The organism is Kitasatospora sp. NPDC058184 (genome assembly GCF_042883725.1).
Lineage (GTDB): Bacteria > Actinomycetota > Actinomycetes > Streptomycetales > Streptomycetaceae > Kitasatospora.
The window spans coordinates 57,414-165,585 of the sequence record NZ_JBHVVE010000018.1; the positions used below are offsets into that span (position 1 = coordinate 57,414).

Here is a 108,172-nt window from a genome sequence, read left to right on the forward strand (position 1 = left end):
CCGGCGGCACCTGGAGTTGGCGGACGACGGCTGAGCCGGGGCCGTTGCTCCCGGAACCCGTTGTTCCCGGAGCCGCCCCTCGCCGGAAGTCCGTTGCCGGAAGCCCGTTGCCGCCGGAACCCTCCCTCGCCGCCGGAGCCGTCATGACCAGCGCGTCCAGCCCCGCCCTGCCCGTTGCCCGAGCACTCGGCGGGCCCGCCGCCGTCGAGCGCTGCGCCCGACGGGTCGCCGCCGCCGTCGACGCGGTGCTCGCCGAACTGGACGGCCTGCGGGCGGCCGCGGCCGACTGCTGGACCCGGGCGGCCGCCGAGGGGCGCCGGCCCGGGGCCGCCGAACTCGCCGCGGTGCGCGGGGCGGTGGGCGAACTGCTGGCGCGGCCCGGCTCGCGCTGGTTCGGCTGCGGAGCGGTCGTGGCACCCGGCGCGCTCGCCGACGCGGACCTGCACGCGGAGTGGTGGTACCGCGGCGCGCGCGGGGCCGGGGAGCGGCGGCTGCGGCTCGTGCTCGACCCGGCGGACGCCGAGTTCTACGACTACCGGGTGCTGCCCTGGTTCGCCCGGCCCCGGGACGAGGGGCGGGCCGTGGTGGCCGGGCCGCAGGTCGACCTGCTCTGTGCCGACCGGTACGTGCTGTGCTGCGCCCGGCCGGTGGTCGTCCCGGGCGCGGGCTTCGTCGGGGTGGCGGCCGGGGACGTCCCGCTGGCCGCGCTGGAACGGCTGCTGGTGCCGCCGCTGCGGGAGCTGGCCGGTGAGGCCGCGCTGCTCGACGGCGAGGGGCGGGTGCTGGCCGCCACCACCCCGGCCCTGCCGGTGGGTTCGCTGGCGCGCGGGCTGCTCGCGGACCCGGCGGCAGAGCGGGCCGGGGTGCCGTCGGCGGCGGTGGACTGGACGGTGGTGCGCGGCTGACGGTTGACCGGACGGTGCCGGCAAGCCGATATGACCTTCATTTGTGAAGGTATTAGCCGTTCCGCTTCCCGCGGCCGGGCGGCGTGCTGAAGCAGCAGTCCCCGCAGAGACCGGCGCCCGGGCCCAGCCGGTAGTAGAGGCAGCAGCTGTTCCGGCGGAACGCCGTACCGCGCGGCCCGGTGCGCAGGGTGCCCGACCCGGCCAGCGGCGGACGGTCCAGCAGCTCCGCCACCAACGCCCGTGCGGCGACCGGCGCATGGGCGTCCAGGATCCGCAGCGTCCCGGCCAGCGCGGAGGCGGCGTTGCCGAGCAGCAGGCGGCGGGAGAGCGGGGCGGCCGCCCGGACGGCCGTCGCCAGCGGCTCCAACTGGCCCAGCAGGACGGCCTCGTACAACTGGTCGGCGAGCGTCCCGGCGGCCTTCCCGGCGGTCGGCCCGGCGGATGGAACGGCGGGCGGCCGGACGGGATCCGGCGGGGTCCACAGGTCGAGCGGGCCCTGGTCCGGGATCCGCACCCAGGCGTGCTCCAGGGTCGGGACCGTCCCCAGCAGGACGGCCGAGCCCAGGCCCACCGACCAGAAGCGGGCGGCCAGCCCCAGGTGCAGGATCGAGGCGGCGACCCGGGGCTCGTCGGTGCCGAGCCGCCGCGCCACCACCCGCAGCCGCGCCGCCAACGGCGCGTCCGGCCCGGTGCCGTACAGCTCGGCCAGCGGCCGGAAGCCCTCGGGCGGACGGTTGGCCGGTGCGGTGTCCAGCGCGAAGTACGGCCCGACGGCGGCGAGTCGGGCGTAGTCCGGCGGCCGAAGGCCGGGTGCGGGGTTCAACGGCCGTCCCCTGTGCGGTCGTTGAACCCCGCACCCGCCCGCGGCGGGGTGGTCGGATGGTCGAGGGGCATCGGGGCCTCCAGGTCTGCGGGTGCTCGGGCGACCATGCGCGTCGCCCCGGTCGGACCCGAGCGGCCCGGGCAGGCCTGGTCGGCCGGGTGTCAGCCGCGCACGGAGAAGTCACCACTGGTCGTGCGGATGAACGGTACCGTGCCCTGGCAGTCCGAGACCGGCTGGCCGAACACGCCCCAGACCCAGCCCATCCGGTCCCCGCGCCGCCCGTTGTCCTCCACCGAGAGCGCGACCTTCTGACCGGTCAGCTCCAGGCCCGGGAACCACGGCGCCTCGCTCTTGGTGATCACCCCGGTGGCGATCGCCTCCCGGCCGCCGACGGCCAGGCAGGTGATGTCGCCCTCGAAGTCGGCGACCAGCCGGCCGTCGGTGTGCACGTGACGGACGTGGAAGTGGCCCGCGGTGCCGCGCGGATCGGTGTTGGTGGAAGTGCGGGCGTCCACCGAGATCTGCACCGGGTCGCCCTCGAAGCCCTGGAAGGCCGCGGTGAGGACGGTGTTGCCGGTGCCGCGCACGCTCACCGGTCCGAAGCCGCCCGCGGGGTCGGCCGGTTCCGCGGCGGACGCCTGTGCTGCGGACGCCTGTGCGGCGGGGACCGGTGCGACGGTGGTGGTCGGTGCGGCGACGGCGGCCGGTGCGGCGGTGGCGGCCGTCGCGGTCAGCAGGAGGAGCGAGACGGCGGCGGTGGCGAGGCGGCGGTTCATGGGGGTGGGTTCTCCTTCGGGCTCGGTCGTTCCGGTGCCACTCAGCATGCTTCCGCCCGGCCGCGCGGGCCTCCCGCTGCGGAGGGGAGTTGACGGTGGGTCGCTCCTCCCCGGGAAGGAACCGGCCTCCCCCGGGAGAGCTGCGCCCTAGGCTCGGTGGGTGCGCACCGAAGCCCGAACCAGCTCCGCCCGACCCAGCTCCGCCCGACCCCGCTCTGCCCGGATCCGCCGGCCGCTCGCCGCCGTCTCCGCGCTCGCCCTGCTGGCGCCCGTCCTGCTGGCGCAACCGGACGCCCGGGCAGCGGCCGCGCTGCTCGCCCTGACGGCGGCGTTCGCCGCGGTGGTGGCGCTGCTGCCCTGGCCCGCCGGGCGGATCACGCTCGGTGCGGCGGTCGGTGCGGTGGCCGGGGCCTCGCTGCTGGTCGACCTGGTCTACCCGGGGCCGTACCGGCTGCCCGCGTTCTGGCTGCCGTTCGAGTGGCTCGCCCTGCTCGGGCTGCTCTTCCGGGCCGTCCGCGGGCTGTCCGACCGCCGGGTCGGCCCGGTCGGCGGACTGCTCGGGCTCGCGGCGGTGCTGCTGCCGCTGCGGTTCTCCCTGCGGACGCCGCAGGGCGGTGCGGCCTGGTCGGTGGTCGGGGTGCTGCTCTCGCTGCTGCCGCTGCTCGGTGTCGCGGGGGCGGCCCTCTACCTGCGGGTCCTGGACGCCCGACGGGAGCGGGCGGTCGCCCGGGCCCGGCGCGAACAGCGGCTGGAGGTGGCCCGGGGGCTGCACGACTTCGTCGCCCACGAGATCACCGGCATCGTGCTGGAGGCCCAGGCCGGTCAACTCCCGGACCAGGAGCCGGAGGAGACCGCCGTACTGCTGCGGCGCCTGGAGGAGGCCGGGCTGCGGGCGCTGGACTCGATGGACGAGATGGTCGGCGCCCTGCGCGAGCCGGGCGGTGAGGGCGGCCGGGACGGCCGGTCCGATCCGCCGGACCGGGAGGAGCGGGCCGACGGGGCGACCACGCGCCGGCTGGGCCTGGCCGACCTCCCCGAACTGGTCACCCGCTTCGGCGCCACCGGCCGACCTGGTGGCACCGGCACCGCCGGTGCCCCGCGCGCCACCGCCGAGCTGGCGCCCGAGACCGCCGGCCGGCTCTCCGCCGAGGCCGAGGCGACCGCGTACGCCGTCGTCCTGGAGGCCCTCACCAACATCCGTCGGCACGCGCCGCAGGCCACCGAGGTCACCGTCCGGGTGGCCCCCGGCACGGACGGCGCGGTCGAGCTGACCGTCACCGACGACGGCGGCCCGTCCCGCAGGCCGCTGCTGCGCCGCCGCCCCGGCGCCGGCGGCACCGGCCTGGCCGGGCTCACCGCCCGGGCCGCCGCCCACGGGGGCTCGCTGACCGCCGGCCCGGGCACGCCCGCGGGCTGGCGGGTCAGCTGCTCCCTGCCGGGGCGCTGAGGCACGCGCCCTGCGGCGTCGGCCGGCGCCGCAGGGCTGCCCCCGCTTCCGGGTGCGTCGCGCTCAGTGGCCCCGGCCGCCGCCCCGGGTGCCGCGCGGGCGGGTCAGGGTGAAGCGGTCGACCGGGACGAGGTCCCCGTACGGCCCGCTGACGGAGTAGTAGGTGACGCCGATCGTGGTCTGCCCGTTGCGTCCGCCCGGGTCGACGTCGAAGGAGGCGAAGCCGTAGGGGTTGTCGGCGTCCCGGAAGGCGGACCAGGGGGCGTCCTCGATCACGTACACCGGCGGGCGCTTGCCGGTGGCCGGGTCGACGGCGCCGACGCCGGTGATCACCCGGGCCTTGGCGGGGCTGAAGAAGAGCTGGTTGGACGGGGCCGAGGTGCCGCCGCCGCCGATGACCATGTGGACGGTGCCCTTGGTGGTGTCGATGGTCTCGGTGCCGGTGGAGACCGGGATCGGCGTGCGGGTGTCGGTCGGCTGCTGGCCGCGGATCGGGTGCGAGCGCTCGTAGTGGTGCTCGTGGCCGCAGACCACCAGGTCCACGCCGTACTTGTCGAACAGCGGCACCCAGGCCTCGCGGACGCCGAGGTCGGCGCCGTTGAACTTGTCGGCGGTGGAGATCACCACCTGGTGCATGCAGACCACGATCCAGTCGATCCCCGGGTCCGCGTTGGCCGCGATCAACTCCCCTTCCAGCCAGCGCTGCTGGGCGCCGCCGGAGTAGCCGTGGACGTAGCTGCTGCCGCCGTCCTGGTAGGCCACGTCGTCGTTGTTGAGGCTGATCACCCGCACCGAGCCGGCCGTGAACGAGTACCACAGGCCGCGCGTCTCCGCGTCGGAGCGGGCGTCCGGCAGCTCGAAGTACGCCTGGTAGGCGCCGTAGCCGATCGGGCCGTTGCCCTTCTCGTTCTCGTGGTTGCCGGCCGCGGGCATCCAGGGGCGGTGGCGGGCCGAGCGGGTGTTGTTCTCGAACCAGTCGGACCAGGTGCGGACCCGGTCGGTGGCGATGTTCGCGTAGCAGAGGTCGCCGTTGAGCAGGTGGAACAGCGGGGCGATCCGCTCGACCCCGGCGGTGGTGTCGCCGGCGGCGGGGCTGCCGAGGTTGTCGTTCACGTAGCCGTTGGCGGTCTTCTTGCCGAGGGTCGGGGTGCCCTGGTCGCCGAAGCTGGTGAAGGTGAAGGCGGACCGGCCGCGCGGGGCGGTGCGGACGGTGCCGAGTTCGGGGGTGGTGCCGTCGTGGACGGCGGCGTAGACGTAGTCCGTGTCGGCGCGCAGGCCGGTCAGCCGGGCGTGGTGCGTCTGGACCTCGGTGCCGGACGCGGCGTCCCGGTAGGTGCGGGTCGCGGCCTGGACCGTCCGGCCGAAGCCGCCGTTCGAAGTCCCGTACACCACCCGGGGGTTGCCGACGGACCGGGTGGTGTGCCAGGAGACCACCACCTCGCGGGAGGCGTCCGAGCCGAACTGGAGGTGGAGGCCGGCCACCCGCGGCGCGCCGGAGCGGTCCGGCCGCTGCCAGAGCACCGGGGAGGCGGCGGCGGGGGCGGCCGAGACGCCGGAGAGGGACACGGCACCGCCGAGGCCGACGCCGGTCGCCCCGGCCAGGAGCCCACGCCTGCTGACGGGGAGACGTCCACTGGAATCGTTCATGGCGGCCAGCCCACCGGACGAAGGTGAACCGAGCCGGGTCCGCCGCGTGAACTTTCCCGTCCGTCACCCGTGCGTCACACTGCTGGGCGTGACGAGGACGAACGGCGGCGGCCCGCGGGTGATCCGCACCCTGATCGCGGACGACCAGGAGGCCGTACGGCGCGGTGTGCGGCGGATCCTGACGGCCCAGCCGGATATCGAGGTGGTGGGCGAGGCGGCGGACGGGCTCGCCGCACTGGAGCTGGCGGCCGAACTGCGGCCGGACGTCGCGCTGGTGGACATCCGGATGCCGCGGATGGACGGACTGGAGCTGACCCGGCGGCTGGCCGGGCCGGGGGTGGCGGAGCCGGTGCGGGTCGTGGTGCTGACCACCTTCGACCTGGACGAGTACGTGTACCCGGCCCTGCGGCACGGGGCGTCCGGCTTCCTGCTGAAGCGTTCCGGCCCGTCCCTGCTGGCCGAGGCGGTGCGGGCGGCGGCGGACGGGGAGAGCCTGATCAGCCCGTCGGTCACCGTCCGGCTGCTGCGGCACGTGACGGCTCCGCGCCGCCCGGAGCGGCGGCGGCCCGCGCTTGTGGTGCCGCTGACCGAGCGGGAGGTGGAGATCGCCGGGCACGTCGCGGCGGGCCGCACCAACGCGGACATCGCCGCGGAGCTGTTCATCTCGCCGGGGACGGTGAAGACCCACGTCGCCAGCATCCAGCGCAAGCTCGGGGTGGCGAACCGGGTCGGGATCGCGGTGCACGCCTGGGAGATGGGCTGGGCGGCGCAGGAGCGGTAGCGGCGGTGCCGCGGAGACGGGTGCGCGCCCACGGGGCCGAGGGGATGCTCCGTGGACGCGCGGAACCTACGAGGTGGGGGTGGCCTCCGGACGTGACGTCCTCCGGCCGGTAGTTCGATCGTCGACCGAGGTAGTCATCCAGCGTCGGACCCTGATCCGTCTCGATCCGTCGCCACTGCCTCCTGCGGTCGAACTCCTTCAGCTACCTCGCAGGTCCATCTCCCATCATGCGCCTCCTGCGGGCTGTGCACCAGGGGTGAACGGTATGAATCCAACCAATTTTCGCAACTCGGGCAATCCGGGGTGGATCGGCTTGCGGGGCTGCCGGGCGACGGGGCTGCCGGGCACTGGGGCTGCCGGGCGACGAGACCTCCGTCAGGAGCGCGGCCAGCCGTCCACGAAGGTCAGCATCCGCTGGTACGGCCCGTCGGGCCCGGTGCTGCGGTACTCCTCCGTGCTGCCGCCGGTCCGGACGGTGCGGTCCCCGTCGTGCCGCCGGGCGGTGGGGCGCAGGGTGTGGTCGACGGTGGAGCGCTCGGTGACGTGGCCGCCGGTCGCCGCGGTGGCCTCGCGGTGGTAGCCGAGCTCCATGGCGGTGGTCTGGTCGGTGTTCCCGGCCGCGTCGCGGCTCACCCGGTAGCTGACGTCCAGCGGTTCGCCCTCGTGCACGGTGGTGGTGCGGTGCGGGCCGCCACCCCAGGTCGCGGTGGTGCGGGTGAGGTCGGTGCCGTTGTGCAGCGTCACGTCGTTGCCGCCGTCGCGCAGCCGCTGGGCGGAGCGGAACGCGAGCTCGTCGCGGACCTCGGTGGTGATCCGGCCGTGCGAGGTCTGCACCCAGCCCCGGGCGAGGTCGTCGCGGGCGGCGGTGACCGTCCAGTCGCCGCTGCCGCCGCCGTGGTCGGCGAGGTCGGTGGCGACGGTGGCCTCCGGGGCGACCCGGTGGTCGGTGAGCTGTCCGGTGGTGCGGGCGGCGCCGTGGTCGGTCTCGGCGAAGAGGTTGACCTGGCCGGTCCAGACGTCGTTGCTCTGCGCCTCGGCGGTGTTCACGGTGACGCCCACGCTGTGCGGCCGGCCGTCCAGCAGCAGTCCGACGTACGGGGTGAGGTCGAGCCGGTAGGCGGGCAGGTCGAAGGCGAAGACGCCGGGCACGGGCCGCCAGAGCAATGGGTCCCAGCCGCCGGTGTAGATCACCGGGTACGGCCAGACCGCGCCGGCCACCCGGCCGTCCACGGTGAGCCGCAGTTCGCGGAACGGGCCCTTGCCGCAGATGCCGCTGCCGGGGTTGGCGGCGGCGAAGGCGTCCGGTGCGGAGGCGTAGGCGAACTCCTCGCAGGCGCCGCCGCCCCGGGCGTAGACCTCGGCGGTGAGGCGTTCGAGGTTCTGCGGGAAGACGAGGTCGCGCCCGGCGGCGGGGGCGGCCTGGGTGAGCCCGAACGGGCCGGTGGTGAGCAGCCGGTCGGCGGAGCGGGCGGCCGGCCAGTGCGCGTCCGAGGTGTAGAAGGTCAGCTTCGCGCTGATCGTGAAGACGCCGGTGTAGGTGGCGTCGGTGACGTTGGCGAGGTCGAAGGAGAACTCCTGCGGGCCGCCCGCGAAGAGCGGGGCGTAGCGGGTGACGTCGTGCTCGACGTTCCAGGCGATGCCGTCCTTGGACGGCTCCGGGGTGGAGGAGAGCAGCACCTGGACGCCGCCGACGCGGACGCTGAAGATCCGGTCGAACTGCCGCCCGGCGACCTGCCCGTGGAGGTCCATGACCACCGCGGACCAGGGGCCGGCGCAGTCGGCGGGCGGGGTGAGGGTGGCGTTGTACGGGGTGTCCGGCGGGTTGCCGTACCCGTTGCGGAACTCGCGCTCGTGCATCACCTCGACGGTGCAGGAGCGGGTGTCGGGGCGGGTGAGCGGCTTGGTGGCGGTGACCGGGTCGTGGTAGTCGGTGCCGAAGTCGGCGTGGGCCGGGGCGGCGGCGGTGAGGGTGCCGGCCAGGGTGAGGACGGCGGCGCCGATCAGACCGGCGGTGCGGCGGAGCAATGGGCGCAGGGCCAAGGCGGGTTCCCGGGGTCGGGCGGCCCGCGGGCGGGTGCCGCGGGCCGGTCGGATGATCCGGGAATCCTTCCGGGGGTGGCATGCCAGCGTCAAGGATTCGCGCCGACCGGATCCGGGCCGGCGGGTGGGTCGGGTCGGGCCGGACAGGGAGTGGGTCGGGTCGGGTCGCGCCGGTCAGGGAGTGGGTCGGGCCGGGCCGGTCACGGAGTGCGTCGGGTCAGCGGTCCTCCAACTCCGCGGCCTCCTGCCGGATCAGGTCCCGCAGCGAGGCCAGCCGGGGCCGCCGGTCGTCCGTCCGCCACTGCATCTCCAGCGGCAGCGCGGCCCGCCCCTCCAGTCGTACGGTGGCCACGTCCTCGGTGAGGTGGCCGGTCATCGAGCCGGGCACCAGCGAGAAGGCGCGGTTGCGGGCGAGCAGGTAGAGCCGGGAGCCGACGATCCGGGGCGGGCTGACCAGCACCGGCGGGTCCACGCCGTGCTCCGCGCAGAGGCCGAGCACGTGGTCGTAGTAGCGGGGGTGCTGCTCGCGCGGCCACAACAGCAGGGGCAGGTCGCGCAGTTCGGCCAGGCGCAGGCTGCTCCGGCGGGCCAGTGGGTGGTCCCGGCCGAGCGCGGCCAGCACCGGTTCGTCGGCGATCCGCTCCAGCCGGTAGCCGTCCACCTCGTCCAGGAAGCGGCCGAGCCCGATGTCGGCCAGCTCGGCGGCCAGGGTGGCGGAGACCTGCCCGGTGTCCACGGCCAGTTCGGCGGTGTCGAGCGCGGGCAGCTCCTGCTCGGCCCGGCTGACCACGGCGGGCAGCAGGCGGTTCACCACGCTCGGCGAGGCGACGATCCGGGCGGTGCCCAGCCGGGACTCCTCGTGCAGCCGCACCCGGGTCAGCAGCGTCTCGGCCTGCCGGAGCAGCAGAGTGCTCTCGGCGGCCATCACCTCGCCGGCCTCGGTGAGCGCGACCGAGCGGCGGCTGCGGTCGAACAGCTCGACGCCGACGGTCCGCTCCAGCCGGGCGACCTCCTGACTGACCGTCGGCTGCGAGATGTGCAGCCGCTCGGCGGCCCGCCCGAAGTGCAGCGTCTCGGCGACGGTCAGGAAGACCTGGAGCTGGCGCAAGGTGAAACCCATGGGTGGCAGGGTAGACGAACCAATAGGTGATGGCCTATCAGAAACCTCAGTACTCATTCTGGATTCCGATGTGAACCGTCCATACGCTGAGCAGCACGTTGCCCCACCGCAGCGGCAGCCTCACAGAGAGTTCGCATCATGACCGGACTTCTTCCCCCCGCCGCTCCCGCCGTCCAGGTCTCCGAGGAGGTCGCCCGGGCGCTCGCCGACGGCCGGCCGGTGGTCGCCCTGGAGTCGACCATCTTCACCCACGGCCTGCCGCGGCCGCGCAACCTGGCCGTCGCGCTGGAGGCGGAGCGGCAGCTGCGGGCGGCGGGCGTCGTGCCCGCCACGATCGGGGTGCACGCCGGGGTGCCCACGGTCGGGCTGAGCACCGGACAGATCACCGAACTGTCCGCCGCCGACGGCCTGGACAAGGTGAGCCTGCGCGACCTCCCGGTGGTCGCCGCGCTCGGCCGGCACGGCGGCACCACCGTCGCCGCCACCGCTTTCCTCGCCCACCGCGCCGGCATCCGGGTCTTCTCCACCGGCGGCCTCGGCGGCGTGCACTTCGGCGCCTCGGAGAGCTTCGACGAGTCGGCCGACCTGACCGCCCTGGCCGCCACCCCGGTCACCGTGGTCAGCGCGGGCGTGAAGTCCATCCTCGACATCCGGGCCACCCTGGAACGCTTCGAGACGTACAACATCCCGGTCATCGGCTACCGCACCCGCAGGTACCCCGGCTTCTACGTCACCGACTCCGGCCACGAGATCAACTTCAGCGTGGAGTCGCCCGAGCAGGCCGCCGGGGTGATCGAGGCCCGCGACCGGCTCGGCCTGCCGCAGGCCGTCCTGATCGCCAACCCGGTCGACCCGGCCAAGCAGCTGCCGCCGGAGGAACTGGACGGCATCCTGGCCCGCGCCTGGGCCGAGGCCGAGCGGCGGGGCGTCACCGGGAACGCCGCCACGCCGTTCCTGCTCGACTTCATCCAGCGGGACACCGGCGGGCGCAGCCTGGACGTCAACGTCGAGGTGTACCGGGGCAACGTCCGGCTCGGCGGGGAGATCGCGACGGCGCTGGCCGGTGGTGCCTCCGGTGCCTCCGGTGCTGCTGCGGCGGGTGCTGCGGCCTCGGCGGGCGCCGTCGAGACCGGGGCCTGAGCCGTGCTGGGGGTGCTCGGGGACCTCGTCGAGGACATCGTGGTCTGGGCCGACGGCCCGCTGCGGCACGGCACCGACTCCGGCGCCCGGGTCTTCCGGCGGCGCGGCGGCAGCGCGGCCAACGTCGCCTGCTTCGCCGCCGGGCAGTACCCGGCCCGCTTCCTCGGCTGCGTCGGCGAGGACGCGGTCGGGGACGGCGTCGTCGCCGAACTGACCGGCCACGGCGTCGACGTACGGGTCTCCCGGCGCGGCCGGACCGGCAGCGTCGTGGTGCTGATCGACCAGGGCGGCGAGCGGACCATGTTGCCCGACCGGGGCGCCGCCACGCTGCTGGAGCGGGTCCCGGACGCCTGGCTGGCCGGACTGACCCACCTGCACGTGCCGGCCTACTCCTTCGACGGCGAGCCGGTCGGCGGTACGGCGGTGGACGCGCTCGCCCGGGTCCGGCGGGCGGGCGGCACCACCTCGGTGGACGCCTCCTCGACCGGGATGCTGGAGCGCTTCGGCCGGGAGCGCTTCCTGGTCCTGCTGGCCGGGCTGGCGCCGACCTTCGTGTTCGCCAACCGCTCCGAGTCGGCGTTCCTCGGACTGCTGGTCGGCGGCCTGCCGGGGCCGGAGCGGGCCCGGCTGGCGGCCACCACGGTGGTCACCAAGGCGGGCGCCGAGGCGACCGCCGTCGACGTCCCGGGCGAGCCGCTGGTCATGGTGCCGGTGCCGCCGGTGGCGGAGGTGCGCGACCTCACCGGGGCCGGGGACGCCTTCGCGGCGGGGTTCCTGGCCGGCTTCCTGGACACCGGGGACCTCGGGCGCGCGGCCGGCCTCGGGCACCGCAGCGCGGCCCGGGTGCTGGCCTCGCCCGGGGCCTCCTTCGGCGGGGAGTGACGGTTCGGCGGGTGCCCTTCGGCGGGCCCGTCGGCGGCGGGTCTGCCCGGGGCTACCTGGGCACCGCGTCCTTGCGGAGGAAGTGCTTCAGCTTCTGCCAGGTCCAGGTGTTGACCACGTCCTCGGCGGCGAGCCAGCCGCGCTGCGCCGTGCCGATGCCGTAGCGCGGGTAGCCGAGCTGGCCGGTGGCGTGCGCGTCGCTGTCGATCGCGAACCGCACGCCGTGCCGCCTCGCCCGCAGGACGTCCTCGTCGCGCAGGTCGAGCCGCTGCGGGGAGCTGTTGATCTCGATCGCGGTGCCGGTGCGCGCGGCGGCCTCGAACACGGCGTCCAGGTCGACGTCGATCGGTCCGCGCCGGCCGATCCGGCGGGTGGTGAGGTGTCCGATGACGTGCACGTACGGGTTCTCGCAGGCGCGGATCAGCCGACGGGTCTGGGCGGCCCGGTCCAGGGCGAAGTGCGAGTGCACGGAGGCCACGCAGACGTCGAAGCCGGCCAGGAACTCCGGTGGCCAGTCCACCCCGCCGTCCGGGCCGATGTTCAGCTCGGTGCCGTGCAGCAGGCGCAACTTCTTGTGCCGGTCGGCGAGTTGCCGCAGCTGCTCGCGCTGGGCGAGCATCTTCTCGTCCGTCATCCGCTGCATCACCAGGTCCGGGGCGTGGTCGGTGACGGCGAAGTAGGAGTAGCCGCGGGCGGCGGCGGTGTCGACCATCTCCTCCAGGGTGGCGAGCCCGTCGGTCAGGTCGGTGTGGGTGTGCAGGTCGCCGCGCAGGTCGGACTCCTGGACCAGGTCCGGGAGTCCGCCCTCCAGCGCGGCCTCGATCTCGCCCCGGTCCTCGCGCAGCGGCGGCGGGATCCACGGCAGGCCGAGCGCCGCGTACACCTCCTCCTCGGTCTCCGAGACCACCTTGGCGCCGCCGTCCACCTCGAACAGCCCGTACTCGGAGAGCTTCAGCCCGGCCCGGACGGCCATCGTGCGCAGCCGGATGTTGTGCGCCTTCGAGCCGGTGAAGTAGACCAGCGCAGCTCCCCAGTCCTCCTCCGGGAGGACCCGCAGGTCCACCTGTACGCCCTGGGTGGTACGGACCGAGGTCTTGGTGCCGCCGCTGCCGATCACCTCGGCGACGTAGGGGAGTTCGGTGAGCGCGGCCATCAGCGGGGCGGAGTCCGCCGCGGTCGCGAGCACGTCGATGTCGCCCACCGTCTCGCGCATCCGGCGCAGCGAGCCCGCGTACGCGCAGCGGGTGCAGCCGGGGACGGCGGAGAGCGCGCCGACCAGCTGCTCGGCCAGCTCGGTGGCGGTGTCCAGCAGGGTGCGGCCGCCGGACTGCCGCATCAGCTCGATGCCGTGCAGGATCCGCTCGCCGCTGCGCTCGCCGAAGCCGGGCAGGTCGGCGAGCCGCTCGGCCCGGGCGGCCGCGGCGAGTTCGTCCACCGAGGCGATCCCGAGGTCGCGGTAGAGGGCCAGGGCGCGCTTGGGCCCGACCCCGGGGACGGCCGTCATCTCCCGTACGCCGGACGGGACCTCGGCGCGCAGCGCCTCCAGGGCGGGGATGGTCCCGGTGGCGAGGTACCCGGCGATCTTCTCGGCGGTGGACCTGCCGACGCCGGGGATCTGCTGCAGGCCCTTGACGTCCAGGCCGGCCAGGTCCTCGGGGTGGCCGCCGACCGCGCGGGCGGCCTTCTCGTAGGCGCGGGCCCGGAAGGCGTCCCCGCCGGTGATGTTGATCAGGTCGGCGTACTCCTGGAGCAGCTCCCTGACCTGGTCGTTGAGCCGGGGCATGGGGCAAGTCTAGGGTCGGTGGGGCGGGGGCGCCGGGTGTACTTCCTCGTCTACTCCGTCAGTCGTACGCGACGGTCAGCAGCAGGACCATGGTCAGCCCGCCGCCGGGGGTCGGTTCCACCGCGAGCCGGCCGCCCGCGGCCACCACCAGGCGGTGCAGGGCGGGCCCGACCGGGCCGTCCGCCCGCACGCCCGCGATCAGCCGCTCGCGCGCCTCGGGCGGCTCGTAGGCGCCCCGGTCGGAGACCCGGACCTCCACCCGGGCGCGGGTCGCCGCCGTCCGTCCGGGCGCCCGCAGCGCGGACGCGCCGCCCGCCACGTCGGCCCGGACCAGCACCCGGCCGCCCAGCGGGCTGCGCCGGATCGCGTGGTCGACCAGCCCGGCGAGGACGGCCTCCAGCCGGCGGGCGTCCCCGGCCACCACCGGGAGCCCGGGGGCCACCCGGACCGTGACGGCCGCCGCCCGGCCGCCGCCGCGCACCACCCGGCGGACCACGTCGGCCACCTGGACGTGCCGGGCCATCGGTTCGCAGCCGGCCTGCCGGCCGGTCCACCGCAGCCGCTCCAGCTCGGTGCGGTCGAGCGCCCTGGGCGCGGCCATCGCGCCGGGCGAGTACGGGCCGGGGCCCTCCTCGGCCCCGGCCGGCGCCGCCGCGCCCACGCGTCCGGACCCGCCCCGGCGCCCGGTGCCGACCGCGCCGACGGTGCCGCCGAGCGCGCCGAGCGCCTTGGCTCCCGTCGCGACGTAGCCCCAGAGCCTCCCGCGTGCCATCGCCCTGCCCCTCGTGCTCCCCGGCGGCCGTCATCGAATCCGCGGCCGACCGGGGTGGGCCGGCTTCCGGGCCCTTCCTGCCAGCGTGCGCCTCGGCCGCCCGGGTGACAATCCCGCTCCGGGTCGCGGTCCGCTCCGGGGCCCCCGCCGAGCGGCCGGCCGGGCACCCGCCGACCGGCGGGGCCCGGAGGCGTGGCCTACTGCGGATCGAGTAACCGCAAGGACTTCTTCGCAAAAGATCTTTCGCAAAAAACCCTTTGCAAAGAACTCTTTGGGGTTCTAGTCTCCTGCCATGACCGAAGAACGCGGCTGGAAGCACAGCGACGACCCGCACATCGCCATCACCGCCAAGAACATGCGGGCGATGGCGCACCCCGTGCGGATGCAGTTGGTCGGGCTCCTGCGCAAGCACGGCCCGTCCACGGCGACGAGGCTCGCCGAGCAGCTGGGGCTCAACTCCGGAGCCACCAGCTACCACCTGCGCCAGCTCGCCGCCGCGGGCTTCGTCGAGGAGGACGAGGAGCGCGGCAACGCCCGCGAGCGGTGGTGGCGTTCGGCCCACCCGCTCACCGTCTGGACGGTGGACGACATGGCGGACGACGAGCTCGACACGGCCGCCGGCTTCCTGCGGTCCGTCCTGGCCGCGCACACCCTGACGGCCCAGCGCACGCTGGACGCCTTCGAGACCATGCCGCGCGAGTGGCGCCGGGTGACGGACCTCAGCGACCGGGTCCTGCAGCTCACGCCCGCCGAGGCCGAGCGGTTGTCCGGCGAACTGTTCGAGGTGGTCCGGCGCTACCGGCAGATCGACCACGGCGGGCCCGCGCCGGAGGGCACCGAGCAGGTGGCCGTCGTCGTCCACCTCCTGCCGGACGCGACCGCCACCGCCACCGCAAGCGAGGGGGAGACCGCATGACCACCGGCACCGCCGCCACCGCTGCTACCGCCACCGACGCGCCGGGGCGCAGCTTCCGCCCGCTGGCCGGGGTGCTGACGGCCATGGCCGTCTCCGTGACGGGCACGCGCGTCTCGGCCATCGCCCTGCCCTGGTTCGTCCTGGCCACCACCGGCAGCGCCACCATGACGGGCCTCGTCGCGTTCGCCGAGATGGCGCCGTACGTGGCGGTCAAGGCGCTGACGGGCCCGTTAGTCGACCGGCTCGGGCCGCGCGTGGTGTCCTGGACGACGGACGCGGTCAGCGCCGTCGCGGCCGGGCTGGTCCCGCTGCTGCACGCGCAGGGGCTGCTCCCGTTCTGGGTGCTGCTGGTGATGGTCGCGGTGATCGGGGCGATGCGCGGCCCGGGGGACTTGGCCAAGTCCGTCATGGTCCCGGAGGCGGCCGACCACGCCCGGGTGCCGATGGAGCGCGCCACCGGGCTGTCGGGCGTCACCGAGCGGCTGGCCTCCACCATCGGGCCGGCGGTCGGCGGCGGGCTGGTCGCCCTGATGGGCCCGCTGGCCGGGCTGGCGATCAACGCGGTCACCTTCGCGCTCGGGTCGCTGATCATCGCGGTCGCGCTCCCGCGCGGGATGGGGCGCCCGGCGGTGCCCGCCACGGCCGCGGATCAGGCCGTTGCCGCGTCCGCCGATCCGGCCGTTGACGCGTCCGGGGAGGAGCAGCCCGCGGGCTACTGGCGGATGTTCCGCGAGGGCTTCACCTTCCTGCGCTCGGAGCCGCTGCTGCTCACCGTGATCGTGATGATCGGCATCACCAACCTGATCGATGCCGGGTTCATCACCGTCCTCGTCCCGGTCTGGGCGCGGGAGTCCGGCAACGGACCGGCCGCCATCGGCCTGCTGGCCGCCTCCATGGGTGCCACCGCGGTCGTCGGCAGCCTGATAGCGGCGGCCGTCGCCTCCCGGCTGCCCCGTCGGACGGTCTTCTTCACCGGCTTCCTGCTGTGCGGCGCACCGCGCTTCCTGGTGCTCGCCCTCGGCGCGCCGATGTGGCTGGTAATCACGGTCTTCGCGATCGGTGGCTTCGGCTCCGGCTTCCTCAACCCGATCCTCGGCGCGGTGCTCTTCGAGCGGGTGCCCCGCCACCTGCTGGGCCGCGTCCATGCCCTTGGCGACTCCCTCGCCTGGGCCGGCATCCCGCTCGGCGGCCTGGTCGCCGGTGCGGCGGTCGCCACGGTCGGCCTCATACCCAGCCTGATCGCGGCCGGCGCCCTGTACTTCGCGACCACCACGCTGGCCGGGCTGCGCCCCGAGTGGCGGGAGATGGACCGCCTCCGTGGCGGCTCGGGCCGAGCGGACAGCGTGGCCGGCGCGAGCGGTGTGGTCGGCACGGGCGACGCGGCCGACGCGGCCGTCGAGCCGGAACCGGCGCGCAGCGCGTAAGCCGCCCCCCGGGCGTGGCTAGCGGGCCCGATCGGTGACCGGGCCGGGCTCATCCGCCGGGCGGTGCCCCGCCCAGTGGAGCAGCAACAGGCTGGCCAGGGCGGCGAGGGCGCACCAGGTGGAGACGAAGGCGAGGTGCCAGAGCAGGGCGCAGACGACGGCGCCCGCACCGGTGACGAGACCGAGACGGCGGAGCAGCCGGTCGCCGCTCACCAGGAGGGAGCCGACGGTGGCGAGGAGGTAACCGGCCAGCAGGAGGGCCGGGTACGGGATGCCGACCGCGTAGCCGAGGGTGTGGCCGTGCACGGCGGCCGTCACCGGATGGGAGCCGACGGCCACGGCCAGCGGGACGGCGACCGCCGCGCCGAGCAGGGTGAGCGCGGCGAGCACCCGTCGGCGCGGTCCGACGGCGGCGCACCACACGGCGGCCGGGACCAGGACGGGCAGCAGCGGCAGGGCGACCACCGCCCAGGCGGTGCGGGCCGCTCCGGCGAGGCCGTCCGGCAGCCCGCCGTCCGTACCGAGCCAGACCAGCGCCTCGATCAGCTGGTGCACGCCCAGCACCAGGGGGAGCGCGGCGAGCGGCAAACGCTCGGGCCGGCCGACCCGACGGGCACGGACCACACACGCCACGCCCGTGACCGCGACCAGCCCACCGGCCACGGCGTCCGCCTGCGCGTTCCAGCACATCGCGGCCTAGCCGGTGCTCCCGGGGCGGTCGTCCCTCTCGGGCCCCTGCTCCGCTCCGTCCCCGGCCTTGTCCTCCGGTTCGTCCCCGGGTTCTTCCCCGGCTTCTTCCCCGGGTTCGTCCTCCGGTGGTGCCCCGATGCTCTCCAGGGTGTCGCGTGCGGTCCCGGGCATCGCCGGATGGCGGCCGATCACGATCACCCCGATCACGATCGCCAACAGCCCGACCGACTGCCACGCCAACGCCCCCGGGGTCACCCGCAACCGGTCACCGAGGAAACCCACCGCGCAGGCGATCCCGGCCAGCGGCTGGGCGGCGGTCAGCGCCGGCAGGGACATCCGCAGCGGCGCGGCCTCGAAGGCGCTCTGCACCAGCAGCAGCCCGACCACCCCCGCCACCACCACCGCGTACGGCTGCCAGCTGCGCAGCACCGCGGCCAGGCCCTCGTGGTCGAGGCGCTGGGTGGTGGTCCGGGTCAGCGCGTCCTGGAGGCCGTAGAGCAGCCCGGCGGCGAGCGCCAGCAGGGTTGCCTCCTCGAACAGCGGCAGCCGACGGGCCAGCGAGACCAGCAGCACCACCAGCCCGACCACGGTGCCCACCACCAGCCAGTGCCGCAGCTCCCCGGCGGGCGGCCCCCCGCCGGTCGGCCGCCCGGCCACGATGAAGGCCGTCACCCCGAGGGCCAGCAGCGCCACCCCGGCCCAGCCGGAACGGCCCAGGGTCTGACGGGTCAGCACCCGGGCCAGGGCCATCGCGAAGATCAGATTGGTGGCCAGCAGCGGCTCGACCAGCGACACCTCGCCCTGGTTGAGCGCGAACGCCGAGAGGATCAGCCCGCTGACCATGAACCCGGTGCCGAGCAGCCACTGCGGCATCCGCATCAGGTCCAGCAGCAGCCGCCAGCGCAGCAGATCGGAGCGCGGGGCTTGCTGAGCCGCGTGCTGCTGGAGGACGAAGCCGAGCCCCAGACAGCAGGCCGCGCTGAGAGCGAGGAGGAAGACCGCCACGGAGGGACCACCAGGTTGTCGCTGCCCGCGCCGCGCCGACGAGTCCGAGAGGTGGGTCGGGCGTCGCGGCCGCTCCCGTCAGCCTACCGCCGGGCCGGTGCCCGGGCCGATCGCACGACACGCCCGCGGCGGGGCGGGCCACCAGGCCCTCCGGCAGCGCTTGCCGCCATCGGCAGGGCAGGCGCACGCTGGTGTGAGCGGCCGCCACGGGCCACCGTCCGTGCCGGTCCGGACAGGCGCGACGGGGGCCGCCGCCAGGAGGTGTGGCATGCACAACCAGTGGGACGTGGAGCTGAGGTTCGAGGAAGACGGCGTGCACACGGCGTGTGACGCCAGGCTGACCGGCGCCAGGGCGCCCGGCCTGAGCGCGCACGGCGAGTCCGTGAAGAGCGCGGACGACCGTCCGCTCGCCAGGATCGGCGAGGAGGTCGCGGCCTCCCGCGCCCTGGAGGAACTGTCCCGCAAGCTGCGGGCCCAGGCGACCGGGGAGATCGACGACGAAGGGCACCGCCCGGGCTACCTGATCTACTGAGCCCACCGGCCGCCCCGCCCCTCCCGGTCCGCAGCGGCTCCGGGCAGCCCGGCGGCCGCGCGCTCGACGTGGACGGCGCCCACGGAGGCGCGTTCCAGCGAAGGTACGCCATGGCCTCGGAGGGAGGAGGGCCATCACCGGACCGGCCTGTCCGGTCGTCGGCCCTACCGGCGCCACCACGGGGCGCGGAGGACGTCGTCCGGGTCGGCGGCGCAGTTGGTGCCGCTGACCACCTCGTGGGCGGGAACGTCCCAGCCGACGACGCCCGGAGCCTGACGGTCCAGCTCGACCAGCCGGGCGCGCTGCGGGCCGGTGCCGGTGTCGACGTCGCACATCAGCACGCTCGTCCAGGACCGGCCGTCGAGGGCGGCGACGACCGAGAGCACCGGAAGCACCACCAGGGAGAGCAGCAGCGCCGCGACCCGGACCGCCTCGACGGCCCGGGGCCCGAAGGCCACGGCGGTCCGGCCGGTGCGCCGGCCGGTGTCGGCCGAGCGCGCGCCCGTCCGGTACTCGGCCACCACGCCGAGCCGCAACAGGTAGCCCAGGACGCCCGCCGCCACACCCCACCACAGCCCGTTGAACGCCCCGACCACCACCCCGAGCGCCCCCGGCAGGATCGCCGCCCGGGCCGCCGTCTCCGCCAGGGCCCGCCCCTGGCGCCGGGCGGCCCCGCCGTGAGCGGCCCGGTAGGCGTAGCCGATGTAGGAGAGCACCGCGGCCAGCACGACCGCCAGCACCGGCTCGGCGAAGAACATCCCGATGACGACGTCCACCCAGTTCGCCGGTCCCATCGCCAGCAGCGCGTCCCGGGCCGCGTCCCCACCCCCGAGCGTCCACGCCAGCTTCAGCACCGGAATGGCGAACACCACCGCCGGCGCCATCACATGAGCCGCACTCACCTGCGCCGCGCCGCCGCCCCGCGTCCCTTCGGTCATCCGGCAACGCTACGCACGCCCCCCGCACCCCCACACCTCCGACACCCACCCCTGCACCTCGTGGCCTAACCCTCCACCGACGGCGCCGGCCAGCTGTATCCGGTCCGTGCTCCCGGCCCCCTTCCGGAACGGGGTCCCACATCCTGCCGCCTGGCCGACTTCCTGCGCCGTTACTCAGGTTGATCCTTGACCAACGGGGTGGGGGCGTGCTCACCGGGGGGTTGATCGCTGTGGTCCGGTTCGGTCGCGTTCGATCAGCGTGGCGGGGAGCTTGACGGTTCTGCCCACGTCGCAGGGGGTGGCCTTCGTCCGGTTCGGGATGCCGGGTGGCCGGCCGGGGCCGGGCGTGCTGGGTTTGGGCGCACGGGCCGGACTGGGCAGGTGGGGGTCGGATGTTCCGGAACCCCCGGCGGACGCGGGTCGGCGTCAGCGCGACGCCGGGGCGGCTGGTCTTCTCCCAAGGGCGGCGCTGGTCGGCGGCGAGTGGGGCGGCGAGGCGGAGCTGGGTGTGGGCGACGATCACGAGCCAGGTCCAGCGGTCCGCGGCCTCCGGGGAGCGGAGCCTGGGTCGGGCCCAGCCGAGGGTCTGCTTGAACAGGCGGCAGGCGTGCTCCGGGTCGAATCTGCGCAGGTAGCTCGACCAGATGAAGTCGACGTCATCGGCGGTGGCGCCCGTCTTGGAGGACCACAGCCAGACCGGTGGCGCGTCGCGGTCGCCGGGCAAGTGGTCGACCTTCAGCCGGATCAGGGTGCCCTCGACCAGCGGGAGTTCGCCGTCGTCGCCGATCCAGGCGGAGCGGTGGGTGAGGTAGGGGTGGACCCGGTCCCACGCCGTCGTCTGGGCCTTGCCGTAGCGCGGGGTGTCGTTCCTGGTGGTCAGCGTGGGTTCGGGCCAGGCGGCGGGGTCGGCGAGCGGGAAGCGGGGCCCGCGCTTCGGGGGCCCCGCCCTTCGGGTCGTAGACGTAGGCGGGCTTCGCCAGTCGCAGGACGCGGTCCGAGCGCAGGCGGCCGACGACCTCGACGGGCAGGTCCCGCAGCACGTACGCGAGGCGCATCGGGTCGTAGCCCGCGTCCATCACGATCATGATGTCCGGGTCGCCGTCGCGCCACTGACCCGCGGCGACCAGGCGCCGGACCACCTGCCGCAGCTGGGCGGCGGTCACCAGCGCAGCATCGTCGGTCGGGCCGAGGCGGACCACGTCCAGGACCTGCGTCCACGAGGTCCGGTCCGGGGTGAGCGCGGTGACGAACGAGTAGGGCCAGCCCGGCACCACGTGGTTGGACGCCTGGCCAGCGCGGCCGTGGACCAGGCAGAACAGCCGCTCGGGCGAGCAGGCGGCGTCGGAGCGCAGCCACGGCGAGACGTCCACGGTGAGCACGATCCGGCCCGCGAAGCGGGGCAGTGGCAGCTCGGCCAGCAGGTCCCGCGGCAGCTCGGTGTCCAGACGGCCGTGGTCGAGCGCGCCGTACAGGGAGCCGTAGCCGCGGCGGTGCTCGGCGGTCAGTGACAGCTCCACCGGCGTACGGGTGGGCGCATCCGAGCACAGCAGCGCGTCGGTCGGCTCAAAGAACGCGTCCGCCCGCGCGGACAGGCTGGCGTAGTAGTCCTCCCGGAAGAGTGACAGTTCCACGAACATGTCTCGCCGGGTGGCAAGTCGGAGCACACTCGTCGGCACGGCCCTGTCGTCGATTCCTCGATCTCCTCGCAGAGTCAGGATCACGACCGGGCCGTCCCCATGTCCGCCGATCACCCGAACGAGTGAGCCATCGACGAGCACAATCAGGGCCCGATGCCAAGGAACAAGCTAAATCAAACCGGGGAGGCCGGCTTGTCGGTGCTCGGACCTAGTATGCGGAGCATGACGCGATATATCGACGAGGATCTGCACAGTGCGGAGTTCCGCGAGTGCGATCTGACCGGGGCGCGCCTGATCGGCGTCGTCATGCAGGATGCCGTGATCGACGGGCACGTCACCAACCTCGTAGTGAACGGTGTCGAGGTCACCGAGTACGTCGAGGCAGAGCTCGACCGGCGTCATCCGGTGCGGGTGCTGATCCGCTCCGAGGACCCTGACGATCTGCGCGAGGCATCGCGTCAGCTCCATGCCGTCTGGGCCGCCACGATCGAGCGAATCCGCCGTACGCCCGGCATCGAGCGCCGCAGCGTGAACGACGAGTGGTCGGCGGTGCAGACGCTGCGCCACCTGGTCTTCGTCCACGACTCGTGGTTCCGCCGCTGCTGCCTGGGCTCGACGGAGCTGTTCACGCCGATGGGCATTGGGCCGACCGTCGAGCCCTACCGTGGAGCGCACGGGCTTGACCTCTCGCTCGATCCGGCCCTCGACGAGATCGTGAGCGTGCGTGACGCGCAGGCCGCCGAGCTTGAGGCCTGGCTCGATGAGGTCACCGCCGTGCAGCTCGCAGCGCGAGCGCCGGTGCCCGACGACGATGTCTGGCCGCCGTACGCCCGGGGCCGCTTGGTGCGGCAGTGCCTCGGCACGGTGCTCAAGGAGACCTTCGAGCACCACACCTTCTGCGTTCGCGACCTCGACTTGATCGAGGCACAGGACGCCGAGTAGGGCCGACTACAGACAACGTGCACCCAAGCCGACCCGCCCGGGCCCAGGCCGGCCGGCGTCCCGAACCGGACCAAGCCCCCCGCTGCGACGTGGGCAAGACCGTCAAACGCCCCGCCACGCTGATCGAACGCGACCGAACCGGACCGGTCCGCTCACACCCGCCCCGCTAGCGAAACCGAGCCGCACCATAAGGAACAAGCTCAGGTTGAACCCGCCTCGCTGCAGAGGCTGAGAGCCGTCGATCCGCGGGTACGCCCTCGTCGTGCGATACGTGCGCGGCGTCGGTCCACCATCCAGGAGTAAGAACTCCTAACGAAATGATCTTCGATGGTCGGTTCCAGTCGCTGGGGTGCCATTGGGCAGCATGGGGGCGATGAACTCGGATGAGCCGGTGCCTCGGGAGTTGAAGGTCCTCGATACGACCTCGCTGGTCAGGCTGGAGGAGCGGGCATGCGAACTCGGCCTCAACCAGCGGTTGAACCCGGCATGGGTGCAGGCGAATGCGGCGCCCGATGGAACCCAGGCTCAGGAAGGCCTCGTGGATGTCATCGCGGATCTCCCAGCGGATGCGCAGGCGTCGGAACCAGTGCAGGTGGGCGAAGGCGCGTTCCACGACCCAGTGTTGAGTGCCGAGTCCGGAGCCGTGCTCGGTGCCTCGGCGGGCGATGAGCGGCTTCACGCCGAGGTTCCAGACCAGGCGGCGGTACTTGTCGTAGTCGCGGTCGCCGAGCACGGCGTCGGGCCGGCGCCGGAGCCGGCCGCGCTTGCCGCGAACGGACGGCACTGCCTGAAGCAGTGGAATGAGCCGGGTGACGTCATTTGCGGTTCCCGCCGGTCAGGGGGCGGCGAGCGGGATACCGTTGGCGTCGGTGATCAGGTGGTGCTTACTGCCCGGCCGCAGTCGCTCGCTTCCCGGGCTGAGTGAGTGGCAATTTGCTTAAGTGGAGCGGGAGATGGAGCGAGGTCCGCTCCCGTCGACGGGTCTCGATCGTCACTCTGATCTGCTGCAAACCCGGCGAACAGTCCCGGTGGGACGACGGCCGGGGCAAGCGCAAGGCCTGCAAGAGCTCCGCCCGGACTGATCGCCTCCCTGTCCCGACCGGCCGCCTGTGAAGCGCCTGCTGCCTGGCGAGCGGGTGCGCGAGGGCTTGTCGCGAAAGTGGATCTCGGCGGTGAAACGATCACGCTCCGTGGGACATGGAGATCTGACGAACAGTCAGTTGACGTGGTTTGAACCGTTGCTGCCGCAGGGCATCAAGCCGGGCCGACCGCAGGCGTGGACGCGGCGGAGACTGATAGGCGGCATGCGGTGGCGGATCCGGGCCGTGCCTCCTGGTGCGACTGAGTGGGGGGACGTGAGAAGTCGGATGGGCCGACTTCTCATGCTGCGGGGGTACGTGGTCAGGGGTGGTGGGTGGGGGTGAGGAAGGTGGTGAGGCGGGGGTTGAGGTCGTGGGGGGCGGCCATGGGGAGGGTGTGGTGGGAGGTGGCCGGGATGATGGCGACTTCGGCTTGGGGGAGGGTGTGGCGGGCGGTTCGGGCGACGGCGTGGGGGTCGTGGGTACGGGTGTGGGCGGCGAGGAGGGTGAGGACGGGGGTGGTGAGGGTGCGGAGGCGTTCGGGGGTGGGGCGGGGGCCGGTGACGACGGGGGAGGCGGGGAAGTCGGCGTAGCCGAGGGCGTAGAGCTCGCGCCAGGCGGGGTCGGGGCCGGGGGTGGTGCCGGTTTCCCAGTCGAGGTAGGCGCGGGCGCGGGCCGGGGTGCGGTGGGGGAGGAAGAGGGGGAGGGCGCGCAGCAGGTAGCCGGGGCGGAAGCCGGCGAAGCACTGGGTGGGGTCGAGCAGGGCGAGCCGGCCGACCCGGGTGGGGGCGTGCAGGGCGTACTCCAGGGCGATCCAGCCGCCGTACGAGTGGCCGCAGAGGTCGGCCTGTTGGACGCCGAGTCCGTCGAGGACGGCGTCCAGCCAGCCGAGCAGGCCGGGGACGCCGTCGAGGGCGGCGCCGTCGTGGACGCTGCGGCCCGGGTCGCCGATGAGGTCGACGGCGAGGACGCGGTGTCCTGCTTCGGCCAGGGCGCCGGCGTTGGCGAACCACAGGGTGGAGGTGGCGCCGCCGCCGTGGAGCAGGACGAGCGGGCGGCCGTCGGCGGGGCCGCAGGCGTTGATCCGGGTGGTGCCGTGGGCGGTGCGGACGGTGAGCGCTTCGACCGGGACGGGCCAGCGGGCGAGCAGGGCGTCGTAGGCGGCGAGGAAGGGGGTGGGGAAGGGGGCGGTGCGGGCGGACATGAGGGCCTCCGCGGGTGTGGTGTGATGGCGGCCGAGCCGGCTGGACCACTCGCCGGGCAAGTGTCGCGGTGAACGAGTATTACGCTGAACACGTATCGTGCTAAACAAGTATCTCGCTGAGCGAGAGAATAGTCGCACATGCCCTCCCCGAGGAAGGACGACAGGGTGTCCGAGGTTGCCGACCCGATGCGGCTGGTGCACCTGCTGCGTGGCCTGACGGTCGAACTCGACCTGTTCGGCGCCGAGTTCGCGGCCCGCAACGGTCTGCATCCGACCGATCTGCGGGCGCTGATCCACCTGCTGGACGCGGCCAGGGCGGGGGAGGTGGTCACCCCGGGCCGGCTCGGCGAGGCGCTGGGGCTGAACTCGGCGGGCACCACCGGTCTGGTGGACCGGCTGGAGCGGCTCGGGCTGATCCGGCGCGAGCGGGACCCGCGGGACCGGCGCCGGGTGCGGCTGCTGGTGGAGGAGCGGGCGATGGAGCTGGGGGAGGGCTTCTTCGGCGGGTTGATCGGCGATCTGGTCGCGGCGATGCGGCAGTTCGAGCCGGCGGAGCTGGACACGGCCCGACGCTTCCTGACGGCGATGACCGGGGTGGTGGCGGCCGCCCGGGAGAACTGAGCGTCCAGGGAGGGCCGGGGCTACGCGGGGCCGAGAGTCCAGCTGATCACCGACAGCGTCGCCATCGACACCAGCGTCGACCAGAGCACCGCGTCCCGCGCGAGGGCGATGCCCTGCCGGTACTCGCGGGCGTAGGTGTACACGTTCTGGGCGGTGGGCAGCGCGGAGAACAGCACCACGGTGAGCAGTTGGTGCGCGGGCAGGTGGAGCAGCGGGCCGGCCACGGCGAGGGCCACCAGCGGCTGGACCAGGGTCTTGAGCGCGACGGTCAGCCCGACCTCGGTGCGGCGCGGACGGCCCTCCGCCGGCGGGCGGTTGTGCAGCGATATGCCGAGGGTGATCAGCGCGGTCGGGACGCCGGCGCCGCCGAGCAGTTCGCAGGAACGATTCAGCTCGGCGGGCAGGTGCACGCCGGTCGCCGAGGCGAGGGCGCCCAGGGCGGTGGCCAGCAGGATCGGGTTGCGGACGGGCAGGGTGAGCAGCGCCCGCCGCCCGGCCGCGCCGCCGTCCAGGACGGCCAGGACGGCGGGGGTGACCACCAGGATCTGGAACAGCACCACGGGCGCCACGAAGGAGGCGTCGCCGAGGACCTGCATGGTCACGGGGATGCCGAGGTTGGCCGAGTTGACGTAGCCGGAGGCCATCGCGCCGACGGCCAGTTCGCCGGGTTTGCGGTGGAACAGCAGCCGCCCGACGAGCAGACCGAGGCCGATCGTGACCACCGTGCCCGCGGTGAAGGCGAGCATCGAGGCGTTGGCGAAGCGGTCCAGCGGGGTGCGGGCGATCATCAGGAACAGCGCGGCCGGCATCGCCACGTGGAAGACGAACCGGTTGAGCACCGTCTCGGCCTGCGGCCCGAGCAGCCCGGTGCGGCCGACGACGTAGCCGACGCCGGTGAGCGCCCAGATCGGCGCGAAGGCGGACAGCAGGGGGTGCAGGGCTGGCATGGTTCCTCGGATTGCTCGGGCGGATCTGCCGGTGCGACGGGGGTCTCCCGTCGGGGGCGCCGACTCCCGAGCGCGGTGACCCCCCGAAGCCCATGAACCCCCGGGGCAGTAAACCAGTGGCCGTCGGCGAGGTGATCAACGGGCCTGTCGCGGGCACGCCAGCCGGGTCGGGCCGTCGGCGGGATCGGCGGGCCAGGCACGAGGCCGACCGCCAAGGAACGCGGTCGACCGCCCGGAGCGACGCCGACCGCCCGGGCCTACGATGAGCCGATGGAGGACGAGTACCTGAGCCTGTCCGAGGTGGAGGCGATCGCGCGCCGGGCCCACCGGGGGCAGGTGGACAAGAACGGCCACCCGTACGGCGAGCACATCGCGGCGGTCGCCCACGGGACGGCGGCGCGCGGCGGCAGCGCGGCGCAGGTCGCGGCGGGCTGGCTGCACGACACTGTCGAGGACGACCGGCTGAGCCGGGAGTGGCTGGCCGGGGCCGCGCTGCCGGAGGAGACCAAGGCGATCGTGGACGCGCTCACCCGGCGCCGGGACGAGCCGGTCGAGGAGTACACCGCGCGGATCCTGGCCACGCCGGGCGCGCTGCTGGTCAAGCGCGCGGACCTGGCGCACAACTCCGATCCGGCCCGCCTCGCCGTGCTGGACCCGGCGACCGCCGAGCGGCTGGCCGCCAAGTACGCGCGGATGCGCGAGCTGCTCGGACTCACCGGCGAGCTGTAGTCCACGAGCTGTAGTCCCCGAGCCGGGGCCCAAGGAGCCGGGGCCCAAGGAGCCGGGGCCCAAGGAGCCGGGGCCCGAGGAGCCGGAGCCTGAGCACCTGCGGAGCCCGCCGCCCACGGGCGTCGGAGAACCACAAGAGGGCCCGGACCACGCGGATCGCGCGGGTCCGGGCCCTCTCGGGCACCCCGGTGGTCCCTGTCCGACCCCCGGGGTGAGGGGGAGTGGTCAGGTGACGGTCGGAGGCTGGTGGGCCGATGGGGTCGGCTTAGTACCAGTGGTTGGCCTGCCAGAAGTTCCAGGCGGCGTTCGGGCTGCCGTAGCGGGTGTTCATGTAGTCCAGCGCCCACTTGATCTGGGTGGCCGGGTTGGTCTTCCAGTCCGAGCCCGCCGAGGCCATCTTGGAGCCCGGCAGCGCCTGGGCCAGGCCGTACGCGCCGGAGCTCGCGTTGGTCGCGGACACGTTCCAGCTCGACTCGTGGGCGATGATCTGGCTGAAGGACGCCAGCTGGTTGGCCGGGACGATCTGGGCGGCGATGGCCTGCGGGGAGGCGGTGGCGGCGTTCGCGGTGGCGGGCAGGACACCCGCGCCCAGGGCGGTCAGACCGGCGGCGCCGGCGAGGATCGCGGCGGAGGTGCGCATACGGAGCTTGAAAGCGGGCATAAAGAGCAGGACCTCAATCGGGTTGGGCCGGGTCACTCCCCGCCGCGAACCTCGGCCGGACAGGGGCCGTAACGGTCGCGGGGTCGTGACCCGGCAGCAAGCCGTTCACCGGCGGGACAGGTGCCGGTGCGGCTGACGACTGAGCCATTGTTGGCAGACGGCATCGGCCCCCGCCAAGACCCCCTCGGTACGACCCACGGTCGTACGGAAGGGGCCGCCGTGGATTCGAAGGGGCGGTCGCGCGGAGCGTGCGGAGCGGGGGTGAGCAGCGCGAACGCGGGGGGTGTCGGGGTGGCGCGGGCGTTCCGGGGGTGTCTACTACCGCCCGTCGTGGGTGTTGATCACGTGTGAGCGCACTCACCGTGCGGGGCTCGGCGGGCGTCACTCGTCGGCCCGGTCGAAGCACGGTGGGTACAGACGATCAACCCCGCGCTGAGACCGGCGCCACACCCGAGCGGCGGGATCGGCGCCACACCCGAGCGGCGGGAGCGGCGCGACACCGCCGCGCCGAGCGGCAGGAGGTGGGAGGCGGGTCCTAGCGGAGGTCGCCCAGCCGTCGGTGCCGGACGGCCCGGGCCGCGAGCCGGTCCGTTTCGGTGGTCGCCGACAGGGCGCCGAGCGCCGCGCCGACCGCCTGCCCGAGCCGGGCGCAGAAGGCCGCCGACTCCTCGGCGGCGTCGGGCAGCTCCGGGACGACCTCGTCGACCAGTCCGACCTCGGCCAGCTGGTGCGCCCCGATGCCCTGGGCGCGGGCCAGCTCGGCGGCGTGCGCGCCGTCCCGGTGGACGATCGCCGAGGCGCCCTCCGGCGGCAGCGGCGCCAGCCAGGCGTGCTCGGCGGCGATCACCCGGTCCGCCGGGAGCAGCGCGAGCGCCCCGCCGCCCGAGCCCTGGCCGAGCAGCACGGCCAGGACGGGGGTGCGCAGTGCGAGCAGGGTGGTCAGGCAGTGGGCGATCTCCACCGCGATGCCGTCCAGTTCGGCCTGGGCGGACAGCTCGGCGCCGGCCGTGTCCACCACGGTGACCAGCGGCAGTCCGAGCTGCTCGGCCAGGCGCGCGGTGCGCCGTACGGCCCGCAGGTCGGCGGCGGTGAAGGGGCGTTCGTGCTCGGGGGTCTGCCGCTGCTGGCCGACGACCAGGACGGGCCGGCCGCCGAGCAGGGCCAGCGCCCGGACCAGTGCGCCGTCGCGCCCGCCGGGGGCGTCCAGCAGCACCAGCTCCTCGGCGGTGTGCCGCAGCAGCTCGCGGGTGCCCGGGCGGTCGGGGCGCCGGGTGCGGAGGACGGAGTCCCAGGCGTCGGGGCGCCCGTGAGTGGGGACGGGCACAGGGGTCGGAGAGGCGGTGGGGTCTGTAGGAGGGGACGGCGGTGCGGCGGCGAGGACGGCGAGGGTGCGGCGGAGCAGCTCGCGCAGCTCCTGCGGCGGTACGACGGCGTCCACCAGTCCCTGGCCGGCGAGGGTCTCGGCCCGCTGGACGTCCGGCGGCAGTTCCACGCCGCGCAGCTCCTCGTACACGCGCGGGCCGAGGAAGCCGAGCCGGGCGCCGGGCTCGGCGAGGACCAGTTGTCCGAGCGTGCCCCAGGAGGCGAAGACCCCGCCCATGGTGGGGTTGCGCAGGTAGGTGAGGTAGGGGAGGCCGGCGGCGCGGTGCGCCTGGACGGCGGCGGTGATCCGCAGCATGCAGAGGAAGGCCGCCGACCCCTCCTGCATCCGCGTCCCGCCGGAGACGGGCAGGGCGAGCAGCGGCAGCCGCTCGGCGGTGGCGCGCTCGACGGCGCGGGTGATCCGCTCGGCGGTGGCGACGCCGATCGAGCCGCCGAGGAAGCCGAACTCGGAGGCGATGAGGGCGACCGGCCGGCCGTCGATCGAGCCGACGCCGGTGAGGACGGCCTCGTCCAGGCCGGTGCGCTCGCGGGCGCGGTCGAGGGAGGCGCGGTAGCCGGGGTCGGGCCGGTCGACGGCCGGTGGCTCGTCCCAACCGCGGAAGCCGCCCGGATCCACCAGCAGGCCGATCAGCTGGTGGGCCGTCAGTGCCGTGCCCGAGCCCGTACCCATGCCCACCCCGTCAGAGTCGTTCCGGCGATCGTTCCGGTGATTGCTCCGGCGGTCGTTCCGGCGGTCGTCCCGGCCCCGCCGTGATCCGCCCGGCTAGGCGGCACTCTATGCGGCACGGTCCGGTCGGGACAGCTCCGACATGAGTTCGATGGCGGTCGACCCTTGCGCTGGACGGGCGGTTCGTGGGCGTTTCGCGGACGGCTCCGGGGGAGGGGTGCGGGGCTCGGCGTACGGCTCAAGTCCTCGTAGGTAAAGGGTAGTTACTCGCTGGTTAATAGTTTTTCTGAGGGCTTCCGGAGCTGACGGTGTCTCGTCAGACTGGTGGACATGACTCGCACTCTACGCGCGTGGAAGACCCGCGCCGCCGCCGTCACCGCCGTCGCCCTGATGACCCTCGCCCCGGTCGCCGTCGCCACCGAGGCGCACGCCGACGTGAGCGGCTCGGTCTGCCTCTCCGCCCTCCCGTCGCAGGCCACCGACACCCTCAACCTGATCGCCTCCGGCGGACCGTTCCCCTACTCCCAGGACGGGGTGGTCTTCCAGAACCGGGAGGGCGTCCTGCCCAGCGAGTCCTACGGCTACTACCACGAGTACACCGTCATCACCCCGGGCTCCCCGACCCGCGGCGCCCGCCGGATCGTGACCGGGCAGGCCAGCCAGGAGGACTACTACACCGGCGACCACTACGCCACGTTCTCGCTGATCGACCAGACCTGCTGACCGTCCGCTGATCACCCCGGGGCCGTCCCCGGACACTCCGACACGACGGTGGCCCCGGCTGGCTTCCCCGCCGAGGTCACCGCCGTGCGGCCGTATCCGCAGCGGTAGCCGCTGCCCCCGGCTCAGAGCTCGGACGGCCCCCAGGCGCCCACCGCCAGCTCGTCCCCCACCCGCAGCGTGCCGGGCCGCAGCACCGCGAACTTGCTGCCGAACGCCACCCCGCCCGCCGCCGCCCGGCGGTACCGGGCCAGCGTGCGCAGCGGCTCCGGGCCCGCCTTGGTGCCGTGGGACTGGTCCACCATCGTCACCGCGCAGCGGATCGCGAGCTTGGCGTAGCCCAGTTCGGCCCCGCCCACCTCGATCCGGCGGGCCAGGTCCTCGGTGTGCGGTTCGGACCAGCCGTCCACCACCACGTTCGGGCGGAACCGGTCCATCGGCAGTGGCGGAGTGCCGGAGAGCTCGTTGAAGTACTCCAGCGAGGAGTGCGACACCAGGTGCACGGCGCAGCTGTCCGCGTAGCCCGAGGTGCCCGGGACCAGCCCGTCGGTCACCCGGTCGTGCTCCGGCGGCACCCGGACCAGCCGACTGCGCGCGCCCAGCACCCCGGAGAGCCAGTCGGCGGCCTCCCCGCCCTGGTCGATGCCGAAGAACGGCGCACCGAAGAGCCGCACCTCACGGCGCGGGCCCCCGGTGTCCACCGGGACCGACACCGGCTCCGTCCCCGGGGCGGCCAGGGTCAGCGAACGGCCGTCCTCCGCCACCGTCGGGCGGACGGTGGCCAGCACCGGGTCCCGGCGCTGGGAGCGGAACACGCCCTCCTCGTCCACCACCATGAACGCCCGGTCGTGGGCCAGCCCGGCCCGGGTGAGTTCCGCCTGCTCGGCCGCCACCCCCGCGCAGCCCTTCACCGGGTAGTACCGCAGTTCCGTCACCGTGGCCATCGTCCTGCTCCCCCTTCGCGCCGGCGTGCCGTGCTACGCCCGCGTACCGTCCATCTCGCGAATCCCACAGGGTAGTTGAGCGGGCCGACGGGGGCGGAAGGCGGGACGGGGTGGATCCGCGCGCCGCTTGCTAGGGTCGGGGGCATGGCACCACCGAGCAGCGCGAACCCCCCGGGGCGGCTCCGGCGTGACGCGCAGCGCAACCGCGACCTCCTGCTCGCCGCCGCCCGCGACATGTTCTCCCGGCACGGCCTGGACGTGCCGCTGGACCAGATCGCCAAGGAGGCGGGCGTCGGCAACGCCACCCTCTACCGGCACTTCCCGACCCGCGAGGCGCTGATCGGCGAGGTGTTCGCGGACGCCGGGGGCGGCCTGGCCGCCGCGGGCGAGGAGGCGCTCGCCGACGCGGACGCCTGGACCGGCCTCGAGCGGTACTTCGGGCGGATCTTCGAACTGGTCGCCGCCGACCGGGGCATCAACGACCTGGTCACCCAGGCCATCCCGACCATCCCAGGGATGATCGAGATCAGCCGCGGGCACGCCACCACCGTCGGCGCCCTGATCGCCCGCGCCCAGGAGCAGGGCACCATGCGCCGCGACGTCGTCACCATGGACCTGCTCTTCCTGCTCGGCCCGCTCTGCCGCGCCCTGCCGGCCGCCACCGAGCTGCGCCCCGACCTCTGGCGCCGCTACCTCGCCCTGCTGCTCGACGGCTTCCGCGCCCAGGCCACCCACCCGCTGCCGGTCCCGCCGATCGGGGAGGAGCACCTGGACCGGATGTTCGCGGACCTCTGGGAGGCGGAGCAGCCGGAGCCCTCCTGAGCCTGAGCCCTCCTGAGTCCGAGCCCGCCTGAGTCCGAGCCCGCCGCAAGCCCGAGCCCGCCGCAAGCCTGAGCCAGCTTCCGCCCGTGCCGCATCAGGGACGCGTACGGAAGGACGGGCCCCGCGTCAGAGCCGCGTCAACGGCCCGTGGCCGTACGGGCGCGGGCCGCTTTGCTGGGGTGGAATCGGCGCGGTCCGGTCCGGCCCGGTGCGAGGGCACCCGGGCGCGCGGGCGGACGGAGAGGCAGGGCGGGCCATGACGGACAGTGGTGCGGACGGGGGCCGGATCGTGGTCGGCATCAGTGGCTCGTTGGGCAGCCTCGCCGCGCTGCACCGCGCGGTGGCCGAGGCCCGTCGCTCGGACGTCGAGGTGCTCGCGGTGCTCTGCTGGACCCCGCCCGGCGACGAACTCGGCTACCGCCGCACCCCGTGCCCGCCGGTGATCGAGGCCGGCCGCGACGCCGCCGTGGCCCGGCTGCGGCAGGCCCTCGACGAGGCCTTCGCCGGACGCCACGCGGGTGTCCGGCTGCGCTGCCAGGCCGTCCGCGGCGACACCGGCCACACGCTGGTGCGGTGCGCGGACCGGCCCGGTGACCTGCTCGTCCTCGGCGCCGGACGGGAGCGCGGCCGCCTCGCCCGACTGGTGCACCCCTCGGTCACCGCCTACTGCGTCCGGCACGCCGCCTGCCCGGTCCTGGCCGTCCCGCGTCCGCCGCTGCAGCGCGAGCTGGAGGCCCTGGAGCGCGGTGGCGGGCTGCGGGAGCCGGCGGCGGGGAACTGAGGTCAGGCCGGCTTGACGTCAGGCCGGCCCGGCCGCCTCGGCGAGGACGGCGGCGGTCCGCCGGCCGGCGGCCAGGGTGTCGGCGTCGGTGGCCGGAAGGCAGCGGCCGGCCTCGGGGTGGTAGGCGGTCATCACCACGCCGGCGTGGTCGGTGGGCAGTTCGAGGGTCCGTACCGCCGACATCTGCTTTGTCAGAGCAGCGCTCAACCGCCGGGTGTGCTCGACGTCCACGATCCCGTCCGCCGTGCCGTGGACCAGCCAGAGCGGGACGGGGGACGGGCCGGCGGCCAGGTGGTCGAGCGGGGCCTCGCCGGTGGTGACGGCCGTGGTCGAGTAGTGCGAGGCGATGCCGACGGCGGCGACGGGCCGTAGCTCGGCGGGGGTGTCCGGGTGGGTGGCCACGGCTATCGCCTCGCGGCCGCCCATCGACCAGCCGGCCAGCACGAAGCGGGCCGGGTCCCCGCCGTGCTCGGCGGCGATCCGGCGGGCCTGGGCCAGCGAGGCGAGCAGTTCGGCGCCGCCGCGGTCCGGCTGCTCGGAGCTCCAGTCCGGGACGAGCACCAGCAGCCCCAGCCCGGCGGCCTCCCGGGCCAGCGGCCGCAGCACGTCGCGCTCGTTCGGACCGTTGCCGTGCCAGAGCAGGACGACGGGAGCCGGTCCGGCGGTGCCGGCGGCCGGGAGGTGGACGTCCATCAGCCGCCCTTCCGCGTACGGAGCGGCAGTCGGGGCGGCAGGCGGACCGGCCTCGGGTCGAGCGCTCGTCATGCGGGGTTCCCCTCCGGTTCGGTGGATGATCACGGAGCTGGTACTGTACTTCTCGTCGCGAGGGAGGGATTCCTCGTCAGGCGTCAGTGGTGCTACCAGAGCACGTCCTACTTTCAGTAGGAAGAGTCCGTGCGACCCGGGCCTGGCGCTCCAGAGTCGGACAGGGTCCGGTGCCGTTCGTTCGGCGCCGGGCCCTGTCCGCGTTTCCGGGAACAGGGCGACCGCCAGACGACCGTTCAGGACGGGGCGTTCTCGGGACGGGGCGTTCTCAGGACGGCTGGCGGTCGGAGCCCAGCTCGCGGGAGATCCGCAGGCCGACCTGGGCGACCACCGGGCCGAGGGCGCGGACCCGGGCGGCGGTCATCCGTGAGGTGAGGCCGGAGACGGACAGGGCGGCGGTCACCTCGCCGGTGTGGTCGAAGATCGGGGCGGCGACGCAGCGGACCTCGGGCTCGTTCTCGCGGTCGTCGATCGAGTAGCCGCGGGCGCGGATGCGGGCGAGGTCGGCGCGGAGCCGGGGCTCGTCGGCGATGGTCCAGGCGGTCACCGGGCGCAGTCCGGCCGCGACCACCTCGGCGACGGCCTCCTCGGGCAGCCAGGCGAGGATCGCCTTTCCGGTGGCGGTGCAGTAGGCGGGGGCCCGGCTGCCGACCCGGGAGGCCATCCGGACGTTGGTCTCGTCCTCGACCTTGTCCAGGTAGACGATCCCGGGGGCCTGCCAGACGGTCAGGTGGACGGTCTCGCCCGCCTCGCGCTGGAGCCGCCGCAGGTGTTCGGCGGCGACGCTGCGCAGGTCGAGGGTGGTCAGGTAGGCCTGGCCGAGCCGCAGGGAGCCGTGGCCGAGCCGGAACCAGCCGGTCTCGCGGTCCCGGTCGAGGAGGTGCTCGTCCAGCAGGGGGCCGGCCAGTCGCAGCACGGTGCTCTTGTTCAGGCCGAGCCCGTCGGCGAGCTGGGCGAGCGGCACGCCGCGCCCGTCGCCGTGGTCGCGGACGTAGCCGAGGACGGCGAGCGCGCGGCGCAGCGAGGAGGACTGGTTGCGTTCGGTCGCGGGTTTCTTGGGCGCCGTCTCCGTCATGGGTCCGTTCCCTGTGTCGTTCTGCCGGTGTTCCCCCGCAGGTCGGCGGCGGTTGTCAGAACGTACCCGGTCGTGACGGGATCGCCTCATCTTCGATACAACGTTGTGCAGTGCAAAACTTTCCCCAACTCCCTCTTGTTGGCGCCGATCGCCCCCGCCTAACGTCCCTGCCATCGAGCAGGCGACGTCGCCCCACCCGAGCGCTGCGCCCTGCCGTACCCCCACCACTTCACCCACCATCGGCCCCGGTCAGGGCCTGCTTCGACGTGCCCGTCCCCGCGGCGGACGTCTCGGCGGCAGCTGTCGGGAGGGGAGGTCTCCACCATGCGACTCATCGGACGGACCGCCGCAGCCGTCGTGCTCGCCGCCGGCTGCCTGGCCGCCACCGCCTGTGCCCCCGGCACCGCCTCGCCGGCGAGCGACAAGGCCGCCGACGACCGGACCGGCACGCTGCAGGTCTGGCTGTACAACGAGGCGGGCAACGCGGCCAAGGAGGCCGTGATCGCCAAGGCCGTGACCGACTTCCAGGCCTCCCACCAGGGCGTCACCGTCAACGTCAGCTACATCGACACCGACGCCTCGGCCCGCGCGGCCAAGATGAAGGGCGCGTTCAACGACCCGAACAGCGCCCCCGACCTGGTCGAGTTCGGCAACACCGACCTGCCCGGCTACGTCGCCGCCGGCGGCCTCGCCGACATCACCACCGAGCTGGACACGTGGCAGGACAAGGGCGACCTCGACCCGGCGATCGCCAAGACCGCCGTGGTGGACGGCAAGACCTACGGCCTGCCCTGGTGGGTCGGCGTGCGCGCGCTGTACTACCGCACCGACCTGTTCACCGAGGCCGGCCTCACCCCGCCGACCTCGTACGCCGAACTGGTCGCCGCCAACCAGAAGATCCACGCCGCCCACCCGGACACCTTCGGCATCGCCGTCGGCGGCAAGTACACCTTCGCCGCGCTGCCCTTCGTCTGGGACGCGGGCGGCGACATCGCCACCAAGGACGGCGCCGCGTTCAAGGCGGCGATCAACTCGCCCGCCTCGCAGGCCGGGATCAAGCGCTACACCGACCTCTTCGGCGCCGACGGCTGCCCCGCCCAGCAGTGCGCGGACCTGACCGGCGGCAAGACCGTCGACCTGTTCGCGGCCGGCAAGTCGGCGATGGCGGTGCTGCTCAACTCCAACCGCGGAAAGGTGGACGCGGGCGCGGTCAAGGGCAAGTACGGCGTGGTGCCGCTGCCCGGCGAGAAGCCCGGCTCGATCGCCCCGGCCTTCGCCGGCGGCAACAACCTGGGCGTGATGAAGGCGGCCAAGCACCGCACGCTGGCCGTCGAGTTCGCCGAGCTGCTGGCGAGCCCCGCGTACCAGGAGCAGATGTACGACGCGATGGGCAACCTGCCGACGCTCAAGTCCGTCAGCGGCAAGGTCGCGGCGAAGGACGCGTTCCTGAAGCCCTTCACCGACACCATCGCGGCCGGCACCAGGTTCGTGCCGCTCGACCAGGCGTGGGCGCAGATCGACGCCCAGGCGGTGATCCCGACGATGCTCCAGCAGGTCGTCACCGGCAAGGCGGACGTGGCCAAGGCCTCGGGCGACGCGGCCGCGCAGGTCTCCTCGGCCTTCGCCGCGCACTGACGGCCGACCGCCGGCGGCGGGGGCGCGCCACGACCGCCGCCGCCGGCATGTGAGCCACCGCCACCGCCACCGCCGCCGGCACCGGCGTCGAGTCGGCGCGCCCGCCGCCGGCACCGAGCCACCGGCGCCGCACCGCCGGCCCCCGGCCGCGTACGGACGGCCCCCCTCCCGGTTCGTCTCAGAGAGCAGGTCCCGCACGTGTCCGTATCCACCTCGACCGCCCCGGCGCCGCCTTCCCCGCAGAGGCGCCGTGGGGGAAGGGCGCCGGCCGCACCCCCGGGCGGCCGGCGCCGGCGGCCCCCGCTGCTGCTGCTCCTGCCGGCCGCGGTCATCCTGATCCCGCTGGTCGCCTACCCGATCTACCAGCTCGGCCTGCTGTCCGTACTGGACTTCGGGCAGGCCCAGGCCTCGGGCGGCGCCCCGACCTCCTTCGTCGGCTTCGGCAACTACTCGAAGATCCTCGAGGACGAGCAGTTCTGGACGGTGCTGTTCCAGACCATCGGCTTCGCGGCGTTCTGCGTGGTCGCCACCCTGGCCGTCGGCGCCACCCTCGCGGTGCTGCTCACCAAGGTCGGCCGGTGGCCCCGGCTGGTGCTGACCACCGCGGCGATGGCCGCCTGGGCGGCGCCGGCGATGACCGGTTCGACGGTGTGGAGCTTCCTGTTCGACACCAACCTCGGCCTGGTCAACCACACCCTGGAGGGGCTCGGACTCTCCGGCTTCCACGAGTTCAACTGGTTCTACGACAAGTGGACGGCGTTCCTGATCGTCGGCGCCGTGGTGGTGTGGCACTCCTACCCGTTCGTGATGGTCACCCTCTACGCGGGCATCCGGGCCATCCCGGAGGAGATCATGGAGGCGGCCGCCCTGGACGGCGCCAACACCTGGACCACCTTCCGCCGGATCACCGCACCGATGCTGCGCCCGATCCTGACCATCGTGGTGATCCAGTCGGTGATCTGGGACTTCAAGGTCTTCACCCAGATCTATGTGATGACCGAGGGCGGCGGCATCGCCGGCCAGAACCTCGTGCTCAACGTGTACGCGTACCAGAAGGCGTTCGCCTCCTCGCAGTACGGGCTGGGCGCGGCGATCGGCGTGATCATGCTGCTGATCCTGGTGATCCCGACGGTCCTGTACATCCGCACCCTGCGACGGACGGGGAACGAACTGTGAGCCCGGCGAACTCCCCGGCCGTGAAGCCGACCCGGAACACCGGCGGCCCCCGGAACACCCGGGGTCGGAACACCCGCGGCCGGTGGCGGCTGGCCGCCAACAGCGGCGCGATCGTGCTGGCCGTGGTCACCGCCTTCCCGATCTTCTGGATGGTGCTCTCGGCCTTCAAGCCCAAGGGCGAGATCCAGTCGCTCGACCCCAGGCCGTGGACCGCCCACCCCACGCTGGAGAGCTTCCGTCAGGTGCTCAGCGTGGACGGCTTCGCCCGCTACTTCGGGAACAGCCTGGTGGTCGCGCTGTCGGTGGTGGTGCTGTCGGCGATCGTGGTCTTCCTGGCGGCGGTGGCCGTGACCAGGTTCCGGTTCAAGTTCCGCACCACCATCATGGTGATGTTCCTGATCGCCCAGATGATCCCGGTCGAGGCGCTGACCATCCCGCTGTTCTTCATGTTCCGCGACGCCGGACGGTTCGCCCCGGGCATCGGGCTGAACACCCTGGCCTCGCTGGTCCTGGTGCAGCTGGCGTTCTCGCTGCCGTTCGGGATCTGGATGATGCGCGGCTTCGTCGCGGCCGTCCCGGTCTCGATCGAGGAGGCGGCGCAGATCGACGGGGCCGGCCGGACCCGCATCCTGTGGCGGATCCTGCTGCCGCTGGTGGCGCCGGGCCTCGCCGCGACCAGCGTGTTCTCCTTCATCGCGGCGTGGAACGACTTCGTCTTCGCCAAGACCTTCATCATCAGCGCCACCCAGAACCAGACGCTGCCCTCGGCGCTGCTGGTCTTCTTCAAGCCGGACGAGAACGACTGGGGCGGCATCATGGCGGCGTCCACGCTGATGACCGTGCCGGTGCTGATCTTCTTCATCGCGGTGCAGCGCAAGCTGGTCTCCGGGCTGGCCGGTGCGGTGAAGGACTGATCGCCCGCGGGTGCGGAGCGGCCGGGAGTCCCGTCGTTGTACGGGACTCCCGCCGTCGTACAGGGGTTGCCGACCGGCTCAGGAGACGAAGCCGACGATGTCGGTGCCCTTCCGGCTCCGTGCGATCCGCAGCCAGCCGACGACCTCCGCGACGGCCTCGGCCACCTCGCGCTCCGGCACCGGGGCGCGGCCCTCGCGCCCGGCCCGGTCGAACCGGTCCAGCGCCTGCCCGCAGTCCCCGGCCGACCAGGTGCCGCAGGACGGCACCGCGCAGAAGGGCAGTCCGGTGGGAAGGCCGCCGCCGTACTGGAAGTCCGCGACCGAGACGGCGGTGATCCCGTACGCCTTCAGACCGTCGTCGACGACCTCCAGCCAGTTGCCCCGGAACGGGCCGAAGGAGTCGACCTCCAGGGGTTGCCCGACCAGCCAGCACAGCCGCCGGTACGCGTAGCCGTACTGGAAGGCGTGGTCCTCGTTCCCGGAGAAGGGCCCGCCGTGCACCACGGCGCGCAGCGCCTCCAGGGCGGTCGGGGCGCCCTGCGCGATCTCGTCGGCGAAGTGCTCGTCGGACCTGTCCAGGGACGGGCCGAAGTACGCGAGGGCCTCGTCGACCGCTCCGTCGTCGCCGCTGCCGACGCGGGCACGGAGCTCCGCGGGGTCGACCAGGTACGCGCGCAGGAAGGAACTCATATCAGCACGGTAGCGGGCGCAACGGACAGCCGGGTCGGCGGGTCCGGCCGCCCTCGGGCGGTGGGGTCGTACTGAATCTTCTTGCCGTAGAGGCAAGTTGACGGGATGGCAGCGGCCTCGCCGGCTCCCCGGGCGAGGGGCCGGAGCGTCGGCGGCCGGGGCTCAGGCCGCGGCCGCGGAGTCGCGGGCCGGGACGGCGACCAGCACGAACTCCGCGCCGGCGTCGTCCCGGACCAGCGCGGTGCGGCCGAACGGCCCCGGCACCGGACCGGTGACGACGGTGCCGCCGAGGGAGCGCAGCCGGTCGGCCGCGCGGTCGGTGTCCTCGGTCGCGAAGTGGACCAGCCAGCGTGCGCCCCCCTCCGGACGGGCGCCAAGGCCCGAGGGGCCGAAGGGGCCGATGCTGCACGCGGGCCGACCGGCCACCCGGGCGAGGGTGTGGCCCGCCCGCGGCCGGTCGTAGCTGTAGCCGACGACCCGGCGGTAGAAGGCCCGCGCGGCGTCGGGGTCGGGGGAGAGGTGCTCGTTCCAGGCGAACGCGCCCGGTTCGTCGACCAGTCCGGCGCCGTCGATGGTGCCGGCCCGCCAGAGCCCGAAGCGGGCGCCGAGCGGGTCGACGGCGAGCGCGGCGCGGCCCTGCTCGGGCACCTCGTACGGTTCGCGGGTGAGGCGGCCGCCGGCGGCCCGGACGGCGGCGGCGGTGCGCAGCGGGTCGGGGCAGGCGAGGAAGGTGGTCCAGGCGGGCGGGTCGCTCGGCCGGGCCCGTTCGACGGCCGCGACCTGGGCGCCGTACCGGGTGGCCACCGCCTCGGCGGGGCCGGTCGGGACGAACTCCCAGTCGAACAGCGCGCCGTAGAAGGCCTGCGCCCGTGCGGTGTCCGGTGTGGTGAGCACGACCCAGCACGGGACCCCGGGGCGGTAGTTGCCCGGCTTCGGCATGCGGTCCTCCTGGCGGGCCCGGTGTCCGGCGCCCGGCGTCCGGTGCCCGGCGCAACGGCCCCACCCGCCAGCCTCCGCGCCCGGCGGGTGCGCGGCAAGCGGGCGTCCCCGACGACGATGCCTAGGACACCCCGTGCGGCCGGAACTGGACGCTGATCCGCGGGCCCACCGGGCGGGCCGTCTTGGGGATCGCGTGTTCCCAGGTGCGCTGGCAGGAGCCGCCCATCACCACCAGGTCCCCGTGGCCGAGCGGGTGGCGGACGACGGTCGTGCCGCCGGACCGGGGCCGCAGTGCCAGGGTGCGCGGCTCGCCGACGGAGAGGATCGCCACCATGGTGTCCTCGCGGGCGCCGCGCCCGATCCGGTCGCCGTGCCAGGCCACGCTGTCCCGGCCGTCCCGGTAGTAGCAGAGTCCGAGGGTGCGGAACGGCTCGCCCAGCTCCCGGGCGTAGTGGTCGCTCAGGGCGGCCCGGGCCAGGCCGAGCACCGGGTGGGGCGGTTCGGCGTGCGCCGGGTAGGAGGCCAGCAGGCGCGGGACGTCGACCGTCCGCTCGTACATCTCGCGGCGTTCGGCGCGCCAGGGCACGGTGGCGGCCAGCTGTTCGAACAGCTCGTCGGCCCCGTGCAACCAGCCCGGGAGCAGGTCGAGCCAGGCGCCGTCGCCGAGCGGCTGCCGTCGCAGGCCGTCGAGCGGGCCGAGGCGGACGCCGCCGCGGTCGGTGTCGTCGAACAGCGAGGGCTGGAGGTGGACGGTGCCGTGCATGGGGTCAGCGTACGCCCTTGTTCGAACAGGTGCTCGAATATTGCGCCCAGGGCATGGGTATGCCGAGCGATGCACGGTGATATTCAGTTAATGCCTTCGATTTGCAGGCCAAATTGGGAGTGTGGCAACCTAATCGCAGACATTGAAGAGTTTTGACATCGGAAAGCGAAGGATCATGTCGGACGGCGCCCGCGTCATCGTCGGAGTCAGCGGCTCCCTGCACAGCCTGACCGCCCTGCACCGGGCGGCCGAGGAGGCCCGGGTCCGGCAGGCGGTGCTGGTGCCGGTGCTCGCCTGGACGCCGGTCGGCGGCGAGCGCAACTACCGGGCCCGGCCGTGCCCGCCGCTGCTGCGCGCCTGGCAGGAACTCGCCGAGGCGCGGATGGCGAGCGCGCTGGAGCAGGCCTTCGGCGGTCTGCCGATCGGCGTGCCGGTGCGGCCGCTGGTCGTGCGCGGCGATGCCGCCACGGTGCTGACCGGGCTCGCCGACCGTCCGGGCGACCTGCTGGTGGTCAGCACCGGCGAGCAGGGCGGCCTGCGGGTCAGGCTGCGCGGGCTGACGCGCCGCTCGGTCACCCGGCAGTGCCTGGCCCGGGCCCGGTGCGGGGTGCTCGCCGTTCCGCCGTCCACGCTGCACGAGGACCTGCGCGCGCTGCACCGCGGCATCGACCTGCGGGAGCTCGCGGCGGCCTGACGGTCCGTCAACTCCGGTGCGTGGTGCGGCCGTCGACCACCGTACGGGTGGGGCGAAGGTCGCGCAGCGCGTCCACCGGGCAGTCCAGCGGATCGACCGGCCACACCGTGAGGTCGGCGAACGCCCCCGGCCGCAGGCTGCCGCGTACCGCGCTCTCGCCGGTCAGCCGGGCCGCGTTCACGGTGTGCAGGGCGACCGCCTCGGCCCGGCCGATCGCGTGCTGCGGGCCGACCACCCCGGCCGTGGTGCCCCGGGTGGTCATGCCCCAGACCGACACCATCGCGCCGTACGGGCCGACCGGGAAGTCCGAGCCCCCGGTGATCAGCGCGCCCTCGTCCAGCCACTCGCGCAGTGGGAAGAGCGCGGCGGTGCGCTCCTCGCCCCAGGCCCGCTGCTGGGTGAGCGCGCCGTCGTGCAGCAGCGGGTGCTGGACCGTCACCGGGATGCCGAGGGCGATCGCCCGGGCCCGCTGTCCGGGGCGGGCCAGGCCGCCGTGCTCGACCACCAGGGTGCCGGGCGGCAGGCCGGGGCGGCGCGCGGCCACCTGCTCGAAGACGTCCAGCAGCACCCGCAGCCCGCGGTCGCCCCAGGCGTGCACGCCGACCCGCCAGCCCCGCCCGACCACCCGGTCCACCGCCGCGAGCAGCTCGGCCGGCTCCCAGAGCAGTCGGCCGTGGTAGCACGGCTGCCCCCGGTAGGGCTCCTCCACGGCGCCCGCCTCGAAACCGCCGTCGATGCCGAACTTGACGCCCCACAGGCTCAGTCGGCCGTCGTCCCGGCCGGCGGAGCGCCAGGCGTCCATCCGCTCCAGCAGCGCGTCCACCTGCTCCGGCGTGCGGGCGGCGAAGCCGGAGACCAGCGCCCGGACCCGGACGGCCAGGGCGCCCCCGGCCCGCGCGGCGTCCAGCACCTCCAGGTCCTCGACCGGCACCAGGCAGTCGCGGACGGTGCCGATGCCGGTGGCGGCGAAGTCGGCGGAGGCGGCGCGCAGGCCCTCGATCCGCTCCGCGAGGGTGGGGCGCGGCAGCACCCGCTCGACCGGCTCGACCGCCCGGTCGACCAGCCGGCCGGTGAGCCGTCCGTGCCGGTCGCGCTCGATCACACCGCCGGGCGGTGCCTCGGTGGCCTCGGTGATCCCGGCCAGCCGCAGCGCGGCCGAGTTGAGCACCATGTTGTACGCGCCGCGGCGCACCAGCACCGGGTGGTCCGCGGTGGCCGCGTCCAACTCTCCGGTGGTGGGCATCCGTTGCTCGGCCAGCAGTACCTCCTGCCAGTTGACCGTGGTCTGGATCCACTCCCCGGCGGGGGTGCGGGCGGCGCGCTCGCGGATCAGGGCGAGGAACCCGGCCAGGTCGTCGGCCCGGTGGACGGGCACGCCGTGGACGCTGTGCCCGGCCATGACCAGATGGGTGTGGGTGTCGTCGAAGGCGGGCAGCACCGTCGAGCCCGGGGCGTCCACCACCTCGGTGGCCGGGCCGACCAGGGCGTCCAGGCCGTCGGGCGCGGGGGACAGGGCGGTGATCCGGCCGCCGGTGACGGCGACCGCCCGGCGGGGCGGCTCGCCGGGCACCAGGGTGTGCACGGCGGCGGCCCGGATCAGCAGGTCGGCGGGGACGGGGGCGGGGTCGGTCATTGCGGCTCCTGGATCGCCGGACACACCGGGGGGCGGGACAGCCCGGTGACCTTCTCGACGTACCGAAGACTGGGCTCGGCGAGCAGTCCGTGCAACTCGGTGAACACCGCGCGGGCCGGTACCGCGTTCCAGTCGGCGGGCAGCAGCTGCGCGGGCAGCCCCGGGTCCAGGTACGGCAGGCGGCGCCACTGGGTGAGCATCGGCACGTAGGCGCGGAACGCCTCGGCCGGGTCGACCGGCGACCGGTCGCGCCGCTCCTCGGCGGCCGGGTGCCAGGCGTCGGCGAAGGCCGCGTACTGCGCCTCGATCGCCGGGAGGTCCCACCAACTCGCCACCGCCGTCCGGAGATCGGCGAAGCCGGCGTACTCGGCGGAGAGGAACAGGTGGACGTAGGCGCTCAGCCCGAGCCGGTCCAGCAGCCGGCGGGCGTCCGGCAGCAGCCGGGCGGGCGCCAGCCAGACCCCGGGGGCGGCGTTGCCGAAGCCGAGCCAGCTCAGCCGGGAGCGCAGCTGGTGGCGGTGGGCGCGGGCGGACTCGGGCACCGAGAAGACCGCCACCACCCAGCCGTCGGCGAGTGCGGCGGGCTCCAGGCTGTGGAAGATCCGCCGGTCGCCCTCCTCGAAGACCGGCTCCACCGCCGGGGCGAGCCGGTAGCCGGTTCCGCCGCGGCGCTCCTGGAGCAGGGTGCCGGCCTTCTTCAGCCGGGACGTCGCCGAGCGGACGGCCGGGCCGTCGACGTCCAGCTCGGCCAGCAGGGCGATCAGGTCGGCGATGGATATCCAGCCGCCGAGGCGGCGGACGAACTCGCCGTAGACGGTGTTGATCAGGGAGCTCGGCCGGGGTGCGTTCTCGGACATGCGCGGGCCCTCCTCCCCGGCGACTGGTGGCGATCATAACGAGGGTGCGGGACATCGGAAGGGTCTTGCCGATCTTTGCCGGATGCGCCGATCCGGCGGGAAGCGCACGGAACACCTGCTACGGGTGACGCCTACTGCGCAGACCGCCACCGCCCGCTACGCGTAGGCGCCGGAGAGCAGGGTCCCGGCCCCGGGGGCGAAGGCGGGCAGGCCGAGGGCCCGCAGCAGCTGGTGGGTGGTGCAGACGGCGGCCGAGACCACGGGCTTGCCGAGCTGCTGCTCGGCCTCCTCGACGGCGGACAGCGAGGGCAGTTGCACGCAGGCCGAGAGCACCACGGCGTCCGCCCCGGCGTGGGCGAGACCGCGGGCGATCGCGGGCAGCCGGGCCGGGTCGTGGGCGGCCACGTCGAGGTTGTCGGCGATCTCCAGGGCGGCGTGGTCGAGCACCTCGATGCCCTCCGCGGCGAGGTACTCGACCACCGTCCGGGCCAGCGGCCGCAGATACGGGGTGACCATCGCGACCTTGGCGGCCCCGAGTTCGTGCAGCCCGGCGACCAGGGCGCCGGCGCTGGTGACCACGGGCGCGGGGGCGCCGTTCTGGATGGTGCGCAGGTGCAGCCGCCGCTCGGCCTCGCGGTGGTAGCCGTGGCCGGTGGCCATCACCGCGACCAGGCAGGCGTAGCCGAGCACGTCCACCCGGGCGTCCGAGAGCTCGGCGGCGCAGCGGTCGGACTCGGCGTCCATGGCGCGCAGTTGCTCGGGGGTGACCCTGGTCATCCGCATCCGGCTGGAGTGGAAGGTGAACCGCTCGGGGGCGACCGCCTCGCGGGCCCGCAACAGGGCGGGGACCTCGGTCTCCATGGTGACGTTGGAACTCGGGACGATCTGGCCGATCCGGTAGGTGGTCATCGGGCGGACGGTCCTTTCCGGTCGGGGCTGGTCAGCGGGCGTCGACCACGGGGTTGGCGAGGGTGCCGATCCGCTCGATGGTGGCCTCGACGAGGTCGCCGGGCTGGAGGAACCGCGGGGGCACCATCCCGGCGCCGACGCCGGAGGGGGAGCCGGTGGCGATCACGTCGCCCGGTTCCAGGGTGACGCCGGAGGAGATGTCGGCGATCAGCCGGGCGACGCCGAACAGCATGTGGCGGGTGTTGGAGTCCTGCCGCGGCTCGCCGTTGACCTTCAGCGAGAGGTCGAGCCGCTGCGGGTCGGGGATCTCGTCGGCGGTCACCACGACCGGGCCGAAGGGGGCGTAGCCGTCCTGGCCCTTGGAGAAGAACCACTGGCCGGAGCGGCGCTGGTCGCGGGCGCTGATGTCGTTGACGATGCTGTAGCCGAACACGTGCCGCAGCGCGTCCGCCTCGGCCACCCGGAAGGCGGGCGCGCCGATCACCACGGCGAGTTCGCACTCCCAGTCGAGCTGCTTGGTGAGGTCGGCGTTGTGCGGGATGGGCCCGCCCGGGCCGGTGACGGCGGTCGAGGGCTTGCCGAACAGTACCGGGCGGTCGGGGAGTTCGCGGTCGGTGTCCAGGGTGCGGTGCGACTCGGCCACGTGCTCCACGTAGTTGAGGCCGACGCCGACGATCTTGCCGGGGCGCAGCGGCGCGCACAGCGAGACCTCGGCGAGCGGCCTGGTGGCCGGGGAGCCGGCGAGCAGCTCGCGGACGACGGCCAGGGCCGGTTCCCCGGCGCGGATCAACCCGAGGAGGTCGGGCGGGAGTCGAACACCGGCGGCGGCGGCCAGGGCGGTCAGGTCGGCGACCCGGTCGCCGTCGAGCCGGGCGCCGAGGCGCGGGGCGGCTGCGGCTTCGGCGGTGGCAGCGGGGTCGGCGATTCGGAAGGTCAACAGGTGCATGGCGGTGGGGCTCCTGGTCAGGCGGTGGTGGTGGGCTGCTGCCCGTCCGGGTGGGCCTCTTCGCGGTGGAGGCCGAGCGAGTGCATCACCGGGAAGTCGTTGAAGGAGAACAGGCAGGCGTCCTCGCCCTGGTCGAGGTTCGCGTGCTCGTGCCAGGCCCAGGACGGGACGACGAAGACGTCCCCCCGCTGCCACTCGAAGCGGTGGCCGGCGATCACCGAGACGCCCCGCCCCTTGGCCGCGGTGTACACCACCGAGCCGGTGTGCCGGTGGGCGCGGGTGGCCTGGCCCGGTCGCAGCAGTTGCAGGTGGGCGGACATGGTCGGCATCACCGGGCCGCCGGTGACGGGGTTGGTGTACTCCATGACCACGCCGTCGAAGGGCGATCCCTCGGTGGCGCGGGCGAGTCGGCAGAGCGCGTGGTAGCTGGGCTCCCAGGGCCAGCCGAACAGCGGCGAGTAGGGGCGGGTCCACTTCTCGACGCCGTACGGCAGCAGGTTGCCGCCGTAGCTGAGCAGCGAGGAGTCGGTGACCGGCCCGGGCCGCTGGTACAGCTCCGGGTGGACCTCGTAGAAGTTGGCGTCGAGGGTGTTGACCAGCGGGATGTCCAGGCCGTCCTGCCAGATCACCGGGGCGTCGTCGGCCTCGTTGCCGTGCTCGTGCCAGGTGTTGTTCGGGGTGATCGCGAAGTCGCGCGGGCCGACCTTGAGCTTCTGCCCGTCCACGACGGTCCAGGCGCCGGTGCCCTCGTGGACGAAGCGCAGTGCGGAGGCCTGGTGGCGGTGCGCCGTCATCGCCTCGCCGGGGCCCATGATCTGCAGCCCGGTGTACAACAGGCCTACGGCGGCGCTCAGTTCGCGGCGGCCGGGGTTCACCAGCATCACCACCCGGCGCCCGGCGTCGTCGGCCTTCACCAGGGGCAGGGCCTTGTGCACCAGTGGGCGGAGGTCGGCGTAGCGCCAGAGCACGGGGACGGACCTCGGCTGCGGGTACCAGGGTTCGATCTCGTTGGCGACCGTCCACAGGGCGCCGGCCTGGTACTTGGCCAACTCCTCGTAGTAGGCGAGCAGTTCCGGGCTGTCGGTGACCCTGGCCCGGCCGATCCGGTCGTCGTCGTGACTGTCGTAACGGTCCTGGTCGTCGTGACCGTCGTGGCCGGGGGTGCGTTCGGGACTGGTCATGCCTCCTCCTCGGGGAACACCAGCGGCCGCAGCGGGCGGTTGTCCACGTGCAGCCGGAAGACGTCGAAGCGGTTGTAGTGGCCGACGATGTCGTGCATCTGCCGGGGCTGGACGCAGCGGCCGAGGTCGATCTCGGCGTAGACGATGCCCTCCTCGTCCACCAGCGGTTCGGTGACGGCGCGGCCGTCCGGGCCGAAGATCCCGGACAGGGCGCTGTGCGGGCGCGCGAGTTGCTTGCGGAGCCGCGGGTCGTCGCCGGCGATCAGGTCCACGATCTCGGGGGAGACGGTGGAGCAGGAGACGACCGAGAACACCTTGCCCTCGAAGCAGTGCGCGGCGGTGCGCAGGGCGATGGAGTCCGCCATGTCGTAGTCCTCGGGGCCCACCGGCAGCGCGATGTAGCAGGCGGCGTGGACGAGTTCGCCCTGGGCCAGCAGGGTGAAGCGGGCCAGCGGGTTGGTGTTCTCGCCGCAGGCCAGCGCGCCGAGCGGGCCGACGGCGGTGGGGTGCACCGTGAGGGTGCTGCCGTCGCCCTGCCCCCAGGTCAGCTTCTCGGCCCAGGTCGGCACCAGCTTGCGGTGCACGCCGAGCAGTTCGCCGTCCGCGCCGATGATCAGCAGGGTGTTGTACAGCGGTCCGAGGCCGGGCCGGCCGCGTTCGTTGACCCCGATCACCAGCACCACGCCGGCCTGCCGGGCGGCGGCCCGCAGGGTGTCGACGTACGGGCCGGGGACGTCCACGGCGGACCGGTACAGCCGGTCGTACCAGGGCGAGCCCTGCACCGGGTTCATCGTCCAGTTCCAGTACGGGTAGCCGGGCACGAAGACCTCGGGGAAGACCACCAGTTCGGCGCCGCGCCCGGCCGCCTCGTGGATCAGCGCGACGGCCTTGTCGACGGTGGCGGCCGGGTCCAGGTAGACCGGGGCGGCCTGGACGGCGGCGGCGGTGAAGCGGGGCAGGTCGGGCATGGTTCCTCGTCCCTCCTCGGGGGCTGCGGTGGGGAACGCGACGGCATCTCGAGGGGCTCGGGGGCCGCTCACGGAAGGTCCGGTGACCAGCGGCGGTGGACGGGCGGGGGCGGCTCGCGCAGCAGGTGCAGGCGCGGGGCGACCCGGTCGGCGTTCGGCCCGGGCGGCCTCCGGCTGCCGGCCCGCCAGGGTTCGGGCCAGCGGGCGCCCGGCCCGGTGTGGTTCCGCTCGGCGGCGGCGTGCAGCGTCCAGAGCGGGTCGTACAGGTGGGCGCGGCCGACCGCGACCAGGTCGGCCCGGCCGGCCAGCAGGACGGAGTCCGCGTCGTCGAACCCGGAGATGGCGCCGACCGCGATGGTCGGCAGGCTGGTGGCGGCGCGGACCAGTTCGGCGAACGGCGTCTGGTAGCCGCGCCCGTACGGCGGCCGCTGGTGCGCCACCACCTCGCCGGTGGAGACGTCCAGCGCGTCCGCCCCGGCCCCGGCGAGCGCGCGGCCGATCGCCACGGCCTCCTCCTCGGTGGTGCCGCCGGGCGCCCAGTCGCTCGCCGAGATCCGCACCAGCAGCGGCCGCCCGGACGGCCAGACGGCGCGCACCGCCGTCAGCACCTCCAGTGGCAGCCGCAGCCGGTGGGCGAGCGGACCGCCGTAGCGGTCGGTGCGGCGGTTGGTGAGCGGGGAGAGGAAGGAGGAGAGCAGGTGGCCGTGGCCGAACTGGAGCTCCAGCACGTCGAAGCCGGCCCGGGCGGCCCGCTCGGCGGCGGCCGCGAAGTCCGCGGTGACGGCGGTCAGTTGGATGTCGTTCGCCTCGTGCGGCACCGGGCTGCCGGTGTCCCAGGGGAGGGCCGAGGGGGCGATCAGCGGCCAGCCCTCGGCGAGCGGGCGCCCGACGCCGTCCGGTCCGGGGACGGCGGTCGCGCCCCGGCGACCGGCGTGGGTCAGCTGGATGCCGACCGGAGTTTCGCTCACCGCCCGTACGGCGTCGACGAGTCGGCGCCAGGCGGCCTCCTGGTGGTCCGTCCACAGGCCCGGGCAGCGGTCGGTGGCCCGGCCCTCGGGGCTGACCGCGGTCATCCCGGCGATCACCAGCCCCGCGCCGCCGAGCGCGTGGCCGGTCAGCTGGGCGCGGTCGAAGCCGCTGGGCAGCGCGTCGGGGGAGGTGAAGGTGGCGAGCGGGGGCACCACGACGCGGTTGCGCAGTTCCAGCGCGCCCAGTTTCAGCGGCCGGAACATCGGCGGCACCCCGGGCGAGCCGCCGAAGGCGGTGTCCACGGCGTCCACGAAGGCGGGATCGCGGGCCCGCAGGTTGCCGTAGGTGACCCGCCGGCTGCGGGTGAGCAGGTTGAAGGCGAACCGGTCGATCCCCTGCCCGGTGCGCCGCCCGATGGTCTCGAACCATTCCAGGCTGGCCTGCGCGGCGCGCTGGGTGGACTCCACCACCGGGCGCCGCTCGGCCTCGTACCAGGCCAACGCCGCGTCCAGGGTGGGCTGTTCGCTCAGCGCGGCGGCCAGGGCGAGGGCGTCCTCCAGGGCGAGCTTGGTGCCGGAGCCGATCGAGAAGTGCGCGGAGTGCGCGGCGTCGCCGAGCAGGACCACGTTGCGGTGGCGCCAGCTCGCGTTCCGGACCGTGGTGAAGCGGATCCAGCGGGAGGCGTTGGGGATCAGCCGGTGGCCGTCCAGGTGCCCGGCGAGCAGCTCGGCACAGCGCCGCACGCTCGCCAGGTCGCTCTCGCCGCGCGCCGACTCCCGTGCGGCGAAGGCATCGAAGCCGGCGCGGTGCCAGGCGTCCGCGGCCGCCTCGACGATGAAGGTCGAGCGGGTGGCGCTGTACGGGTAGGCGTGCACCTGGAGGACGCCGAAGTCGTACCGCTCGACGATGAAGGTGAAGGCCTCGAAGACCTTGTCGGTGGCGAGCCACATGTAGCGGCAGTGGCGTTCGTCCAGGTCGGGGCGGAAGCTCTCGGGGTGGGCGGCCCGGGTGCCGGAGCGGATGCCGTCGGCGGCCACCACCAGGTCGTACTCGGCGGACAGTCGGTCGACGGGCGGGGCCGGGGTGCGGTAGCGGACGTCCACCGCCAGCTCGGCGCAGCGCTGTCGGAGGACGGCGCGCAGCCGGTTGCGGTCCAGGGCGGCGAAGCCGTGGCCGCCGCTGGTGCGGACCTCGCCCGCGTAGCGGATGTCGATGTCGCTCCAGCGGGCGAACTCGGCGCTGATCGCGGCGAAGACGAGCGGGTCGGCCCGGGCGATGCCGTCCAGGGTCTCGTCGGAGAAGACCACGCCGAAGCCGAACTCGTCGTCCCGGCCGTCCCGTTCGAAGACGGTGATGTCCCGGTCGGGTGCCAGCTGCTTGGCCAGGGCGGCGAAGTAGAGCCCGCCGGGGCCGGCGCCGATCACCGCGATCCGGCGCACCGCCCGCGGAGCCGCGTCCGGTCGGCCCGCGCGGTCCGGTGCCGTGCTCATGCGAGCACCTCGGGCCGCTGCGGCCCCGCCTCGGCCAGCGTGCGGCGGACCTGCGCGGGCCACGGCTGGGAGCCCCCGTCCTGCGGCGCGGCGTGCACCACCGACATCCGCCCGCTCGCGGCCAGTCCGTGCGGGCCGTGCACCTCGAAGGCGTAGTGCAGGGAGGAGCCGCCGACCCGGATGACCCGCAGTTCGGTGCGGACGAGGTCGCCGAACCAGAGCCGTTCGCGGTAGTCGGCCTCGAAGTGCACCCGGGGTATCCGCCCGAACAGTTCGGCGAGCCCGAGCCGGCGCAGCAGGGCCGCCTCCGCCGCCTCGGCCCAGCGCTGCACGGCGGAGAAGTGGTAGTGCCCGGCGGCGTCGGTGTCGGACCACTCCACCCGGCGCTCGACGGTGACGCTGGCCGGGGTCAGTGCGGCCCGTCGGCGCAGCTCGGCGCGGTGCAGCTTGCCGGTCGCGGTGCGCGGCAGCTCGGGCACGAACTCGACCGCCCGCGGGTACTTGTAGGGCGCGATGGCGCGCTTGACGTGCTCCTGGAGCGCGCGGGCCGTCTCCGGCCCGGCCGGTACGCCCGCGCGCAGCACCACGTACGCCTTGACCACCGCGCCGCGCCGCTCGTCCGGCGCGCCGACCACCGCGCAGTCGGCCACGTCGGGGTGGGCGGCGAGCGCCTGTTCCACCTCGGGCCCGGCGATGTTGTAGCCGGAGGAGACGATCATGTCGTCGTTGCGGGCCCGGAACCAGAAGTAGCCGTCGCGGTCCCGGACGTAGGTGTCGCCGGTGAGGTTCCAGCCGCCGCGGACGTAGTCCAGCTGGCGCTCGTCGTCCAGGTAGCGGCAGCCGGTCGGGCCCTTGACGGCGAGCATCCCGGGCTCGCCGTCCGGCACCGGGCGGCCCTGCCCGTCCAGGACCGCGGCCCGGAAGCCGGGGACGGGCCGGCCGGTGGAGCCGGGGCGGATGTCCCGGCCGGCGGCCGAGACGAACACGTGCAGCAGCTCGGTGGCGCCGATGCCGTCGATCAGCCGCTGTCCGGTGGCCGTGTGGAAGGCCTGCCAGACGGCGGCGGGCAGCGGCTCGCCCGCCGAGACGCAGTGCCGCACCCCGGCCAGCCGGTCGGCCAGCCCGGCGGCCAGGATCGCCCGGTAGGCGGTCGGCGCGGTGAACAGCACGCTCACCCGGTGCCGGCGGACCTGTTCGGCGAGCTGCTCGGGGGTGGCCTGCTCCAGCAGCAGGCCGGCGGCGCCCGCCCGCAGCGGGAAGACCAGCAGGCCGCCGAGGCCGAAGGTGAAGCCGAGCGGCGGGGTGCCGGTGAAGAGGTCCTCGGGGGTGGGGCGGAGCAGGTGGCGGGAGAAGGTGTCGGCGATGGCGAGCACGTCGCGGTGGAAGTGCAGGGTGGCCTTGGGGCGGCCGGTGGTGCCGGAGGTGAAGGCGATCAGCGCGACGTCGTCGGCGGCGGTCGGGACGGCGGGGAAGCCGGCGGGCTTGGCGGCGCAGCGGGCGGTGAGGTCCTCGGGGCCGGGGCCGCCGTAGGGGAGAACCCGCAGCCCGGGGGTCCGGGCCCGGTCCAGCTCGTCGAGGAAGCGGTGGTCGCACAGGGCGAGGGAGGGCCGGGCGATGCCGGTGAGCTCGGTCAGCTCGGCGGCGCGCAGCAGCGGCATGGTGGTGACGGCCACCCCGCCGGCCTTCAGGACGCCGAGCCAACAGGCGGCCAGCCAGGGGGTGTTGGGGCCGCGCAGCAGGACCCGGTTGCCGGGGACGAGGCCGAGGTCCTCGGTCAGCAGGCGGGCGATCCGGTCTGCGTGGCCGCGCAGTTCGCCGTAGGTCCAGCTCCCGGTGGGGGTGAGCAGGCAGCGGCGGTCCGGGCCGAGGCGTTCGATGGTGTCGTCGAGTAGGGCGGCGGCGCAGTTCAGGCGGTCGGGGTAGGCCAACTCCGGGAGTTCGAAGAGGAGTTCTGGCCACTGCTCGAAGGGCGGGAGGTGGTCTCGACAGAACGTGTCCACGTGCGCCGAGGGTGAGAGCTCCATGGGCGGGCACCTCGTTGTGCGAGCGGGGAGTGAGGCCCAGTATGGCGCTTCGGTGACGCCAGTCAAGAGAGCGATACACGCATTCGGGGGACGGCCCTGGTGGCGCTCCCCCCGGCGCCTACGGTGCTCCCTGGCTCCTGGTCCCCGTTGTCGCCCGGCTCCCCGCCGGGCTCCCCGCTCGGGTCCGCGGTCCGGGACGGCCGGCAGCCGGCGGTCCCGGAGCGCCTCGACGGGACCGGACCGTCAGCTGCTCGCGCCGTCCGCGGCGGCATCGGGCGTGCGGCCCTCCTGCGCCTGCCGGGCACGCTCGGCGACCAGCTCGGCGAGGCCGGTGAACGCGGGCCCGGTGAGCTGGTCGCCCGACCCCTCCTCGCGCACGACGAGCAGCACGCTGCCGACCCTGGCCAGTGCCACCGCCGACGAGGAGCCCTGGACGCGGACGGCGCTCTGGTCGCCGATCCGCGGGACGGCCGCCGCCGGTTCGGTGCCGGCGGTCCGGTCGAGCGTGTGGTCGAAGGCGCGGGCGGCGGCCTCGGGGGAGGCGAAGGAGGCCACGCCGAACTCCACGGTCTGCGCCGAGGCCGAACCGAAGGTCACGGTGGCGGAGGCGAGTTGAAGGTCGCAGGAGTCCGGGAGCAGGCACGGCAGCCCGCCGCCCCGGGCGGTCCCCGCCGTCGGCTCCCGCCGCACCTGCCAGCCGCCCGGCAGCGCCCGCGCGTCGGGCAGCACCGCCCGGACCAGCGCCGGGTCGTTCAGCGGCGGTGCGGCGTGCGCCAGGCCGGGCCCGCCCGGCTTCAGCAGCGGACGCGAGCCCAGGTGGATGCCGATCGCGACCAGCGCGGCGATCAGCACCAGGGCGAGCGCCACCACGATGCCGGTGCCGCTCCGCCGGGCGGCGAGCGTCCGGGCGCGGGCGGCCCCCGGGTCGAGCCGCAACTGGACGGTGGCCGGGTTCGCCGGCGGCGGCGTGGACGGTGGTCCGACCCGCAGTTGTACGGTGCCGGGCTCGCTCCGCAGCTGGACGGTCGGCGGGTCGGCCGGTTTCCCGAGCCCGGTGGTGGCGAGGTACCGCGCGAACGCCGGGTCCGCGGCCAGCAGGTGGTCGACGGCGGCGGTCAGCAGCGCCCGTGCCCGCGCGTCCCCCGGGCTCGCCTCCGCCGCCGTCAGCGCCCGGGCCCCCTCCGGCACCGTCCGCAACCGCGCCCGGACGACCTCCGCCACCGCCCGGTGCGGCCCGTCGCCCAGCAGCGCCGCCACCGCATCCGGTGCCAAGCCCCGGCCGTCCCCCATGGCAACTCCCCTTGCCGCACGAGTGGTTGCCCCCACGATCCCGGACCGGGGCCCGGTTCGTACCCATGCCGAACCGAACGGAGACGCGACTGAGACGCGATCCGGACGTAGCCGGGCGCGGCCCGGCGGCCGACCCGCGCCGTGGGCGGGGGTGTCAGCGCAGGTCGAAGACCAGGCGGGCGGAGACCTTGCCGCTCAGGACCTCGTCGAAGCAGGCGTTCACGTCCTCCAGCCGGCGGGTCTCGCGGATCACCCGGGTGCGGCCGAGGGCGTGCAGGCGGAAGACCTCGGCGAGGTCCTCGCGGGTGCCGACGATCGAGCCGATCACCTTGGTGCCGTTCAGCACCGTCTCGAAGACCGGGAGTTCGAGCCTGCCCTCGGCCGGGAGGGCGACCAGGACGAGGGTGCCGCCGCGGCGCAGGGCGCCGTAGGCCGCCTGGAAGGAGGCGTTGCTGACGGCGAGGGCGATCGAGGCGTGGGCGCCGCCCAGGGCCTGGACCTCGGCCGCGACGTCCTGGGTGCGGGCGTCCAGGACGTGGTCGGCGCCGAGCTCGCGGGCGAGGGCGAGCTTGTCGTCGGTGACGTCGACGGCGATGGTCTCGGCGCCGAAGATCCGGGCGTACTGGAGGGCCAGGTGGCCGAGCCCGCCGATGCCGGAGACCAGCACCCGGGTGCCGGGCCGGGCGTCCGAGACCTTGAGCGCCTTGTAGGTGGTGACACCCGCGCAGGACAGCGGGGCGGCGTCCAGCGGGTCGATGCCGTCCGGGACGGGGACGACGTAGTCGCCGTGCGCGAGCGCGTACTCGGCGTAGGCGCCGTCCACCGAGTAGCCGCTGTTGTGCTGCTGGAGGCAGAGCGTCTCCCAGCCGGAGACGCAGTGGTCGCAGCGCCCGCAGGCGTCCGCGAGCCAGGGGATGGCGACCCGTTCGCCCACCCGGACGTGCCGGACCTGGTCGCCGGCCGCCTCGACGATGCCGACGCCCTCGTGCCCGGGGACGAACGGCGGGCTGGGCTTGACCGGCCAGTCGCCGTGGGCGGCGTGGATGTCGGTGTGGCAGAGGCCGGAGGCCTCGATCCGGACCCGGACCTGGTGCGCGGCGGGCTTCGGTAGGGGGCGGTCCTCGACGGCCAGCGGTGCGGTGAAGTCGTGGACGACGGCGGCCTTCATGCGCTTCTCCCTCGGGCGTACGGACGGGTGCTGCCGGCGGCCGCGCGCGCGGGCGCAGCCGCCACCAGCTTCACCCGATGGGGTGATCTTCGCCGTCCGGACTAGGCCAAAAGAGTGGGCATGGGGCCAGGTATCCCCGCAGGTCAGCGCACCGGCATCGACATGTAGACGGCGCGTCGTCCGTAGGACGCGGGGACCGCCACCTCCCGGTGCGCGCGGTAGCCGAGCAGCCGCAGCAGGATGTCCGCCCCGCGCACCGCGACCATCGAGATCCGCTCGAAGCCCAGCTCCTCCGCCCGCTCCCGGAAGTGCCGGATGAACCCCAGCGCGACCTCCCGGCCGCGCAGGTCCTCGGCGATCACCAGGTCGTGCACGTGCAGGTTGCCCGACTCGTGCACCGCGTCCTCCGCCCGGGCGAGGTCCGGGCAGCGCAGCGGCGGGTACGGCAGGCTCAGCAGGTAGCCGCGGACCGTGCCGCCCTGCTCCAGCACGAAGCAGGTCTCCGGCGAGCCGAGGGCGCGGGACTGCAGCGCCTCCCGGCCCTCCGACAGGCCGTCGGCCGCGTAGGCGTCGTACTCCAGCGCGACCACGGCGTCCCAGTCGCCGTCGGCCAGGAGCCGGATCCGGAGGTCCTCGCCCACTAGGCCGGAACCTCCGAGGCGCCGAGCCCCTCGGCGCGGGAGGCGGCCACCAGTGCCGCCCAGGCCTCCACCAGCACCGCCCAGCGCTCGGCGTCCGCCCGCGCCTCGTCCAGCAGCTGCTGCCGCCGCTCGGCCACCACGTCCGCGAGCTCGGCGTACTTGCCGCCCAGCTTGCGGTAGGAGCGGTCCAGGACGTCCAGGCAGTGCTCGTTCCCGGCCCGGTCCCAGTCGACGCTGCCGCGCACCAGGTCGAGGAGCGGCTCGACCTTCAGCCCGTGCCGCTCGTCCAGCAGCCCGCGGCCGAGGTCGATCATGCCGCCGTAGACCGGGTACAGGTACAGCATCGAGAGCAGGAACTTGACGAACCGCAGCTGGTAGTTGACGAAGCCGGAGCCGGTGCGGCGCTCGGGCGTGTAGTAGTTGACGATGTGGCGGTTGTGGACGACGCCGGGCAGCCGGGAGTGGACCATGGCGTGCAGCAGGGCGTAGTCGCTGCCGATCGTCTCGATCGAGGGCAGCAGCGGCAGCACCTCGTAGGCCCGGTGGTCCAGGGCGATGTTGCACATGTAGACGTCCCAGATGTCGGGCACGCCGAGGACGGACTCGTCGGTGGTGAACGGCTCGGAGCCGGCGCCCTTGAAGGAGACGTCCACCATCGCGTCCTGCTCCTCCTCCGACCACACCGGCGGGGTCCACAGGCGCACCACCTCGCGGTAGACGGCCGGGTCCAGCTCGTGGATCTCGCTGATGTCCACGTTGAGTTCGCCGATGAAGGAGCCGCTGACCAGCATCACAGGCTTGTCCGCGTCGGCCGGGTCGAGCTCGGAGCGGGACACGACGGCCGCCGCCTCGCCGGCCGGCCGGCCGATCGAGAGCAGCTCGTGGTGGATCGGGAAGACCTTCCGGCCGTCGACGACCTGGAAGTCGGCGTCGTCGTTGCGCAGGTGCGCCGAGGTGCAGCCCAGGGCGGCCGCGCCGAGGAAGAGCCGGTTGACGCAGGAGCCGTACGCGACGGCCGGCGGCAGCATCATGTCGAGCAGCAGTTCGGGGTCGGCGGCGCCGGAGCGCTCGGCCACCCGGCGCAGGAACTCCCGCTGCCGCGCCTCGCCGAGGTGGTGGACGACCACGCCGGGGGTGGGCTCCAGCGCGGCCACGGCGCCCGCGTTCTCCGCGAAGGCGACGGCGTCGGTGGTGTCGAGGACGAGCAGGTGCACCTCGACCCCGAAGGTCGCGACGGCGTAGGCCGCCTCCTCGGCGAGTTCCGCGATGGTGTCGGGGCAGGACCGCATGGTGGGCAGGGCGAGGCAGACTCTTTGCATGGTGCGGGTTTCTCCATCGGATCGTCAGATTCGGTGCAGTGATTGCCAGTTGAGCGCACAGGGGGACCCCGGACGGCGGCTCGGGCCGGTCTGCCGGACCACCGTGGACTAGACCACTTGTGAAGTCAACGATTGACAGCGGCGCCCCGGCGGGGTGGAATGCGCCCCCTTCCGTGCGACCGGCCGTCCCCGCACGGGCGCCCGAATCGCACGCGAGGACGAAGAGCCCTCGCTGAGTCGAACGGCCGGACGGGTACGGGGGGTTCATTGCCGGGGTTTTGCGCCGTCGGGGTCAATCCGTGAGCCCTGCCTGCCGATACCGGAGGTGATGCCCTCACGCCGTTCGGAGGAGCCCACGATGCCCGAACTGTGGCTGCCCGGTGCCGAGATCCACGACCTCGGCGACCACGCGCCGACCGATCAGCAGTACCCGCCGAAGGCCATCGCCCACATCACCTGGGACCGCAACGCGACCGCCGCCGCGCCGCAGGACTGGTGCTCCTACGAGGACCTGGTCGGCTACTTCACCGGCAGCGGCGCCGGCGACGCGCCGCACCTGGTCTGGGACCCGTTCAGCGGCCGCACGGCGCAGCTGTTCCCGGCCGACTCCCGCTCGAAGAGCCTGCTCAGCCCCAGCCAGAGCCCCACCCGCACCAACCGGGCCGGGCGGGTGGTGATCCAGATCGAGGCGGTGTTCTTCCCCTACTGCCGCTACCAGGGCGCCGTCTACCCGCGCCTGGTCGACACCCCGTGCGCGGGCTGGGACCGGATCCACGCCTGGATCTCCTCCTGGGGCGTGCCGGACATCTGGCCGATGGGCCGGCCGACCGACTTCTCCGGCCACCGCGACGAGCGGACCTGGGAGGCCCTCGGCGGCTGGTACGCGCACGCCCACGTGCCGTACAACGACCACACCGACCCCGGCTCCTGGCCCGACCTCACGGCCGGGCCCGGCTCCCCGGGCATCCCGCCCCAGCAGCAGCCGGTGCCCCCGGTCACGACCGCCCGCTACCAGGTCAGCATCAACGGCCTGCCGTACGGCTACGGCGCCCAGGGCTACCAGGTGACGGTGGTCGGGCGGGCGCTGGTCGCGCACGGCTTCGGCGACCACTACCGCTCCGGCCCCGGCCCGAACTGGACGGACGCGGACACCGAGAACTACGCGGACTACCAGGGGAGTCTGGGCTACGCCGGGCAGGCGGCGGACGGCGTCCCGGGGGAGAGCTCGCTGCGCCGGCTGCTCGGCTACCTGCCCGGGCAGCGGACGGTCTCGGTGTCCCACGTGGTCGCGGCCGCCGGGACCGACCCGGGGGCAGCCCAGGGGCACCTGACGTACGGGTCCGAGGTGGCCATCGTGGAGCAGGCGCTCGCGGACGAGGGGCTGCTCGACCAGCGGTGGGTGGACGGCTCGTTCGGCACCCGGACGGTCTCCGCGTACGCGGCCTGGCAGCGGCGCTGCGGGTACCAGGCGGGGGCGGCGGACGGGATCCCCGGCCAGGCCTCGCTGCAGCAGCTGGGCGCGGCGCAGGGGTTCGCGGTGACCGACTGAGGCCGGCTCCGGGGGAGAGGGACTCGGCCGGGGCTGTTCCCCGCTGTTCCGTGCTGCTCCTCGGGGAGGAGCGCTCCGGCTGTCGCCCGGTGCGTGTACTCGCCGGGGAGTAGGCGAGGTTACTTCCACCGTCAGATGCCCGATGAGGATCGGACGGGAGAGCCTGGGGCCGTCCTCGTGGCCCCGACTCGAAGGAGGTACCCCGTGCGCTCGCCCACCGGCGCCGTCACGGCGTCCGAACCGGCGTCCGGTGTCAGGCGGCGGTCCGCGGGCCGCCGCCTGACACCGGCGGCGCGCAAACGCCTGGTCGTCCTGCACATCACCGCCTCGGTGAGCTGGCTGGCGCTGATGCTCTGCCTGCTCACCCTGGCGGTGACGGCGCTGACGGCCGTGGGCGCCGGCGACGCCGACCGGCTGCGCACCGCCTACCGGGCGATGGGCCTGCTCGGCGACGTGCTGATCCTGCCGCTGAGCCTGCTGACCTTCCTGAGCGGGGTGGCGCTCGGGCTCGGCACCTCCTGGGGGCTGTTCCGGTACTACTGGGTGAGTACCAAGTTCTGGCTGACGCTGGGGGCGATGGCGGCCTCCGTCTTCGCGCTCAGTGACCGGCTGCACGACGCGGTGCGGGTGGTGGACGCGCACCCGACCGGCCCGATCACGGCGGCGGACCTCGGCTTCGTCCGGTACAACACGGTGATCGTCCCGGCGGTGGCGCTGTCGCTCTACCTGTTCACCGTGGTCCTGTCGGTGTACAAGCCCTGGGGCCGCCGGAAGACCAAGGCCGGTGCCGCGGAGGCGGACGCCCGCCGGGGCCGAATACCCGGGGCGGGCGCCTGACCGGCCGGCCGTCGGCCTCCGGCCCCGGCACCGGGCCGCCTGGGGAATGCCCGCGCGGAGGGAGGGCGTTGTGCACCGACGTGACCAGCGCCGCGCCCACGACCAGGATCTCCGTGCTCGACCGCTCCCGGACCAGACAGGGTGAGGAGCCGGCCCGGGCACTGCGGGACACGGTGGCCTTCGCCCGCGAGGCGGAGCGGCTCGGCTACCACCGGTTCTGGGTCTCCGAGCACCACGGCGTGCCGGGGGTGGCCGGGTCGGCGCCCACCGTGCTCGCCGCGGCGGTGGCGGCGGCCACTTCCCGGATCCGGGTCGGCACCGGCGGGGTGATGCTGCCCAACCATCAGCCGCTGGTGGTGGCCGAGCAGTTCGGGGTGCTGGCCGCGCTGTTCCCGGGGCGGATCGACATGGGGCTCGGGCGCTCGTTGGGCTTCACCGACGGCGTCCGGCGGGCGCTCGGGCGCGAGAAGGGCGCAGCGGACGAGTTCGGTGCCCAGCTGGCCGAACTGCTCGGCTACTTCGACGGCTCGCAGCAGGCGCACCGTGGGGTCCACGCCCGGCCGGCCGAGGGCCTGCACGTCCCGGCCTTCGTCCTGGCCACCGGTGCGGGCGCCGACCTGGCCGCCGACGCCGGGCTGCCGCTGGTGATCGCCGCCCCGCACGGGGAGGACCGGATGCTCGCGGCGATCGACCGCTACCGCGACCGGTTCCGCCCCTCGGCGCACGCCGCCGAGCCGTACGTGGTGGTCTCGGGCACGGTGGCGGTCGCCGAGACGGCCGAGCGGGCGCGCGAGCTGCTCGTCCCGGAAGCCTGGTCCGGCGCGTACTCCCGTACCCACGGCGAGTTCCCGCCCCTGGCCCCGGCGGCGGAGATCCTCGCCCGGGAGATGACCGTCCGGGAGCGGGCCGCGTACGAGCAGTCGCTCAAGGGCCACATCGCGGGCACCCCGGAGCAGGCCGCCGCCGAGCTGCTGGCGCTGGTGGAGCGCAGCGGGGCGGACGAGTTCCTGGTCACCACCAGTACCTACGACCGCGCCGCGCTGCTGGACTCCTACCGGCTCCTCGCCGAGGCCGTCGGCCGGGCCTGAGCGGGCCGGGCCCGAGTGGGCCCGGAGGAGGCGGAGCCGTCACCGGGCCGGGCCGCGGCGGGCGCCCGGCGCTCGCCGCTCCCCTCCCGCTGCCCGGCGCTACCGCTCAGCCCCCGTCGACCTCGGTCGTCCCGAGCCGCGCGTACACCTCCGGCCGGCGGGCCCGCAGCCGCAGCGCGATCCCGACGCCGGTCAGGAACACCACCGGCACGATCGCGACCAGCGGCCAGTTGACCTCCGGGCCGGCGCCGGTGAACAGGTCGAGCCGCCACACCACCAGCGCGGTGGCCCCGCACAGCAGCACGGTGGCGGCCAGCGGCGCCACGACCGTACGGAACGCCCCGGCGCTCGCGGCGGCCGCCCGGTTGCGGCGGAAGAAGGCGAACACGGCCAGACCGGCCAGCGCCTGGAGCACCAGGATCCCGACCACCCCGGGGGAGTTCGCCCAGAGGAAGAACTGGTTGTACGGGTCCGCCCCGATCAGCGCGGCCACCCCGACGGCCACCGCCGCCACCACCGACTGCACGATGCCGCCGATCCACGGCGAACCGTGCCGCGGGTGGACCCGGCCCAGCACGGCCGGGGCTGCCTGCTCGGTGGCCAGCGCGTAGCCGTACCGGGTGATGGTGTTGTGGAAGGCGAGCAGCGCCGCGAGCAGGCTGGTGACGATCAGCACCCGCTGCACGTCCGTCGCCCAGCCGCCGACGTAGTCGGTCATCGCGGTGAAGAACATCCCGGCCGGGTCGGCGGTGGCGGTCGCGACGGCCCCGGTGTCGCCGAAGGCCTGCACGATCATCCAGGTGACGAAGGTGTAGAAGAGGCCGAGGAAGACGATCGCGGCGTAGGTCGCGCGCGGCACGGTCCGCTGCGGCTGCCGGGCCTCCTCACGGTAGATCGCGGTCGCCTCGAAGCCGATGAAGGCGGCGAAGGAGAGGCCGAGCACCCCGCCCATCCCGCCGGAGAACACGTGCTCCGGGGCGAACGAGGACAGGCTCAGCCCGTGCGCCCCGCCCTTGACCAGCACCGCCACCGCGAGCACCAGCAGGATGCCGGTCTCGGCGATCAGCAGCGCCCCGAGCACCTTGGCCCCGAGGTCTATCGAGCGGAAGCCGAGGAACCAGACCACCGCGACCCCGAGCAGCGCCCAGACCGGCCAGGGCAGGTCCAGCCCGAGCAGGTCCTCGGCCGTGGTGTGGGCGAAGAACCCGAAGGCGCCGAACATGCCGATCTGGATCGCGTTGTACGAGAGCACCGCGAGCAGTGCCGCGCCCAGCCCGGCCGCCCGGCCGAGGCCGCGGGTGACGTAGGCGTAGAAGGCGCCGGCGTTGCGGATGTGCGCGGTCATGGTGGTGAAGCCGACCGCGAAGAGCGCCAGCACCACGCCGGTGGCCAGGTAGGCGACCGGCGCGCCGATGCCGCCGAAGGAGATGGCGAACGGCGCCACGCCGGCCATCACGGTCAGCGGCGCGGCGGCGGCCACGACGAAGAAGACGATGTCGCCGGTGCCGAGCACCCCGCGCTCCAGCCCGCCGGGGGTGCCGGGGGAGGCGGCGGAGGTGGGGGCGGAAGGGGCGCCGGGGTCGGGGGGACGGAGTGCGGCGGCGGAGGCCGCGTCGGAGGGCAGGGTCATGGGGGAGCTCTCCTGGGGTCGTGGGTACGAGGGTAGGGCGGTCGGCGGCGCGGACGCGTCGGCCGCCGACCGGGGAACGAGACACGGACGCCGTGGGGGACGGCCGGGACCGGTCGGGAAGTCCGTCCGGGCGGGGCGGCCGGTCGGCCAGGACGTCTCAGCGCGTCGAGCCGCAGCCGGACAAGCCGGACAAGCCGCAGCCGGACCAGCGGGACAAGCCGGACAGCCGTCCGGCCGGGGCGCGCCTCAGCGCGTCGAGCGGTCGCCGCCGGGCGGCCCACCGTGGGTGCGCCGTCCGCCGAGCCAGGTGCCGGCCACCTCGATCGAGGCCAGCTCACCGGCCGGCACCGCGTACGGATCGGTGGCCAGGTGCACCAGGTCGGCCCGCAGGCCCGGCCGCAGCACGCCCCACTCGGCCTCCTCGAAGGCCTGGTGCGCCACGCCCGCCGAGTACGCCGCCAGCGCCTCGGTGAGCCCGATCCGCTCCTCGGGCAGCCAGCCGCCGTCCGGCAGCCCGTCCGGCGTCTGCCGGGTGACGGCGGTGGCCAGCCCGGCGAGCGGCTCGTAGCGGGTGACCGGCCAGTCGCTGCCGAAGGAGACCCGGGCGCCGCCGCGCAGCAGGGCGGCGATCTGGTACTGCCGGGAGCCGCGGTCCGGGCCGATCCGGGGCAGGGTGAGCTCGGTCATCAGCGGGTCGGTCTGCGCCCACAGCGGTTCGAAGTTGGCGATCACCCCGAGTTCGGCGAACCGCGGCAGGTCGTCCGGGTGGACCAGCTGGACGTGCGCGATCACCGGCCGGCGGGCGCGCGGCCCGTTGCGGCGGGCGGCGGCCTCGACGGCGTCCAGCGCGATCCGTACGCCGTGGTCGCCGATCGCGTGGATGTGCGGCTGGAAGCCCAGCGCGTCCACGGCGGTGACGGCCTCCGCCAGCTCGGCGCCGGTCCAGTTGGCGACGCCGTGGGAGTGCGGGCAGTCGCTGTACGGCTCCAGCAGCGCGGCCGTCCCGGACTCGATGACGCCGTCGGCGAAGAACTTGACCGCCCGCGCGCTGAGCCGCCCGCGCCCGGCGGCCTCGACCCGGTCGCGGTCGGCGGCCAGGCGGGGGAGCCGCTCGTGCCAGCCGTCCGGTTCGAGCAGCAGGGCGAGTCCGGCCCGGACCGGCAGGTCCTCCTCGGCGACGGCCGCCAGCCAGGTGTCCACCTGCGCGGGTTCGACCCAGGCGTCCTGGAGCCAGGTGAGTCCGGCGGCGGCGAGCGCGGCGGTGGTCTCCCGCAGCGCGGCGACCTGTTCGGCCAGTGGCCGCGGCGGGACGAGCGCGAGGACGGGGTTGAGCGCGCCGAACTCGCGCAGGGTGCCGAGCGGGCTGCCGTCCGGCCGTCGGACGATCTCGCCGCCGACCGGCTGGGGCGTGTCCGGCCCGTACCCGGCCCGGCGCAGCGCCTCGCTGTTGGCCCAGCCGGTGTGGTGGTCCATGGTGCGCAGCAGTACCGGCCGGTCGGGTACGGCGGCGTCGAGCAGCCGGGCGTCGAACAGCCCGCCCTCGGCCAGTGACGGATCCACGGCGTCGCCGGTGATCCACTCGGCCTCGGGGTGGCGCCGCGCCCAGTCGCGGACGGCCGCCACGACCTGCTCCACGCTGGTGCAGTCGCGGACGGGCACGCCGCGCAGGCCGATGGCGCCGAGCAGCGGGTGGACGTGGCCGTCGCCGAAGGAGGGCAGCAGGGCGCCGCCGTCGAGGTCGACGGTGTCGGTGCCTTCGTCGCGCAGGGCGAGGGCGGCGTCGCCGAGGGCGGCGATCCGCCCCGCGCTGACGGCGAGGGCGTGGGTGCGGGGGAGGGCGGGGTCTCCGGTGTGGATCCGGCCGCCGGTGAAGATCGTTTCGGCACGCATACGGGGGTGTGCGTCCTCTCCGGGGCAGGGCGGGCCGACGGGTGCGCGGCCTGCCTAACCGAATGGGGTTCGGTTACCGTAGGCGCGGCACCGGCGGGTGCGGAAGGGTTTTACTGAAAGCCGTTCAATAACGCTTGGATAACGACGATCTTGGTCTGTCGGGGGCCGACGGGCCGCCCGGCGACCCCGAAGGTGAGGAACCGGGCATGCCCAGGCCGCGCACACCCCTGCTGGACCGGCAGCGCATCGTGGACACCGCGCTCCGGCTGGTCGACGAGGCGGGGGACCTCACCATCCCCGCGCTGGCCGGTGCGCTCAAGGTCAGCCCCTCCGCGCTCTACCACCACGTGGCCGGCCGGGCCGAGATCGTCGCCCTGATGCGCGCCGAGCTGGTGCGCACGATCGGCGAGCAGTCGATGTGGGACCAGCCCTGGGACGTCGCGCTGCGCACCTGGGCGCACGCCTACCGGGACGCCTTCGCCGAACACCCCGGCATCGTCCGGCTGCTCGCCACCGCGCCGCTTGCCGAATCGTTCATGCACGAGCTGTACGAGCGGGCCGTCGCCACCCTGGAGGACGCGGGCTTCGCCGCGCAGGACGTGATGGGCCTGATCACCGCCCTGGAGAGCTTCATCCTGGGCTCGGCGCTGGACCTGGTCGCCCCGGACGTCATGGTCGACGCCGTCGACCGCGCCGCCACCCCGCGGCTGGCCGACGCCCTGGACGCCGTCCCCGTCGGGCGCGAGCGCGCGGACCGGGCCTTCGGGCTCGGGCTCACCGCCCTGATCGGGGGCTACCGGGCGCTGCTGGGCTGACCGGCACCGGCCGGCCCGGCAGTGCCCGGCGGCTCCCCGGCCGCGATTTCTGACCAGGCGTGATGGCCTGCTAGTGTTCTTCCCGTCGAGAGGAAGTGACCTTCCGGGAAACGAATCTCGAACAGGCGTCAGCGGTGCTACCAGAGCACGCCCTACTTTCAGTAGGGAGAGTCCGTGCGATCCGGGCCTGGCGCTCCCATCGAAGGGGCTCGTTCCGTCCAACGGAACGAGCCCCTTCGGCGTGTTCGCGCCCCATGGGCTCGTCCTCTTATCGCACTTTCGATGGCGAAACCCTCCGGCACGGCCCGGTATCGGCCAAGGTCCCGTGCCAGGCGGCCGGTGAACGGCGCTCCAACCGCCCTGGCCCACCAGTGGCGTCACCTCCCCTCCCGGTCTGATGCATCGTCAATTCTTGGCCGGAACTGGCTGTTGCCGGTGTGAATATGCCATCGGAATGTTCGTCCGATGGAATCCGGCAGTAGCCTTCCGTGTCGAACTAGCCACTGCTGGTGGTGAACCGGTCGGCGCCGCGCTGCGTCCGGCCGCCCAGACCCCGCGAAGGAGCCGGTGTGCCCGGTATCGACGAATGCCTCTCCGGAGCGATGGCGATCCCCGGGGCCCGCGCCGCGAGCCTGGTCGACTGGAGCAGCGGGCTCGCCCTCGGCAGCCTCGGGGACAGCCCGACCGGAGAGCACGAAACCTCCGCCGCCGAGGCAACCGACCTGGTGCGGGCGGCCGTTGAGAGTCAGACCTTCACCGTGGCGGAGGACCGGCGGGCCCCGCTGGAGGACATCATCGTCACCGCCGGCCGCAGCTACCACCTGATCCGCTTCATCGACACCGTCTTCGACAACAGGCTCGTGCTGCACCTCTGGCTGGACCGCGCGGAGGGCAACCTCGCCGCCGCCCGCTTCCGCCTCCAGGCGCTCACCGACGAACTGGTGCTGGGGTGAGCGCGTGACCGCCGCGACCGGCACCGCGCCGCCGCCCTGGGCGGGGGCCGCCACCCCGAGGACCCCGGGCGAGGCGCTCGCCCTGCTCGCCGACCGTCGCGCCACCGGCGCCCTGCACGGACCGCTCGGCAGCCTCCACCTGGTCGACGGGCGGGTGGCCGCCGCCCAGTCCTCCCGGGCCCCCGGCCTGGCCGACCTGCTCATCGGCTGCGGCCGGATCACCCCCGAGGGCTGGGCGGAGCTGCTCCGGATCCACGGACCTCGGTCGAGGGTCGGCGAGGCGCTCGTCGAACGGCGGCTGCTCACCCGGGGAGAGCTCGAACTCGGCCACCTGGGAACGCTGTTCGATGCCTCGTTCTTCGTCCTCGCCGACCCGGGCGGCGGAGTCTGGCGGTTCGAGGCCGAGGCTCGGCACTGGCTCGGACCGGTCGCGGACGTCGATCCGGCCCGGATCCGTCGCGAGGTCGCACGCCGTCGGCAGCTGCTCGACGGGATCTGGCCGTGGGGGCAGCTCGACACCGCGCCCGTCCGCCCGGTCGAGCACGTCCGCCGAGCCTCCCACCGCCCGTCCGGTCGCCGGCGCCGCGAACTGCTGGACCACGCCGACGGCCGCAGGACCCCGGCCGACCTGGCCCGGCTGCTCGGCCGCTCCGGTTTCGGCGTGACGGCCGACGTCCGACGGCTCGCCGCCGCCGGGCTGCTGGACGCGCCGTTGCCAGCCGACGTACCGCGCCCGCCCGACGTGCCGACGGTGGCCCAGGTGCCCGAGGTGTCGCCAACGGCCGTACCGGCACCCGAAGTTCCCCCACCGGTCACGAGTGGACCGGCCGGAGGGCTGCACCGCAGGGTCCCCGGCGCCAGCCTCCGAGGTGCCGGACTCCCCGGAGCCCCGGTCACGGCCGACCCCGCCGCAGTCCGTACCGGCACCCCCGCCGGCGGCACCCCCGCCGGGACCGACACCGGGACCGACGCCGGGACCGACGCCCCCACGCGATCAGAACGCCCGCCCACCACGGCAGCGGCCCACCCGCTGACCGTCCCCGACCCGGACATCGCGCTGCTGACCCGGGTCCGAGACCTTCTGGAGGCCCGACTTTGACCCATTCCCCGCCCGCGACCCCGTCATTCCGGCCATGAGGCGGGCACTCAAGCAGCGTGTCGGAAGGAGACAACTGATCGCCTTGGAGACCGAGTTGCTCGCCGAACTGCGCGCCGTCAAACACCGCGTCCCGCACCTCGCGGGTGGTCTGGTCGCCAGCGTGGACGGCCTGTTGATCGCGCACGACACCCACGGCACCGAGCCCTCGGGTCTGGCCGCGATGACGGCGGCCTCGCTCTCGCTGGCCCAGCGGCTCGCCGACACCACCGGCCAGGGCGAGTTCCGCGAGTCGCTGGTGCGCGGCGAGAACGGCTACGTCGCCACCTACGCGGCCGGCGGCAGCTGCGTGCTGACGCTGCTGGCGCACCCCGACGTCAACGTCGGCCGGCTGCACCTGGAGGCCCGCCGCAGCGCGCAGCGCATCGCCGAGCTGCTCAACGACGCGCTCGTGCCCAAGGATCCGCGCGACGCGGGCTGACCGCGCCACCAGACCACCGCACCGCCTGAAACCGCACCGCCCGAAACCTAACCACCCACCAAAGAACGGGAGTTACCCAGATGACCGACGCAGCCGGCGCGCTCAAGCAGGCCATGACCAGCATCGAGGGCGCCATCGGCGCGGCCCTGGTGGACTACAACAGCGGCATGGCGCTGGCCACCCTCGACGGCCCCGGCGGCCTGGACCTCAACGTCGCCGCCGCCGGCAACACCGACGTGGTCCGCGCCAAGATGCGCACCATGGACATGCTCGGCCTCCAGGACGGGATCGAGGACATACTGATCACCCTGACCAGCCAGTACCACCTGATCCGCCCGCTCACCGGCCGTACCGGCAAGGGCCTGTTCCTCTACCTCGCGCTGGACAAGGCGCGCGCCAACCTCGCGATGGCCCGCCACCAGTTGGGCCGGATCGAGGCCGAGCTGGAGGTCTGACGCGGCGCCCCGAAGCGCCGCGCCGGCCCACCGCGCCCGACGTGCGAGGAAGCGGACGAGGCCCCGGCGGTGGCTCACGCCCCGCCGGGCTCCGTCCACCCGGCCTCACCCCTGCGGCAGGTCCGGCCCGACGCTCCGCCCGCGCACCAGCTCGACCGGTCCGCCCGCCCGTTCCCGGGCGGCCAGTGCGGCGGCCGTACGGTCCCAGGACGGGCCGGTCAGCAGCGTCCGCGCCTCGGCCGGATCGCAGAGCCGCCACTCGACCAGCTCGTCCTCCGGCAGCACGAGGGAGCCGAGCATCCGCTCAGTCACCGTGCCCCCGTCGAACACGTATACCAGGACGGCGGTGTCCCGGCCGGTCGCCGGGTCAGCCTCCGGGTCGGCCGCCGCACCCGGCTGCCAGTCCAGCGCCAGCAGTGGCCCCGGTTCCACGTCCCAGCCGAGCTCCTCGCGGATCTCCCGCCGGGCGGCCGCCCGGGGCATCTCCCGGTCCGCCTCGACCCCGCCGCCCGGCAGCGTCCAGTGCGGCACCTGCCCGAGCGGCCCGTCCCACGGCCGCAGCCGCACCAGCAGCACCCGGCCGGCGGCGTCGGTGAACAGTGCCCGCGCCTTGGTCCGGATGCGCGGCCGGGTGGCGTAGTAGGTCGCCCGGTCCATCGGCGGCTGCGAGGGTTCCGGCGGCTCCTCGGCGGACGGCGTCAGCCCCGGTGCGGCGGCCAGTCCGGCGTACTCGGGCACCGGCGCGTCGGCGGGCAACCGCGCGAGCGTGTGGCCGACCGGCCGGCTGTCCTCCAGCTCCAGCGGCCCGGTGTCGCGCGGTGCCCGCAGACAGGCCGTCACCCGGCGGGACAGCCGCGGTGGCAGGGCGTGTCCGGCCTGCTCCGCCGTCAGCCAGGTCCAGCCGCCGACCTCCGCCGTGTCCGGCCGGAACGCCGCCACCTGCTCCGCCGTCAGCGGCTCGGCCCAGTAGAGGTACACGACGATCGGCCGGTCGCCCTCGCGCAGCAGCGCCCAGTCCACGCCGGCCAGCGGCCCCAACCGGGGCGTGAACCCCAGCTCCTCCCGGATCTCCCGCAGGGCGGTCTCCCTCGGCGACCGGTCCGCCGGCTCCCACCCGCCGCCCGGGATCGCCACCGGATGCTTCCGGTCGTACGGCAGCCGCACCACCAGCAGCCGCCCCGCCCCGTCGGAGAACAGCACTCCCGCCGCCGCCATGACGTCCCGGCCCACCGCGCCCGAGCTCTCCACCCCGACTCCCTCCGTCACGCTCTCCCCGGACACGACAACCCGGGCCACCCCGATGGTTCCCGCCGAACGGCCCCGCCGATCCCGGCCGTGACCGGCACCGTCCCCGGTCGCGGGGGAGCGGCGGTGTCAGCGGTGGCCCAGGACGTTGACCACACGGCCGTTGGGGTCGCGGACGAAGAACCGCCGTACGCCCCACTCCTCGTCCTGCAAGGGGTGGACGATCTCCGCACCGTCGGCCAGCACGGCCGCGTAGGCCGCGTCCACGTCGTCCACCTCGACGCTCAGGTCGGGGGTGACCGGCGCGGTCCTGTCGCCGGTCATGAAGCTGACCTGCGCCGCCGGGCTGGACGGGGAGGCGAGCGTCATGATCCAGCCGTGGTTCATGACCTCCTCGAAGCCCAGCAGGCCGTAGAACTCCCGGCTCTCCTGCGCGGCCTCCGACCGGATGTTGGGCACGACACGGCGAACGGACATCGACGACTCCAGACAAGAACGGGAATGCCTCCGGGACCCTCCACAAGTACTACGCCACTCCCGCCGACGCGCGCACTTCCGCAACAGTCCCCGGTTCCACCGCCTTCGCCGTCCCCGCCACCCCGGCGCGCTCCTCACCCCAGCGAGGCGAGGGCCTGCGCCGCGGCCCGGGCCATCTGCTCGTCGTGCCGCCGGCTCCCGCCGCGCAGGCGGGCGACGCCCTCCGCGGCGGCCAGTGCGAGCAGGCCCGGCAGGAGGTCGGTGCTGCGGGCGGCGAGCCAGCGGGTGCCCCGGGTGGCCATCCACCAGAGGTCGGCGGCCAGGCCCGGAGGTGGTTCGGCGGGGGCGGCGGTCGGGGGCGGGCCGAGGGGGTGGCCGGCCTCGGTGAGCAGGTCGTGGAAGCGCCGGGCGATCAGGTGGTGGCCCTCGGCGCTGGGGTGCAGGCGGTCGACGCTCAGCAGCCGGCGCTCCGTGAGCCACGGCAGCTCGGCGATGTGCAGGTGCACCGCCCGGTGGCGTTCGGTGAGGGCGTGCACCACGGTGTTGACCGCCCGCATCCGGCGCGCCAGGGGACGGGCGAGCGGCGCCGGGAGCCGGAGCAGGCTGCCCGGGTCGGGCAGGCAGGCGGTCAGCAGCCTGGCGCCGTGGCCGGACAGTTCCCCCATCGTGGCGTCCAGTTCCAGGGTGGCGCGCCGGATGTCGAAGCCCGAGCGCAGGGTGTCGTTGCCGCCGACCACCACCGCCGCGAGCTGCGGCCGCAGAGCCAGCGCGCCCGGCAACTGACGTGTCGTCAATTCCGTGGTGAGCGCCCCGCTGTACGCCAGGTTGGTGAACTCGACGTCCCGACCCTCGGGCGGCAGCGCGCGGGCGAGGACGGCGGCCCAGCCGCGCCAGCCCTCGCCGACCTGGTCCCCGACCCCCTCCGTGAGCGAGTCCCCGAGGGCGACGAAGCGCAGCAGCTCGTCGGCCGTGGGGCGTTCTTCCGCGGCCCGGCCACGCCCGGCCTCCAGCATGCTCATCCCGACCTCCGACCTCCGTCCACCGCCTCGTCGTCGCGTACACCGTGCGCCGCAAGGAACGCCGCCACCGCCGCCGGCCAGCCGTACCGCTCGGCCTGGGCCCGGGCGGAGGCCCGTCGCAGCTTCTCCGGCCGACCCAGCAACTGCCGTACGGCGGAGGCGAATCCGTCGCCGGTGTCGACGGCCGCCACCCCGGCGAGCCCGACCAGGCCGGGCAGCGCGGAGGAGCGGCTGACCACCACCGGGGTCCCGCACGCCAGTGACTCCATCGCGGCCAGCCCGAAGGTCTCCACCGGGCCGGGGGCGAGCACCACGTCCGCGCAGCCCAGCAGTCGGGCCAGCTCCGCCCGCTCGCCCAGGTGCCCGAGGAAGCGCACCGGCAGCCGCAGCCGCGCGGCCCGCGCCGCCAGCCGGTCCCGCAGCGGGCCGGTGCCGGCCACCACCAGCACCGCGGGCCGCCGCCGGGCCCGCAGGACGGCCAGCGCCTCGATCGCCCGCTCGGGCCGCTTCTCCGCCGAGAGCCGGGAGCAGAGCACCAGCAGCGTCTCGTCCGGAGCGGCGTACCGGGCCCGCTCGGCCGCCCGTGCGGTCGGCGGCAGCGGGCGCATCGCGTCGAGGTCCACCCCCAGCGGGGCCCGGACCAGGTTCGGGGTGCCGATCCGCCGGAACTCCGCCGCCGCCCAGTCGGTGGTGCAGAGCACCGAGTCGTAGGCGCGGGCGGTGGCCGCGTTGAACCGGTCGGCCGTCGCGCCCGCCAGCGGACCGGGCAGGCCCCAGGTGCGCAGCAGGCCGGCGGCGCTCTCGTGCGAGACCATCACCGAGCGCACGCCGTGCCGCCGCGCCCAGGCGCCGGTCCAGCGCAGCGTGGTGCGGTCGGACACCTCCAGCCGGTCGGGGGAGAACCTGGTCAGCTCGGCGGCGACGGCCCGCCGGTCGGTGAGCAGCCGGTAGCCGCCGCTGGCCGGCAGCACCGGGCCGGGCAGGGTGACCACCACGCCCTGCTCGGTCTCCTCCTCGGAGCGCCGCTCCCCGGGGACGATCAGTACCGGGCGGTGCCCGGCCGCCCGGTACCCGGCACCGAGGTGGCGCAGTGCGGTGCGCAGGCCGCCGGAGACCGGGGTGACGAAGTTGGCGAGCCGGACGATCGTCAGCGTCTCACCGGCGATCGGAGCCTCACCGGCGATCGGCGAGGCGCCGGCCGTAGGCGCCCCGCCGTCGGGAACGGAGCTCATGCCGGCAGCTCCTCCGACAGGGCGGGCGCCACCGGCGCGGCCGACGCCGGGGCGGCGGACGGCAGCCGCACTCCGCGGTGCTCCGCCAGCACCTCGGCGTAGTGCCGCAGCAGCAGGTCCCCGACCGCCTCCCAGGTGCGCGCGGTCACCTCGGCGCGCCCGGCCTGCCCGTACCCGGCCCGCCGTGCCGGGTCGGCGGCCAGCTCGGCGACCGCCCGGGCCACCGCGGCGGCGTCCCGGGGCGGCACCAGCAGGCCGGTGCGGTGGTGGGCGACCAGGTCCAGCGGGCCGCCCGCCGCGGGGCCGATCACCGGCACGCCGCTGGCCATCGCCTCCTGGATGGTCTGACAGAAGGTCTCCAGCGGACCGGTGTGCACGAAGACGTCCAGGGTGGCGAAACAGCGCGCGAGCTCGTCCCCGGTGCGCCGGCCGAGGAACACGGCGCCCGGCATCGAGGCCTTCAGCCCGGGCGCAGAGGGGCCGTCCCCGACGACCACCACCCGTACCCCGGGCAGTGCCGAGGCCGCCGCCAGCAGGTCGACCCGCTTCTCCGGCGCCAGCCGTCCGACGTACCCGACCAGCACCTCCCCGCCCGGGGCCAGCGCCCGGTGCAGCGCCTCGTCCCGGTGCCGGGGGTGGAACCGCACCGAGTCCACTCCGCGCGGCCACAGCTGCACCCTCGGCACCCCGTGCGCGGTGAGGTCCTGGGCGGCGGGGGTGGAGGGCGCCAGGGTACGGGCGGCCGCGCGGTGCACGGCCCGGATCCGCCGCCAGGCGGCGGCCTCCCCGAGCCCCCGCCCGGCCCGGTAGGCGTGCGCGTACCCGGCCAGATCGGTCTGGTAGACGGCGACGGCGGGCACCCCGAGCCGCGCCGCGACCTGCATCCCGCGCGCGCCGAGCACGAACGGGCTGGCCAGGTGGACGAGGTCCGGCCGGTGTCCGGCGACGGCGGCCGCCAGCTGCCGACTGGGCAGGGCGATCCGTACCTGGGGGTATCCCGGCAGCGGCACCGACGGGATGCGCACCACGGGAATCTCCGGCGCCGCGCCGCCGCCGAAGGTCTCCGGCGGGCACTCGGCGCCCCGCGCCGGCGAGGGGGTGACGACAAGGGGCCGGTGGCCCCGGCGGACCAGGTGCTCGGCCGTCCGCAGCACGCTGTGGGCGACTCCGTTGACCTCGGGCGGGAAGGATTCGGTGACGATGACGACGCGCATGCCAGTGTTCTGTCCGCGTCCGGCGTGCACCCGGCCAAAGGGATCTGTCGTAGAGGCGAACGCGGGTCGGCGATTTGCACCGCCGACCCGCGCTCCGGAGCCGGGCCCGCCACACCGTCCCGTGCGTCGGATCCCGGCCTGTCACACCGTCCCGCGTCCCGGCCCGTCACACCGTCCCGTGCGTCGGGGCCCGGCCCGTCACACCGACCCGGCGGTCTCCTTGAGTTCCGCGTACGGCGCGAGCTTGCGGATCGACGCGATGCTCCTCAGGCAGTCGTCCTTGCTCTCCTGCGGGTCGCCGGTCACCACGATCGTCCCGTTGCTCGCCTTGAGCCGGAACCGGTGCATGCCGCCCTCGTCCACGTACAGTTCGAATTTCCCGGCCATGCCAGATACAGCCTTCCGCTCGGATGACCCCCTGGCACCGCAACCTAGGGCCCACCCCACCATGCCGCCCGCCGACCGGACCCGTTCGGGTCACACCGCCGCGCGGCGTCGCCGACCGGCCGCGCTCCCGGGCCCCGCCGGGCGACCGGGCGAGCAGGCGAACGGCCCACGCGCGGAGGCGACGGGCCGGTCCCGCCCCACCCGCGCGTGGAGCCTCCGGCCCGGGGACCGCCGCCCGACCGGAGCCGTCCGCGTCGTCAAGTGTCTTTGACGACACCTCGGTTCTCCGTGTCCGTACCGTCGGGCGCACCGCTCCGCGGGAGCCGCCGACGGCGATGACGGTGATTCGTCAACAAGTCGGGCAGTCGATAAGGTGCGTAGTCAACTGCCGCGCCTCGCACCTGAGGCCCGGTCAGGATGCGCGCCCTGGTGGGGCGGAGCTCCGCCGTGCCCGTCCGTGAACCTGACCGGTCGAGCCGTCGGGCACGGGCGCGGTCTTCGCGGTCGGGCCGACCGGCGCCGCCCGCTCGGGATCAGGAGGAATGCATGGCACAGATCATCGCCGAGGTGTCGCGGACGTTCAACGAGTACCTGCTGCTCCCGAACCGGACTCGGACCGACTGCGGGCCCGCGGCCGTTGATCTCCGGACGCCCCTGGTGCGGCACCGGGTGGGCGAGGCCTCGGCGATCGAGCTGCACGCCCCGTTCGTGTCGGCGATCATGCAGGCGGTCAGCTCCCCGGAGCTCGCGATCGCGCTCGCCCGCAACGGCGGTCTGAGCTTCATCCACCACAACCAGCCGGTCGAGGAACAGGCGGCGGCCGTCCGGAAGGTGAAGAACTTCAAGGCCGGTTTCGTCACCAGCGACACCAACGTCCGGCCCGACGACACCCTCCGCGACCTGGTCGCGGTGATGCGCCGGACCGGCCACAGCACCGCCGCCGTCACCCACGACGGGACCGCGACCGGGCGCCTGCTCGGCCTGGTGACCTCGCGCGACTTCCACCCCCAGCGGCACGACCTCGACGGCCCCGTCAGCGGCCGGATGACCCCCCTCGGCGAGCTGCCCCACGCGGGCGGCGACGTCACCCTCTCCGAGGCGAACGCGAGGCTGTGGGAGGAGCGGCTGGACTGCCTCCCGGTGCTGGACGGCGAGGGGCACCTCCAGCACCTGGTGTTCCGGTCCGACTACGCGGACAACAAGCGCTTCCCGAACCAGGTCGTGGACGGTGGCAAGCGCCTGCGCGTGGGCGCGGGCGTCAACACCCACGACTACCGCGAGCGGGTTCCGGCCCTGTTGGAGGCGGGCGCGGACGTCCTGTGCTTCGACTCGTCCGACGGCTACAGCGACTGGCAGGCGGAGGCGCTGACCTGGACGAAGAAGAACTACCCGGAGATCCCGATCGGCGGCGGCAACGTGGTGGACGGCGAGGCGTTCACGTTCCTCGCCGAGGCCGGCGCCGACTTCGTGAAGATCGGTGTGGGCGGCGGCTCCATCTGCATCACGCGCGACCAGAAGGGCATCGGCCGGGGCCAGGCCAGCGCCGTCCTCGACGTCGCCGCCGCCCGGGACGCCTTCCTGGAGCGCACCGGCGACTACGTGCCGCTCTGCTCCGACGGCGGCCTGGTGGAGGACTACCACGTGGCCCTGGCGCTGGCGATGGGCGCGGACTTCGTCATGATGGGGCGGTACTTCGCCCGCTTCGACCAGGCACCCGGCGCGAAGGTCCCGACCAGGGACGGCTTCGTCAAGGAGTACTGGGGCGAGGGCTCCAACCGTGCCCGCAACTGGCAGCGCTACGGCCAGGGCGGTCAGGGGCTGGTCTTCGAGGAGGGGGTCGACGGCTACGTTCCCTACGCCGGCGACCTCAACGAGGGCCTGGCCACCACCATGGCGAAGATCAAGTCCACCATGGTCTCCTGCGGTTCCGTGACGCTGCCGGAGTTCCAGTCCACCGCGCGGCTGACCCTGGTGTCCGAGCAGAGCTTCCAGGAGAGCCACGCGAGCGTCACCCTGCGGGACACCTCCGGGACGGTCGCCTGAGCAACGGCGTGAGCGGTCGCGACGCGGCTCGGGACGCGGAACCCCGCTGAAGGGCCCCGCGGGCGACCGGGCCCGTGCATGACCGGACCCGCGGGTGATCGAGAGCCGGAGGCTCGACCACCCGCGGGTCCGGTGCCGTCAGCCGACGAGGTGGGCGTCGAGCCACCCCGGGAACTCGGCCAGGTCCTTCAGGACGACGTCGGCACCCGCCTCGCGCAGTTGGTCCGCGGTGAACGGCCCGGTGGCCACGGTCACCGCGAGGGCGCCGCCGGCCCGCGCCCCGGTGATGTCGCCGAGGTGGTCGCCGACGTAGACGGAGGCGCCCTGCTCGCGCAGGACGGCGCCCTTGCGGTCGGCGAAGACCGAGCCGAAGACGTCGTCGACCTTGATGCCGAGCGCGGCGAGGTTCAGCCGGGCGTTGGGCTCGAACTTGCCGGTGACGACGATCGTCCGACCGCCGTGCCGGTGGACGGCGGCGATCGCCTCCAGCGCGCCGGGCAGCAACTCGCCCACCGGGGCGCCGTATTGGGGGAACAGCGCCCGGTACCGGTCGGCGGCCGCGTCCACCTCGTCGGCGGGGAACCAGTTGGCCAGCTCCTCCTCGATCGGCGGGCCGACGCGGGTGATCGCCAGGTCGCTGTCGATGGCGACCCCCGTCTCGGCCGCCACCATGTCCAGCACCGCCTTGATGCCCGGCCGGCCGTCGGCCAGCGTCATGTCGAGGTCGAACCCTATGGTCAGTGCGGGTGCGGGGGACGCGTTGATCTCGGTCGTGTTCATGGCAGCAATGATCCGACCAAGCTTGTGGGGAAGCAAGTTTGAGACTTCGTCAGACCTGAGGGCCTGATGCTTGGCGACAGGTCGGGTTCCCGCTGGGCGCGTGGAGGAGTCGCAGGCGGACGACTCCGGCAAACCACCCGCAATCCGGCGGACCCGATGATTTCGACGCCAATGTCGGTGCGGCCAGGGCATTTTCGGCCTGACTCACCGTCAATTGCTGTTTCCCTCTGGATGAAAGACCAGGCGATCTTGCCGAGGGGTCGCCCGCGATGTAGCTTCGTCTGTAGCGTCATGAACACGCCAGCTAGCGGTGCGGAATCAACCGGGGGGCTGTGTTTGCCGATGAAGTTCTGGTGTTGACCAGTGATCCGACTGCCACGGGCTGCGTGAACGTGCCCAGGGGGCTCCCGGCTCTGGAAGAGCCCGCCGATGAGATTTCCGGCGCAGGAGAACCGTTTCCCCGGGCAGGCGCATCGGCCGCTTCGGCATGATGGCGGATCGTCCCCCTCACTCTGCAAATCCGGAACCACTTTCAGTAGCAGGCCTTTCCTGGCGTGCCCGCGTGCTCACGTACCCGCGTGCTCACGTGCTCACGTGCCCGACTGCTCACGGGCTCGAGCGCTCGCCGGGACCTTTCACTGCCGTACGGCAGCAAGGAGGACTCATGAAGACCGGTCATCAGCGGGACGGCGAATCAACGGTTCCAGTGTTCAAGGACTTCCGGGCCGGCGTGGCGTTTCGCGACGTCATGCCCGTCCTGGCCAGCCGGGAGTCCTTCGGTGCGGCGATCGACGGCCTCACGGAGTGGTCGACTCCACTCGCCCCGGACTACGTCGCCGGCATAGACGCGCGCGGCTTCATCCTCGGTGGGGCCCTGGCGGACCGCCTGGGCTGCGGCTTCCTGGCCATTCGCAAAGAGGGGAAGCTGCCGGGCGAGACGGTGGGGCGGACGTTCTCCGGCGAATACTCGACCGACCGGATCGAGATTCGCAAGGACCTGGTGCCGCCCGGTGCCCGGGTCCTCATCCATGACGACATCGTCGCGACCGGGAACTCGGTGGCGGCCGCCGTGGAAATGCTCGAGGAGCTGGGCGCCACGGTGGTCGGAATCACGTGCTTGATCGAGAAGTCGTTCCTGAAGGGAAGGTCGCGCGTGAGCGTGCCTCTCTTCTCGGTCTATTCCTTCGACGCGTAAGGGAGTTGCTCGTGGCAGTGGAAACAGCACGGCAGACGTCGGTCCAGGAACGCCTCACACAATTATGGGCCGCCCGGCTGGAGATCTCGTCGATCGGCCTGGACGAGGACTTCTTCGAACTCGGCGGCGACTCGCTGACCGCCGCGGAACTGCAGGGGGACATCGACCGGGAATTCGGGGTGGAGGTGTCGGCCACGACCCTCTTCCTGTCGCCCACCATCGCGGAGTTGACCCAGGTGATCGAAGAGGCGGTGGCGGCGGCCCGGCCCGGGACGGCCGAGGCGTACCCGGGAGGCCGGCAGTGAGCACCGGCACGGCGGGAGACCTCACCGATCCCGCGCTCTACTCCCAGGGCGAACCGCACGAGGTCTGGCGCCGCCTCCGCGAACACGACCCGGTCCACTGGCAGCCGAACTCCGGCCGTGGCGGGGGCTACTGGGTCGTCACCCGGTACGCCGACGTCGAGCGGGTGCTGCACGACTACTCCGCCTTCACCTCGGAGCGGGGCACCCTGCTCAACCTGCTCGGCCGAGGCGACCCGGCGGCCGGGAAGCAGCTGGCGGCGACCGACCCGCCGCACCACGACCGGGCGCGGATCCCGCTCAAGCAGGCCCTCGCCGTCAAGCCGCTCGCCTCGTTCTCCGACCGGATCCAGGCCGGCATCCGTGACCTGCTCGCCCCCGGAGCCGACGGACAGCCCTTCGACTTCGCGGTCGCGATGGCCCGGCTGCCCCTGGTCGCCCTCAGCCCCATCCTCGGGCTGCCCGCCGAGGACCACGAGCGCCTCATCCGCCTGGCCATGATGTCGACGGCGGAGGAGGACCCGGAGTTCCAGCTGCCGGGCGGCGTGGAGCCGACCCTCAAGCGCGGCCACCGGGAGATCTTCGCCTACTTCTCGGACCTGGTCCGGGCCCGGCTGCGGGATCCCGGCGACGACCTGATCAGCGTGCTGGCCGAGACCGAGGTGGACGGCGAGCCCATCTCGACCGGCTCGGTGATCTCCAACTGCTACAGCATGCTGCTGGGTTCGGCCGGAACGCTGCCGCACGTCCCGATCGCCGCGATCGTCGAACTGGCCGGCAGCCCGCGGTACGAGGACTGGGCCTCGCACCCGGAGCTGCTGGACTCCGGCATCGAGGAGGCCCTGCGCTGGGCCACGCCGGCCAGCAACTTCATGCGCTACGCGCTCCAGCCGGTCGAACTCTCCGGCGTGCGGATCGCCGAGGGCGACGCCGTGGTCGCCTACCTCGCCTCGGCCAACCGGGATGCCGAGGTCTTCCCCGACCCCGACGTGTTCGACATCCGGCGCCGCCCCAACCGGCACCTCGCCTTCGGCGTCGGCCACCACTACTGCGTCGGCTCGCACCTCGCCCGGCTGGCCCTGCGCCTGCTGTTCACCGAGCTGTTCGCGACGTTCTCCTCGATCGAGGTGGTCGGCGGGATCGAGCGGATGCACTCGACGTTCCTGGCCGGCTTCAAGCGGGTGCCCGTCGCGGGCGTGCCCCGCGGGGCCACCGTGAAGGGCTGAGGCGGATGACCCACTGGGTACCGGACCTGCCGGTCGTGCCGCTCGACGCCCCGCCGCACATCCTCGACCTGGTCGAACCGTTCCGGGGCCGGGGCGCGGCGGTCGTGGACGCCGGGGGATCGCTCGACCACGCCGAGCTGGACGAGCGGTCCGCCGTGGTCGCCACCGCGCTGCGGGCCGCCGGGGTGGAGCCGGACAGCCCGGTCGTCGTGCACGCGCGGCTGTCCCGCTGGGCGGTCGTCGCCATGCTCGGGGTGCTGCGGGCCGGAGCGCGGTACGTCCCCGTGGACGCGGGGTTCCCGGTCGCCAGGCAGCGCTACATCGCGGAGGCCAGCGGCGCGCGGTTCGCGGTGTCGGAGCCCGGGCTGGACGTCCGGCTCGACGGCCTCCGCACGGTGCCGGCCGACACCGACGGCCCCCGGGGCGGGACCGTCCGCGGCACCCTGGCGTACACCTGCTTCACCAGCGGGTCGACCGGCCGGCCGAAGGGCGTCACGATCTCCGCCGCCGCGCTGGCGGCCTCGACCGCGGCCCGGCTCGCGTACTACCCGACGCCGGTCTCCACCTTCCTGCTCTGTTCGTCGATCTCCTTCGACAGCTCGGTCGCCGGCATCTACTGGACCCTGGCCTGCGGCGGCCGACTGGTCATCCCGAGCGACCGCCCGGCGGACCTGCTGGCGGTCGGCCGGGCCGCGCGGGACCACCGGGCGTCGCACCTGCTCATGCTCCCGTCGCTCTACGACATCGCCCTGCGCGGCGGCCTCGCCGAGCGGGCCGGCACGCTCTCCACGGTGATCGTCGCCGGGGAGGCCTGCCCGCCCGACCTGGTCCGGCAGCACTTCGACGCGCTCCCGGGCACCCGGCTCTACAACGAGTACGGCCCGACGGAGTGCACGGTGTGGAGCGCCGTCCACGAGTGCACCCCGGTGGACGCGGACCTCCCGGACGTGCCGATCGGCGGCGCCGTCCCCGGGACCAGCCTCTACGTCCGCTCCGCCGCCGGCGCCGCCGTACCGCCCGGGGAGCCCGGGGAGCTCCACATCGGCGGACCGGGCCTCGCCGAGCCGGCCCGCGAGCTCTACCGCACGGGGGACATCGTGTCCGTCACCGCCGGGGCCGAACTGCGCTTCCACGGCCGGGCCGACCACCAGCTCAAACTCGGCGGGATGCGCGTCGACCGCTCCGAGATCGAACAGGCGCTGCGCACCCACCGGGACGTGGCGGCGGCCGCGGTCGGCGTCTGCACCGTCCAGGGGCGGAAGAAGGTGGTCGGCTTCGTCAGCCCGACCACCGGGGAGGTCGACCGGCGCAGCCTCCGGGCGCACCTCATCGAACGCCTGCCGGCCGTCGCCGTACCGAGCCGCATCGTGGCGCTGCCCCGGCTGCCCGTGCTGCCCAACGGCAAGGTCGACCACGGCGCGATCGACGAGCTGGCCCACGACACGCTGCTGCAGAAGAACTGACCGACGGAAGGAGGTGGGGACGACCGTGGCAGCACCCCGTTGGCTGATGTGCCGTCAGCGTCGCCCCGACGCCGCCCTGCGCCTCTACTGCTTCCCGCACAGCGGCGGTTCGCCCGGCGAGTACCTGCGCTGGGCGGACCGGCTCCCCGCCGAGGTCGAGGTGTGGGGGGTCCAACTCCCGGGCCGCGGAAGCAGGATGCGGGAGCCGGCCATGACCGACCTGCGGGAGCTGGTCGGCGCGTTGACGGAACAGGCCGAGTTCACCGGCCCGTACGCCTTCCTGGGGCACAGCCTCGGCGCGATCGTCGCCTACGAGACGGCCGTCGCGCTGCGGGCGCTCGGACGCCCGGAGCCGGAGCGGCTCATCGTGTCCGTGAACGGCCCCCCGCACCTGCACCGCCCCGGACTGCCGCTCCACCTCCTCGACGGCGTCGACTTCGTCCCCCGGGTCGAGGAGCGGTACGGGCCGCTGCCGCCGGAACTCGGGAACGACCCGCGGATGCGCGAGCTGTACCTGGCCAACCTGCACGCGGACCTGACCGTCGTCGCGACCTACCGGCACGTCCCGACCGCCCCGCTGAGCTGCCCCGTCCTCGCGCTCGGCGGCACGGACGACTGGGAGGACGAGAGCAGGCTGCGCGAGTGGGGCCGGCACACCACCGGCCCGTCCGACGTCCGGATCCTTCCGGGCGGCCACTTCTACTTCCGGGACCACCCGGACCTCTTCTTCGACTGCCTGACGGACAGCCTCGGCGCCCTCACCGGTGCCCCGGCCGTCCGTTCGGCACCCGACCCCAAGGGAGCGCCGTGACCAGCCAGACCATCGACCTGCGGAGCGACACCGTCACCAGGCCCAGCGGGGCCATGCGAGCCGCCATGGCCGCCGCCGAGGTCGGTGACGACACCCTCGGCGACGACCCCACGGTGATCCGGCTGGAACGGATGCTCGCCGACGCCTTCGGGTTCACCGGCGCGCTGTTCCTGCCCAGCGGGGTCATGGCCAACCAGCTCGCGCTCCGGCTGCTGGTGCCGCCCGGGCAGGAGCTGCTGGCCGACGCCGGCGCGCACTTCCTCCTCTACGAGGACGGCGGAGTCGCCTGGCACGGCGGGATCCTGACCCGGACGACGGTCTCCGAGGACGGCCTGATCGACCCGGAGGTGCTCGCCCGGATGATCCGTCCCGCCACCGCCTACGGCAGCGGGACCCGGGCGGTGGCGGTGGAGAACACCCACAACGCCGCGGGCGGTGTGGTGTACCCGCTGGCCGCGCTGGAGGAGATCCGGCGGGTCACCCGCGAGGCCGGGGTCACGGTGCACTGCGACGGCGCCCGGATCTGGAACGCCCACGTCGCCAGCGGCGTCCCCTTCGAGGCCTACGGAGCCTGTTTCGACACGCTGTCCCTCTGCTTCTCCAAGGGGCTCGGCGCGCCCGCCGGCACCGTGCTGCTCCTGGACGCCGACCGCGTGGAGGAGGCCCGGGTCATGCGGCACCGGATGGGCGGCTCCATGCGGCAGACCGGGATCCTGGCCGCCGCCGCCATCCACGCCTTCGAGCACAACATCGGTCGGATGGCCGAGGACCACGCGAACGCGGCCCTGATCGCCGGTCTGCTGCGCGACGGCGGACTGGACGTCCGGGAGCCGCAGACCAACCTGGTGTTCGTGGAAGTGCCCGACGCGGCAGGGGTGCAGGAGCTCTGCGCGGCGTCCGGCGTTAGGGTCTCGGTGATGGGACCGCAAACGGTCCGCCTGGTGGCCCACTTGGACGTCGACAAGCAGCAGTGCGAGCGGGCGGCACTGACGGTCGCCGAGGCTGTCGCCCAACTGGCCACGGGCAACTGAGCACGTGTAGGAGCAGCTTGAGATGTCGTTCCGAGTGTGGCTGTCGGCCAGGTTCTTCCTGTTCTTCCTGACCTGGAGCTCGTACCTCTCCTACTGGGGGGTCTGGCTGCTCGCTTCCGGTTTCGGACCGACGGAGGTCACCGCGGTCATCACCGCCGGTCTGCTGTCGCGCTCGGTCTCCATCGCCGTCGTCTTCCCGGTGCTCTGCCGGACGGTCCCGCTCCGGAGACTGTCGCAGCTGCTCGCCTGGACGGCGACGGCGCTCAGCCCGCTCTACCTGACGCAGCCTCAGTTCGCTTCGATGATGGTGGTATCGGTGCTTGTCGGCGTCAGCTACCCGCTGCTGATGCCGTTGAGCGAGACCCTCGCGACCATCGGCGCGGCGAACGGGCAGGTCGACTACGGGAGCGTCCGCTACTTCGGTTCGGCGGGGTTCCTCTTCGGCCTGGGCGTGTCCGGCGTGGTCGGGCGGACGGTCGGCAGCGGCGCGCTGGTGGGGGTCTTCGTCGTCGGGTGCCTGCTGCTCGCGCTGGCGGACCTGGCGCACCCCGTCGGGTTCCCGACGGTGGCGACCGTGGCCGGCGGCGGCCGCGGCCGGCTGCTGCGCAACCGCGTCTACGCGCTCGGCCTGGGCAGTTCCGTGCTGCTCCAGGGCGCCCACGCGGCCTACTACGCCTTCGGCGTCGAGTACTTCGGCCGGCTCGGCGTGTCGAGCATCAACGTCAGCCTCATGCTGGCGCTGGCCGTGGGGTGCGAGCTGCTCCTGTTCAAGTACGCGGGGCCGATGCTCGGCCGCTACCCGGTCCCGGTCCTCTTCGCCGCCGCCGCGGTGCTCTCGGTGCTGCGCTGGGGCCTGCTCGCGGTGCCGATGCCGCTGGTGTGCGTCGTGCTCACCCAGACGCTCCACGCGGGCACCTTCGCGCTGACCCACGTCGCGCACGCGCGCTGCGTGCAGGGCCACGTCCCCGAGGACCTCTGGTCGGACGCCCAGGCGCTCTACGCCGGGTTGGCCATCGGCCTCGGTGTCGCCGCCGTCACCGCCGTCACCGGCCCGCTCTACGCGGCCTCCCCGCACTGGGCGTTCCTGGCGATGGCCGCGGTCTGCCTGCCCTGCTTCCTGCTGGTCCGGTGGCAGGTCAGGCTGCTGCGGGACGGGGCGGAGGTTCCCGAGCGGGTCGCGTGAGCGCGCCGTCCGGCTGCCGCCGCGCCGCTGTACCGGCGTACCCGGGCGGGGCGCGTACGGCACCGCGGCCCGGCGCGGGGTGAGCGCCGGGCCGCGGGGGCCGCGGGGTTCAGCAGTTGGCGAGGATGCCGGTGAGCGCGTTCTTCTCGGCGCTGTCCACGCTCAGGCCGTAGTACTGCTTCACCTGCACCCAGGCGCGGGCGTAGGTGCAGCGGTAGGAGGCCTGGGGGAGCCACTCGGCCGGGTCGCGGTCGCCCTTGGAGCGGTTGCTGCTCGCGGAGACCAGCAGCAGCTGGGGGCGGGTGACGTCGTTGGCGAAGGCCTGGCGCTGGGGGGTGGTCCAGGCCCAGGCGCCGGAGGCCCAGGCCTCGGAGAGCGGCACCAGGTGGTCGACGTCGAAGGAGGAGGCGTTGGTGGTGGTCGCGCCGTCGTACGGCGAGGACCAGTTGCCGCTGGTGGCCTTGCAGGAGGTGTCGGTGGCGACGTTGCTGCCGTCCCGCTTGACGACCCACTCGCGGGTGTCGCAGGTGCCGCTGACGGTGATCCAGGTCGGGAACAGCGTGCGGTCGTAGGTGTCGCCGTGGGTCTCCGCGGTGGCGGGCATCGCGGCGAGGTACGTGCGGGCGGTGGCCGCGGAGATCGGGGTCGGCAGGGCGGCCTGGGCGGGGGTGCCGGCCGTGACGACGGTCACGGCGGCGAGGACGGCGGCCACCGGTATGCAGGACAGGAACCGGCGTGCGGGTGCGCTGGGGGCCATGGCGGACGCTCCATCATCAGATCGGATGAACTGCTGAATTGCGTGCGCCAGTGTGGCGATTCGATGACCTACGCGGGTAGACCCGGGAAGTGAAATCCTCGTGCACATCGGACGTGCACCGGACAAGTCCGGCGCGCGCCACGGAGGTTCACGAGGATTTCAGGGGATGTGTCGGCTTCTCCGACTGCCGCCGGGAGTTCAGTCGCGGCGCCGGCCCGCCATCCAGACGTAGACCAGGATGCCCGCGAACAGGAACAGGACGCCCTGGTAGACGGCGGCGTAGCCGGCCCCGGCGAGCAGCCAGATCGAGAAGGCGAAGGCGCCCAGGCCGAGGACGGCGTCGCGCACCAGCCGCCCGCCGTCGACCTTCTCGCCGGCCCCGCGCACCAGCCAGTACAGCTGGGCGGCGGTGGACAGCAGGTACGGCACCGTCGCGGTGAAGGTGGTGACCAGCACCAGCATGTCGAAGGCGCCCTTCGCGCCGCTGGCGAAGTTGAGCACGGTCAGCGCCGAGGCCAGCGCCACGCTGACCAGCACGCCGAAGGTCGGCACCCCGCGCCGCTCCTTGCCGAAGGCGGCCGGGAACAGGCCGTCCTTGGCGGCCGCGTACGGGGCCTGGGCGGAGAGCAGGGTCCAGCCGTTGAGGGCGCCGGTCATCGAGACCAGCGCGGCGACGGCGATCGCCGTGCCGCCCCAGGTGCCGCCGAACATCGCGTTCACGGCGTCCGAGAACGGCGCGGCGGAGTGGACGAGCTGCTGGTGCGCCACGGTGCCGAACACCGCGAGGGTGCCGAGCAGGTAGACCACCGCCGCACCGGCCGTCCCGAGCACGCTGGCCCGGCCGACGTTGCGCTCCGGGTCGCGGACCTTGCCGGCGCTCATCGCCGCCGACTCCACGCCCAGGTAGCTGAACAGCAGGATCGCCGCGGCGGCGGACATCCCGCCGGCCCAGCCCTGGCCGCTGGCGTCGAAGGGCCCGAGGTTCTTCGGGTCGAAGAAGAACAGCCCGCCCACCGCGACCAGCAGCAGCGGGACGAACTTCAGTACGGTGGAGACGAGTTGGACCGCCCCGACGTAGCGGGTGCCGGCCAGGTTGGCCAGCGCCGGCAGCCACTGGAAGGCCAGCGCGGCGGTGATCTCCAGCGGGATGGAGTGGTGCAGCGGCAGCAGCACGTCCAGGTACCCGACGGCGGCCACGGCGAGCGCGGCGTTGCTGACCCAGGTGGTGATCCAGTACGACCAGGCGGACAGGAAGCCGGCGAAGTCCCCGAAGGCCTCGCGGGCGTAGACGTACGGCCCGCCGGTGCGCGGGTTGCGGCGGGCCAGCTGCCCGAAGACCAGCGCCAGCGCGATCGCGCCCACGGTGAGCACCACGAAGGCGACCAGGCTGACCGTGCCGAACGGGGCCACGGCGGCCGGGATCATGAAGATGCCGCCGCCGATGATGTTGCCCATCACCAGGGCGGTGGCGGTCGTCAGCCCGAAGCGGCGGCCGCCCTTCCGCGGCGTCGGGCCGGTCGGTGCGGTGCCGGTGGGCGGGGAGTCGACCGGCCCCGGGGTCTCCGGGCCGCTCGGTCGGGTCGCCTGCCGGGGTGCGGCGGGACTGGTCTGCATGAGGGTGGTGCGCCTTTCGTGGTGCTGCTCCTGCCGCCGCCGGGTTGCGCGGCCGCGCTCGCTGCTGCTCCCGCCCGGTGGAGCGGTGGAGCGCCATGGAGCGACCGTTCATGCTCGGACCGGGCGGCACTGTGCACCAAATCGACGGGATTTGTTCAGTTCGCCGGGTCCGTCACCGCAAGACTTGCGGTCGCGGGGCGGCCGGACGGGTACTCGTCCGGCGCCCTCCTCGCGGCTGTTCGACCGGATTCACGGACGTACGCCCGGATTCGTCCGGTCGGGGGAGTTGCCTCACCCGATTGCCTCAGCCCGGTTGCGGCGCGCGCCCGAAGCCGTGCGTTCGTGTGCCAACGTGGGCGCGGCGCCTCCCCGGTGGGGCGCGCCCAGCCCGTCGGGCGGCCGAACCGGCCGGTCGGGGGCGCGGGTTGAGGACCAGAGACGAACCAAAGGACAGCAGATGTCGCTTCGTGGGAAGATCCGCAAGCTCGCCGTGATCGTCGCCGTGGCCGGTGCCGTGGTGGCGGTCCCGACCTCGGCCATGGCGGGGGGCTTCGCTCCGACGCAGTCGGAGGGGCAGAGCCTGGAGTCCGGCTCCGCGGGCGTCGGCCTGTTCGGCCCGCACGCCACCTGGTTCAACTTCGCCGAGCACGGCGAGAGCGACTGCGGCTGCTGATCCCCTCCGCACCCCGAGCCCGGAGGCCGTCCGTCGGCCTCCGGGCTCACCGCTGTCCGGCGACGGGAGGCCCCGGGCTCACGAGCGTCCGGCGGCTGCGGCCCTCGGATTCACGGCCGCCCGGCGGCTGCGGGCTCCGGCAGCTTCGCGGCGCGGGCCCCGGTGCCCCGGACCGCCGCCCGCTCCCGCAGCTCCTTCAGCACCGCGATGTCCATCGCGTGCCCGGTGCCGTCCCCGCCGTGCTTGCGGTCCGGGGTCTCCACCACCAGCGGCACCCCGGCCGTCTCCGGGTGCTCGAACAGCTCGCGGAACGGCTCGGCGCCGATCATCCCGGCGCCGATGTTGGCGTGCCGGTCCTTGCGGGCGCCGACGACGTCCTCGGAGTCGTTGGCGTGGATCAGCCGCAGCCGGCCCGGCCCCGCGGCGGCGGCCAGGGCGTCCAGGGCGGCCGTCACCCCGCCCGGCTCCGCCAGGTCGTGCCCGGCGGCGAAGGCGTGGCAGGTGTCCAGGCAGACCCCCACCTTCGGGTGATGGTCCAGCGCCTCCATGTACGCGGCCAGCTCCTCCAGCCGCGAGCAGAGCGAGCTGCCCTGCCCCGCCGTCGGCTCCAGCAGCAGCCAGGGCGCGTCGTCGCCGAGCCCGTCCAGCTCCTCCAGCAGCGGCCGGACGTCCGACCGGACCTGCGCCATCGCCTCGGCCCGGCGCGAGCCGCCGCCGGGCGCGCTGCCGACCGCCGAGCCGGTGTGCAGGACGACGCCGAGCGCGCCGATGGCGTGGCCGCGGCGCAGCGAGTGCCGCAGCGAGTCGGCCGAGCGCTCCCGGGTGGCCGGGTTGTCCGAGCCGAAGTTGATCAGGTACGGGGCGTGCACCCAGGCCGGGACGCCCCGCTCGGCGCAGGCGGTGCGGAACTCCTCGTCCTGCGCCGGGTTGCCCGGGGGAGTGGCCCAGCCGCGCGGGTTGGCCACGAACACCTGGACCGTCTCCGCACCGACCCGGCCCGCGTACGCCAGGCCGGTCCCGGCCAGCCCGCGACCGGCCACCGGGACGTGCGCGCCGATCGGGTTGCGGAGGGCGGCGACGGACGGTACGGGTGCGGTGGTCATGGCCCCGAGCATGCCACGCGCCCGGCCCCGGTCGTCGGGCGGGCCGGTTCGGGAGGTCCGGAGGCCCGGCTCCCGGCGGCCCGAGGAAAAGGCTCTCTGTGCTCGATCGAGTGAATCCCGCCTGGAAACCGGGGACCGTGCCGTCCGCATCCGTCACGATCCGGGACCAGAGGACCGCACGACCACTGAGGAGGCAGCCGTGACCACCGCCGAGCCGGCCGAGACCGTCGACCTGCGTGCCGACCACCTGATCCGCGACCCCTTCGCCGCCTTCGCCGACCTGCGCGAGCGCGCCCCGCTCGCCCGCGCCACCATCCCCGGCGTGGAGCCGTTCTGGATCGCCGTCCGCTACCAGGACGTCCGCACCGTGCTGTCCGACCCGCGCTTCGTCAACGACGTGAACGCCGTCGACGGCCCCGTTCCCGACCACCTGACCGCAGACCGGCCCGCCGCCGACGGCCCGACTCCCGACGGGACCGCCACACCCGTCCCCGTGCACCGCACCGAGCAGGTCTGGCGCGCTCGGGGTATGCCGCCCGAGTGCGCGCAGTACCTGCGCGCCGGGGTCTTCGCCGCGGACGGCGCCCGGCACCGCCGGATGCGCGGTCTGGTGCACCCGGCCTTCACGGCCGGCGCCGTGGAGCGGCTGCGCCCCCGGATCGAACGGCTCGCCGAGGAGTACGCCCGGGCGCTGCCCGACCATGCCGACCCGGACGGCGTGGTCGACCTGGTCGCGCACTTCGCGTACCCGCTGCCCGTCACCGTGATCTGCGAGCTGCTCGGCATCCCCGAGTCCGACCGCCCGCAGTGGCGCCGCTGGAGCTCCTACCTCGGCCGGGGCGCCGGGCCCGGCCTGGACGAGGCGTTGCGCGCCATGGTCGCCGCCGCCCGCTCGCTGGTCGAGCTCCGCCGGGGCGAACCCGCCGACGACCTGCTCTCCCGACTGGCGGCCGCGGAGGGCGACAGCCTCGCCCCGGTCGAGACCGTCTCGCTGATCCTCAACCTGGTCGTGGCCGGGCACGAGACCACCGCCACCCTGATCGGCAACGGCACGGCCGCGCTGCTCGCCCACCCCGAACAACTGGAGCTGCTCCGGGCCGACCCGGGCCGGCTGCCCGCCGCCGTCGACGAGCTGATGCGCTGGTGCGGCCCGACGATCGGTGGGGTGCCGCGCTACGCGACGGAGGACCTCACGCTGGCCGGCACCCTGGTCCGCAGGGGCGAGGCGGTGATGCCGATCCTGGCCGGAGCCAACCACGACCCGCGGGCCTATGCCGAGCCGGATCGCCTGGACATCTGCCGGGCGAGCACGCCGGACCGCGCCGGGCACCACGAGGCGCACCTGGGCTTCGGGCACGGCACCCACCGCTGCCTGGGCGCGGTGCTGGCGCACCAGGAAGCGGTGGTCGCCTTCGAGACGCTGCTGCGGACGTACCCGGAGCTGGCGCTCGCGGTCGGTCCGGAGGCCGTCGAGCGCGGACCGAACCCGGCCGCCTGGCACCTCGCCGCGCTGCCCGTCCGCCTCGGGCCGCAGGCCCCGGCCCGGGCAGCGGCCGCCGGCTGAGCCGGTCCACCGGGCCGCACGGACCCGACGCACCCGCCGCCCGGACACCCCCGAGACACACCCCGACGCGCCCGACCGCCGCCCGCGGTCGGGCGCGTCGCGCTGCCCGCCCCTCCCGACGTCCTCCCGCCGCCCGCGGTCGTCGCGCGCCCCGCCCGACCGCCCGCTGCCGCGCCACGCCGGGCCCGTCCCACCCCTGGTCGACGCCCCGTCAGCCCCGCAGCCCAGCCCTGGTGGCGGGCCCACCGGGCCGCCCGTAGCGTCGACACGGCCGCATCCACCGGCCGTCACCGCCCGCGCACAGCGCGTCAGCCCCCACCGCTGGACCGAGCGGAAGACCACCGCACCCGTACGAGCGCCGCGCGCGCCGAAAGGAAACAGGTCACCACTCATGCCCACGCGACGGGTCCACCACCTCGCCGCGGCCACCGCCGCCGCCACCGCCCTGACCACCGTCCTCACCTCGCTGGCCGCCGCTCCCGCGGCCCATGCCGCCCCCCGCTTCCCGCTGCACTTCGTCCAGCCCGGCGAATCGATTCAGCAGGCCGTCGACGCCGCCCGGCCCGGCGACACCGTCCAACTGCTCCCCGGCACCTACCAGGGCAGCGTCCGCATCACCACCCCCCGCCTCACCCTGCGCGGCTTCGGCGACGAGAGCGTGATCACCCCCGGGGACGGCGGCGAGAACGCCTGCGCCACCGCCGGGCACGGCATCTGCGTGGTCGGCACCGAGGAGGACCCGCTGTCCGACGTCAGGATCGACAGCCTCGCCGTCACCGGCTTCCGCAAGAACGGCATCGACGCCAGCGGCACCACCCGCCTGACCGTCCGCGGCACCTACGTCCACGACAACGGCCAGCAGGGCATCAGCCAGGAGATGTCCACCCGCGCCGTCATCCGCGGCAACCGCTCGGCCGACAACGGCCAGTCCGGCGTCTTCCTCGCCAACTACGCCTACCGCGAGGGCGGCTCGCCCGACACCGGCGGCACCGTGGTCGAGGGCAACGAACTGACCGGCAACCGGGTCGGCGTCACCGTCCGCCGGCTGCGCGGGCTGGCCGTCCAGTCCAACGGGATCAGCGGCAACTGCGCCGGCGTCTTCGTGGTCGGCGACGAGGGCGTGCCCCGCGCCGGGGACCTCGACGTCCGGGACAACTCCGTCATCGGCAACAACAAGTTCTGCCCGGCCAACCCGCGCCTGGGCGCCATCCAGGGAGCCGGCATCGTCCTCACCGGCACCGAGGACACCCGGGTGACCGGCAACGAGGTGCGCGACAACACCGGCACCTCGGACTTCTCCGGCGGCATCGTCCTGTTCAAGAGCGTCGTCGGCGTCGCCAACGCCCGCGCCGTGATCGCCGACAACGAGCTGAGCGGCAACGGTCCGGCCGACCTCGCCGACCGCGACTCCGGCACCGACAACACCTTCGCCCGCAACACCTGCGGGCGCTCCGAGCCGGCCGGCCGCTGCTGAGCCCCGGTACCCCCTCGCCGCCCGCCGCCGCACCAGGAACTCCCTAGGACCCGAGGAAACCCAGCCATGACCACCGCACCCGTCCATACCAGCCCCCAGGCCGCGATGCGCCTGCGCGAGCTCGTCTTCGGCGCCGCCTGCGCCGCCGCCGTCCGCGCGGCCGCCCGGCTCGGCGTCGCCGACGTGCTCGGCGACACCCCGGCCACCGTGACCGACCTCGCCGTCGCCCTCGACACCGAGCCCCGCCAACTGCGCCGCCTGCTGCGCGCGCTCGCCTGCTACGGGCTCTTCGCGCAGAGCGGCGACGACCGCTTCGAGCACACCGAGATGTCCCGGCTGCTGCGCGAGGACGCCCCCAACTCGCTGCGCTACATCTCCCTCTGGTGCACCGAGCCGTGGACCTGGGAGGCCTGGCCGAAGCTGGACGAGGCGGTCCGCTCCGGCCGCAACGTCTTCCCCGACCTGTTCGGCAAGGAGTTCTTCGACTACCTGCACAGCGACGCGGGCGACTCGGCGAAGGTCTTCGACAAGGCGATGACCACCTCCAGCCGGCAGTCCGCCGAGGACTTCGCCGACTACCTGGACCTCACCGGCATCGACTCGGTGGCGGACATCGGCGGCGGCCAGGGCCACGTGCTGGCCAGCCTGCTGGAGAAGCACCCGGCGCTGCACGGCACCCTGCTCGACCTGCCCAAGGTGGTGGCCGGCGCCGACCCCCGGCTCCAGGACGGCGGCGCCTTCTCCGCCCGGGCCCGCCTCGTCCCGGGCGACTGCCGGACGGAGATCCCGGTCCGCGCCGACCTCTACATCATCAAGAACATCCTGGAGTGGGACGACGACAGCACCCGCCGCACCCTCGCCAACGTGGTGAAGGCGGCCGGCTCCGGCGCCCGCGTGGTGGTGGTGGAGAACCTGGTCGACAACAGTCCCTCGATGCGCTTCACCACCGCGATGGACCTGATGCTGATGCTCAACGTGGGCGGTGCCAAGCACTCCGAGGAGAGCATGGTCGGGCTGATGGCGGAGGCCGGACTGGTGGTCACCGCGGTCAACCCGGTCAACCCGTACCTGCACGCTTTCGAGGCCGTCGTGAGCGGCTGAGCCGACCCCTGCACGCCCCCGCACACCTCCGTACGACGAGAACGACCGTACGACCAGAACGACCGCCGGCCCCCGGACATCGGGGGCCGGCGGTCGTCGTGTGCGGGCCGGGTCAGGCCGGGTGCGAGGACTCCAGGTGGGCGAAGACCACCACGTTGTCCAGGTAGTCCCGCCGCTTCTTGTCGTACGCGCCGCCGCAGGTGATCAGCCGGAGCTGGGCGTCGGGGGTCCTGCCGTAGACCCTGGCGTCGGGGAAGGCGTTCTTGGCGAAGGTCTCCACCGAGTCCACCGAGAACACCGCGACCGTCCCGTCCGCGCGGCTCACCTCGACCTTGTTGCCCGGCAGCAGGAAGCTCAGCAGCAGGAACACCGCCGGGCCCTTGGTGGTGTCCACGTGCCCGGCCAGCACCGCGCTGCCGCGCTCGCCGGGGGTGACGCCGTCCCGGTACCAGCCGACCAGGTTCTTGTCGTCCGGCGGCGGCGCGTCGAGCTGGCCCGCGGGGGTGAGGGCCAGTTCGGTGAACGGCGCGTCGACGGCGATCTGCGGGATCCGCAGCCGGGTCGGCTTGGCGCGTTGGAGCGCGGGCGTCCCCGGAGCGGCGGCCGGGGCCGCCGGGTCCGGGGCGCCGGCACCCGCCGGCCCGGGGACGGCCGGCGCGGCGGCCGCCGGGGGAGCGGGCCTGCCGTCCTCCGCGCCCGCGTCCGACCGGGTGTCCACCGAGTTGTAGATCAGCAGCAGCCCGACCGCTGCCGTGCCCATCCCCGCGCGCAGCAGCCGGGGCATTCCAGAGGCGGGACCGCCCGTCATTCCTCTCCTCCGCTCAACCGGTTCCGCGACGGCCCGCCGCCCCCGGTGCGCCCGCCCCGTGCGGGCGGGCGCCCGGAGGCGGCGGAAGCAGGGTGCCCGGCGTCAGGCGACCGCGCCGGAGGCACGGCGGCCGCGGCGCAGGGCGTACGCGCCCGCCCCGAGGCCGCCGAGCAGCAGCACCGCGCCGGAGGCGAGCCCGCCACCGGACAGCGCCAGGCCGCCGCCACCGGTGTGCACGCCGCCGTGCGGGGACTTGTGGTCCTCGTCCCCCCTGGCCTCGCCGCCCTTGTGCTCGTCGGAACCCTTGTGCTCGTCGCCGCCCTTGTGTTCGTCGTCGCCCTTCCGATCGTCGGAGCCCTTGTGCTCCTCGGAGGCGCCGCCCTTCCTGTCGTCGTTGCCCTTGGAGTTGTCGGAGGCCCTCTCGGTCTTCTCCTGCTTCTCCTGCCAGGTCAGGTTCTTGCCCTGGTCGGCACCGTCGGCGAAGGCGATGGGGGTACCGACGGTCAGGACGGCGGCGACGGCCGCCCCGGCGAGCAGCGTGCGTGCAGAACGCATGAGGATGATCCTTCCGGCGCGCAGGACCGCGACTGCCGACACGGTGCCGGACAAGGGGACTCGCGGGGGGTGCGCCTGATCCACCGTCATCCACCGTGCGGCCGCCTGCCACCGGAGTGTGGCAGCGCCGGTGCGCGGCGTGCGCCCTTCGGGTGGAGTCCCGGGTGTGTTCACCCGGCTGGCCGGGTGATCCGGGTGAATCCACCCGGGGGGCCGTCCGGCCGGACGCACGTGGGCCCGCCCCCGGCGCACGGCCGGGGGCGGGCCCATCGGGGGCTGAATCAGCGGCCCCGTCGGGGAGCCGCCGGGTCAGCGGTCCCAGCGGTAGAACTCCCGTGCCATGGCGTCCTTCGGCTCCCGCCAGGTGGCCGGGTCGTACGCCTGCACGTAGGCGGTCAGGCGGTCGCTGACGGTCCGGAACTCCGGGTGCCCGACGACCTTGGCGACGGCGGGGCCCGGCGGGCGGTCGGCCTCGATCAGGTGGAGGTAGACGTCGCCGAACTGGAAGAGGCTGCGGCCGGTGACGCCGATCAGGTGCGGCAGTTCGCCCTGGTCGGACTCGGCGAACACCTCGGCGATGTCCGGCGCGGCCTCGGGCTTCATCCGGGCGACGATCAGCGCCCGGTGCAGGCCGGTCACAGCTCCGCCGCCCGCTTCTCGACCTTCTCCCGGATCAGCTGCATCTGGATCTTCGAGTTGCGGTTGATGTGGCCGGTCATGCCCTCGTCGTCGACCGGGGCGGTCGGCTTCATGGCGAAGTCCTGGATCCAGCGCATCCTGGTGCCGGCCGGCGCCTCCGCGTACTCCCAGCGGATCTCCATGAACTCGAACGGGCCGGGCTCGACCCGGCGGGCGCGCACCGCGAGCGCGTCCCGGTCGGTCTCCCGCTCGGAGACCCAGCTCCACACCTGGCCGTTCTCGTCGGGGTGCATGGTGAGCCGGAACCGGACGAGCTCGCCCTGCCGGTCCAGCACCTCCACCGAGGCGTACTCGCTGAACAGCTGCGGCCAGTTCTCCAGGTCGTTGGTCATCTCCCAGACCAGGTCGAGCGGGGCGGCGATGACGATCTCGTTGTCGGTGTGTCCGGGCATCTCAGGCACCAGCCTTCGTGGCGAGGGAGGAGTTGACCAGTTCCAGGAACTCGGCCGGGGTCTTGGCCGACTCGGCGCCCGAGGTGACCTTGAGGCCGTGCCGGTTCTCCAACTCGCCGACCACGCCGAGCAGGCCGAGCGAGTCGATGCCGAACGTGTCGAACTCCGCGCCCGGCCGCGCCAGGTCGCCCGGGTCGACGGTGACGCCGGCCCGGGACTGGAGCAGGACGGCGAGTTCCGGATAGCTGAGGGTGTTGCTCACGGGTGTCCCTTTCGGAGGTGTGACGGGGTGGTGCGGGGCGGTGGTCCGGGCGGCGGTTCAGGGCCGCCAGCGCCGGACCACCAGCGCGGAGTTGGAGCCCATCAGCCCGCGGCTGACCACCAGGGCGGTGTTCAGTTCGGCCGGGCGGGCGCGGCCGGTCACCAGGGCGAGGTCGTGGCAGACCTCGGTGACGTTGGGGGTGGGCGGCAGCACGCCGTCCTCCATGGCCAGCACGGCGGCGGTCACGTCGAGCATCGGGGCGCCGCAGTAGGCGCGCCCCGTACCGGTCTTGGGCGCGGTGACCGGGACGCGTTCGGCGGCCGGGCCGAGCGCGTCGGCGAGCGCCAGGGCCTCGGCCCGGTCGGCCTCCGGCACCCCCAGGGCGTCCGCGAAGACCACGTCGATCTCCTCGGGCGCGATGCGGGCCTCGTCCAGCGCGATCCGGATCGCGGCCGCCAGCCCCTCCCGGGACTCCGCCCAGCGGGAGGCCCCGGTGAAGGTGGCGCCGTGGCCGACCAGTCGGGCCCGGATGCGGGCGCCGCGCAGGAGGGCCGCCTGCTCGTCCTCCAGCAGCAGCATCGCGCCGCCCTCGGCGGGGGAGAAGCCGCAGGCCAGCGCGGTGAACGGCAGGTACGCCCGCTCGGCCCGCCCGGCCAGGCTGACCTCGGGGTAGCCGAGCTGGCAGACCATCGAGTACGGCGCCAGCGGGGCCTCGGCGGCGCCGACCACCACCGCGTCGGTGCCGCGCTCGATCGTGCGGGCGGCGTGCGCGAGGGCATCCAGACCGCCGGCCTCGTCGCTGGCGACCACCCCGCACGGGCCCTTGTAGCCGCCGCGGATCGAGATCTGGCCGGTGCTGGCCGCGTAGAACCAGGCGATGGACTGGTACGGGCCGACGAACCGGGGCCCCTGGCCCCAGAGCTGCTGGAGCTCGCGCTGGCCGAACTCGCCGCCGCCGGAGCCGGCCGCGGTCACCACGCCGACCGCGAAGGGCTGTTCCGGGTCGGGCCGGAACCCGGCGTCCGCCACCGCCAGGTCGGCGGCGGCCATCGCGTAGTGCGTGAAGCGGTCGGTCTGCACCAGGAAGCGGTTGTCGATCGCCGACTGCGGATCGAAGCCGTTCACCTGGCCCGCGATCCGGAGCGGAAGCCCGGTGCAGCCCTCGCGGGATATCCGGTCGAGGACGCTCACGCCCTGCCTGGTGGCCTTCCAGAAGGCGTCGGCCCCGACCCCGTTCGGAGCCACCACGCCGAGCCCGGTGATCACCGCCCGGCGGCCCTGCTGACGTGACGTCATGGAACTCACCCCGTTCTGTTGAGCACGACGGCGGACTGGAATCCGCCGAATCCGCTGCCGACCGAGAGGATGCGGCTCAGCGGCAGCTCGCGCGCGGTGCGCGGCACGTAGTCGAGGTCGCACTCCGGGTCCGGAGTCTCGTAGTTGGCGGTCGGCGGTACGACCCCGTGGGCGAGCGCCAGGGTGCAGGCGACGACCTCGATGGCGCCGATCGCGCCGAGCGAGTGCCCGACCATCGACTTGATCGAGCTCATCGGGGTCCTGAAGGCGTGCGCGCCCAGCGAGCGCTTGACCGCGGCGGTCTCGTGCCGGTCGTTCTGCTTGGTGCCCGAGCCGTGCGCGTTGACGTAGTCCACCTCGGTGCGGTCCACCCGGGCGTGGGCGAGCGCGTGGTCGATCGCCCGGGACATCTCCAGCCCCTCCTTGGTGAGGCCGGTCATGTGGTAGGCGTTGCCGAAGGTGGCGAAGCCGCCGATCTCGCCGTAGACCCGGGCGCCGCGGCGTCGGGCGTGCTCCAGCTCCTCCAGGACCAGGACGGCGCCGCCCTCGCCGAGCACGAAGCCGTCCCGGTCGGCGTCGAAGGGACGGGAGGCGTGCCGCGGGTCGTCGTTGCGCTCGCTGGTGGCCTTGATGGCGTCGAAGCAGGCGACGGTGATCGGCGAGATCGGGGAGTCGGAGGCGCCGGCGAGGCAGATGTCGGCGCGTCCCTCCTCGACCGCCTGGAAGCCGTAGCCGATCGCGTCCAGGCCGGAGGTGCAGCCGGTGGAGACGGTCTGCACCGGGCCGTGCGCGCCGGTCCGCTCGGCCACCGCGGAGGCCAGCGTGCTGGGCGCGAAGGCCCGGTGCAGCTGCGGTTCGGCCTGCCGGTGGTCCACGTCCCAGCGGGCGCCGGCCGCGCTCACCAGGGCGTAGTCGTGCTCCAGCCGGGTGGTGCCGCCGACGGCGGTGCCGAGCGAGACGGAGATCCGCCACGGGTCCTCGGCGGCCAGGTCCAGGCCGGCGTCGGCGATCGCCTCGTCGGCCGCGACCATCGCGAACTGCACGTAGCGGTCGGCCCGTTGGACGTCCTCCGGGCCCAGCCCGTGGGCCGCCGGGTCGAAGTCCACCTCGGCGGCGATCCGGGAGCGGAACCCGGTGGGGTCGAACAGCGTGATGCCCCGGGTCGCGGTGCGGCCTGAGGTCAGCAGCTCCCAGAACGCCGGGACGCCGACCCCGCCGGGGGCGACCACGCCGATCCCGGTGACGGCGACGCGCCGGGTCACGAGACCACCTTGGCGTGTTCCGGCGGGCCGGAGGCCGCGGTCCCCTCGGTGCTCACGTGGCCGAGGTCGGGGCGCGGGGCGAGCGGGCCGAGGTGGAAGACCATCCGGGCCTCGGTGTCGCCGACGTTGCGGAAGCGGTGGCGCATGTTGATCGGGATCATCAGGCCCTGGTCCGGCTTGAGCGGATGGGGCTTCCCGTCCAGGTCCACCTCCAGGTCGCCGCAGACGACGAACACGAATTCCTCGGAGTACGGGTGGTAGTGCTCGCCGATCCGCTCGCCGGGCCGGACGATCGCCAGGCCCATGAAGCCGCTGGTCGCGCCGCAGCTGGTCGGGGTGAGCATGGTGCGCAGCTCGGCGCCGTGGCGGCGGTTCTCCGGTGCCTCGTGGACGCTGACGATCCGTGGGGACTGCGTGGTCATGGAGATCTCCCGTGAGATGACGGAACGTCAGTTGTTGATCGGGTCGGCGGAACTGCGGTCGGTGACCGGGTTCATGGCGCGGGCCGCGAGGAAGGCGCCGAGCCCGGCGGCGGTGCGCAGGTCGCCCTGCGGGCCGAGGTCGAGCAGCCCGGCGAGCACGGCGGCCTGCCGGTCGTCGGCCACGCCGAGGGCGGCCGCCGGGTCGGCCTCGGCCGGCACCCGCAGGTCGACCAGGCGCACCACCACGTCCTCGCGGTGGAAGACGGTGGCCGCCGCGACCGGCCCGGTCGGGTCGGCGGTGGCGAGGTTGTCGTGCTCGGCCAGCAGCTCGGCCACCTCCTGCCCGCGGTCCGGGCGCACCGGGTAGAGCACGGCGTGCCGGTGCAGCCGGGCGGAGGCGGGGGAGCTGGCGATCGCCTGGTGCCGGGCGGGCAGCGCGGCCCTGGCGAAGAACGCCCGGGCGGCCTGCGGGTCGCCCAGTTGGCGGCTCTCCTCCAGGTGCGGGTTGAGCGCCTCCTCGACGGCCCGCACCTCGGGCTGCATCGCCACGTGGCGCAGCGCGTCGCCGAGGTTGCCGATCACCTCGACGGCGCGGACCACCCGGTTGCCGAGCATGAACAGCGAGGTGCGGCGCAGCCGGGTGTGCTCGTCCACCTCGGCCCGGGGGGAGGCGTAGCCGGAGAGGATGCGGGCCACCTCGGGCTCGCTGCCGGGCTTGACGGTGAAGGTCAGCGCGTGGCGCACCACCCCGTCCGGGCCGGGGTCGACCCTGGGCGGGCCGACGTGCCCGGCGGGAGTGGTGCGCGGCAGCCCGGGCGGCACCTCCATCGGGGCCCGGGTGCCGGTCGAGCCGGCCGCGGAGGTCTCGCGCAGCACGGCGTAGCGCAGCGAGCGGAAGTTGTCGCTGACGCAGCCGTGCATCGGCTTGACCATCTCCCGGTGGGCCGGGCTGTCCACCCACTCCAGGAAGGTCTCCTGGTCCTTCCACTCGCTGGTGATCAGCCACTGGCGCGGGTCGTTGATCGACTGGCACAGCTGGTCGCTGACGTGTCCGGGGACCGAGGCCACCTGGTGGCGCAGCTGCTCGTACACGTCGAGGAAGCGCTGCTGGGCGCCGTCCTGGATCTCCAGCATCAGCACGACCCGCAGCCGGGTGTCGGCCTCGTCGTGCTGCTTCGGCTGGGGTTCGGACAGAGTTGTCATGATCCACTTTCTGCTCTGGGCCGCACGCTGCGGGCCGTGTCGGCCGTGCCCGGCGGGTGCTCCCCGGCCTGGGAGGGCGGTGCGACGGCGGGTCGGCCGGGCGCGTCGGCGCCAGGCCTGAGGTCGATCGTGGGCGGCGCGGCGGGCGCGGCGCGAGATTTGCGGGCCATCCGGGCGAAGGGGCGCCACGGGCCCCCTCCGGCGGGGGATGGAAGAGCGGGGCCCCCGGTCGAGCGGGCCCGCCGAGGGCGGCGCCGAGCCCAGTCTCCGGGCCGCGGAATCCCCTGACAGGGTGGAGCAATTGATGAATCCGAAGGTTGACGACCGGGTGCCGGTCCTCATCGTGGGCGGCTCGCTGGTCGGGCTGTCGGCCTCGCTCTTCCTCGGGCGGCTCGGGGTCGGGCACCTGCTGGTCGAGAAGCACGCCGACACCTCGCACCACCCGCGGGGGCGCGGCAACAACGTCCGCACCATGGAGCTGTTCCGGGTGGCCGGGATCGAACCCGCGATCCGTGAGGCGGCCTCGATCCTGGCCCCCAACCACGGCATCCTCCAGGCGCCGTCGCTGACCGGCGCCGAGCAGGAGTGGCTGTTCCGGGAGATCGACCCGGGCGGCCGACTGGCCCGGTTCAGCCCCAGCTCCTGGTGCCTGTGCAGCCAGAACGACCTGGAGCCGGTGCTGCGGCGGGCCGCCCGCGAACTCGGCGGCGACCTGCGGTTCGGCACCGAACTGGTCTCCTTCGAGCAGGACGCGGAGGGCGTCACCTCGGTGCTGCGCAGCCGGGAGAGCGGCGAGCGGCGGGTGGTGCGCTCGGAGTTCCTGATCGCCGCGGACGGCCCGCGCAGCCCGGTCCGCGAGCGGCTGGGCATCGGCCAGTCCGGCAAGGGCGAGCTGTTCCACAACGTCAGCATCACCTTCCGGGCCAAGCGCCTGGCCGAGGTGGTCGGCGACCGGCACTTCATCGCCTGCTACCTGACCAACCCGGAGGCGGACGGCGCGCTGCTGCCGGTGGACAACCAGGAGGAGTGGGTCTTCCACGCGCCCTGGCACCCCGAGCACGGCGAGCCGCTGGAGGCCTTCACCGACGAGCGCTGCGAACGGCACATCCGCACCGCCGTCGGCCTGCCGGAACTGGACGTCGAGGTCACCGGTCGGGCGCCCTGGCACGCCGCCGAGCGGGTGGCCGAGCGGTACGGCGCCGGGCGGGTCCTGCTCGCCGGGGACTCCGCCCACGAGATGTCCCCGACCGGGGCGTTCGGTTCCAACACCGGCATCCAGGACGCCCACAACCTGGCGTGGAAGATCTCCGCCGTGCTCTGCGGCTGGGCCGGGCCGGGGCTGCTGGAGACGTACGGGCAGGAGCGCCGCCCGGTCGCCCGGGTGACCGGCGAGCGGGCCTCGGCGCGGTCCGCCGAGCACAGCCACCCGGGCTACGCGGTGGTGCCCGGCGCGGGCCGGCAGGCCGGGGTGCTGGCGGTGGCGCTCGGCTACCGGTACCCGGTGGGCGCGGTGGTCGGTGCGGACCGGGACGGCCCGGTGGTCCCCGAGCAGTTCGAGTCGGCGGGCGAGCCGGGCAGCCGGGCCCCGCACCAGTGGCTGCTGCGGGCGGGGGTGAGGCTCTCCACGCTGGACCTGTACGAGCAGGCGATGGTGCTGCTCACCGGCCCCGAGGGCGGTGCCTGGCAGGCGGGCGCCCGGCGCGCGGCCGACCGGCTGGCCGTCCCGCTGGACGGCTTCCGGATCGGCGACGGGGCCGAGGACGACCTGGCGCCGGAGCCCGGCGCGGACTTCGCCGCCCTGCACGGCATCGGCCCGCTGGGCGCGGTGCTGGTCCGCCCGGACGGCTTCGTCGCCTGGCGCTCGCCCGGCCCGCCGCGGGACGCGGAGGCCGAGTTCGTCACGGCGCTGCGGACGGTGCTGAGCCTCTGACGGACGCGGACGGGCCCGCCGGTCGCACGGCCGGCGGGCCCGTCCTGTCGTTCGTCGGCGGTCAGTGGCCGCCCTCGTCGACCACCTCGACGTCGGCGACCTCCTGCTCGATCTCCTCGGCCGGCAGCGCCACCCGGATCGCCCAGTAGTAGATGGCCACCGAGAACACCGACACCAGGGCCATGTCGGTCCACAGCGGGATCCGGCCGATGCCGTCGCCGAAGCCGCCGAGCCAGGAGATCAGGCCGAGGCCGATCAGGTAGGGCGGCAGCCACTGGGCGGCCTTCCAGCTCAGTCGCGGCGCGTTCGGCAGGCCCTTCCTGATCGCGTACGCGGCGTAGCTCCCGAGCAGGACGTAGCCGAGCACGATCGCGATGCCCAGGCGGGAGAGGGTGTGCCAGCCGGACCAGTAGATGATCAGGCTGGAGACCACGAACGCGGCCGGGGAGATCACGCCGCCCGCCGGCAGCCGGTAGGGGCGCTCGCGGTCGGGCAGCCGGCGGCGCATCGCGCCGAAGGCCAGCGGGGCGCCGGCGTACATCAGCACGCTGGCGGAGGTGATGAAGCCGACCAGCTCCTGCCAGCTCGGGAAGGGCAGGAAGCAGATCACGCCGGTGACGAAGGCGATGACCAGGCCGAACCACGGCACGCCGTTCTTGTCCAGCTCCTCGAAGCGCTGCGGGGCGTAGCCGTTGCGGCTCAGGCCGTAGGAGATGCGCGAGGTCGAGGTGGTGTAGATCAGCCCGCTGCCGCCGGGGGAGATCACGGCGTCGGCGTACAGCACCCAGGCCAGCCAGCCGAGGCCGACGGTGGTGGCGAGGCCCGCGAAGGGGCCGTCGATGCCGGGGAAGTCGAGCTTGTCCCAGCCGTTGGCGAAGGAGCTGACCGGCAGCGCGCCGATGAAGACGACCTGGAGCAGGGTGTAGACCACGGCGCCGATGGCGACCGAGCCGAGGACGGCGCGGGGGATGTCGCGCTTGGGGTTGCGGCTCTCGCCGGCCAGCTGGATGGCCTGCTCGAAGCCGAGCAGGGCGAAGATGATGCCGCTGGTGCTGATCGCCGCGAGCACGCCCTGGGCGCCGAACGGGGCGAAGCCGTGCGAGGTGAAGTTGGAGCCGTGGAAGTTGGTCACGGCGAGCACGAAGATCGTGAACAGCGGGACGAAGATCTTCAGCCAGGTGGCGACGTTGTTGGTGCGGGCCAGGACGCGCACGCCCAGGAAGTTCACCGCGACGAACACCGCCATGAGCACGGTGGCGACGGCGAAGCCGCTGGCGGTGAGGGTGTTGTTGTCGTTGAGCAGGCCGCCCGCCCAGGGCCAGTGCCGGGCGTAGCCGATCATCGCCTCGACCTCGATCGGCGCGACGGTGGCCGCCTGGAGCCAGGAGAACCAGCCGAATGACATTCCGGCGAGGCCGCCGAAGGCGTAGTGCGGGTACCGCGCGGTACCGCCCGAGACCGGGAACATGCTGCCGAGCTCGGCGTGCACGAGCGCGAGCAGCACGATCGCCACCGTGCCGATGCCCCAGGAGACGACGGCGGCCGGGCCGGCCGCCACGACGCCCTCCTTGGCGCCGAACAGCCAGCCGGAGCCGATGATCGAGCCGACCGAGGCCCACATGAGGCCGACGAGGCCGACGTGGCGGCGCAGTGACCGCTGGGCGGTGCCGGTTTCGGAACCGGTGCCCTGGCCGGGCGGCGAGATCTGGTTGAGGGAAGCCATGAACGATCTCTCTGTGTGTGGGGACTCCGGGGTGGGCGGAGCGATGAGAGTTGCCACACACTAGGACTTTTCAGCCCCCTCTGCACAGATTTCATTACTGAATGTTTACATTCTTTTCCGGACATCCTTGCAGGTAGGGGGCGTTATGGCGCCCGGCATATTACGTATCCGATCGATCCGATCGAAATTCGGGCCGCGCCGTGCGGGGTCGCATGATAGGGGAAATTCCCGAGGATGGGAATAGTGGGCTCCGTATAGCGGAGCGGCGCTAGTCCACCAGATCGGACGGGTCGGTGTTGGCACCGCAGAGCAGCACGGCGACGCGCTCGCCCTCGGCCCGGTCGACGGCGGCGAGCGCCGTGGCGGCCGCGTACTCGACGGCGATCCGGCGGTCCTCCCAGAGCTGCCGGCGGGCGCGCACGATGGCCTCGTCGTCGACCAGCACCGACCGGACGCCCTCGTGCGCGGCGGCGTCCACGGCGAGGGCGGTGGCCCGGCGGGCCCCGAGCGAGTCCTGGGCGACGGAGTCCACCGGGACGTCCACCGGGCGGCCCGCGGCCAGGGCGGCGTTCAGCGCGCGGCTGCCCGTCGGCTCCACGGCGAGCACCCGGATGCCGTGCTCGCGGGCCGCCACCGCCACGCCGGCGAACAGCCCGCCGCCGCCGACCGACACCACCACCGTGTCCAGCCCGGGCACCCCGGCGCGGATCTCCGACAGGACCGTCCCGGCGCCGGCGGCGATCAGCGGGTGGTCGTACGCGTGCGAGGACAGCGCCCCGCTGCCGGCCGCGAACTCCTCGCAGGCGGCCAGCGCCTCCGCGTACTCCCGGCCCGCCAGCCGTACCTCCGCGCCGTACGAGCGCAGCCGCGCCAGCTTCACCGGGGAGGCCGTCTCGGGCAGGAACACCGTTGCCCGGACGCCGAGTTCGCGGGCCGCCCAGGCGCAGGCCAGCCCGGCGTTGCCGCCCGAGGCGATGGTCACCCCGGCGTCCGGGAGGGTGCCCGCCTCGGCGTGCGCCAGCAGGAAGTTCTGCGCGCCGCGCGCCTTGAAGCTGCCGGTGTGCTGGAGGAACTCCAGCGCCAGCCAGGTCCGTCCGCCGTCGTCCCCCGGTGCCACCGCCACCGGGCGCACCCGCCCGGCGATCCGCTTCCCGGCGGCCTCGACCTCGTCGTACGTCAGCTGGTCCATCGTGTTCCGCTCCTTCGTCGAGGGGGACGTGCCACCGGGAGTCCCGGCCAGGACGACCGTACGTCCCGTCCGTGGGCGAAGGAAAGATCACGAACGCCGGGGCCGGACCGCGCGTAGGCTGGCCCCGTGCGATTCGTGATCCTCCCCCCGCCGGCCCGCTAGCGGGCGGCCCACTCCACCTCCTCCGGCCCGACGGGACTGCCCGCAGCCGGGGCGATGACTGCCGCCCGCGTACCCAGCGGACCTGAACCGGCAACTCATCGTGGAGTACCGACGCATGACCTCGTACACCGCCGTGCCCTTCCGGCGCGGCCTCCTGTCCATCTCCGCCGCCGCCGTCGCCTGGGGCGTCGGCGGCGCCGTCTCCGCACTGCTGATGAGCACCAGCGGGCTCGGCCCGGCGGGCGTCTCCTGCTGGCGCTTCGGCGTCGCCGCGCTCTGCCTGGCCCTGCTGCCGGGCCGCCGGCCGCGCGGTCGGCGGGGCGCCGCCGGGTGGCGCGCCGCCGCGCTGACCGGGCTCGGTCTGGCGGTCAGCCAGTGCGCCTACTTCGGCTCGGTGCGGTACGCGGGCCTCGGGCTGGGCACCCTGATCACCATCGGCGCCGGCCCGGTGTTCACCAGCCTCGGCGCCCACCTGCTGCTCGGCGAACGCCTGACCCGTCGAACGGCGGCCGCGGTCGCCCTGGCCCTGGCCGGCCTCGCCCTGCTGGTGGCCGCCCCGGCGGCGGGCCCGCGCCCGGCCCTCGGCGTCGCGCTGGCCGTCCTCGCGGGCGCCGGCCAGAGCGGCCTCACCCTCTGGGCCCGGGGCGGCGGCTCGGCCCGGGCCGGCACCGGCGCCTTCACCACCGGGCTGCTCTGCCTGCTTCCGCTCGTCGCCGTCCAGGGCGTCCAGGGCGTCCTGCCGGTCGACGGTGACCCGCTGGTGACCGCGGTGGCGCTGCTCTTCCTCGGCACCGTGCCCACCCTGTTCGCCTACCGCTGGTACTTCACCGGCCTGACCACCGTGCCCAGCACGACGGCCGCGGTGCTGGTCCTGCTGGAGCCCGCGACCGCGGCGGTGATCGGCGTGCTCTGCCTCGGCGAGCCGCTGACGGCGGGCCTGCTGGCGGGCTCGGCGCTGCTGCTCGCGGCCATCGCGGCGCTGGCGCGGGAGTAGCGGCTCCGGCGCGGGAGTCAGCGGTTCCGGCGCGGGAGCGGCGGAGGGCGGGGGCCACCCGGGCGGGCGTCCTGTGGTCGCCGGGGGTCCGGTGGCGTGCTGTCGTGGTCCGCATGAACAGCTCACTGCCGGCCCGGGTGGCCGCCGCGACCGCCTCCGCCCTCCTGCTCCTCCCGCTCGCCGTGGCCGGGACCGTGGCCGCCGCCGGACCGGCGGCGGCGACCGGGCGCCGGGACGTCACCGCCGACCAGTGCCGGAGCGCGGGCGGGCACGTCGAGGGCAGCGGCTACTGCGTCGACGCGGACGGCGAGGACGCCTGGGGCGAGCCCATCGACGGCCAGGCGGTCAACCCGAACCCGCGGCCCGGGGAGGAGTGAGCGCCGTACGGGCCCCGCGCCCCGCTTCCCGGGCAGGGGAGCGCGGCGCGAAGCCCGTACGGGGCCGGTCAGGGCACCGGGCGCAGGGTGACCGGGGCCGGGGTGAGGGCGCGCAGGACGAGGTCGACGCGCACCTTGGCGGCGCCCGCGCGGTACAGCGCGGTGGAGATCGTCCGTAACTCCTCGGGGCCGGTGCAGGCGAGGCGCAGTTCGAGGTCGGCCTCGCCGGCCAGGGCCAGGCCGCTCTGGACGGCGGGGAACTCCGCCGCGAGGCGGTCGAAGTCGAGCGGGACGGGGCCGTGGCTGATCCGGGCGATCGCGTGCAGCGCCCGGGCCGGGCGGGCCCGCCCCGCCGGGTCCGGCTCGTCCGGGACGAGCCGGAGCGGGGCGGTCACCGGTGCTGGAACTGGACGGTCGGGGCCGGGGCGGAGGGCGCCGCGACGGGGGCGCGGCCGGGCGGGGCGGTCCTGGACGGGGCGGTGGCGGAGGGGGCCGCGACCGAGGGGGCGACCAGCCGCGGGTCCAGTACCAGGGTGTCGATCCCGAGCGGGGCGGTGAGGTCGCGGAGGGCGGGCTCGCCGAGCTCGGTGCGGGCCTGGTCGGGCCCGAGGAGGGCGGCGAGGGCCTCGGGGCTGGAGAATCCGACCGCACAGCGGCGGCCGTCGCGCAGGCGGAACAGGCGGAGTGCGGTGGTGCTTCCGGTGCCGGAGACGGTGACCGGAACGTGCCAGACGGCGCGGGCCATGCGAATGCTCCCGAGTGGGGTGGTGGTGCCTGCCGGAACTACTGCCTCGACGCTAGGTCGACCCGGCCCGGGAGGCTCCGGTCCTGACGCTCCGTTGACCGAATGCGGTCGTGCGTTGACGCACTCCTGACGTTCGGCTCACCCGAGTGGACCAAACCACTGGTCGGGCGCTCCGCTTGCCGAGCGCCCCGACCCGGACGACCGTGGAACCCGTCCCCCGTTCTTTCCTCCACGCCGCTTGTCGGAACGCCCCGCCGGGAGGGCCGGGGCGCCCGCCGGCCGGGCCGGTGCGCGCCCGGAAACGGGGGGAGGTGGAGTCGGAGGCCCGTGACGAGATATCTTGACGTCAAGACGTTGGAGACGTGAAGCGGAGTACCGATGACTGACTCGACCATCATCTATACGCACACCGACGAGGCTCCGGCCCTGGCGACCTACTCGTTCCTGCCCGTGGTGCAGGCGTACGCCTCGACCGCGGGTGTGCGCGTGGAGACCCGCGACATCTCCCTGGCCGGGCGGATCATCGCGAGCTTCCCGGAGCGTCTGACCGAGGCGCAGCGGATCGGCGACGCGCTGGCCGAGCTGGGTGAGCTGGCCAAGACCCCGGACGCCAACATCATCAAGCTGCCGAACATCTCGGCCTCGGTGCCGCAGCTCAAGGCCGCCGTCGCCGAGCTCCAGGCCCAGGGCTACGCCCTGCCGGACTACCCGGACGACCCGCAGACCGACGAGGACAAGGACGTCCGCGCCCGCTACGACAAGGTCAAGGGCAGCGCCGTCAACCCGGTCCTGCGCGAGGGCAACTCGGACCGCCGCGCCCCGCAGTCGGTCAAGAACTACGCCAAGACCCACCCGCACCGCATGGGTGCCTGGACGGCCGACTCCAAGACCAACGTCGCCACCATGGGTGAGAACGACTTCCGGTCGACCGAGAAGTCCGCCGTGATCGCCGGTGACGGTGCGCTGCGCATCGAGCTGCTCGGCGAGGACGGCACCACCACCGTGCTGCGCGAGAAGGTGCCGGTGCTGGCGGGCGAGGTCGTCGACGCCTCGGTGCTGCACGTCGCCGCCCTGAACGAGTTCCTGGCCGCGCAGATCGCCCGGGCCAAGGCCGAGGGCGTGCTGTTCTCGGTGCACCTCAAGGCCACCATGATGAAGGTCTCCGACCCGATCATCTTCGGCCACGTGGTCCGCGCCTTCTTCCCGAAGACCTTCGCGAAGTACGGCGAGGTGCTCGTCGCCGCCGGTCTGAACCCGAACAACGGCCTCGGCGGCATCCTGGCCGGCCTCGACAACGTGCCGCACCTGGGCGCCGAGATCAAGGCCTCCTTCGAGGCCGAGCTGGCCGAGGGCCCGGCCCTGGCCATGGTCGACTCCGACAAGGGCATCACCAACCTGCACGTGCCGAGCGACGTCATCGTCGACGCCTCGATGCCGGCCATGATCCGCACCTCCGGCCACATGTGGGGCCCGGACGGCAAGGAGGCCGACACCCTCGCCGTGCTGCCGGACAGCAGCTACTCCGGCGTGTACCAGGCCGTCATCGACGACTGCCGCGCCCACGGCGCCCTGGACCCGGCGACCATCGGCTCGGTGCCGAACGTCGGCCTGATGGCCCAGAAGGCCGAGGAGTACGGCTCGCACGACAAGACCTTCGAGATCGCCGCCGCGGGCACCGTCCGCCTGGTCGACGCCGAGGGCAACGTGGTGCTGGAGCAGGCCGTCCAGCCGGGCGACATCTTCCGCGCCTGCCAGACCAAGGACCTGCCGATCCAGGACTGGGTCAAGCTGGCCGTCACCCGCGCCCGCGCCACCGGCGTCCCGGCGGTGTTCTGGCTGGACGAGAACCGCGCCCACGACGCGGTGCTGATCGAGAAGGTCAAGAAGTACCTGCCGGAGCACGACACCACCGGCCTGCAGATCGAGATCAAGTCCCCGGTCGACGCCACCACGTTCTCGCTGGAGCGCATCCGCCGCGGCGAGGACACCATCTCGGTGACCGGCAACGTGCTGCGTGACTACCTGACCGACCTGTTCCCGATCCTGGAGCTGGGCACCAGCGCCAAGATGCTGTCGGTCGTCCCGCTGATGGCGGGCGGCGGCCTGTTCGAGACCGGCGCCGGCGGCTCCGCCCCGAAGCACGTCCAGCAGCTGGTCAAGGAGAACTACCTGCGCTGGGACAGCCTGGGCGAGTTCTTCGCGCTGGCCGCCAGCTTCGAGCACCTGGCCACCACCACGGACAACGCCCGCGCCCAGGTGCTGGCCGACACCCTGGACCGCGCCACCGGCACCTTCCTCAACGAGGACAAGTCGCCGAGCCGCCGCCTCGGTGGCATCGACAACCGCGGCAGCCACTTCTACCTGGCCACCTACTGGGCCCAGGAGCTGGCCAAGCAGACCGACGACGCCGAGCTGGCCCAGGCCTTCGCCGGCCTGGCCGCGACGCTGACCGAGCAGGAGTCGGCCATCGTGGACGAGCTGATCGCCGTCCAGGGCTCGCCGGTCGACCTCGGCGGCTACTACCAGCCGGACCCGGCCAAGGCCGCCGCCGTGATGCGCCCGTCGAAGACCTTCAACGAGGCGCTCGCCAACCTCGGCTGAATCCAGGCGAGTTGAGGCACTGGAGGCCCCCGGGCTGGTCCGTACGGACCAGCCCGGGGG

At 74.2% G+C, this 108,172-nt stretch carries 101 protein-coding genes and 2 pseudogenes (1 of these 103 running past the window's edge); 43 read left to right on the forward strand and 60 right to left on the reverse strand.

Features of this window, described 5'->3' with window-relative positions; translation table 11 throughout:
* Both ACFVXH_RS29400 and ACFVXH_RS29405 read left to right on the forward strand, forming a co-directional pair.
* Positions 1 to 34 carry the 3' portion of a FadR/GntR family transcriptional regulator gene (locus tag ACFVXH_RS29400; protein ID WP_234348498.1) on the forward strand. The gene continues 719 nt to the left of window position 1, outside the view, so 34 of the gene's 753 nt are visible here — the last part of the coding sequence; its start codon lies beyond the left edge, outside the window; it ends in the stop codon at positions 32 to 34.
* 109 nt (positions 35 to 143) lie between these two features.
* On the forward strand, positions 144 to 905 hold the full coding sequence (locus tag ACFVXH_RS29405; RefSeq protein ID WP_387828744.1) for a cache domain-containing protein: 762 nt from the start codon (positions 144 to 146) through the stop codon (positions 903 to 905).
* Positions 906 to 957: 52 nt separating this feature from the next.
* Here the strand turns inward: ACFVXH_RS29405 and ACFVXH_RS29410 are convergent, their stop codons facing one another.
* Both ACFVXH_RS29410 and ACFVXH_RS29415 read right to left on the reverse strand, forming a co-directional pair.
* Positions 958 to 1,728: a (2Fe-2S)-binding protein gene (locus tag ACFVXH_RS29410; RefSeq protein ID WP_387828746.1), complete on the reverse strand. Its 771-nt coding sequence runs from the start codon at positions 1,726 to 1,728 to the stop codon at positions 958 to 960.
* 161 nt (positions 1,729 to 1,889) lie between these two features.
* Positions 1,890 to 2,504, reverse strand: a complete 615-nt coding sequence (locus ACFVXH_RS29415; protein ID WP_049659853.1) for a hypothetical protein — start codon at positions 2,502 to 2,504, stop codon at positions 1,890 to 1,892.
* Between the two features lie 160 nt (positions 2,505 to 2,664).
* On the opposite strand from ACFVXH_RS29415, the gene ACFVXH_RS29420 reads away from it, so the two are divergent.
* On the forward strand, positions 2,665 to 3,951 hold the full coding sequence (locus ACFVXH_RS29420; protein WP_387828748.1) for a sensor histidine kinase: 1,287 nt from the start codon (positions 2,665 to 2,667) through the stop codon (positions 3,949 to 3,951).
* 63 nt (positions 3,952 to 4,014) lie between these two features.
* On the opposite strand, the gene ACFVXH_RS29425 is transcribed toward ACFVXH_RS29420, so the two are convergent.
* Positions 4,015 to 5,598, reverse strand: a complete 1,584-nt coding sequence (locus ACFVXH_RS29425) for a purple acid phosphatase family protein (RefSeq protein ID WP_387828750.1) — start codon at positions 5,596 to 5,598, stop codon at positions 4,015 to 4,017.
* Between the two features lie 88 nt (positions 5,599 to 5,686).
* On the opposite strand from ACFVXH_RS29425, the gene ACFVXH_RS29430 reads away from it, so the two are divergent.
* On the forward strand, positions 5,687 to 6,379 hold the full coding sequence (locus ACFVXH_RS29430) for a response regulator (RefSeq protein ID WP_387828752.1): 693 nt from the start codon (positions 5,687 to 5,689) through the stop codon (positions 6,377 to 6,379).
* A 375-nt stretch (positions 6,380 to 6,754) separates the two neighbouring features.
* Here the strand turns inward: ACFVXH_RS29430 and ACFVXH_RS29435 are convergent, their stop codons facing one another.
* Both ACFVXH_RS29435 and ACFVXH_RS29440 read right to left on the reverse strand, forming a co-directional pair.
* Positions 6,755 to 8,419: a peptide-N4-asparagine amidase gene (locus ACFVXH_RS29435; RefSeq protein WP_387828754.1), complete on the reverse strand. Its 1,665-nt coding sequence runs from the start codon at positions 8,417 to 8,419 to the stop codon at positions 6,755 to 6,757.
* Between the two features lie 217 nt (positions 8,420 to 8,636).
* Entirely contained in the window at positions 8,637 to 9,539 is a 903-nt protein-coding gene (locus ACFVXH_RS29440; protein WP_387828756.1) for a LysR family transcriptional regulator, read from the reverse strand.
* A gap of 138 nt (positions 9,540 to 9,677) precedes the next feature.
* Here ACFVXH_RS29440 and ACFVXH_RS29445 point away from each other — a divergent pair, with 138 nt between their 5' ends.
* Together ACFVXH_RS29445 and ACFVXH_RS29450 are read left to right on the forward strand one after the other, a co-directional pair.
* Complete coding sequence (locus ACFVXH_RS29445; RefSeq protein ID WP_387828758.1) at positions 9,678 to 10,679, forward strand: pseudouridine-5'-phosphate glycosidase; 1,002 nt, start codon at positions 9,678 to 9,680, stop codon at positions 10,677 to 10,679.
* Positions 10,680 to 10,682: 3 nt separating this feature from the next.
* Positions 10,683 to 11,561, forward strand: a complete 879-nt coding sequence (locus ACFVXH_RS29450) for a carbohydrate kinase family protein (protein ID WP_375875393.1) — start codon at positions 10,683 to 10,685, stop codon at positions 11,559 to 11,561.
* Between the two features lie 52 nt (positions 11,562 to 11,613).
* Here ACFVXH_RS29450 and polX read toward each other — a convergent pair whose 3' ends face one another.
* Together polX and ACFVXH_RS29460 are read right to left on the reverse strand one after the other, a co-directional pair.
* The gene (polX, locus tag ACFVXH_RS29455) at positions 11,614 to 13,344 is read right to left on the reverse strand and encodes a DNA polymerase/3'-5' exonuclease PolX (RefSeq protein WP_387828760.1); all 1,731 of its coding nucleotides are present in this window, start codon (positions 13,342 to 13,344) and stop codon (positions 11,614 to 11,616) included.
* 58 nt (positions 13,345 to 13,402) lie between these two features.
* Complete coding sequence (locus ACFVXH_RS29460) at positions 13,403 to 14,116, reverse strand: sensor histidine kinase KdpD (protein WP_117492352.1); 714 nt, start codon at positions 14,114 to 14,116, stop codon at positions 13,403 to 13,405.
* 292 nt (positions 14,117 to 14,408) lie between these two features.
* Here ACFVXH_RS29460 and ACFVXH_RS29465 point away from each other — a divergent pair, with 292 nt between their 5' ends.
* Both ACFVXH_RS29465 and ACFVXH_RS29470 read left to right on the forward strand, forming a co-directional pair.
* Positions 14,409 to 15,032 (forward strand): ArsR/SmtB family transcription factor, encoded by a 624-nt coding sequence (locus tag ACFVXH_RS29465; RefSeq protein WP_380775549.1) that lies wholly within the window; start codon positions 14,409 to 14,411, stop codon positions 15,030 to 15,032.
* Positions 15,029 to 16,456 (forward strand): MFS transporter, encoded by a 1,428-nt coding sequence (locus tag ACFVXH_RS29470; RefSeq protein ID WP_387828763.1) that lies wholly within the window; start codon positions 15,029 to 15,031, stop codon positions 16,454 to 16,456. Before ACFVXH_RS29465 ends, ACFVXH_RS29470 begins: the two co-directional genes overlap by 4 nt.
* An 18-nt stretch (positions 16,457 to 16,474) precedes the next feature.
* Here ACFVXH_RS29470 and ACFVXH_RS29475 read toward each other — a convergent pair whose 3' ends face one another.
* A complete protein-coding gene (locus ACFVXH_RS29475; protein ID WP_387828765.1) occupies positions 16,475 to 17,146 on the reverse strand; it encodes a DUF6629 family protein in 672 nt (223 codons plus the stop codon).
* A 6-nt stretch (positions 17,147 to 17,152) separates the two neighbouring features.
* A complete protein-coding gene (locus tag ACFVXH_RS29480; protein WP_387828767.1) occupies positions 17,153 to 18,151 on the reverse strand; it encodes a DMT family transporter in 999 nt (332 codons plus the stop codon).
* A 268-nt stretch (positions 18,152 to 18,419) separates the two neighbouring features.
* Between ACFVXH_RS29480 and ACFVXH_RS29485 the strand changes: the two genes are divergently transcribed.
* Positions 18,420 to 18,683: a dsRBD fold-containing protein gene (locus ACFVXH_RS29485; RefSeq protein WP_049655929.1), complete on the forward strand. Its 264-nt coding sequence runs from the start codon at positions 18,420 to 18,422 to the stop codon at positions 18,681 to 18,683.
* Positions 18,684 to 18,847: 164 nt separating this feature from the next.
* Here the strand turns inward: ACFVXH_RS29485 and ACFVXH_RS29490 are convergent, their stop codons facing one another.
* Both ACFVXH_RS29490 and ACFVXH_RS29495 read right to left on the reverse strand, forming a co-directional pair.
* Entirely contained in the window at positions 18,848 to 19,621 is a 774-nt protein-coding gene (locus ACFVXH_RS29490; RefSeq protein ID WP_387828769.1) for a hypothetical protein, read from the reverse strand.
* A 656-nt stretch (positions 19,622 to 20,277) separates the two neighbouring features.
* Positions 20,278 to 21,252: a transposase gene (locus ACFVXH_RS29495; RefSeq protein ID WP_387828771.1), complete on the reverse strand. Its 975-nt coding sequence runs from the start codon at positions 21,250 to 21,252 to the stop codon at positions 20,278 to 20,280.
* A 228-nt stretch (positions 21,253 to 21,480) separates the two neighbouring features.
* Here ACFVXH_RS29495 and ACFVXH_RS29500 point away from each other — a divergent pair, with 228 nt between their 5' ends.
* Entirely contained in the window at positions 21,481 to 22,200 is a 720-nt protein-coding gene (locus ACFVXH_RS29500; RefSeq protein WP_387828773.1) for a DinB family protein, read from the forward strand.
* 517 nt (positions 22,201 to 22,717) lie between these two features.
* Here ACFVXH_RS29500 and ACFVXH_RS29505 read toward each other — a convergent pair.
* Together ACFVXH_RS29505 and ACFVXH_RS29510 are read right to left on the reverse strand one after the other, a co-directional pair.
* A pseudogene (locus tag ACFVXH_RS29505) lies at positions 22,718 to 23,110 on the reverse strand (transposase); the annotation flags it as partial.
* A 491-nt stretch (positions 23,111 to 23,601) separates the two neighbouring features.
* Positions 23,602 to 24,483, reverse strand: coding sequence for an alpha/beta fold hydrolase (locus ACFVXH_RS29510; RefSeq protein WP_387828775.1), 882 nt, complete (start codon positions 24,481 to 24,483; stop codon positions 23,602 to 23,604).
* 186 nt (positions 24,484 to 24,669) lie between these two features.
* On the opposite strand from ACFVXH_RS29510, the gene ACFVXH_RS29515 reads away from it, so the two are divergent.
* Complete coding sequence (locus tag ACFVXH_RS29515; RefSeq protein WP_049659353.1) at positions 24,670 to 25,104, forward strand: helix-turn-helix domain-containing protein; 435 nt, start codon at positions 24,670 to 24,672, stop codon at positions 25,102 to 25,104.
* 20 nt (positions 25,105 to 25,124) lie between these two features.
* Here ACFVXH_RS29515 and ACFVXH_RS29520 read toward each other — a convergent pair whose 3' ends face one another.
* On the reverse strand, positions 25,125 to 26,051 hold the full coding sequence (locus tag ACFVXH_RS29520) for an AEC family transporter (protein WP_049659344.1): 927 nt from the start codon (positions 26,049 to 26,051) through the stop codon (positions 25,125 to 25,127).
* A 270-nt stretch (positions 26,052 to 26,321) separates the two neighbouring features.
* Here ACFVXH_RS29520 and ACFVXH_RS29525 point away from each other — a divergent pair, with 270 nt between their 5' ends.
* The gene (locus tag ACFVXH_RS29525; protein ID WP_387828777.1) at positions 26,322 to 26,780 is read left to right on the forward strand and encodes an HD domain-containing protein; all 459 of its coding nucleotides are present in this window, start codon (positions 26,322 to 26,324) and stop codon (positions 26,778 to 26,780) included.
* A gap of 265 nt (positions 26,781 to 27,045) precedes the next feature.
* On the opposite strand, the gene ACFVXH_RS29530 is transcribed toward ACFVXH_RS29525, so the two are convergent.
* Together ACFVXH_RS29530 and ACFVXH_RS29535 are read right to left on the reverse strand one after the other, a co-directional pair.
* The gene (locus ACFVXH_RS29530) at positions 27,046 to 27,420 is read right to left on the reverse strand and encodes a transglycosylase SLT domain-containing protein (RefSeq protein ID WP_241853055.1); all 375 of its coding nucleotides are present in this window, start codon (positions 27,418 to 27,420) and stop codon (positions 27,046 to 27,048) included.
* Between the two features lie 556 nt (positions 27,421 to 27,976).
* Positions 27,977 to 29,494: a carboxyl transferase domain-containing protein gene (locus tag ACFVXH_RS29535; RefSeq protein ID WP_387828779.1), complete on the reverse strand. Its 1,518-nt coding sequence runs from the start codon at positions 29,492 to 29,494 to the stop codon at positions 27,977 to 27,979.
* A gap of 387 nt (positions 29,495 to 29,881) precedes the next feature.
* Between ACFVXH_RS29535 and ACFVXH_RS29540 the strand changes: the two genes are divergently transcribed.
* Positions 29,882 to 30,214 (forward strand): ribonuclease, encoded by a 333-nt coding sequence (locus tag ACFVXH_RS29540; RefSeq protein WP_049650667.1) that lies wholly within the window; start codon positions 29,882 to 29,884, stop codon positions 30,212 to 30,214.
* 122 nt (positions 30,215 to 30,336) lie between these two features.
* On the opposite strand, the gene ACFVXH_RS29545 is transcribed toward ACFVXH_RS29540, so the two are convergent.
* Complete coding sequence (locus ACFVXH_RS29545) at positions 30,337 to 31,155, reverse strand: MOSC domain-containing protein (RefSeq protein WP_387828781.1); 819 nt, start codon at positions 31,153 to 31,155, stop codon at positions 30,337 to 30,339.
* 144 nt (positions 31,156 to 31,299) lie between these two features.
* Here ACFVXH_RS29545 and ACFVXH_RS29550 point away from each other — a divergent pair, with 144 nt between their 5' ends.
* The gene (locus ACFVXH_RS29550; RefSeq protein ID WP_074004498.1) at positions 31,300 to 31,977 is read left to right on the forward strand and encodes a TetR/AcrR family transcriptional regulator; all 678 of its coding nucleotides are present in this window, start codon (positions 31,300 to 31,302) and stop codon (positions 31,975 to 31,977) included.
* Between the two features lie 256 nt (positions 31,978 to 32,233).
* Positions 32,234 to 32,758, forward strand: coding sequence for a universal stress protein (locus ACFVXH_RS29555; protein WP_074004499.1), 525 nt, complete (start codon positions 32,234 to 32,236; stop codon positions 32,756 to 32,758).
* An 18-nt stretch (positions 32,759 to 32,776) separates the two neighbouring features.
* On the opposite strand, the gene ACFVXH_RS29560 is transcribed toward ACFVXH_RS29555, so the two are convergent.
* On the reverse strand, positions 32,777 to 33,523 hold the full coding sequence (locus tag ACFVXH_RS29560) for an alpha/beta hydrolase family protein (RefSeq protein ID WP_387828783.1): 747 nt from the start codon (positions 33,521 to 33,523) through the stop codon (positions 32,777 to 32,779).
* A 268-nt stretch (positions 33,524 to 33,791) separates the two neighbouring features.
* A complete protein-coding gene (locus ACFVXH_RS29565) occupies positions 33,792 to 34,598 on the reverse strand; it encodes an IclR family transcriptional regulator (protein ID WP_049650658.1) in 807 nt (268 codons plus the stop codon).
* A 324-nt stretch (positions 34,599 to 34,922) separates the two neighbouring features.
* On the opposite strand from ACFVXH_RS29565, the gene ACFVXH_RS29570 reads away from it, so the two are divergent.
* The 3 genes from ACFVXH_RS29570 (at position 34,923) to ACFVXH_RS29580 (ending at position 38,323) form a co-directional block, all read left to right on the forward strand.
* Positions 34,923 to 36,233 carry an extracellular solute-binding protein gene (locus ACFVXH_RS29570; RefSeq protein WP_117492337.1) on the forward strand — a complete coding sequence of 437 codons (1,311 nt, stop codon included), beginning with the start codon at positions 34,923 to 34,925 and terminating at the stop codon, positions 36,231 to 36,233.
* A 198-nt stretch (positions 36,234 to 36,431) separates the two neighbouring features.
* A complete protein-coding gene (locus tag ACFVXH_RS29575) occupies positions 36,432 to 37,409 on the forward strand; it encodes a carbohydrate ABC transporter permease (protein ID WP_049650656.1) in 978 nt (325 codons plus the stop codon).
* Positions 37,410 to 37,429: 20 nt separating this feature from the next.
* On the forward strand, positions 37,430 to 38,323 hold the full coding sequence (locus ACFVXH_RS29580) for a carbohydrate ABC transporter permease (RefSeq protein WP_387828844.1): 894 nt from the start codon (positions 37,430 to 37,432) through the stop codon (positions 38,321 to 38,323).
* A 78-nt stretch (positions 38,324 to 38,401) separates the two neighbouring features.
* On the opposite strand, the gene ACFVXH_RS29585 is transcribed toward ACFVXH_RS29580, so the two are convergent.
* The 3 genes from ACFVXH_RS29585 to ACFVXH_RS29595 form a co-directional block, all read right to left on the reverse strand.
* Positions 38,402 to 39,013: a hypothetical protein gene (locus ACFVXH_RS29585; RefSeq protein ID WP_049650655.1), complete on the reverse strand. Its 612-nt coding sequence runs from the start codon at positions 39,011 to 39,013 to the stop codon at positions 38,402 to 38,404.
* Between the two features lie 162 nt (positions 39,014 to 39,175).
* Positions 39,176 to 39,952 carry a VOC family protein gene (locus ACFVXH_RS29590; protein ID WP_387828786.1) on the reverse strand — a complete coding sequence of 259 codons (777 nt, stop codon included), beginning with the start codon at positions 39,950 to 39,952 and terminating at the stop codon, positions 39,176 to 39,178.
* A 121-nt stretch (positions 39,953 to 40,073) separates the two neighbouring features.
* On the reverse strand, positions 40,074 to 40,715 hold the full coding sequence (locus ACFVXH_RS29595; RefSeq protein WP_049650653.1) for an alpha-ketoglutarate-dependent dioxygenase AlkB: 642 nt from the start codon (positions 40,713 to 40,715) through the stop codon (positions 40,074 to 40,076).
* Positions 40,716 to 40,890: 175 nt separating this feature from the next.
* Here ACFVXH_RS29595 and ACFVXH_RS29600 point away from each other — a divergent pair, with 175 nt between their 5' ends.
* Positions 40,891 to 41,409, forward strand: coding sequence for a universal stress protein (locus ACFVXH_RS29600; protein ID WP_074004506.1), 519 nt, complete (start codon positions 40,891 to 40,893; stop codon positions 41,407 to 41,409).
* A 7-nt stretch (positions 41,410 to 41,416) separates the two neighbouring features.
* Here the strand turns inward: ACFVXH_RS29600 and ACFVXH_RS29605 are convergent, their stop codons facing one another.
* From ACFVXH_RS29605 to ACFVXH_RS29665, 13 genes and pseudogenes are all read right to left on the reverse strand, one after another.
* On the reverse strand, positions 41,417 to 43,042 hold the full coding sequence (locus ACFVXH_RS29605; protein ID WP_387828789.1) for an amidohydrolase: 1,626 nt from the start codon (positions 43,040 to 43,042) through the stop codon (positions 41,417 to 41,419).
* Entirely contained in the window at positions 43,039 to 43,899 is an 861-nt protein-coding gene (locus tag ACFVXH_RS29610; protein ID WP_049650650.1) for a PaaX family transcriptional regulator C-terminal domain-containing protein, read from the reverse strand. Before ACFVXH_RS29610 ends, ACFVXH_RS29605 begins: the two co-directional genes overlap by 4 nt.
* A gap of 156 nt (positions 43,900 to 44,055) precedes the next feature.
* The gene (locus tag ACFVXH_RS29615) at positions 44,056 to 44,808 is read right to left on the reverse strand and encodes an Asp/Glu racemase (protein WP_049650649.1); all 753 of its coding nucleotides are present in this window, start codon (positions 44,806 to 44,808) and stop codon (positions 44,056 to 44,058) included.
* 31 nt (positions 44,809 to 44,839) lie between these two features.
* A complete protein-coding gene (locus ACFVXH_RS29620) occupies positions 44,840 to 45,754 on the reverse strand; it encodes a fumarylacetoacetate hydrolase family protein (RefSeq protein ID WP_387828791.1) in 915 nt (304 codons plus the stop codon).
* 17 nt (positions 45,755 to 45,771) lie between these two features.
* Positions 45,772 to 46,935, reverse strand: coding sequence for a cupin domain-containing protein (locus ACFVXH_RS29625; protein WP_387828793.1), 1,164 nt, complete (start codon positions 46,933 to 46,935; stop codon positions 45,772 to 45,774).
* Positions 46,932 to 47,903, reverse strand: a complete 972-nt coding sequence (locus tag ACFVXH_RS29630) for a carbon-nitrogen hydrolase family protein (protein WP_387828795.1) — start codon at positions 47,901 to 47,903, stop codon at positions 46,932 to 46,934. Before ACFVXH_RS29630 ends, ACFVXH_RS29625 begins: the two co-directional genes overlap by 4 nt.
* 68 nt (positions 47,904 to 47,971) lie before the next feature.
* Positions 47,972 to 50,362 carry an FAD-dependent monooxygenase gene (locus tag ACFVXH_RS29635; protein ID WP_387828797.1) on the reverse strand — a complete coding sequence of 797 codons (2,391 nt, stop codon included), beginning with the start codon at positions 50,360 to 50,362 and terminating at the stop codon, positions 47,972 to 47,974.
* The gene (locus ACFVXH_RS29640; RefSeq protein ID WP_387828846.1) at positions 50,359 to 50,742 is read right to left on the reverse strand and encodes an acyl-CoA thioesterase; all 384 of its coding nucleotides are present in this window, start codon (positions 50,740 to 50,742) and stop codon (positions 50,359 to 50,361) included. The genes ACFVXH_RS29635 and ACFVXH_RS29640 overlap by 4 nt, the downstream gene beginning before the upstream one ends.
* Positions 50,743 to 50,778: 36 nt before the next feature.
* Positions 50,779 to 52,386 (reverse strand): annotated as a pseudogene (locus tag ACFVXH_RS29645) (AMP-binding protein); the annotation flags it as partial.
* Positions 52,387 to 52,629: 243 nt separating this feature from the next.
* A complete protein-coding gene (locus ACFVXH_RS29650; protein WP_387828799.1) occupies positions 52,630 to 53,658 on the reverse strand; it encodes a hypothetical protein in 1,029 nt (342 codons plus the stop codon).
* 172 nt (positions 53,659 to 53,830) lie between these two features.
* Entirely contained in the window at positions 53,831 to 54,844 is a 1,014-nt protein-coding gene (adhP, locus tag ACFVXH_RS29655; RefSeq protein WP_074004513.1) for an alcohol dehydrogenase AdhP, read from the reverse strand.
* A 143-nt stretch (positions 54,845 to 54,987) separates the two neighbouring features.
* Positions 54,988 to 55,485, reverse strand: a complete 498-nt coding sequence (locus ACFVXH_RS29660; RefSeq protein WP_049652045.1) for a GNAT family N-acetyltransferase — start codon at positions 55,483 to 55,485, stop codon at positions 54,988 to 54,990.
* The gene (locus ACFVXH_RS29665; protein WP_074004514.1) at positions 55,485 to 56,804 is read right to left on the reverse strand and encodes a DUF6271 family protein; all 1,320 of its coding nucleotides are present in this window, start codon (positions 56,802 to 56,804) and stop codon (positions 55,485 to 55,487) included. Before ACFVXH_RS29665 ends, ACFVXH_RS29660 begins: the two co-directional genes overlap by 1 nt.
* A gap of 358 nt (positions 56,805 to 57,162) precedes the next feature.
* On the opposite strand from ACFVXH_RS29665, the gene ACFVXH_RS29670 reads away from it, so the two are divergent.
* The 3 genes from ACFVXH_RS29670 (at position 57,163) to ACFVXH_RS29680 (ending at position 60,278) form a co-directional block, all read left to right on the forward strand.
* Positions 57,163 to 58,353: a peptidoglycan-binding protein gene (locus ACFVXH_RS29670; RefSeq protein WP_049652047.1), complete on the forward strand. Its 1,191-nt coding sequence runs from the start codon at positions 57,163 to 57,165 to the stop codon at positions 58,351 to 58,353.
* Positions 58,354 to 58,557: 204 nt separating this feature from the next.
* The gene (locus tag ACFVXH_RS29675) at positions 58,558 to 59,190 is read left to right on the forward strand and encodes a DUF2269 domain-containing protein (protein WP_387828802.1); all 633 of its coding nucleotides are present in this window, start codon (positions 58,558 to 58,560) and stop codon (positions 59,188 to 59,190) included.
* A gap of 80 nt (positions 59,191 to 59,270) precedes the next feature.
* Positions 59,271 to 60,278, forward strand: coding sequence for an MsnO8 family LLM class oxidoreductase (locus tag ACFVXH_RS29680; RefSeq protein WP_387828848.1), 1,008 nt, complete (start codon positions 59,271 to 59,273; stop codon positions 60,276 to 60,278).
* A 106-nt stretch (positions 60,279 to 60,384) separates the two neighbouring features.
* Here the strand turns inward: ACFVXH_RS29680 and ACFVXH_RS29685 are convergent, their stop codons facing one another.
* Both ACFVXH_RS29685 and ACFVXH_RS29690 read right to left on the reverse strand, forming a co-directional pair.
* Entirely contained in the window at positions 60,385 to 61,908 is a 1,524-nt protein-coding gene (locus ACFVXH_RS29685) for an APC family permease (RefSeq protein ID WP_387828804.1), read from the reverse strand.
* A gap of 246 nt (positions 61,909 to 62,154) precedes the next feature.
* Positions 62,155 to 63,798, reverse strand: a complete 1,644-nt coding sequence (locus tag ACFVXH_RS29690; protein ID WP_380781992.1) for an amidohydrolase — start codon at positions 63,796 to 63,798, stop codon at positions 62,155 to 62,157.
* A 206-nt stretch (positions 63,799 to 64,004) separates the two neighbouring features.
* Between ACFVXH_RS29690 and ACFVXH_RS29695 the strand changes: the two genes are divergently transcribed.
* The 5 genes from ACFVXH_RS29695 (at position 64,005) to ACFVXH_RS29715 (ending at position 67,598) form a co-directional block, all read left to right on the forward strand.
* Complete coding sequence (locus ACFVXH_RS29695) at positions 64,005 to 64,613, forward strand: TetR/AcrR family transcriptional regulator C-terminal domain-containing protein (protein WP_387828806.1); 609 nt, start codon at positions 64,005 to 64,007, stop codon at positions 64,611 to 64,613.
* A 569-nt stretch (positions 64,614 to 65,182) separates the two neighbouring features.
* Positions 65,183 to 65,566 carry a hypothetical protein gene (locus tag ACFVXH_RS29700; protein WP_049652050.1) on the forward strand — a complete coding sequence of 128 codons (384 nt, stop codon included), beginning with the start codon at positions 65,183 to 65,185 and terminating at the stop codon, positions 65,564 to 65,566.
* Between the two features lie 4 nt (positions 65,567 to 65,570).
* Entirely contained in the window at positions 65,571 to 66,665 is a 1,095-nt protein-coding gene (locus tag ACFVXH_RS29705; RefSeq protein WP_387828808.1) for a hypothetical protein, read from the forward strand.
* Positions 66,666 to 66,747: 82 nt separating this feature from the next.
* Positions 66,748 to 67,143 carry a roadblock/LC7 domain-containing protein gene (locus ACFVXH_RS29710; RefSeq protein WP_310593218.1) on the forward strand — a complete coding sequence of 132 codons (396 nt, stop codon included), beginning with the start codon at positions 66,748 to 66,750 and terminating at the stop codon, positions 67,141 to 67,143.
* Positions 67,144 to 67,223: 80 nt separating this feature from the next.
* Positions 67,224 to 67,598, forward strand: a complete 375-nt coding sequence (locus ACFVXH_RS29715) for a hypothetical protein (RefSeq protein WP_049652052.1) — start codon at positions 67,224 to 67,226, stop codon at positions 67,596 to 67,598.
* A gap of 105 nt (positions 67,599 to 67,703) precedes the next feature.
* Here the strand turns inward: ACFVXH_RS29715 and ACFVXH_RS29720 are convergent, their stop codons facing one another.
* The 6 genes from ACFVXH_RS29720 to ACFVXH_RS29745 all read right to left on the reverse strand — a co-directional run bounded on the left by ACFVXH_RS29720 (position 67,704) and on the right by ACFVXH_RS29745 (position 73,172).
* Positions 67,704 to 68,864 carry an NUDIX domain-containing protein gene (locus ACFVXH_RS29720; RefSeq protein ID WP_387828811.1) on the reverse strand — a complete coding sequence of 387 codons (1,161 nt, stop codon included), beginning with the start codon at positions 68,862 to 68,864 and terminating at the stop codon, positions 67,704 to 67,706.
* A 108-nt stretch (positions 68,865 to 68,972) separates the two neighbouring features.
* The gene (locus tag ACFVXH_RS29725) at positions 68,973 to 69,320 is read right to left on the reverse strand and encodes a VOC family protein (protein WP_117492302.1); all 348 of its coding nucleotides are present in this window, start codon (positions 69,318 to 69,320) and stop codon (positions 68,973 to 68,975) included.
* A gap of 134 nt (positions 69,321 to 69,454) precedes the next feature.
* On the reverse strand, positions 69,455 to 70,339 hold the full coding sequence (locus tag ACFVXH_RS29730; protein ID WP_387828813.1) for an SGNH/GDSL hydrolase family protein: 885 nt from the start codon (positions 70,337 to 70,339) through the stop codon (positions 69,455 to 69,457).
* Positions 70,336 to 71,571, reverse strand: a complete 1,236-nt coding sequence (locus tag ACFVXH_RS29735; protein WP_387828815.1) for a glycosyltransferase — start codon at positions 71,569 to 71,571, stop codon at positions 70,336 to 70,338. Before ACFVXH_RS29735 ends, ACFVXH_RS29730 begins: the two co-directional genes overlap by 4 nt.
* On the reverse strand, positions 71,568 to 72,785 hold the full coding sequence (locus ACFVXH_RS29740; protein ID WP_079272522.1) for a glycosyltransferase family 1 protein: 1,218 nt from the start codon (positions 72,783 to 72,785) through the stop codon (positions 71,568 to 71,570). Before ACFVXH_RS29740 ends, ACFVXH_RS29735 begins: the two co-directional genes overlap by 4 nt.
* 198 nt (positions 72,786 to 72,983) lie before the next feature.
* Complete coding sequence (locus tag ACFVXH_RS29745; RefSeq protein ID WP_049652112.1) at positions 72,984 to 73,172, reverse strand: DUF1508 domain-containing protein; 189 nt, start codon at positions 73,170 to 73,172, stop codon at positions 72,984 to 72,986.
* Between the two features lie 546 nt (positions 73,173 to 73,718).
* Here ACFVXH_RS29745 and ACFVXH_RS29750 point away from each other — a divergent pair.
* A complete protein-coding gene (locus tag ACFVXH_RS29750) occupies positions 73,719 to 75,215 on the forward strand; it encodes an IMP dehydrogenase (protein WP_375875419.1) in 1,497 nt (498 codons plus the stop codon).
* A 138-nt stretch (positions 75,216 to 75,353) separates the two neighbouring features.
* Here ACFVXH_RS29750 and ACFVXH_RS29755 read toward each other — a convergent pair whose 3' ends face one another.
* Positions 75,354 to 75,995, reverse strand: coding sequence for an HAD family hydrolase (locus ACFVXH_RS29755; protein ID WP_387828818.1), 642 nt, complete (start codon positions 75,993 to 75,995; stop codon positions 75,354 to 75,356).
* A gap of 664 nt (positions 75,996 to 76,659) precedes the next feature.
* Between ACFVXH_RS29755 and ACFVXH_RS29760 the strand changes: the two genes are divergently transcribed.
* Genes ACFVXH_RS29760 through ACFVXH_RS29790 form a run of 7 tightly spaced genes read left to right on the forward strand, consistent with a single transcriptional unit; the run spans position 76,660 to position 83,206 of the window.
* The gene (locus ACFVXH_RS29760) at positions 76,660 to 77,190 is read left to right on the forward strand and encodes an adenine phosphoribosyltransferase (protein ID WP_049652115.1); all 531 of its coding nucleotides are present in this window, start codon (positions 76,660 to 76,662) and stop codon (positions 77,188 to 77,190) included.
* Between the two features lie 11 nt (positions 77,191 to 77,201).
* Positions 77,202 to 77,495, forward strand: a complete 294-nt coding sequence (locus ACFVXH_RS29765; RefSeq protein WP_074004520.1) for an acyl carrier protein — start codon at positions 77,202 to 77,204, stop codon at positions 77,493 to 77,495.
* Entirely contained in the window at positions 77,492 to 78,718 is a 1,227-nt protein-coding gene (locus tag ACFVXH_RS29770; protein WP_049652117.1) for a cytochrome P450, read from the forward strand. The genes ACFVXH_RS29765 and ACFVXH_RS29770 overlap by 4 nt, the downstream gene beginning before the upstream one ends.
* A gap of 5 nt (positions 78,719 to 78,723) precedes the next feature.
* Positions 78,724 to 80,181, forward strand: coding sequence for an amino acid adenylation domain-containing protein (locus tag ACFVXH_RS29775; protein ID WP_380777999.1), 1,458 nt, complete (start codon positions 78,724 to 78,726; stop codon positions 80,179 to 80,181).
* Between the two features lie 25 nt (positions 80,182 to 80,206).
* Positions 80,207 to 80,992, forward strand: coding sequence for a thioesterase II family protein (locus ACFVXH_RS29780; RefSeq protein WP_387828821.1), 786 nt, complete (start codon positions 80,207 to 80,209; stop codon positions 80,990 to 80,992).
* Entirely contained in the window at positions 80,989 to 82,023 is a 1,035-nt protein-coding gene (locus ACFVXH_RS29785) for a threonine aldolase family protein (RefSeq protein ID WP_387828823.1), read from the forward strand. The genes ACFVXH_RS29780 and ACFVXH_RS29785 overlap by 4 nt, the downstream gene beginning before the upstream one ends.
* Positions 82,024 to 82,045: 22 nt before the next feature.
* Positions 82,046 to 83,206, forward strand: a complete 1,161-nt coding sequence (locus ACFVXH_RS29790; RefSeq protein WP_387828825.1) for an MFS transporter — start codon at positions 82,046 to 82,048, stop codon at positions 83,204 to 83,206.
* Positions 83,207 to 83,315: 109 nt separating this feature from the next.
* On the opposite strand, the gene ACFVXH_RS29795 is transcribed toward ACFVXH_RS29790, so the two are convergent.
* Together ACFVXH_RS29795 and ACFVXH_RS29800 are read right to left on the reverse strand one after the other, a co-directional pair.
* Complete coding sequence (locus tag ACFVXH_RS29795; protein WP_049652121.1) at positions 83,316 to 83,963, reverse strand: HNH endonuclease family protein; 648 nt, start codon at positions 83,961 to 83,963, stop codon at positions 83,316 to 83,318.
* A gap of 198 nt (positions 83,964 to 84,161) precedes the next feature.
* Entirely contained in the window at positions 84,162 to 85,577 is a 1,416-nt protein-coding gene (locus tag ACFVXH_RS29800; protein ID WP_387828827.1) for an amino acid permease, read from the reverse strand.
* Positions 85,578 to 86,034: 457 nt separating this feature from the next.
* On the opposite strand from ACFVXH_RS29800, the gene ACFVXH_RS29805 reads away from it, so the two are divergent.
* Positions 86,035 to 86,250, forward strand: a complete 216-nt coding sequence (locus tag ACFVXH_RS29805) for a hypothetical protein (RefSeq protein ID WP_049652123.1) — start codon at positions 86,035 to 86,037, stop codon at positions 86,248 to 86,250.
* 110 nt (positions 86,251 to 86,360) lie between these two features.
* Here the strand turns inward: ACFVXH_RS29805 and ACFVXH_RS29810 are convergent, their stop codons facing one another.
* Positions 86,361 to 87,353, reverse strand: a complete 993-nt coding sequence (locus ACFVXH_RS29810; RefSeq protein WP_387828829.1) for a deoxyribonuclease IV — start codon at positions 87,351 to 87,353, stop codon at positions 86,361 to 86,363.
* Positions 87,354 to 87,552: 199 nt separating this feature from the next.
* Between ACFVXH_RS29810 and ACFVXH_RS29815 the strand changes: the two genes are divergently transcribed.
* The 3 genes from ACFVXH_RS29815 to ACFVXH_RS29825 all read left to right on the forward strand — a co-directional run bounded on the left by ACFVXH_RS29815 (position 87,553) and on the right by ACFVXH_RS29825 (position 91,492).
* Positions 87,553 to 88,917, forward strand: coding sequence for a cytochrome P450 (locus tag ACFVXH_RS29815; RefSeq protein ID WP_375875424.1), 1,365 nt, complete (start codon positions 87,553 to 87,555; stop codon positions 88,915 to 88,917).
* A gap of 391 nt (positions 88,918 to 89,308) precedes the next feature.
* Positions 89,309 to 90,391, forward strand: coding sequence for a nitrous oxide reductase family maturation protein NosD (locus ACFVXH_RS29820; RefSeq protein ID WP_074004526.1), 1,083 nt, complete (start codon positions 89,309 to 89,311; stop codon positions 90,389 to 90,391).
* A gap of 66 nt (positions 90,392 to 90,457) precedes the next feature.
* Positions 90,458 to 91,492, forward strand: a complete 1,035-nt coding sequence (locus ACFVXH_RS29825) for a methyltransferase (protein WP_074004527.1) — start codon at positions 90,458 to 90,460, stop codon at positions 91,490 to 91,492.
* Positions 91,493 to 91,604: 112 nt separating this feature from the next.
* On the opposite strand, the gene ACFVXH_RS29830 is transcribed toward ACFVXH_RS29825, so the two are convergent.
* From ACFVXH_RS29830 to ACFVXH_RS29870, 9 genes are all read right to left on the reverse strand, one after another.
* Positions 91,605 to 92,300, reverse strand: coding sequence for a class F sortase (locus ACFVXH_RS29830; protein ID WP_387828832.1), 696 nt, complete (start codon positions 92,298 to 92,300; stop codon positions 91,605 to 91,607).
* Positions 92,301 to 92,402: 102 nt separating this feature from the next.
* A complete protein-coding gene (locus ACFVXH_RS29835) occupies positions 92,403 to 92,855 on the reverse strand; it encodes a hypothetical protein (RefSeq protein ID WP_117492275.1) in 453 nt (150 codons plus the stop codon).
* Positions 92,856 to 93,164: 309 nt separating this feature from the next.
* Positions 93,165 to 93,485, reverse strand: a complete 321-nt coding sequence (locus ACFVXH_RS29840; RefSeq protein ID WP_049659041.1) for a TcmI family type II polyketide cyclase — start codon at positions 93,483 to 93,485, stop codon at positions 93,165 to 93,167.
* A gap of 5 nt (positions 93,486 to 93,490) precedes the next feature.
* Positions 93,491 to 93,946, reverse strand: coding sequence for an SRPBCC family protein (locus ACFVXH_RS29845; RefSeq protein ID WP_049659036.1), 456 nt, complete (start codon positions 93,944 to 93,946; stop codon positions 93,491 to 93,493).
* Position 93,947: 1 nt separating this feature from the next.
* Positions 93,948 to 94,208, reverse strand: coding sequence for a phosphopantetheine-binding protein (locus ACFVXH_RS29850; RefSeq protein ID WP_049659037.1), 261 nt, complete (start codon positions 94,206 to 94,208; stop codon positions 93,948 to 93,950).
* Between the two features lie 57 nt (positions 94,209 to 94,265).
* The gene (locus tag ACFVXH_RS29855; RefSeq protein WP_049659038.1) at positions 94,266 to 95,504 is read right to left on the reverse strand and encodes a beta-ketoacyl synthase N-terminal-like domain-containing protein; all 1,239 of its coding nucleotides are present in this window, start codon (positions 95,502 to 95,504) and stop codon (positions 94,266 to 94,268) included.
* Positions 95,505 to 95,509: 5 nt separating this feature from the next.
* Complete coding sequence (locus tag ACFVXH_RS29860; protein ID WP_049659039.1) at positions 95,510 to 96,766, reverse strand: beta-ketoacyl synthase; 1,257 nt, start codon at positions 96,764 to 96,766, stop codon at positions 95,510 to 95,512.
* Positions 96,763 to 97,188: a cupin domain-containing protein gene (locus ACFVXH_RS29865; protein WP_074004532.1), complete on the reverse strand. Its 426-nt coding sequence runs from the start codon at positions 97,186 to 97,188 to the stop codon at positions 96,763 to 96,765. Before ACFVXH_RS29865 ends, ACFVXH_RS29860 begins: the two co-directional genes overlap by 4 nt.
* Before the next feature lie 27 nt (positions 97,189 to 97,215).
* Positions 97,216 to 98,391, reverse strand: coding sequence for a SchA/CurD-like domain-containing protein (locus ACFVXH_RS29870; protein WP_375877730.1), 1,176 nt, complete (start codon positions 98,389 to 98,391; stop codon positions 97,216 to 97,218).
* A gap of 208 nt (positions 98,392 to 98,599) precedes the next feature.
* Between ACFVXH_RS29870 and ACFVXH_RS29875 the strand changes: the two genes are divergently transcribed.
* Positions 98,600 to 100,321: an FAD-dependent oxidoreductase gene (locus tag ACFVXH_RS29875; RefSeq protein ID WP_380781576.1), complete on the forward strand. Its 1,722-nt coding sequence runs from the start codon at positions 98,600 to 98,602 to the stop codon at positions 100,319 to 100,321.
* A 61-nt stretch (positions 100,322 to 100,382) separates the two neighbouring features.
* Here the strand turns inward: ACFVXH_RS29875 and ACFVXH_RS29880 are convergent, their stop codons facing one another.
* Complete coding sequence (locus ACFVXH_RS29880) at positions 100,383 to 102,044, reverse strand: APC family permease (RefSeq protein ID WP_049658055.1); 1,662 nt, start codon at positions 102,042 to 102,044, stop codon at positions 100,383 to 100,385.
* Positions 102,045 to 102,312: 268 nt separating this feature from the next.
* On the reverse strand, positions 102,313 to 103,233 hold the full coding sequence (locus tag ACFVXH_RS29885) for a serine/threonine dehydratase (protein WP_049658053.1): 921 nt from the start codon (positions 103,231 to 103,233) through the stop codon (positions 102,313 to 102,315).
* Positions 103,234 to 103,510: 277 nt separating this feature from the next.
* On the opposite strand from ACFVXH_RS29885, the gene ACFVXH_RS29890 reads away from it, so the two are divergent.
* Positions 103,511 to 104,389: a DMT family transporter gene (locus ACFVXH_RS29890; protein ID WP_387828835.1), complete on the forward strand. Its 879-nt coding sequence runs from the start codon at positions 103,511 to 103,513 to the stop codon at positions 104,387 to 104,389.
* A 113-nt stretch (positions 104,390 to 104,502) separates the two neighbouring features.
* Entirely contained in the window at positions 104,503 to 104,766 is a 264-nt protein-coding gene (locus tag ACFVXH_RS29895) for a hypothetical protein (protein WP_380782433.1), read from the forward strand.
* Positions 104,767 to 104,834: 68 nt separating this feature from the next.
* On the opposite strand, the gene ACFVXH_RS29900 is transcribed toward ACFVXH_RS29895, so the two are convergent.
* Both ACFVXH_RS29900 and ACFVXH_RS29905 read right to left on the reverse strand, forming a co-directional pair.
* Entirely contained in the window at positions 104,835 to 105,161 is a 327-nt protein-coding gene (locus ACFVXH_RS29900; RefSeq protein ID WP_049657428.1) for a hypothetical protein, read from the reverse strand.
* Positions 105,158 to 105,511 carry an SAV_915 family protein gene (locus ACFVXH_RS29905; protein WP_380782649.1) on the reverse strand — a complete coding sequence of 118 codons (354 nt, stop codon included), beginning with the start codon at positions 105,509 to 105,511 and terminating at the stop codon, positions 105,158 to 105,160. The genes ACFVXH_RS29900 and ACFVXH_RS29905 overlap by 4 nt, the downstream gene beginning before the upstream one ends.
* Before the next feature lie 378 nt (positions 105,512 to 105,889).
* Between ACFVXH_RS29905 and ACFVXH_RS29910 the strand changes: the two genes are divergently transcribed.
* Complete coding sequence (locus tag ACFVXH_RS29910) at positions 105,890 to 108,112, forward strand: NADP-dependent isocitrate dehydrogenase (RefSeq protein ID WP_049657424.1); 2,223 nt, start codon at positions 105,890 to 105,892, stop codon at positions 108,110 to 108,112.
* Positions 108,113 to 108,172: the final 60 nt, after the last annotated feature.

Bases quoted from the DNA above. Each gene is read 5' to 3' on its own strand.
- ACFVXH_RS29405 (WP_387828744.1), top strand. From the start codon at position 144: ATGACCAGCGCGTCCAGCCCCGCCCTGCCCGTTGCCCGAGCACTCGGC.
- ACFVXH_RS29415 (WP_049659853.1), bottom strand. From the start codon at position 2,504: ATGAACCGCCGCCTCGCCACCGCCGCCGTCTCGCTCCTCCTGCTGACC.
- ACFVXH_RS29425 (WP_387828750.1), bottom strand. From the start codon at position 5,598: ATGAACGATTCCAGTGGACGTCTCCCCGTCAGCAGGCGTGGGCTCCTG.
- ACFVXH_RS29440 (WP_387828756.1), bottom strand. From the start codon at position 9,539: ATGGGTTTCACCTTGCGCCAGCTCCAGGTCTTCCTGACCGTCGCCGAG.
- ACFVXH_RS29445 (WP_387828758.1), top strand. From the start codon at position 9,678: ATGACCGGACTTCTTCCCCCCGCCGCTCCCGCCGTCCAGGTCTCCGAG.
- polX (WP_387828760.1), bottom strand. From the start codon at position 13,344: ATGCCCCGGCTCAACGACCAGGTCAGGGAGCTGCTCCAGGAGTACGCC.
- ACFVXH_RS29460 (WP_117492352.1), bottom strand. From the start codon at position 14,116: ATGGCACGCGGGAGGCTCTGGGGCTACGTCGCGACGGGAGCCAAGGCG.
- ACFVXH_RS29465 (WP_380775549.1), top strand. From the start codon at position 14,409: ATGACCGAAGAACGCGGCTGGAAGCACAGCGACGACCCGCACATCGCC.
- ACFVXH_RS29470 (WP_387828763.1), top strand. From the start codon at position 15,029: ATGACCACCGGCACCGCCGCCACCGCTGCTACCGCCACCGACGCGCCG.
- ACFVXH_RS29475 (WP_387828765.1), bottom strand. From the start codon at position 17,146: ATGTGCTGGAACGCGCAGGCGGACGCCGTGGCCGGTGGGCTGGTCGCG.
- ACFVXH_RS29485 (WP_049655929.1), top strand. From the start codon at position 18,420: ATGCACAACCAGTGGGACGTGGAGCTGAGGTTCGAGGAAGACGGCGTG.
- ACFVXH_RS29490 (WP_387828769.1), bottom strand. From the start codon at position 19,621: ATGACCGAAGGGACGCGGGGCGGCGGCGCGGCGCAGGTGAGTGCGGCT.
- ACFVXH_RS29500 (WP_387828773.1), top strand. From the start codon at position 21,481: ATGACGCGATATATCGACGAGGATCTGCACAGTGCGGAGTTCCGCGAG.
- ACFVXH_RS29510 (WP_387828775.1), bottom strand. From the start codon at position 24,483: ATGTCCGCCCGCACCGCCCCCTTCCCCACCCCCTTCCTCGCCGCCTAC.
- ACFVXH_RS29515 (WP_049659353.1), top strand. From the start codon at position 24,670: ATGCGGCTGGTGCACCTGCTGCGTGGCCTGACGGTCGAACTCGACCTG.
- ACFVXH_RS29520 (WP_049659344.1), bottom strand. From the start codon at position 26,051: ATGCCAGCCCTGCACCCCCTGCTGTCCGCCTTCGCGCCGATCTGGGCG.
- ACFVXH_RS29525 (WP_387828777.1), top strand. From the start codon at position 26,322: ATGGAGGACGAGTACCTGAGCCTGTCCGAGGTGGAGGCGATCGCGCGC.
- ACFVXH_RS29530 (WP_241853055.1), bottom strand. From the start codon at position 27,420: ATGCGCACCTCCGCCGCGATCCTCGCCGGCGCCGCCGGTCTGACCGCC.
- ACFVXH_RS29535 (WP_387828779.1), bottom strand. From the start codon at position 29,494: ATGGGTACGGGCTCGGGCACGGCACTGACGGCCCACCAGCTGATCGGC.
- ACFVXH_RS29540 (WP_049650667.1), top strand. From the start codon at position 29,882: ATGACCCTCGCCCCGGTCGCCGTCGCCACCGAGGCGCACGCCGACGTG.
- ACFVXH_RS29545 (WP_387828781.1), bottom strand. From the start codon at position 31,155: ATGGCCACGGTGACGGAACTGCGGTACTACCCGGTGAAGGGCTGCGCG.
- ACFVXH_RS29550 (WP_074004498.1), top strand. From the start codon at position 31,300: ATGGCACCACCGAGCAGCGCGAACCCCCCGGGGCGGCTCCGGCGTGAC.
- ACFVXH_RS29555 (WP_074004499.1), top strand. From the start codon at position 32,234: ATGACGGACAGTGGTGCGGACGGGGGCCGGATCGTGGTCGGCATCAGT.
- ACFVXH_RS29560 (WP_387828783.1), bottom strand. From the start codon at position 33,523: ATGACGAGCGCTCGACCCGAGGCCGGTCCGCCTGCCGCCCCGACTGCC.
- ACFVXH_RS29565 (WP_049650658.1), bottom strand. From the start codon at position 34,598: ATGACGGAGACGGCGCCCAAGAAACCCGCGACCGAACGCAACCAGTCC.
- ACFVXH_RS29570 (WP_117492337.1), top strand. From the start codon at position 34,923: ATGCGACTCATCGGACGGACCGCCGCAGCCGTCGTGCTCGCCGCCGGC.
- ACFVXH_RS29585 (WP_049650655.1), bottom strand. From the start codon at position 39,013: ATGAGTTCCTTCCTGCGCGCGTACCTGGTCGACCCCGCGGAGCTCCGT.
- ACFVXH_RS29590 (WP_387828786.1), bottom strand. From the start codon at position 39,952: ATGCCGAAGCCGGGCAACTACCGCCCCGGGGTCCCGTGCTGGGTCGTG.
- ACFVXH_RS29595 (WP_049650653.1), bottom strand. From the start codon at position 40,715: ATGCACGGCACCGTCCACCTCCAGCCCTCGCTGTTCGACGACACCGAC.
- ACFVXH_RS29600 (WP_074004506.1), top strand. From the start codon at position 40,891: ATGTCGGACGGCGCCCGCGTCATCGTCGGAGTCAGCGGCTCCCTGCAC.
- ACFVXH_RS29605 (WP_387828789.1), bottom strand. From the start codon at position 43,042: ATGACCGACCCCGCCCCCGTCCCCGCCGACCTGCTGATCCGGGCCGCC.
- ACFVXH_RS29610 (WP_049650650.1), bottom strand. From the start codon at position 43,899: ATGTCCGAGAACGCACCCCGGCCGAGCTCCCTGATCAACACCGTCTAC.
- ACFVXH_RS29615 (WP_049650649.1), bottom strand. From the start codon at position 44,808: ATGACCACCTACCGGATCGGCCAGATCGTCCCGAGTTCCAACGTCACC.
- ACFVXH_RS29620 (WP_387828791.1), bottom strand. From the start codon at position 45,754: ATGCACCTGTTGACCTTCCGAATCGCCGACCCCGCTGCCACCGCCGAA.
- ACFVXH_RS29625 (WP_387828793.1), bottom strand. From the start codon at position 46,935: ATGACCAGTCCCGAACGCACCCCCGGCCACGACGGTCACGACGACCAG.
- ACFVXH_RS29630 (WP_387828795.1), bottom strand. From the start codon at position 47,903: ATGCCCGACCTGCCCCGCTTCACCGCCGCCGCCGTCCAGGCCGCCCCG.
- ACFVXH_RS29635 (WP_387828797.1), bottom strand. From the start codon at position 50,362: ATGAGCACGGCACCGGACCGCGCGGGCCGACCGGACGCGGCTCCGCGG.
- adhP (WP_074004513.1), bottom strand. From the start codon at position 54,844: ATGAAGGCCGCCGTCGTCCACGACTTCACCGCACCGCTGGCCGTCGAG.
- ACFVXH_RS29665 (WP_074004514.1), bottom strand. From the start codon at position 56,804: ATGCAAAGAGTCTGCCTCGCCCTGCCCACCATGCGGTCCTGCCCCGAC.
- ACFVXH_RS29670 (WP_049652047.1), top strand. From the start codon at position 57,163: ATGCCCGAACTGTGGCTGCCCGGTGCCGAGATCCACGACCTCGGCGAC.
- ACFVXH_RS29685 (WP_387828804.1), bottom strand. From the start codon at position 61,908: ATGACCCTGCCCTCCGACGCGGCCTCCGCCGCCGCACTCCGTCCCCCC.
- ACFVXH_RS29690 (WP_380781992.1), bottom strand. From the start codon at position 63,798: ATGCGTGCCGAAACGATCTTCACCGGCGGCCGGATCCACACCGGAGAC.
- ACFVXH_RS29695 (WP_387828806.1), top strand. From the start codon at position 64,005: ATGCCCAGGCCGCGCACACCCCTGCTGGACCGGCAGCGCATCGTGGAC.
- ACFVXH_RS29715 (WP_049652052.1), top strand. From the start codon at position 67,224: ATGACCGACGCAGCCGGCGCGCTCAAGCAGGCCATGACCAGCATCGAG.
- ACFVXH_RS29725 (WP_117492302.1), bottom strand. From the start codon at position 69,320: ATGTCCGTTCGCCGTGTCGTGCCCAACATCCGGTCGGAGGCCGCGCAG.
- ACFVXH_RS29730 (WP_387828813.1), bottom strand. From the start codon at position 70,339: ATGAGCATGCTGGAGGCCGGGCGTGGCCGGGCCGCGGAAGAACGCCCC.
- ACFVXH_RS29735 (WP_387828815.1), bottom strand. From the start codon at position 71,571: ATGAGCTCCGTTCCCGACGGCGGGGCGCCTACGGCCGGCGCCTCGCCG.
- ACFVXH_RS29740 (WP_079272522.1), bottom strand. From the start codon at position 72,785: ATGCGCGTCGTCATCGTCACCGAATCCTTCCCGCCCGAGGTCAACGGA.
- ACFVXH_RS29745 (WP_049652112.1), bottom strand. From the start codon at position 73,172: ATGGCCGGGAAATTCGAACTGTACGTGGACGAGGGCGGCATGCACCGG.
- ACFVXH_RS29750 (WP_375875419.1), top strand. From the start codon at position 73,719: ATGGCACAGATCATCGCCGAGGTGTCGCGGACGTTCAACGAGTACCTG.
- ACFVXH_RS29755 (WP_387828818.1), bottom strand. From the start codon at position 75,995: ATGAACACGACCGAGATCAACGCGTCCCCCGCACCCGCACTGACCATA.
- ACFVXH_RS29760 (WP_049652115.1), top strand. From the start codon at position 76,660: ATGAAGACCGGTCATCAGCGGGACGGCGAATCAACGGTTCCAGTGTTC.
- ACFVXH_RS29775 (WP_380777999.1), top strand. From the start codon at position 78,724: ATGACCCACTGGGTACCGGACCTGCCGGTCGTGCCGCTCGACGCCCCG.
- ACFVXH_RS29790 (WP_387828825.1), top strand. From the start codon at position 82,046: ATGTCGTTCCGAGTGTGGCTGTCGGCCAGGTTCTTCCTGTTCTTCCTG.
- ACFVXH_RS29795 (WP_049652121.1), bottom strand. From the start codon at position 83,963: ATGGCCCCCAGCGCACCCGCACGCCGGTTCCTGTCCTGCATACCGGTG.
- ACFVXH_RS29800 (WP_387828827.1), bottom strand. From the start codon at position 85,577: ATGCAGACCAGTCCCGCCGCACCCCGGCAGGCGACCCGACCGAGCGGC.
- ACFVXH_RS29805 (WP_049652123.1), top strand. From the start codon at position 86,035: ATGTCGCTTCGTGGGAAGATCCGCAAGCTCGCCGTGATCGTCGCCGTG.
- ACFVXH_RS29810 (WP_387828829.1), bottom strand. From the start codon at position 87,353: ATGACCACCGCACCCGTACCGTCCGTCGCCGCCCTCCGCAACCCGATC.
- ACFVXH_RS29820 (WP_074004526.1), top strand. From the start codon at position 89,309: ATGCCCACGCGACGGGTCCACCACCTCGCCGCGGCCACCGCCGCCGCC.
- ACFVXH_RS29825 (WP_074004527.1), top strand. From the start codon at position 90,458: ATGACCACCGCACCCGTCCATACCAGCCCCCAGGCCGCGATGCGCCTG.
- ACFVXH_RS29830 (WP_387828832.1), bottom strand. From the start codon at position 92,300: ATGACGGGCGGTCCCGCCTCTGGAATGCCCCGGCTGCTGCGCGCGGGG.
- ACFVXH_RS29835 (WP_117492275.1), bottom strand. From the start codon at position 92,855: ATGCGTTCTGCACGCACGCTGCTCGCCGGGGCGGCCGTCGCCGCCGTC.
- ACFVXH_RS29845 (WP_049659036.1), bottom strand. From the start codon at position 93,946: ATGCCCGGACACACCGACAACGAGATCGTCATCGCCGCCCCGCTCGAC.
- ACFVXH_RS29855 (WP_049659038.1), bottom strand. From the start codon at position 95,504: ATGACGTCACGTCAGCAGGGCCGCCGGGCGGTGATCACCGGGCTCGGC.
- ACFVXH_RS29865 (WP_074004532.1), bottom strand. From the start codon at position 97,188: ATGACCACGCAGTCCCCACGGATCGTCAGCGTCCACGAGGCACCGGAG.
- ACFVXH_RS29870 (WP_375877730.1), bottom strand. From the start codon at position 98,391: ATGACAACTCTGTCCGAACCCCAGCCGAAGCAGCACGACGAGGCCGAC.
- ACFVXH_RS29875 (WP_380781576.1), top strand. From the start codon at position 98,600: ATGGAAGAGCGGGGCCCCCGGTCGAGCGGGCCCGCCGAGGGCGGCGCC.
- ACFVXH_RS29880 (WP_049658055.1), bottom strand. From the start codon at position 102,044: ATGGCTTCCCTCAACCAGATCTCGCCGCCCGGCCAGGGCACCGGTTCC.
- ACFVXH_RS29885 (WP_049658053.1), bottom strand. From the start codon at position 103,233: ATGGACCAGCTGACGTACGACGAGGTCGAGGCCGCCGGGAAGCGGATC.
- ACFVXH_RS29890 (WP_387828835.1), top strand. From the start codon at position 103,511: ATGACCTCGTACACCGCCGTGCCCTTCCGGCGCGGCCTCCTGTCCATC.
- ACFVXH_RS29895 (WP_380782433.1), top strand. From the start codon at position 104,503: ATGAACAGCTCACTGCCGGCCCGGGTGGCCGCCGCGACCGCCTCCGCC.
- ACFVXH_RS29905 (WP_380782649.1), bottom strand. From the start codon at position 105,511: ATGGCCCGCGCCGTCTGGCACGTTCCGGTCACCGTCTCCGGCACCGGA.
- ACFVXH_RS29910 (WP_049657424.1), top strand. From the start codon at position 105,890: ATGACTGACTCGACCATCATCTATACGCACACCGACGAGGCTCCGGCC.